108 protein-coding genes, 1 tRNA gene and 1 pseudogene (1 of these 110 only partly in view) are annotated in these 112,995 nt (G+C 70.3%); 39 read left to right on the plus strand and 71 right to left on the minus strand.

Going from position 1 to position 112,995, the window contains the following annotated elements:
• Positions 1-36 precede the first annotated feature (36 nt).
• The 6 genes from pheT to infC all read right to left on the minus strand — a co-directional run bounded on the left by pheT (position 37) and on the right by infC (position 5,986).
• Complete coding sequence (gene pheT, locus ACFWPA_RS11305) at positions 37-2,523, minus strand: phenylalanine--tRNA ligase subunit beta (protein ID WP_378570200.1); 2,487 nt, start codon at positions 2,521-2,523, stop codon at positions 37-39.
• Positions 2,524-2,564: 41 nt separating this feature from the next.
• On the minus strand, positions 2,565-3,689 hold the full coding sequence (gene pheS, locus ACFWPA_RS11310) for a phenylalanine--tRNA ligase subunit alpha (protein WP_378570201.1): 1,125 nt from the start codon (positions 3,687-3,689) through the stop codon (positions 2,565-2,567).
• Between the two features lie 53 nt (positions 3,690-3,742).
• Positions 3,743-4,555, minus strand: a complete 813-nt coding sequence (locus ACFWPA_RS11315) for a TrmH family RNA methyltransferase (protein WP_378507779.1) — start codon at positions 4,553-4,555, stop codon at positions 3,743-3,745.
• Positions 4,556-4,578: 23 nt separating this feature from the next.
• Positions 4,579-4,968, minus strand: a complete 390-nt coding sequence (rplT, locus tag ACFWPA_RS11320; protein WP_378507780.1) for a 50S ribosomal protein L20 — start codon at positions 4,966-4,968, stop codon at positions 4,579-4,581.
• A gap of 67 nt (positions 4,969-5,035) precedes the next feature.
• Complete coding sequence (gene rpmI / locus ACFWPA_RS11325) at positions 5,036-5,230, minus strand: 50S ribosomal protein L35 (protein ID WP_378507781.1); 195 nt, start codon at positions 5,228-5,230, stop codon at positions 5,036-5,038.
• Positions 5,231-5,281: 51 nt separating this feature from the next.
• A complete protein-coding gene (infC, locus tag ACFWPA_RS11330) occupies positions 5,282-5,986 on the minus strand; it encodes a translation initiation factor IF-3 (RefSeq protein WP_378570259.1) in 705 nt (234 codons plus the stop codon).
• 285 nt (positions 5,987-6,271) lie between these two features.
• Between infC and ACFWPA_RS11335 the strand changes: the two genes are divergently transcribed.
• Together ACFWPA_RS11335 and ACFWPA_RS11340 are read left to right on the plus strand one after the other, a co-directional pair.
• The gene (locus ACFWPA_RS11335; protein ID WP_378507782.1) at positions 6,272-6,628 is read left to right on the plus strand and encodes a DUF1844 domain-containing protein; all 357 of its coding nucleotides are present in this window, start codon (positions 6,272-6,274) and stop codon (positions 6,626-6,628) included.
• 317 nt (positions 6,629-6,945) lie between these two features.
• Positions 6,946-7,077, plus strand: coding sequence for a hypothetical protein (locus ACFWPA_RS11340; protein ID WP_378570202.1), 132 nt, complete (start codon positions 6,946-6,948; stop codon positions 7,075-7,077).
• Between the two features lie 58 nt (positions 7,078-7,135).
• On the opposite strand, the gene uvrA is transcribed toward ACFWPA_RS11340, so the two are convergent.
• Positions 7,136-10,054, minus strand: a complete 2,919-nt coding sequence (gene uvrA / locus ACFWPA_RS11345; protein WP_378570203.1) for an excinuclease ABC subunit UvrA — start codon at positions 10,052-10,054, stop codon at positions 7,136-7,138.
• A 178-nt stretch (positions 10,055-10,232) separates the two neighbouring features.
• On the opposite strand from uvrA, the gene ACFWPA_RS11350 reads away from it, so the two are divergent.
• From ACFWPA_RS11350 to ACFWPA_RS11360, 3 genes are read left to right on the plus strand one after another with little or no spacing between them, the layout of a single operon-like run.
• Complete coding sequence (locus tag ACFWPA_RS11350; protein ID WP_378507785.1) at positions 10,233-10,922, plus strand: MBL fold metallo-hydrolase; 690 nt, start codon at positions 10,233-10,235, stop codon at positions 10,920-10,922.
• Between the two features lie 54 nt (positions 10,923-10,976).
• Positions 10,977-11,531, plus strand: a complete 555-nt coding sequence (locus tag ACFWPA_RS11355; protein ID WP_378507786.1) for a pyridoxamine 5'-phosphate oxidase family protein — start codon at positions 10,977-10,979, stop codon at positions 11,529-11,531.
• Between the two features lie 46 nt (positions 11,532-11,577).
• Complete coding sequence (locus ACFWPA_RS11360; protein ID WP_378507787.1) at positions 11,578-13,857, plus strand: HelD family protein; 2,280 nt, start codon at positions 11,578-11,580, stop codon at positions 13,855-13,857.
• An 81-nt stretch (positions 13,858-13,938) separates the two neighbouring features.
• On the opposite strand, the gene ACFWPA_RS11365 is transcribed toward ACFWPA_RS11360, so the two are convergent.
• Positions 13,939-14,391: a universal stress protein gene (locus tag ACFWPA_RS11365; protein WP_378507788.1), complete on the minus strand. Its 453-nt coding sequence runs from the start codon at positions 14,389-14,391 to the stop codon at positions 13,939-13,941.
• 182 nt (positions 14,392-14,573) lie between these two features.
• Positions 14,574-16,730, minus strand: coding sequence for an excinuclease ABC subunit UvrB (gene uvrB, locus ACFWPA_RS11370; RefSeq protein WP_378507789.1), 2,157 nt, complete (start codon positions 16,728-16,730; stop codon positions 14,574-14,576).
• A 91-nt stretch (positions 16,731-16,821) separates the two neighbouring features.
• Here uvrB and ACFWPA_RS11375 point away from each other — a divergent pair, with 91 nt between their 5' ends.
• The gene (locus tag ACFWPA_RS11375; protein WP_378507790.1) at positions 16,822-17,325 is read left to right on the plus strand and encodes a DUF402 domain-containing protein; all 504 of its coding nucleotides are present in this window, start codon (positions 16,822-16,824) and stop codon (positions 17,323-17,325) included.
• 27 nt (positions 17,326-17,352) lie between these two features.
• On the opposite strand, the gene coaE is transcribed toward ACFWPA_RS11375, so the two are convergent.
• Positions 17,353-18,573 (minus strand): dephospho-CoA kinase, encoded by a 1,221-nt coding sequence (coaE, locus tag ACFWPA_RS11380; protein ID WP_378507791.1) that lies wholly within the window; start codon positions 18,571-18,573, stop codon positions 17,353-17,355.
• Positions 18,574-18,696: 123 nt separating this feature from the next.
• Between coaE and ACFWPA_RS11385 the strand changes: the two genes are divergently transcribed.
• A complete protein-coding gene (locus tag ACFWPA_RS11385) occupies positions 18,697-18,915 on the plus strand; it encodes a hypothetical protein (RefSeq protein ID WP_378507792.1) in 219 nt (72 codons plus the stop codon).
• Between the two features lie 162 nt (positions 18,916-19,077).
• On the opposite strand, the gene rpsA is transcribed toward ACFWPA_RS11385, so the two are convergent.
• Positions 19,078-20,550 (minus strand): 30S ribosomal protein S1, encoded by a 1,473-nt coding sequence (rpsA, locus tag ACFWPA_RS11390; protein ID WP_378507793.1) that lies wholly within the window; start codon positions 20,548-20,550, stop codon positions 19,078-19,080.
• A 183-nt stretch (positions 20,551-20,733) separates the two neighbouring features.
• Here rpsA and ACFWPA_RS11395 point away from each other — a divergent pair, with 183 nt between their 5' ends.
• Positions 20,734-21,621, plus strand: coding sequence for a class I SAM-dependent methyltransferase (locus tag ACFWPA_RS11395; RefSeq protein WP_378507794.1), 888 nt, complete (start codon positions 20,734-20,736; stop codon positions 21,619-21,621).
• Positions 21,622-21,681: 60 nt separating this feature from the next.
• On the opposite strand, the gene ACFWPA_RS11400 is transcribed toward ACFWPA_RS11395, so the two are convergent.
• The 6 genes and pseudogenes from ACFWPA_RS11400 to ACFWPA_RS11425 form a co-directional block, all read right to left on the minus strand.
• Positions 21,682-21,867 carry a hypothetical protein gene (locus ACFWPA_RS11400; protein WP_378507795.1) on the minus strand — a complete coding sequence of 62 codons (186 nt, stop codon included), beginning with the start codon at positions 21,865-21,867 and terminating at the stop codon, positions 21,682-21,684.
• A 4-nt stretch (positions 21,868-21,871) separates the two neighbouring features.
• Positions 21,872-22,717, minus strand: a complete 846-nt coding sequence (locus ACFWPA_RS11405) for an SPFH domain-containing protein (protein ID WP_378507945.1) — start codon at positions 22,715-22,717, stop codon at positions 21,872-21,874.
• Positions 22,718-22,842: 125 nt separating this feature from the next.
• The gene (locus tag ACFWPA_RS11410) at positions 22,843-23,595 is read right to left on the minus strand and encodes an amino acid ABC transporter ATP-binding protein (protein WP_378507946.1); all 753 of its coding nucleotides are present in this window, start codon (positions 23,593-23,595) and stop codon (positions 22,843-22,845) included.
• Positions 23,596-23,603: 8 nt separating this feature from the next.
• Positions 23,604-24,566: an amino acid ABC transporter permease gene (locus ACFWPA_RS11415; protein ID WP_378507796.1), complete on the minus strand. Its 963-nt coding sequence runs from the start codon at positions 24,564-24,566 to the stop codon at positions 23,604-23,606.
• 28 nt (positions 24,567-24,594) lie between these two features.
• On the minus strand, positions 24,595-25,491 hold the full coding sequence (locus ACFWPA_RS11420) for an ABC transporter substrate-binding protein (RefSeq protein ID WP_378507947.1): 897 nt from the start codon (positions 25,489-25,491) through the stop codon (positions 24,595-24,597).
• Positions 25,492-25,558: 67 nt separating this feature from the next.
• Positions 25,559-26,687: pseudogene (locus ACFWPA_RS11425) on the minus strand (isocitrate/isopropylmalate dehydrogenase family protein).
• On the opposite strand from ACFWPA_RS11425, the gene ACFWPA_RS11430 reads away from it, so the two are divergent.
• Together ACFWPA_RS11430 and trxA are read left to right on the plus strand one after the other, a co-directional pair.
• A complete protein-coding gene (locus tag ACFWPA_RS11430) occupies positions 26,686-27,198 on the plus strand; it encodes a 2'-5' RNA ligase family protein (protein WP_378507798.1) in 513 nt (170 codons plus the stop codon). The pseudogene ACFWPA_RS11425 and the gene ACFWPA_RS11430 overlap by 2 nt on opposite strands.
• Before the next feature lie 139 nt (positions 27,199-27,337).
• Positions 27,338-27,703 (plus strand): thioredoxin, encoded by a 366-nt coding sequence (trxA, locus tag ACFWPA_RS11435; RefSeq protein ID WP_378507799.1) that lies wholly within the window; start codon positions 27,338-27,340, stop codon positions 27,701-27,703.
• A 65-nt stretch (positions 27,704-27,768) separates the two neighbouring features.
• Here trxA and ACFWPA_RS11440 read toward each other — a convergent pair whose 3' ends face one another.
• Both ACFWPA_RS11440 and polA read right to left on the minus strand, forming a co-directional pair.
• Positions 27,769-28,542, minus strand: coding sequence for a PIG-L family deacetylase (locus tag ACFWPA_RS11440; protein ID WP_378507800.1), 774 nt, complete (start codon positions 28,540-28,542; stop codon positions 27,769-27,771).
• A 1-nt stretch (position 28,543) separates the two neighbouring features.
• Positions 28,544-31,273 carry a DNA polymerase I gene (gene polA / locus ACFWPA_RS11445; RefSeq protein ID WP_378507801.1) on the minus strand — a complete coding sequence of 910 codons (2,730 nt, stop codon included), beginning with the start codon at positions 31,271-31,273 and terminating at the stop codon, positions 28,544-28,546.
• 195 nt (positions 31,274-31,468) lie between these two features.
• Here polA and ACFWPA_RS11450 point away from each other — a divergent pair, with 195 nt between their 5' ends.
• Positions 31,469-32,884: an FAD-dependent oxidoreductase gene (locus ACFWPA_RS11450; RefSeq protein ID WP_378570204.1), complete on the plus strand. Its 1,416-nt coding sequence runs from the start codon at positions 31,469-31,471 to the stop codon at positions 32,882-32,884.
• Here the strand turns inward: ACFWPA_RS11450 and ACFWPA_RS11455 are convergent.
• Positions 32,796-33,404: an ANTAR domain-containing response regulator gene (locus tag ACFWPA_RS11455; protein WP_378507803.1), complete on the minus strand. Its 609-nt coding sequence runs from the start codon at positions 33,402-33,404 to the stop codon at positions 32,796-32,798. The two genes, ACFWPA_RS11450 and ACFWPA_RS11455, sit on opposite strands and share 89 nt — an antisense overlap.
• Positions 33,405-33,526: 122 nt before the next feature.
• On the opposite strand from ACFWPA_RS11455, the gene ACFWPA_RS11460 reads away from it, so the two are divergent.
• The 7 genes from ACFWPA_RS11460 (at position 33,527) to ACFWPA_RS11490 (ending at position 36,990) form a co-directional block, all read left to right on the plus strand.
• A tRNA-Leu gene (locus ACFWPA_RS11460) sits at positions 33,527-33,603 on the plus strand.
• Between the two features lie 337 nt (positions 33,604-33,940).
• The gene (locus tag ACFWPA_RS11465; protein ID WP_378507804.1) at positions 33,941-34,192 is read left to right on the plus strand and encodes a YlcI/YnfO family protein; all 252 of its coding nucleotides are present in this window, start codon (positions 33,941-33,943) and stop codon (positions 34,190-34,192) included.
• Positions 34,192-34,500 carry a type II toxin-antitoxin system PemK/MazF family toxin gene (locus ACFWPA_RS11470; protein WP_378570205.1) on the plus strand — a complete coding sequence of 103 codons (309 nt, stop codon included), beginning with the start codon at positions 34,192-34,194 and terminating at the stop codon, positions 34,498-34,500. The genes ACFWPA_RS11465 and ACFWPA_RS11470 overlap by 1 nt, the downstream gene beginning before the upstream one ends.
• 252 nt (positions 34,501-34,752) lie before the next feature.
• The gene (locus tag ACFWPA_RS11475; RefSeq protein WP_378507806.1) at positions 34,753-34,989 is read left to right on the plus strand and encodes a hypothetical protein; all 237 of its coding nucleotides are present in this window, start codon (positions 34,753-34,755) and stop codon (positions 34,987-34,989) included.
• A gap of 110 nt (positions 34,990-35,099) precedes the next feature.
• Positions 35,100-35,966 carry an SGNH/GDSL hydrolase family protein gene (locus ACFWPA_RS11480; protein ID WP_378507807.1) on the plus strand — a complete coding sequence of 289 codons (867 nt, stop codon included), beginning with the start codon at positions 35,100-35,102 and terminating at the stop codon, positions 35,964-35,966.
• Positions 35,967-36,276: 310 nt separating this feature from the next.
• Entirely contained in the window at positions 36,277-36,441 is a 165-nt protein-coding gene (locus ACFWPA_RS11485; RefSeq protein ID WP_378507808.1) for a hypothetical protein, read from the plus strand.
• 90 nt (positions 36,442-36,531) lie between these two features.
• Positions 36,532-36,990, plus strand: coding sequence for an SRPBCC family protein (locus ACFWPA_RS11490; protein ID WP_378507809.1), 459 nt, complete (start codon positions 36,532-36,534; stop codon positions 36,988-36,990).
• A gap of 7 nt (positions 36,991-36,997) precedes the next feature.
• Here the strand turns inward: ACFWPA_RS11490 and ACFWPA_RS11495 are convergent, their stop codons facing one another.
• Positions 36,998-37,972 (minus strand): alpha/beta hydrolase, encoded by a 975-nt coding sequence (locus ACFWPA_RS11495; protein WP_378507810.1) that lies wholly within the window; start codon positions 37,970-37,972, stop codon positions 36,998-37,000.
• Between the two features lie 318 nt (positions 37,973-38,290).
• Here ACFWPA_RS11495 and ACFWPA_RS11500 point away from each other — a divergent pair, with 318 nt between their 5' ends.
• The gene (locus ACFWPA_RS11500) at positions 38,291-38,443 is read left to right on the plus strand and encodes a hypothetical protein (protein ID WP_378507811.1); all 153 of its coding nucleotides are present in this window, start codon (positions 38,291-38,293) and stop codon (positions 38,441-38,443) included.
• 25 nt (positions 38,444-38,468) lie between these two features.
• On the opposite strand, the gene ACFWPA_RS11505 is transcribed toward ACFWPA_RS11500, so the two are convergent.
• The 12 genes from ACFWPA_RS11505 to ACFWPA_RS11560 all read right to left on the minus strand — a co-directional run bounded on the left by ACFWPA_RS11505 (position 38,469) and on the right by ACFWPA_RS11560 (position 56,080).
• Positions 38,469-40,322, minus strand: a complete 1,854-nt coding sequence (locus ACFWPA_RS11505) for an ABC transporter ATP-binding protein/permease (RefSeq protein ID WP_378507812.1) — start codon at positions 40,320-40,322, stop codon at positions 38,469-38,471.
• A gap of 98 nt (positions 40,323-40,420) precedes the next feature.
• Positions 40,421-41,317 carry an acyl-CoA thioesterase gene (locus ACFWPA_RS11510; RefSeq protein WP_378507948.1) on the minus strand — a complete coding sequence of 299 codons (897 nt, stop codon included), beginning with the start codon at positions 41,315-41,317 and terminating at the stop codon, positions 40,421-40,423.
• Positions 41,318-41,362: 45 nt separating this feature from the next.
• Entirely contained in the window at positions 41,363-42,781 is a 1,419-nt protein-coding gene (gene pyk / locus ACFWPA_RS11515) for a pyruvate kinase (protein ID WP_378507813.1), read from the minus strand.
• Between the two features lie 116 nt (positions 42,782-42,897).
• Positions 42,898-44,403 carry a glutamate synthase subunit beta gene (locus tag ACFWPA_RS11520; protein WP_378507814.1) on the minus strand — a complete coding sequence of 502 codons (1,506 nt, stop codon included), beginning with the start codon at positions 44,401-44,403 and terminating at the stop codon, positions 42,898-42,900.
• Entirely contained in the window at positions 44,396-48,973 is a 4,578-nt protein-coding gene (gltB, locus tag ACFWPA_RS11525; protein ID WP_378570206.1) for a glutamate synthase large subunit, read from the minus strand. Before gltB ends, ACFWPA_RS11520 begins: the two co-directional genes overlap by 8 nt.
• 278 nt (positions 48,974-49,251) lie before the next feature.
• Positions 49,252-49,785, minus strand: coding sequence for a TM2 domain-containing protein (locus tag ACFWPA_RS11530; RefSeq protein WP_378507815.1), 534 nt, complete (start codon positions 49,783-49,785; stop codon positions 49,252-49,254).
• A complete protein-coding gene (gene lgt / locus ACFWPA_RS11535; RefSeq protein WP_378507816.1) occupies positions 49,782-50,768 on the minus strand; it encodes a prolipoprotein diacylglyceryl transferase in 987 nt (328 codons plus the stop codon). The genes ACFWPA_RS11530 and lgt overlap by 4 nt, the downstream gene beginning before the upstream one ends.
• Positions 50,765-51,568 (minus strand): tryptophan synthase subunit alpha, encoded by an 804-nt coding sequence (trpA, locus tag ACFWPA_RS11540; protein ID WP_378507817.1) that lies wholly within the window; start codon positions 51,566-51,568, stop codon positions 50,765-50,767. Before trpA ends, lgt begins: the two co-directional genes overlap by 4 nt.
• Positions 51,565-52,815: a tryptophan synthase subunit beta gene (gene trpB, locus ACFWPA_RS11545; protein WP_378507818.1), complete on the minus strand. Its 1,251-nt coding sequence runs from the start codon at positions 52,813-52,815 to the stop codon at positions 51,565-51,567. Before trpB ends, trpA begins: the two co-directional genes overlap by 4 nt.
• 117 nt (positions 52,816-52,932) lie before the next feature.
• Complete coding sequence (trpC, locus tag ACFWPA_RS11550) at positions 52,933-53,742, minus strand: indole-3-glycerol phosphate synthase TrpC (protein WP_378507819.1); 810 nt, start codon at positions 53,740-53,742, stop codon at positions 52,933-52,935.
• Between the two features lie 84 nt (positions 53,743-53,826).
• A complete protein-coding gene (locus ACFWPA_RS11555; RefSeq protein WP_378507820.1) occupies positions 53,827-54,519 on the minus strand; it encodes a TIGR02234 family membrane protein in 693 nt (230 codons plus the stop codon).
• A complete protein-coding gene (locus ACFWPA_RS11560; protein ID WP_378507821.1) occupies positions 54,512-56,080 on the minus strand; it encodes an anthranilate synthase component I in 1,569 nt (522 codons plus the stop codon). The genes ACFWPA_RS11555 and ACFWPA_RS11560 overlap by 8 nt, the downstream gene beginning before the upstream one ends.
• Positions 56,081-56,136: 56 nt before the next feature.
• Between ACFWPA_RS11560 and ACFWPA_RS11565 the strand changes: the two genes are divergently transcribed.
• Positions 56,137-56,589: a peroxiredoxin gene (locus ACFWPA_RS11565; RefSeq protein ID WP_378507822.1), complete on the plus strand. Its 453-nt coding sequence runs from the start codon at positions 56,137-56,139 to the stop codon at positions 56,587-56,589.
• Positions 56,590-56,744: 155 nt separating this feature from the next.
• Positions 56,745-58,049 carry an ISL3 family transposase gene (locus ACFWPA_RS11570; protein WP_378570207.1) on the plus strand — a complete coding sequence of 435 codons (1,305 nt, stop codon included), beginning with the start codon at positions 56,745-56,747 and terminating at the stop codon, positions 58,047-58,049.
• A gap of 32 nt (positions 58,050-58,081) precedes the next feature.
• Here the strand turns inward: ACFWPA_RS11570 and ACFWPA_RS11575 are convergent, their stop codons facing one another.
• A complete protein-coding gene (locus ACFWPA_RS11575; RefSeq protein WP_378570208.1) occupies positions 58,082-58,864 on the minus strand; it encodes a dioxygenase in 783 nt (260 codons plus the stop codon).
• 78 nt (positions 58,865-58,942) lie between these two features.
• Here ACFWPA_RS11575 and ACFWPA_RS11580 point away from each other — a divergent pair, with 78 nt between their 5' ends.
• Positions 58,943-59,440: a MarR family winged helix-turn-helix transcriptional regulator gene (locus ACFWPA_RS11580; protein ID WP_378570209.1), complete on the plus strand. Its 498-nt coding sequence runs from the start codon at positions 58,943-58,945 to the stop codon at positions 59,438-59,440.
• Positions 59,441-59,626: 186 nt separating this feature from the next.
• Positions 59,627-60,499, plus strand: a complete 873-nt coding sequence (locus ACFWPA_RS11585; RefSeq protein WP_378570210.1) for an endonuclease domain-containing protein — start codon at positions 59,627-59,629, stop codon at positions 60,497-60,499.
• A 73-nt stretch (positions 60,500-60,572) separates the two neighbouring features.
• Here ACFWPA_RS11585 and ACFWPA_RS11590 read toward each other — a convergent pair whose 3' ends face one another.
• The 13 genes from ACFWPA_RS11590 to ACFWPA_RS11650 all read right to left on the minus strand — a co-directional run bounded on the left by ACFWPA_RS11590 (position 60,573) and on the right by ACFWPA_RS11650 (position 70,133).
• Positions 60,573-60,752: a 4-oxalocrotonate tautomerase family protein gene (locus ACFWPA_RS11590; protein WP_378570211.1), complete on the minus strand. Its 180-nt coding sequence runs from the start codon at positions 60,750-60,752 to the stop codon at positions 60,573-60,575.
• 106 nt (positions 60,753-60,858) lie between these two features.
• Positions 60,859-61,206: a phosphoribosyl-AMP cyclohydrolase gene (gene hisI / locus ACFWPA_RS11595; RefSeq protein WP_378507827.1), complete on the minus strand. Its 348-nt coding sequence runs from the start codon at positions 61,204-61,206 to the stop codon at positions 60,859-60,861.
• Complete coding sequence (hisF, locus tag ACFWPA_RS11600) at positions 61,203-61,976, minus strand: imidazole glycerol phosphate synthase subunit HisF (RefSeq protein ID WP_378507828.1); 774 nt, start codon at positions 61,974-61,976, stop codon at positions 61,203-61,205. The genes hisI and hisF overlap by 4 nt, the downstream gene beginning before the upstream one ends.
• Positions 61,973-62,791 carry an inositol monophosphatase family protein gene (locus tag ACFWPA_RS11605; RefSeq protein ID WP_378507829.1) on the minus strand — a complete coding sequence of 273 codons (819 nt, stop codon included), beginning with the start codon at positions 62,789-62,791 and terminating at the stop codon, positions 61,973-61,975. The genes hisF and ACFWPA_RS11605 overlap by 4 nt, the downstream gene beginning before the upstream one ends.
• A 10-nt stretch (positions 62,792-62,801) precedes the next feature.
• Entirely contained in the window at positions 62,802-63,536 is a 735-nt protein-coding gene (gene priA / locus ACFWPA_RS11610) for a bifunctional 1-(5-phosphoribosyl)-5-((5-phosphoribosylamino)methylideneamino)imidazole-4-carboxamide isomerase/phosphoribosylanthranilate isomerase PriA (protein WP_378507830.1), read from the minus strand.
• A 19-nt stretch (positions 63,537-63,555) separates the two neighbouring features.
• On the minus strand, positions 63,556-63,753 hold the full coding sequence (locus tag ACFWPA_RS11615) for a hypothetical protein (RefSeq protein WP_378507950.1): 198 nt from the start codon (positions 63,751-63,753) through the stop codon (positions 63,556-63,558).
• Positions 63,754-63,800: 47 nt separating this feature from the next.
• A complete protein-coding gene (hisH, locus tag ACFWPA_RS11620; protein WP_378570212.1) occupies positions 63,801-64,430 on the minus strand; it encodes an imidazole glycerol phosphate synthase subunit HisH in 630 nt (209 codons plus the stop codon).
• The gene (locus ACFWPA_RS11625) at positions 64,427-65,587 is read right to left on the minus strand and encodes an MFS transporter (RefSeq protein ID WP_378570262.1); all 1,161 of its coding nucleotides are present in this window, start codon (positions 65,585-65,587) and stop codon (positions 64,427-64,429) included. The genes hisH and ACFWPA_RS11625 overlap by 4 nt, the downstream gene beginning before the upstream one ends.
• Before the next feature lie 44 nt (positions 65,588-65,631).
• Positions 65,632-65,787, minus strand: a complete 156-nt coding sequence (locus ACFWPA_RS11630) for a hypothetical protein (protein WP_378507832.1) — start codon at positions 65,785-65,787, stop codon at positions 65,632-65,634.
• The gene (gene hisB / locus ACFWPA_RS11635) at positions 65,788-66,402 is read right to left on the minus strand and encodes an imidazoleglycerol-phosphate dehydratase HisB (protein WP_378507833.1); all 615 of its coding nucleotides are present in this window, start codon (positions 66,400-66,402) and stop codon (positions 65,788-65,790) included.
• Positions 66,399-67,535 (minus strand): histidinol-phosphate transaminase, encoded by a 1,137-nt coding sequence (locus ACFWPA_RS11640; protein WP_378507834.1) that lies wholly within the window; start codon positions 67,533-67,535, stop codon positions 66,399-66,401. Before ACFWPA_RS11640 ends, hisB begins: the two co-directional genes overlap by 4 nt.
• On the minus strand, positions 67,532-68,875 hold the full coding sequence (gene hisD / locus ACFWPA_RS11645) for a histidinol dehydrogenase (RefSeq protein WP_378507835.1): 1,344 nt from the start codon (positions 68,873-68,875) through the stop codon (positions 67,532-67,534). The genes ACFWPA_RS11640 and hisD overlap by 4 nt, the downstream gene beginning before the upstream one ends.
• A gap of 175 nt (positions 68,876-69,050) precedes the next feature.
• Positions 69,051-70,133 (minus strand): alpha/beta hydrolase, encoded by a 1,083-nt coding sequence (locus tag ACFWPA_RS11650; RefSeq protein ID WP_378507836.1) that lies wholly within the window; start codon positions 70,131-70,133, stop codon positions 69,051-69,053.
• A 300-nt stretch (positions 70,134-70,433) separates the two neighbouring features.
• On the opposite strand from ACFWPA_RS11650, the gene ACFWPA_RS11655 reads away from it, so the two are divergent.
• Positions 70,434-70,904, plus strand: coding sequence for an NfeD family protein (locus ACFWPA_RS11655; RefSeq protein WP_378507837.1), 471 nt, complete (start codon positions 70,434-70,436; stop codon positions 70,902-70,904).
• Positions 70,901-71,707, plus strand: coding sequence for a slipin family protein (locus tag ACFWPA_RS11660; RefSeq protein ID WP_378507838.1), 807 nt, complete (start codon positions 70,901-70,903; stop codon positions 71,705-71,707). The genes ACFWPA_RS11655 and ACFWPA_RS11660 overlap by 4 nt, the downstream gene beginning before the upstream one ends.
• On the opposite strand, the gene ACFWPA_RS11665 is transcribed toward ACFWPA_RS11660, so the two are convergent.
• A complete protein-coding gene (locus tag ACFWPA_RS11665) occupies positions 71,674-72,498 on the minus strand; it encodes a thioesterase family protein (protein WP_378507839.1) in 825 nt (274 codons plus the stop codon). The genes ACFWPA_RS11660 and ACFWPA_RS11665 overlap by 34 nt on opposite strands.
• Positions 72,499-72,623: 125 nt before the next feature.
• Between ACFWPA_RS11665 and ACFWPA_RS11670 the strand changes: the two genes are divergently transcribed.
• On the plus strand, positions 72,624-73,931 hold the full coding sequence (locus tag ACFWPA_RS11670; protein WP_378507840.1) for a glycoside hydrolase family 1 protein: 1,308 nt from the start codon (positions 72,624-72,626) through the stop codon (positions 73,929-73,931).
• 4 nt (positions 73,932-73,935) lie between these two features.
• Here ACFWPA_RS11670 and ACFWPA_RS11675 read toward each other — a convergent pair whose 3' ends face one another.
• Entirely contained in the window at positions 73,936-74,754 is an 819-nt protein-coding gene (locus ACFWPA_RS11675; RefSeq protein WP_378507952.1) for an SAM-dependent methyltransferase, read from the minus strand.
• Between the two features lie 63 nt (positions 74,755-74,817).
• Here ACFWPA_RS11675 and ACFWPA_RS11680 point away from each other — a divergent pair, with 63 nt between their 5' ends.
• Positions 74,818-75,450, plus strand: a complete 633-nt coding sequence (locus ACFWPA_RS11680; protein WP_378507841.1) for a LysE family transporter — start codon at positions 74,818-74,820, stop codon at positions 75,448-75,450.
• A 6-nt stretch (positions 75,451-75,456) separates the two neighbouring features.
• Here the strand turns inward: ACFWPA_RS11680 and ACFWPA_RS11685 are convergent, their stop codons facing one another.
• From ACFWPA_RS11685 to nadA, 5 genes are all read right to left on the minus strand, one after another.
• Entirely contained in the window at positions 75,457-75,870 is a 414-nt protein-coding gene (locus ACFWPA_RS11685) for a VOC family protein (protein ID WP_378507842.1), read from the minus strand.
• A 106-nt stretch (positions 75,871-75,976) separates the two neighbouring features.
• Positions 75,977-76,105, minus strand: a complete 129-nt coding sequence (locus ACFWPA_RS11690; protein ID WP_378507843.1) for a hypothetical protein — start codon at positions 76,103-76,105, stop codon at positions 75,977-75,979.
• Positions 76,106-76,242: 137 nt separating this feature from the next.
• Positions 76,243-77,109 (minus strand): carboxylating nicotinate-nucleotide diphosphorylase, encoded by an 867-nt coding sequence (gene nadC, locus ACFWPA_RS11695; protein ID WP_378570213.1) that lies wholly within the window; start codon positions 77,107-77,109, stop codon positions 76,243-76,245.
• A complete protein-coding gene (locus ACFWPA_RS11700; RefSeq protein ID WP_378570215.1) occupies positions 77,106-78,683 on the minus strand; it encodes an L-aspartate oxidase in 1,578 nt (525 codons plus the stop codon). The genes nadC and ACFWPA_RS11700 overlap by 4 nt, the downstream gene beginning before the upstream one ends.
• On the minus strand, positions 78,683-79,723 hold the full coding sequence (gene nadA / locus ACFWPA_RS11705; RefSeq protein WP_378570217.1) for a quinolinate synthase NadA: 1,041 nt from the start codon (positions 79,721-79,723) through the stop codon (positions 78,683-78,685). The genes ACFWPA_RS11700 and nadA overlap by 1 nt, the downstream gene beginning before the upstream one ends.
• 105 nt (positions 79,724-79,828) lie before the next feature.
• On the opposite strand from nadA, the gene ACFWPA_RS11710 reads away from it, so the two are divergent.
• Positions 79,829-80,521: an NUDIX domain-containing protein gene (locus ACFWPA_RS11710; RefSeq protein ID WP_378507847.1), complete on the plus strand. Its 693-nt coding sequence runs from the start codon at positions 79,829-79,831 to the stop codon at positions 80,519-80,521.
• Positions 80,522-80,527: 6 nt separating this feature from the next.
• Here the strand turns inward: ACFWPA_RS11710 and ACFWPA_RS11715 are convergent, their stop codons facing one another.
• From ACFWPA_RS11715 to bioB, 3 genes are read right to left on the minus strand one after another with little or no spacing between them, the layout of a single operon-like run.
• Complete coding sequence (locus ACFWPA_RS11715; protein ID WP_378570219.1) at positions 80,528-81,109, minus strand: DUF2567 domain-containing protein; 582 nt, start codon at positions 81,107-81,109, stop codon at positions 80,528-80,530.
• A gap of 38 nt (positions 81,110-81,147) precedes the next feature.
• On the minus strand, positions 81,148-81,363 hold the full coding sequence (locus ACFWPA_RS11720; protein ID WP_378570221.1) for a hypothetical protein: 216 nt from the start codon (positions 81,361-81,363) through the stop codon (positions 81,148-81,150).
• A 10-nt stretch (positions 81,364-81,373) separates the two neighbouring features.
• A complete protein-coding gene (gene bioB / locus ACFWPA_RS11725; RefSeq protein WP_378507850.1) occupies positions 81,374-82,387 on the minus strand; it encodes a biotin synthase BioB in 1,014 nt (337 codons plus the stop codon).
• Positions 82,388-82,534: 147 nt separating this feature from the next.
• On the opposite strand from bioB, the gene ACFWPA_RS11730 reads away from it, so the two are divergent.
• The gene (locus ACFWPA_RS11730) at positions 82,535-83,122 is read left to right on the plus strand and encodes a TetR/AcrR family transcriptional regulator C-terminal domain-containing protein (RefSeq protein WP_378507953.1); all 588 of its coding nucleotides are present in this window, start codon (positions 82,535-82,537) and stop codon (positions 83,120-83,122) included.
• A gap of 222 nt (positions 83,123-83,344) precedes the next feature.
• On the opposite strand, the gene ACFWPA_RS11735 is transcribed toward ACFWPA_RS11730, so the two are convergent.
• Positions 83,345-83,917: a YdeI family protein gene (locus tag ACFWPA_RS11735; protein WP_378570223.1), complete on the minus strand. Its 573-nt coding sequence runs from the start codon at positions 83,915-83,917 to the stop codon at positions 83,345-83,347.
• Between the two features lie 72 nt (positions 83,918-83,989).
• Between ACFWPA_RS11735 and ACFWPA_RS11740 the strand changes: the two genes are divergently transcribed.
• Positions 83,990-85,111, plus strand: coding sequence for a lipase family protein (locus ACFWPA_RS11740; RefSeq protein WP_378570264.1), 1,122 nt, complete (start codon positions 83,990-83,992; stop codon positions 85,109-85,111).
• On the plus strand, positions 85,108-85,599 hold the full coding sequence (locus ACFWPA_RS11745; protein WP_378570225.1) for a pyridoxamine 5'-phosphate oxidase family protein: 492 nt from the start codon (positions 85,108-85,110) through the stop codon (positions 85,597-85,599). The genes ACFWPA_RS11740 and ACFWPA_RS11745 overlap by 4 nt, the downstream gene beginning before the upstream one ends.
• Before the next feature lie 3 nt (positions 85,600-85,602).
• Here the strand turns inward: ACFWPA_RS11745 and ACFWPA_RS11750 are convergent, their stop codons facing one another.
• The 6 genes from ACFWPA_RS11750 to ACFWPA_RS11775 form a co-directional block, all read right to left on the minus strand.
• Positions 85,603-86,334 carry an MBL fold metallo-hydrolase gene (locus ACFWPA_RS11750; protein ID WP_378570227.1) on the minus strand — a complete coding sequence of 244 codons (732 nt, stop codon included), beginning with the start codon at positions 86,332-86,334 and terminating at the stop codon, positions 85,603-85,605.
• A 1-nt stretch (position 86,335) separates the two neighbouring features.
• A complete protein-coding gene (locus ACFWPA_RS11755) occupies positions 86,336-87,097 on the minus strand; it encodes a succinate dehydrogenase/fumarate reductase iron-sulfur subunit (protein ID WP_378570229.1) in 762 nt (253 codons plus the stop codon).
• Positions 87,094-89,133: a fumarate reductase/succinate dehydrogenase flavoprotein subunit gene (locus ACFWPA_RS11760; RefSeq protein ID WP_378570231.1), complete on the minus strand. Its 2,040-nt coding sequence runs from the start codon at positions 89,131-89,133 to the stop codon at positions 87,094-87,096. Before ACFWPA_RS11760 ends, ACFWPA_RS11755 begins: the two co-directional genes overlap by 4 nt.
• Positions 89,134-89,169: 36 nt before the next feature.
• On the minus strand, positions 89,170-89,988 hold the full coding sequence (locus ACFWPA_RS11765) for a hypothetical protein (protein ID WP_378570233.1): 819 nt from the start codon (positions 89,986-89,988) through the stop codon (positions 89,170-89,172).
• On the minus strand, positions 89,985-90,269 hold the full coding sequence (locus ACFWPA_RS11770; protein ID WP_378507857.1) for a hypothetical protein: 285 nt from the start codon (positions 90,267-90,269) through the stop codon (positions 89,985-89,987). The genes ACFWPA_RS11765 and ACFWPA_RS11770 overlap by 4 nt, the downstream gene beginning before the upstream one ends.
• A gap of 131 nt (positions 90,270-90,400) precedes the next feature.
• Complete coding sequence (locus ACFWPA_RS11775; protein ID WP_378570235.1) at positions 90,401-91,663, minus strand: KasA/KasB family beta-ketoacyl-ACP synthase; 1,263 nt, start codon at positions 91,661-91,663, stop codon at positions 90,401-90,403.
• Positions 91,664-91,694: 31 nt separating this feature from the next.
• Between ACFWPA_RS11775 and ACFWPA_RS11780 the strand changes: the two genes are divergently transcribed.
• Positions 91,695-92,282, plus strand: coding sequence for a TetR/AcrR family transcriptional regulator (locus ACFWPA_RS11780; RefSeq protein WP_378507859.1), 588 nt, complete (start codon positions 91,695-91,697; stop codon positions 92,280-92,282).
• A gap of 313 nt (positions 92,283-92,595) precedes the next feature.
• Positions 92,596-94,455 (plus strand): DUF222 domain-containing protein, encoded by a 1,860-nt coding sequence (locus ACFWPA_RS11785; RefSeq protein ID WP_378570237.1) that lies wholly within the window; start codon positions 92,596-92,598, stop codon positions 94,453-94,455.
• Here ACFWPA_RS11785 and ACFWPA_RS11790 read toward each other — a convergent pair.
• Genes ACFWPA_RS11790 through ACFWPA_RS11805 form a run of 4 tightly spaced genes read right to left on the minus strand, consistent with a single transcriptional unit; the run spans position 94,406 to position 98,977 of the window.
• The gene (locus tag ACFWPA_RS11790) at positions 94,406-95,659 is read right to left on the minus strand and encodes an integrase core domain-containing protein (protein ID WP_378570266.1); all 1,254 of its coding nucleotides are present in this window, start codon (positions 95,657-95,659) and stop codon (positions 94,406-94,408) included. The two genes, ACFWPA_RS11785 and ACFWPA_RS11790, sit on opposite strands and share 50 nt — an antisense overlap.
• A gap of 43 nt (positions 95,660-95,702) precedes the next feature.
• Positions 95,703-96,452: a dethiobiotin synthase gene (bioD, locus tag ACFWPA_RS11795; RefSeq protein ID WP_378570239.1), complete on the minus strand. Its 750-nt coding sequence runs from the start codon at positions 96,450-96,452 to the stop codon at positions 95,703-95,705.
• Entirely contained in the window at positions 96,449-97,606 is a 1,158-nt protein-coding gene (locus tag ACFWPA_RS11800; protein WP_378570241.1) for an 8-amino-7-oxononanoate synthase, read from the minus strand. The genes bioD and ACFWPA_RS11800 overlap by 4 nt, the downstream gene beginning before the upstream one ends.
• Positions 97,607-97,660: 54 nt before the next feature.
• Positions 97,661-98,977, minus strand: a complete 1,317-nt coding sequence (locus ACFWPA_RS11805; RefSeq protein ID WP_378570243.1) for an adenosylmethionine--8-amino-7-oxononanoate transaminase — start codon at positions 98,975-98,977, stop codon at positions 97,661-97,663.
• Positions 98,978-99,110: 133 nt separating this feature from the next.
• Here ACFWPA_RS11805 and ACFWPA_RS11810 point away from each other — a divergent pair, with 133 nt between their 5' ends.
• From ACFWPA_RS11810 to ACFWPA_RS11825, 4 genes are all read left to right on the plus strand, one after another.
• Complete coding sequence (locus ACFWPA_RS11810; protein ID WP_378570245.1) at positions 99,111-101,162, plus strand: acyltransferase family protein; 2,052 nt, start codon at positions 99,111-99,113, stop codon at positions 101,160-101,162.
• Positions 101,163-101,206: 44 nt separating this feature from the next.
• The gene (gene glgX / locus ACFWPA_RS11815) at positions 101,207-103,321 is read left to right on the plus strand and encodes a glycogen debranching protein GlgX (protein ID WP_378570247.1); all 2,115 of its coding nucleotides are present in this window, start codon (positions 101,207-101,209) and stop codon (positions 103,319-103,321) included.
• Between the two features lies 1 nt (position 103,322).
• Entirely contained in the window at positions 103,323-105,680 is a 2,358-nt protein-coding gene (gene treY, locus ACFWPA_RS11820; RefSeq protein WP_378570249.1) for a malto-oligosyltrehalose synthase, read from the plus strand.
• 107 nt (positions 105,681-105,787) lie between these two features.
• Positions 105,788-106,597, plus strand: a complete 810-nt coding sequence (locus ACFWPA_RS11825; RefSeq protein WP_378507956.1) for a mycofactocin-coupled SDR family oxidoreductase — start codon at positions 105,788-105,790, stop codon at positions 106,595-106,597.
• Between the two features lie 31 nt (positions 106,598-106,628).
• On the opposite strand, the gene ACFWPA_RS11830 is transcribed toward ACFWPA_RS11825, so the two are convergent.
• Complete coding sequence (locus ACFWPA_RS11830) at positions 106,629-107,042, minus strand: hypothetical protein (protein ID WP_378570251.1); 414 nt, start codon at positions 107,040-107,042, stop codon at positions 106,629-106,631.
• Between the two features lie 746 nt (positions 107,043-107,788).
• Between ACFWPA_RS11830 and treZ the strand changes: the two genes are divergently transcribed.
• Together treZ and ACFWPA_RS11840 are read left to right on the plus strand one after the other, a co-directional pair.
• The gene (gene treZ, locus ACFWPA_RS11835; RefSeq protein WP_378570253.1) at positions 107,789-109,531 is read left to right on the plus strand and encodes a malto-oligosyltrehalose trehalohydrolase; all 1,743 of its coding nucleotides are present in this window, start codon (positions 107,789-107,791) and stop codon (positions 109,529-109,531) included.
• Between the two features lie 155 nt (positions 109,532-109,686).
• Entirely contained in the window at positions 109,687-110,799 is a 1,113-nt protein-coding gene (locus ACFWPA_RS11840) for a hypothetical protein (RefSeq protein ID WP_378570255.1), read from the plus strand.
• 43 nt (positions 110,800-110,842) lie between these two features.
• On the opposite strand, the gene ACFWPA_RS11845 is transcribed toward ACFWPA_RS11840, so the two are convergent.
• Positions 110,843-112,300 carry an NAD-dependent succinate-semialdehyde dehydrogenase gene (locus ACFWPA_RS11845; RefSeq protein ID WP_378570257.1) on the minus strand — a complete coding sequence of 486 codons (1,458 nt, stop codon included), beginning with the start codon at positions 112,298-112,300 and terminating at the stop codon, positions 110,843-110,845.
• Between the two features lie 51 nt (positions 112,301-112,351).
• Positions 112,352-112,995 carry the end of a threonine ammonia-lyase IlvA gene (gene ilvA / locus ACFWPA_RS11850; protein WP_378507872.1) on the minus strand. 697 nt of this gene lie beyond the right edge of the window, so the window shows 644 of its 1,341 coding nt (coding positions 698-1,341); its start codon lies beyond the right edge, outside the window; the stop codon is at positions 112,352-112,354.

Raw genomic sequence — 112,995 nt, forward strand, 5'->3', positions numbered from 1 at the left:
GCTCGCTGGCGGGACGGCCTTCGCGGAGCTTGCTGCTCAGGCGCGCAGCTGCGCCCCGACCGCGGCGGTCGCGGCGGCCACCGCCGCGTCGCGGGCCGCGCTGGCCTCGTCCTCGGTCAGGGTCCGGTCACCGGCCCGGAACCGCATCGCGAACGCCAGCGACTTGCGGCCCTGCCCGACCTGCGCCCCGGTGAACACGTCGAACAGCCGGATGTCATCGAGCAGGTCACCCGCGCCGCCGCGCAGCGCCGACTCGACGGCCGCGGCGGGCACCGCATCCTCGACGACGACCGCGACGTCCTGCAGCACCGCCGGGAACGGCGACACCCGCGGCGCGGGAAGCGACTCTACGATCGGCAGCCCGTCGAGGTTCAGCTCCACCGCGCAGGTGCGGGCGGGCAGCCCGGCGCGTTCGAGGACCGCGGGATGCAGCTCACCGGCATGCCCGACGACCACGCCGTCGACCAGCAGCTCCGCGCACCGGCCCGGATGCCAGGGCAGCCGCTGCGTTGCCCGGCGTTCCAGCACCACACCGGCGGCCGCGGCGATCGCATCGGCGGCCGCGAACGCGTCACCCGCATCGGCGGCGCGTCCCGGACCCCACGGTCCGCTCGGCTCCCGGAGCCCGGTGAGCACGGCGCCCACGTGCAGCGGCTGCGCGGGCAGCGACCGAAGCAGATCGGCGACCTGCTCGTCGGTGGGCCGCCGGTCTACCGGCAGCACGTCGACCCGCTTGGTGTCCGGCCCGGGAAGGACAACCTGCGCGATCCCGAACAGCGCCAGATCCCGCTGGCCCCGAGAGGTGTTGCGGGACAGGATCTCCAGCAGCCCGGGCAGCAGCGTCGTCGCCAGCTCCGGACGGTCCGACTCGAGCGGGTTGAGCACCCTGGTGGTGGCCCGCCGCGGATCGTCCGCGTCGAGACCCCAGGTGTCGAACACGCCCGCGGGCAGGAACACCGTCGGCAGCACCTCGACGTAGCCGTCGAACGCGAGCGCCTTGCCGACCGCGCGGCGACGACGCTGCTGCGCCGTCAGGCCGCGGCCCGCAGGTGCGGCGGGCAGCACCGACGGAATCTGTTCGAGTCCCTCGAGCCGCAGCACCTCCTCGACGAGGTCGGCGGGCTGGGTCAGGTCCGGTCGCCACGTCGGGGGCGTGACGACGAGGCGGCCGTGTCCGGCCCCGTCGACCGTGACGTCGACGGTGCAGCCGACCTGCGTCAGCCTGCGGGCGGCGGCACCGTCCGGGTAGGCGACGCCCGCGACCCGGCTCGGCAGGTCCAGGTCCATCTCGATCGGCTCCGGCGTTGCCACCGTGCCGACGTCGGTGAGCACCGGCTCGACGTGGCCGCCGGTGATCTCGGCGAGCAGCCCCGCCGCCCGATCCAGTGCGGCGGCGGACAGCGCCGGGTCGACGACCCGCTCGTACCGCTTGGACGCCTCGGAGATCAGCTTGTGCCGCCGCGAGGTCCGGAACACGGCGAGCGGATTCCAGATCGCGGCCTCGAGCAGCACCTCGGTGGTGTCGTGCCCGACCTCGGTGCTGCCGCCACCCATCACCCCGGCGAGGGAGATGACGCCGCTGTCGTCGCAGATCACGACGTCCTCGGCGTCGAGGGTGCGTTCCGCCCCGTCGAGGGTGGTCAGCTTCTCGTCGGCGACCGCGCGGCGCACCACGAGGCCGCCGCTGATCTTGGCCGCGTCGAACGCGTGCAGCGGATGCCCGAGTTCGAGCATCACGTAGTTGGTGACGTCGACGGCCGGGGAGATCGGCCGCACCCCGGACAGCAGCAGCCGACGCTGCATCCACCACGGGGTGACCGCGTCGGGGTTCACGCCGGTAACCCGGCGCAGCGTGAACCGGCTGCAGCCCGACTCGGGCTGCACGTGCAGCGGCCACGCGTCACCGGACGCCTCGTACGGCACCGTCACGGCGGGGTCCACGAAGTCGAGGTCGAAGCCGTTCGCCAGTTCCCGGGTCAACCCGCGCACCGAGAAGCAGTAGCCGCGGTCGGGGGTGATGTTCAGCTCGATGATCGTGTCGCCGAGCCCGAGGATCTCACCGGCGGGGGTCCCCGGTTCGGCGGTCCCGGGTTCGAGGACCAGGATCCCCGAGTGGTCCTTGCCGATGCCCAGCTCGGAGGCCGAGCACATCATGCCGTTCGACACCCGACCGTACGTCTTGCGGGAGGCGATCGCGAAGTCCCCGGGCAGCACCGCACCCGGCAACGCGGCGACGACCAGGTCACCGACCGCGAAGTTCCGTGCGCCGCACACGATCTCCTGCGGCTCCGCGGCACCGACGTCGACCCGGCAGAACCGGATCGGCTTCTTGAACTCGGTGAGCTCCTCGATCTCCAGCACCCGGCCGACCACCAGCGGCCCCGACACCAGGGGCACCGCGTCGACCTCCTCGACCTCGAGACCCACCCGGACGAACCCGGCGTCCAGGTCCTCCGGGGTCACCTCCCAGCCGGGGGTGGCCCGCTGCAGGATCTCGGTCAGCCACGATTGCGCTACTCGCACGTCTACTCAGCTCTCTCGTTCTCGGCTCGGTCGTTCAGGTGTCAGGCCCGGACACCGAAGGGCAGCGTGAACCGCACGTCGCCCTCGACGATGTCCCGCATGTCGGGGATGCCGTTGCGGAACTGCAGGGTCCGTTCGAGCCCCATCCCGAACGCGAAGCCGCTGTACTCGTCGGGGTCGATGCCGCTGGCCCGCAACACGTGCGGGTTGACCATGCCGCAGCCGCCCCACTCGACCCAGCCGGCGCCGCCCTTCTTGCCCGGGAACCAGACGTCCACCTCCGCGGACGGCTCGGTGAACGGAAAGTAGTTGGGCCGCATACGGGTTCGGGTGTCGGGGCCGAACAACGCCCTGGCGAACGCGTCGAGGGTGCCGCGCAGGTGAGCCATCGTCAGCCCCTTGTCGACGGCCAGCCCCTCGATCTGCGAGAAGACCGGGGTATGGGTGGCGTCCAACTCGTCGGTGCGGAAGGTCCGGCCCGGGCACACCACGTACAGCGGCAGGTCCCGGGACAGCATCGACCGCACCTGCACCGGGGAGGTGTGGGTGCGCAGCACCTGCCGCGACCCCTCGGGGGCGATGTGGAAGGTGTCCTGCATGGTGCGCGCCGGATGGTCGGGCAGGAAGTTCAACGCGTCGAAGTTGAAGTGCTCGGTCTCCACCTCCGGGCCCTCGGCCACCTCCCAGCCCATCGCGACGAACACGTCGGTGACCTGCTCGGAGATGATCGTGATCGGGTGCCTGGCCCCGGCGGGACGACGGCCGACGGGCAGGGTCACGTCGATCGACTCCGCGACCAGGACCGCGGCGTCGCGCTCGGCGAGCAGCACCTCCCTGCGGGCGTCGTATGCGGTGGTGGCGCGGGTGCGGGCGGCATTGACGCGCTTGCCCGCGTCGGCCTTCTCCTTGCCGGGCAGCGATCCGAGCGCCCGGCGCACCAGCGACAGCGGCGCCCGGTCCCCGAGGTGGTCGATCTTCGCCTTCGCGAGCGCGTCGAGGTCGGGCGCCGCGGCGAACGCCTGTTCCGCAGCCCCGGCGGCCGCGGCAAGCGACCCCTCGCTCAGCGCAGCCGCGAGCGCAGCCTCGCTCGATGCCGCCGCGAGCGCAGCCTCGCTCGATGCCTCAGCGTCGATGGTGGGTGCGGTGTCGCCCTCGTTCTTGGCCACGGCTCGTCAAACTCCTCGTGTTCGGTTCTGCTCGCGCGTTCTCTTGGCAAATTCTAGGGTGTCGGCCGGGCGGGCCCGTGCTGCACCCGCGCGCTCGAGTACAGGCAGATCGCGGCGGCGGTCGCCAGGTTCAGCGATTCCGCGCGGCCGTGGATCGGGATGCGCACCCGATGATCGGCCCGCGCCGCCAGCTCCGGGTCGAGGCCGTGCGCCTCGTTGCCGAACAGCCACGCCGTCGGCCTGGCGAGCAACTCGTCGGCCGCGTCGAGGTCCACCTCGCCGTCGGCGGCCGTCGCGAGGACCTGCACCCCGGCCGCGGTGAGCGCGGCGAGCACGGCGTCGATGTCCCGTTCCCTGGCGACCGGCAGATGGAAGACGCTGCCCGCGGACGAGCGAACGCTCTTGCCGTTGTGCGGGTCCACGCTGTCGCCGGCAAGGATCGCCGCGTCCGCACCGACGGCGTCCGCGACCCGGATCACGGTGCCCGCGTTGCCGGGGTCCGCGATCGCAACCGGCACGGCAAGCAGCCGCGGCCGCCCCCCGAGCGCGTCGGCGAGCGACACGTCGACGGTCCGGCACACCGCGACCAGCCCCGGTGGGGTGACGGTGTCACCGAGGGCCTTCGCCGCCCGGTCCGTCACCGGGGACACCCGCACCCGCTGCGCGAGCGCCCGCTCGACCAGGTCGGCGTGGCGCACCGCGGCGTCGGTGGTGACGAACAGTTCCTCGATCCGGGCGGTGTCGAGGGCGGCGGTCACCGAGTTCGCGCCCTCCGCCAGGAACCGGCCCGTCCTGCGGCGCTCGGCGCCGCGGTGCAGCTTGACAGCAGAAACGACCCGTGGCGTCCGCTCGGTGAACGGGTCCACGGGTCGTTCCTGGATCGGCTTGCTCAGGCCGCTTCCCCGGCAGGGGCGTTCACGTCGGCGGGCAGCGCCGCCTTCGCGACGGCAACCAGACCGGCGAACGCCTCGGCGTCGGAGACGGCCAGCTCGGCGAGGATCTTGCGGTCCACCTCGACGCCAGCGGCCTTGAGGCCCTGGACGAAGCGGTTGTAGGTGATGTCGTTCGCGCGGGCTGCGGCGTTGATGCGCGAGATCCACAGCTTGCGGAAGTCACCCTTGCGCGCGCGGCGGTCCCGGTACGCGTAGGTCATCGAGTGGAGCTGCTGCTCCTTGGCCTTGCGGTACAGGCGCGAGCGCTGGCCGCGGTAGCCGGCGGACGCCTCGAGAACGGAACGACGCTTCTTCTGGGCGTTGACTGCCCTCTTTACGCGTGCCACTGAAAAATCCTGTCAATCGGTCGAGCGTGATGATTCGAACGCCCGAGGGTGGGTCTGGAAGGTCGAATCAGATGCCGAGCAGGCGCTTGACGCGGGGAACGTCGGCCGGGGCGACGACGGCGACACCGTCGAGGCGGCGGGTGACCTTGGTGGGCTTGTGCTCGAGCAGGTGGCGACGTCCGGCCTTCTGGCGCAGGATCTTGCCGCTGCCGGACACCTTGAATCGCTTCGAGGTGCCGCTGTGGCTCTTGTTCTTGGGCATGGAGTCCTCAGTTTCCGTTTCTTCTACTGCTGCGTACTTCGTGCTGGTCTGTCAGCTCGCGGGCGCGTCGGGCGACTGCGGTGCGGCGGGCTCCGCGGGCGCTGCTGGTGCGGCGGGCGCTGCCGGTGCGGCGGGCGCTGCCGGAGCGGCGGGACGCGCGCCCCGCTGGGCCTGCTCCTGCGCCTTGACCCGGGTCTTGGCACCCTTGTGCGGGGCAAGCACCATCGTCATGTTGCGGCCGTCCTGCTTCGCGGACGTCTCGATGAAGCCGAGGTCCGCGACGTCGGCGCCGAGGCGCTGCAGCAGCCGGAATCCCAGTTCCGGGCGGGACTGCTCGCGACCACGGAACATGATCGTGACCTTGACCTTGGATCCGGCCTCGAGGAAGCGCACGACATTGCGCTTCTTGGTCTCGTAGTCGTGATCGTCGATCTTCGGGCGGAGTTTCTGCTCCTTGATCACGGTCTGCTGCTGGTTCTTGCGCGATTCGCGCGCCTTCTGCGCGGCCTCGTACTTGAACTTGCCGTAGTCCATGATCTTGCACACCGGCGGACGCGCGTCGGGCGCGACCTCGACCAGGTCGAGGTCGGCGTCCTGAGCCAAGCGGAGTGCATCTTCAACACGCACGATGCCAACCTGCTCACCGCCCGGTCCGACAAGGCGGACCTCGGGTACGCGGATGCGCTCGTTGATGCGAGTCTCAGTGCTGATGGGGCCTCCTAGGTAGAGCGGCGTGGTCGTCCTGACCGCCGGCAGCCCGCCTGCCCACGTCCCCGACAAAAGAACCCCGGCTGGATCATTCCAGGCGGGGTCCGATGTCGACCGGTCGATGCGCTGCACCTGCGTGCACCGCACCCCCGCGTGGCGGGGACCCGAGGTCGCCGATCCGAATCATCGGATGCGGTACCCCAGGGACCGGAACCACTGCCCTGTGACGCTTCCGACCTGCGGAAACACTCGAACGGATCAGCGGTGGGAGTCGGACTCCACTTGCTGCCCCCGACGTCGTCAGGGGCGGTCGTGTATGGAAGTCTAACAGCCATGACAGACGCATCGCACACGGGGGAAGACGGCTACGAGGTCCGCGAACTGGCGGAGGTCCCCGCGGTCGAGGTGATCAGTCGCGCGGCCGTGATGCTGATGAGCTCGGCAGCCGAGAAGCTGGGACTGTCCTCGGACGATCACACCGACAGCGCAAACGTCGACCTGGACGAGGCGCGGCGCGTCATCACCGCCCTCGCTGGCCTGGTCACCGCCTCCGTCGAGTATCTGGGTCCGCACGCCGGCCCGATCCGCGAGGGCCTGCAGGCCCTGCAGCGCGCGTTCCGCGAGGCGTCCGCACACCCCGACGAGCCGGGCAAGGGCCCCGGCGAGAAATACACCGGCCCGGTCTACTGACACCTCCGCGTATGTGATGTAGATCACGCTTCGATCACGGATCGGTTTCGCCGAAAACCTGGACGGTCGCCCGACTGCCTCGTGTACAAAGATCCGCGAATGCAGTGGATGGCACCACACGAGCCCGGTTTCCGCGACGCACCGCGAGGACCGGATCCGCGTTGGATCACTGTGATCGGGGGATCATCGCCGACGCCGCGGTCGGTACACCTGCAGGCCGAGCGGGGACGTGGCAACTGGCCGATTCCGGCAACCAGCCGGCCCTGCGCCTGCGCGCCCGGGTCGGGTCAGTACATCACCATGCAAGGAGACACCACATGCCCAATCCCGGCGACATCGACAGCGTCTTCGGATCCATCGCGTCCATCATCAACTCGCTGATCGCGGGCTCGTCCGGCGGTGCCGCGCTTCCCGGCACCGGAACGGGCACGGGCACGGGCACCGTGTAATCGGTACCGACCACCGCGTAAGGGCCGGACCGGCATCGCTGGTCCGGCCCTCGCGCGTTCACACCTTCGCCGCCGCCTTCCGCGGCGCCCGCTTCCGCTTCGCCGGTGCCGCCACCGGGGCCGCGGCGAGCACCTCCCGCAGGAATCGCCCGGTGTAGCTGTCCGGAACCGCGGCGATCTCCTCGGGGGTGCCCTGCGCGACGACGGTGCCGCCGCCCGAGCCGCCCTCGGGACCCATGTCCACGATCCAGTCCGATGTCTTGATCACGTCCAGGTTGTGTTCGATGACGATGACGGTGTTGCCCTTGTCCACCAGTCCGTTGACGACACCGAGCAGCTTGCGGATGTCCTCGAAGTGCAGGCCCGTGGTCGGCTCGTCGAGGATGTACACGGTGCGCCCGGTGGACCGCTTCTGCAGTTCCGCGGCCAGCTTCACGCGCTGCGCCTCGCCGCCGGACAGCGTCGGGGCAGGCTGGCCGAGCCGCACGTATCCGAGGCCGACCCGGACGAGGGTCTCCAGGTATCGGTGGATCGAGGTGATCGGTTCGAAGAACTCGGCCGCCTCCTCGATCGACATGTCCAGGACCTCGGCGATCGTCTTGCCCTTGTAGTGCACCTCCAGCGTTTCCCGGTTGTACCGGGCGCCGTGGCACACCTCGCACGGCACGTACACGTCGGGCAGGAAGTTCATCTCGATCTTCAGCGTCCCGTCACCGGAGCACGCCTCGCAGCGCCCGCCCTTGACGTTGAACGAGAACCGGCCCGGCTGATAGCCGCGGACCTTCGCCTCGGTGGTCTGCGCGAACAGGGTGCGGATCTTGTCGAACACCCCGGTGTAGGTGGCCGCGTTGGACCGCGGGGTGCGCCCGATCGGCGACTGGTCGACCTGTACCAGCTTGTCGAGCTGGTCGAGGCCGTTGACCCGGGTGTGCCGGCCCGGCACCTGCCGCGCGCCGTTGAGCTTGTTCGCCATCACGGTGGCGAGGATGTCGTTGACGAGCGTCGACTTACCGGATCCGGACACCCCGGTCACCGAGGTCAGCACGCCGAGCGGGAAGGCGACGTCGATGCCGCGCAGATTGTGTTCCTTCGCGCCGACGACGGTGACCTGCCGCTTCTTGTCCGTCGCCCGGCGGGCCGCGGGCACCTCGATCGCGGACCGTCCGGACAGGTACGCACCGGTCAGGGACTCCTCGCAGGTGAGCAGGTCCGCGTAGGTGCCGCTGTGCACGACGCGGCCGCCGTGCTCGCCGGCGAGGGGGCCGATGTCGACGACCCAGTCGGAGGTGCGGATGGTGTCCTCGTCGTGTTCCACAACGATCAGCGTGTTGCCGAGGTCGCGGAGGCGGGTCAGGGTCTCGATCAGCCGCCGATTGTCCCGCTGATGCAATCCGATCGACGGTTCGTCGAGCACGTAGAGGACGCCGACGAGCCCCGACCCGATCTGCGTCGCGAGCCGGATCCGCTGCGCCTCGCCGCCGGAGAGCGTGCCCGCGGCGCGGGACAGCGACAGGTACTCGAGGCCCACGTCGAGCAGGAAGCCGAGCCGCGCCTGCACCTCCTTGAGCACCTGCCCGGCGATGGCCTCCTCGCGGGCGCCGAGGGTGAGCGTGTTCAGGAACCGGGAGCAGTCGGCGATCGACAGGTCCGCGACCTCGGCGATCGACATCCGGCCGTGGTCGCCCGCCTCGATGGTGACCGACAGGATCTCCGGGCGGAGGCGGGTGCCGTTGCAGGCCGGGCACGGCACGTCCCGCATGTACCCGTCATAGCGTTCCTTCATCTGCTCGGACTCGGTCTGCTCGAGGCGGCGGTGCAGGAACGGCATCACGCCCTCGAACTCGGCGTAGTAGGACCGGGTGCGTCCGTACCGGTTCTTGTACTTGACGTGCACCTGGTGTTCGCTGCCCTCGAGGACCGCCTTGCGGGCCTTCGCTGGCAGTTCCTTCCACGGCGCGTCGATGTCGAAGCCCATCACATCGGCGAGCCCGGACAGCAGCCTGCCGAAGTACTCGGACGTCTGCCCCATCGACCACGGTGCGATCGCGCCCTCGGCGAGGCTCAGCTCCGGGTCCGGCACCACCAGGTCCGGGTCGACCTCCTTCCGGATGCCGAGTCCGGTGCACTCCGGGCAGGCACCGTACGGGGAGTTGAACGAGAAGGAGCGCGGTTCGAGGTCGTCGATCGCGAGCGGATGCCCGTTCGGGCAGGCGAGGTTCTCGGAGAATCGGCGTTCTCTGTCGGCGGCGGCCTCGTCTCGGTCCACGAAGTCGAGCACGACGATGCCGTCGGCGAGCCGGAGGGCGGTCTCGATCGAATCGGTCAGCCGCTGCTTCGAACTCGCCTTGACCGCGAGCCGGTCCACGACCACCTCGATGTCGTGCTTCTCCTGCTTCTTCAGCTTCGGCGGGTCGGTCAGCTGGTGCACGACCCCGTCGATCCGGACCCGGGCGTAGCCCTGGGTGTTCAGCTGCTCGAACAGGTCGACGAACTCGCCCTTACGGGTCCGGACCACCGGCGCGAGGACCTGGAACCGGGTCCCCTCCTCCATCGCGAGCACCTGGTCCACGATCTGCTGCGGGGTCTGCTTCGCGATCCGCTCCCCGCAGACCGGGCAGTGCGGCGTGCCGGCGCGGGCGTACAGCAGGCGGAGGTAGTCGTACACCTCGGTGATGGTCCCGACCGTCGACCGGGGGTTGCGGTTCGTCGACTTCTGGTCGATCGACACGGCCGGGGACAGGCCCTCGATGAAGTCCACGTCCGGCTTGTCCATCTGCCCGAGGAACTGCCGCGCGTACGCGGACAACGACTCCACATAGCGGCGCTGGCCCTCCGCGAAGATGGTGTCGAACGCCAGCGACGATTTGCCCGACCCCGACAGGCCGGTGAAGACGATCAGGCTGTCCCGCGGCAGGTCGATGTCGATCCCCCGCAGGTTGTGCTCACGCGCCCCTCGCACGATCAGGCGGTCCGCCACACTCGATCCTTTCCCACGCCGCTCCCGGCGCCGTTCGGCACGGCCGCCGCCGGCGCCGTTCGGCGCACCGGTCCGGAGTTCTCGGCCGTCCACATGGTAGGCCGACAGTCCGACACGGTTTGGGCACGAGCCTCACGCCCACTGCGCACCGGGGACGGAGCGACGGTAGCCTCCGTTCATGGACCGGCAGCAGATGCGCATCGACGACCACTACACCGGGGTGCTGGCGCAGGGCGGCGACCCCCAGCGCCGCACGATCGCGGATGCCACGATCACGAAGATGTCGGTCGGCCCGATGGACAACAATGCCTACCTGGTGGTGGATGCGGGGACCGGGGAATCGCTGCTGATCGACGCCGCGAACGAGGCCGACCGGATCGCGGGCCTGCTCGCCACCGCCGCCCCGCACCTCGGGTCGATCGTCACCACGCATCAGCACCCGGACCACTGGCTCGCCCTCGCCGACGTGGCCGCCGCCACCGGCGCGCCCACGATCGCCCACCCGCTGGACGCGCCTGCCCTGCCGGTGACCCCGGCCCGGACCGTCACCGACGGCGACCTGGTCGAGGTCGGCAGGCTGGCACTCGAGGTGATCCACCTCGCCGGTCACACCGACGGCTCGATCGCGCTGGCGCTCACCGACCCGGCGTCCGGGCAGGTGCACCTGTTCACCGGCGACTCGCTGTTCCCTGGCGGCGTCGGCAAGACCGCGGGCGCCGAGCAGTTCGACTCTCTGTACCGCGACGTGACCACGAAGCTGTTCGAACGGTTCCCCGACGACACCGTCGTCTATCCCGGGCACGGGCGGGACACCACGCTCGGCGCCGAACGCCCGTTCCTCGCCGAGTGGCAGGAGCGCGGCTGGTGAGCTGACCGGGCCACGTCACGACCCGCCGTGGCCCCGCCGAGAGAGGGGCATGCGATGTCAGATCCGACGGCAGACCCGATCACCGACCTCGATTCGCGGTACAGCGAACCCGGGTCGGTCCCGGTGGGCTGGGAGTGGGCCCGCCAGGGACTGGTCGACGCCGAGATGTACTGGCTCACGACCGTGCACCGCACCGGAAGACCCCACGTGACGCCGCTGATCGGGGTCTGGTCGGCCGAGGCGCTGCACTTCTGCACCGGCCCCGACGAACGCAAGGCGATCAACCTGCGGGGCAATCCCGCGGTGGCCCTGACCACCGGATCCAACGTCTACGCCGAGGGCTTCGACATCGTCCTTGAGGGCACCGCCGAACCCGTCCACGACGAGGCCGTGCTGCGGGGCCTGGCCGACGCCTACGTGACCAAGTATGGGCCGCAGTGGCGGTTCGAGGTCGCGGCCGGAGGCTTCCGCGGGGGCGGGGGCCCGGCACTCGTCTTCCGGGTCGCCCCGGTCACCGTCTTCGGCTTCACCCGCGGCCCGTTCAGCCAGACCCGGTGGCGCTTTGGCGCATCCCCGCCGGGCGTTGCTGCTGGTGCGGCGACACCCTAGACTCGCTGGGCACTTTTGCACCGCGATCGCGCCCGAGGAGAACGACTTGCCCGACCAGGTCCACGCCGACCAGGATCACGAACAGCAGTACGTGACCATGCTGTACGACCGCCTCGACGGACTGCGCACGTACGCCAAGTCCCGACTGTCGGCGGTCCTGCTGCAGACCGGGGGCACCCCCCAGGCCCGCAGCGAGCGGGAATCGTTCACCCAGATGTACACCGAGGACATCGCGAAGTACGACGCCGCGGAGAACGGCCTGTGCTTCGGCCGCATCGACCTCCACCCCGAACTGGCCGACGGTGACACGCACCGCTACATCGGGCGGGTCGGGATCCTCGACGAGGGCAACGACTACGAGACGCTGCTACTGGATTGGCGGGCCCCGCTCGCGCGCCCGTTCTACCTGGCCACCACGGCGTCCCCGGAGGGGGTGACGCGGCGCAGGCACATCCGGACCCGCAGTCGCCGCGTCACCGGCCTCGGCGACGAGTACCTCGACCTCGCCGCCGCGCAGCGGGCCGGGGTGATCGGCGACGACGGCGGGGTTGCTGGCGAGAGCGCGCTGCTGACCGCGTTGAACGCGGCCCGCACCGGCCACATGAGCGACATCGTCGAGACGATCCAGTCGGAGCAGGACGCGATCATCCGGTCGGGGCACAAGTCGGTGATGGTCGTGCAGGGCGGCCCCGGCACCGGCAAGACCGCGGTTGCGCTACACCGGGCGGCGTACCTGCTCTACACCTACCGCACGCAGCTGGCGAAGTCCGGGGTGCTGATCGTCGGCCCGAACGCCACCTTCCTCGACTACATCGGCCAGGTGCTGCCGTCGTTGGGCGAGACCGGGGTGCTGCTGTCCACGGTCGGCGACCTGTATCCGGGGGTCACCGCCACCCGCCGGGATTCGTTGGAGGCCGGGGAGGTGAAGGGGTCGCTGGAGATGGTGACGGTGCTCCGGCAGGCGGTGCGGGACCGCCAGCTGGTGCCCCGCTCCCCCATCACCATTCCGTTCGACGGCTACTCGGTGACCCTCGACCGAAGGGTGGCGACTCGGGCGCGGGGACGCGCCCGGTCCTCGCGCCGACCGCACAACCTGGCCCGGCCGATCTTCGTGTCGTCGGTGATCGAGGCCCTCGCCGACCAGTTCGCGGCCAAGGTCGGCGGCGACGTGCTCGGCGGCGCGAACCTGCTCAGCAGGGACGACGTCGCCGACATCCGCGACGAGATGCGGCAGGACCCCGACCTGATCGCGGCGATCGACGAGCTGTGGCCGACGCTGACACCGCAGCAGGTGCTGACCGACCTGCTGCAGTCCGAGGACCGGCTCGATTCCGCAGCCGCCGAGCTGACCGCGGGCCGGCGCGCGGTGCTGCTGCGGAACCGGCACACCGGATTCAGCGCCGCGGACACTCCCCTGCTCGACGAGCTGGCCGAACTGCTCGGTGTCGACGACGCCGCCGAACGCGGCCGCGCCGCCAGGCAGTGGCGGGCCCGGATCGCCGACGCGCAGGGTGCACTCGATATCCTCACCGGCTCCGCGCCGCAGGATCTGGAGGACGACCTCGACCCCGAGATCCTGATGGCCTACGACCTGGTCGACGCTGGTCAGCTCGCGCAGCGGCACGAGATGCGGCAGCAGCGCACGGCCGCGGAACGGGCCGCAACGGACCGGACCTGGACGTTCGGGCATGTCATCGTCGATGAGGCGCAGGAACTCTCGGCGATGGCGTGGCGAATGCTGATGCGGCGCATCCCGAATCGGTGGATGACGCTGGTCGGCGACACCGCACAGACCGGCGATCCGGCGGGCAGCTCGTCCTGGCGCGCCGCACTCGAACCGTATGTCGCCAATCGGTGGAAATTGACCGAGCTGACCGTGAACTATCGGACGCCGTCGGAGATCATGGCGGTCGCGCAGGACGTGCTCGCGGCGATCGACCCGGCGCAGTCGGTGCCCCGATCGGTGCGGGACTCCGGGAATCGGCCCTGGGCGCATCGGGTTCCGGCCGGGAAGGTCGGCGACGAGGTGCGCAGGCGGGTTGCCGCCGAGACCGGTCCGGGGCTGGTCGCGGTGATCACCGGCGAGGACGCCGTCGACGAGTTCACCGACCTGCGTTCGGATTCGGTCAGTGTGCTGTCGGTGCGGGAGGCGAAGGGCCTCGAATTCGACGCGGTGCTGATCGTCGAACCAGACACCATCGTCGGGTCGTCACCGCGCGGGCTGAACGACCTGTACGTCGCCGTGACCAGGGCGACGCAGCGCCTCGGGGTGGTGCACACCCGGGACCTGCCCGAGTCGCTGTCGAAACTTGTTGCGGTGCAGTGACACCCACGCGCCCGGTTCCCTAATGTCACATCGAGGGTCGTCACGTGACCCGATGTGACATTAGGGAACCTCGGGAGAGGCTCAGCGCACGGTGTGCACGATCAGGACATCGCAGGTGGACTTGCGCGCCGCATCCGACGGGACGGAACCGAGCAGGCGGCCGGTCAGCGTGTTCAGGCCCCGATTGCCGACCACGAGCAGGTCCGCGTCGAGTTCGTCGATCAGCGCGAGCAGCGAATCGACCGGGGCGCCGACGATGGCGCGCTCGACGATGTTGGCCGCGCCTGCGGCGTGCGCCCGTTCCCGGGCGGACCGCAGAATCTCGTCCGTCGGCGCGGAACCGGTGATCTGGTAGGCGTCCTCGCGCAGCGTGTCCTGCGCGGCCTCGATGTCCTTCGGATCCGCCGGGTAGTAGGCGCAGGCGATGACGAGCTTGGCGTCGGCGTCGCCTGCCAGCGCTGCGGCCTTGTCCACCGCCTTCAGCGACGAATCCGAGCCATCGGTCCCCACGACGATGGTGCGGTAGGCAGTCATTCATTCCTCCGGTTGTCACACGCCCCACCGCTCCCGGTGGCGCATTGGTCATCGCCGGTCGCCACGCGAAACCGCGCCTGACACCCGGCTGCTGGCCGCAACCCTAGTCGGACGGTCCTGCCGCGCGGGGGAATTGCGGGCGAAGCCACACTGGGTGTGTCCGACCGGGCAGATCTCCGGCGCTACTTCAGTCCGGCGGCGTCCATTCCGCGCAGCTCCTTCTTGAGGTCCGCAATCTCGTCCCGGAGCCGGCCCGCCAGCTCGAACTGCAGGTCGCGGGCGGCGTTCATCATCTGATCGGTCAGCTCCTTGACCAGGTCGGCGAGTTCGGCGCGCGGCATCGACTTGACGTCCCTGCCCTCGTACACGCCCGCGCTGACGGCGCGACCCGCCTCGCCCTGCGCCCGCCGTCCGCGGCTGGCGTTGCGACCGGAGCCGCCGATCTCGATGTCGGTGTCGTCGGCCTCCTCGTACACCTGGTCGAGGATGTCGGCGATCTTCTTCCGCAGCGGCTGCGGGTCCACCCCCATCTCGGTGTTGTAGGCGACCTGCTTCTCGCGGCGGCGCTCGGTCTCCTCGATCGCGCGCGCCATCGAGTCGGTGATCTTGTCCGCGTACATGTGCACCTGACCGGACACGTTGCGGGCGGCACGGCCGATCGTCTGGATCAGGCTGGTGGTGCTGCGCAGGAAGCCTTCCTTGTCGGCGTCGAGGATCGCGACGAGGGACACCTCCGGCAGGTCGAGGCCCTCCCGGAGCAGGTTGATCCCGACCAGGACGTCGTACTCGCCGAGCCGCAGCTGCCGCAGCAACTCCACCCGGCGCAGGGTGTCGATGTCGGAGTGCAGGTATCGCACCCGAATTCCGAGCTCGAGGAGATAGTCGGTGAGGTCCTCGGACATCTTCTTGGTCAGGGTGGTGACCAGGACCCGCTCGTCCCGTTCGGCCCGCTCACGGATCTCGTGCACCAGGTCGTCGATCTGCCCCTTCGTCGGCTTGACCACCACCTCCGGATCCACCAGGCCGGTCGGCCGGATCACCTGCTCGACGAATTCACCGCCCGCCTGCCCGAGCTCGTACGCCCCCGGCGTGGCGGACAGGTACACCGTCTGCCCGATCCGTTGGGTGAATTCCTCCCAGGTGAGCGGCCGGTTGTCGGTGGCCGACGGCAACCGGAACCCGTACTCGACCAGGTTACGTTTGCGGGACATGTCGCCCTCGTACATCGCGCCGATCTGCGGGACCGTCACGTGCGACTCGTCGATGACGAGTAGGAAGTCCTCCGGGAAGTAGTCGATCAGCGTGGCGGGTGCCGTTCCGGCGGCGCGACCGTCGATGTGCCGCGAGTAGTTCTCGATGCCGGAGCAGAACCCGACCTGCTTGATCATCTCGATGTCGTAGTTGGTGCGCATCCGCAACCGTTGCGCCTCGAGGAGCTTGCCGCGGTTCTCCAGGTCGGCGAGGCGTTCCTCGAGCTCGACCTCGATGTCGCGGACCGCGCGTTCCATCCGCTCCGGGCCCGCGACGTAGTGGGTGGCCGGGAAGATCCGCACCGACTCGACCTGGCGCACCACGTCGCCGGTCAGCGGGTGCAGGTAGTACAGCGCCTCGACCTCGTCACCGAAAAACTCGATCCGCACCGCGAGTTCCTCGTAGGACGGGATGATCTCGACGGTGTCGCCGCGGACCCGGAACGAGCCGCGGGTGAACGCGACGTCGTTGCGGTTGTACTGGACGTCCACCAGCAGGCGCAGCAACGCGTCCCGCGGCACCTCCACCCCGACGTCGAGGTGGATCGAGCGGTCCAGGTACGACTGCGGGGTGCCGAGACCGTAGATGCAGGACACCGACGCGACGACGACCACGTCCCGGCGCGAGAGCAGGCTCGACGTCGCCGAGTGCCGCAGCCGCTCGACGTCGTCGTTGATCGAGGAGTCCTTTTCGATGTACGTATCCGTCTGCGCGATGTACGCCTCCGGCTGGTAATAGTCGTAGTACGAGACGAAGTACTCGACGGCGTTGTTCGGCAGCATCTCCCGCAGCTCGTTGGCGAGCTGCGCGGCGAGGGTCTTGTTCGGCGCCATCACCAACGTCGGCCGCTGCACCTGCTCGATCAGCCAGGCGGTGGTCGCGGACTTGCCGGTGCCGGTCGCGCCCATCAGGACGACGTCCTTCTCCCCCTCGCCGAGCCGCCGGGTCAGCTCCGCGATCGCCTGCGGCTGGTCACCCGCGGGTCGGTGCTCGCTGACCACCTCGAACCGGCCGTCGGATCGTTCGATCGCCCCCACCGGCCGGAACTCGGAGTGCGCGACCACGGGATGCTCGGATGCAAACGCCATGGTGTCCAGGGTAGGCGCCGGGTCCGACAGGAACACCGCGCCGCGCGCCGGGCCGGCCGGGACCGGGCGGGCGACGCGGTAGGTTCCTGCCATGGACGTGCACGCCCCGAAGGTGGAGGCCTTCAACCTGGCCGACCTCACCAACACCGACCCGAAGGGGTTCGTCAGGACCGTGGAGCACTACCGGGTCGAGGCGTGGGGGCTGTACATGGCCCGCCACTCCGACCATCCGCACTTCCATTACCTGGAGTCGTGGCTGCTGCCGGACGCCGGACTGCGGGCGACGATCTTCCACTACCACCCGTACCACGCCCGCGATCAGGATCGGTACGTCGACATCGGCGACTACACCCGCGGCGACCCGGTATGGCGGTCCGAGGACCACTACCTCGATCTGGTGGTGCGGACCGGCCGGGACACCGAGCTCCTCGACGTCGACGAACTTCTCGCCGCGCATACCACCGGATTCCTCGACGCCGGGACTGCCGAGCGGGCGATCGCGACCGCCACCCGGGCGGTGGACGGCATCGCCTCGCACGGCCACGACCTCGACGCCTGGCTGGCCTCGGAAGGCATGCCGGTCAGCTGGCGGTGACCCGGCAGCCAGGCAGGCGGCGTCCGCTTACCCCTGCCCCGGCGTCCACTCGGTTCGGTCCGCCCACTCCAGTGCCCGCCGGTGGGCAGCGTCGAACCAGGGCGTCTTCGCCTCGACGTACCGGTCGGTCGCCTGGGTGACATCCGACTCCCCCGCCGCGACCTCCGCGGCGCGCCGCTTGACTTCCAGGTACTCCGCGCGGACGTCCCCGTCCGCGCACAGCCAATCCCGGAACACCAGGGCGAAGCGCTGCCCCGGCCACCCGTCGACACGCACGTGCACGTTCGCCGGCCGACCGGGATCCGCCGATGCATGGAATCGCTTGTCCCACAACGACGGATCGACTTCTCCCCCGATGCCGTATGCGGGCTTCGGATCGTCCGCGGTGACGGCATCCACGCGCGGAAACCCGGCCTGCGTCAGGCGGTCCGCGAGGGCATCCGCATCGGCGAGGCTGCGCACCGTCACCTGAAGGTCGATCACGTCCTTGGCGGCGAGGCCGGGCACCGCGGTCGACCCGACGTGATCGACGCGCATCGCGTCGGCACCGCACACGAAGCGCAGCCGGCCCGCCAGCCTTCGACCCTGTTCCGCCCAGTCCGGATTCGCCGGGGTCAGTACCGGGGGAACCCGCACCACAACGGAATTCGCGATGTTCTCCGCGTACCGCTGCAGCCGCTCCCACAGCACCTTCACCGCAGGATCCAGTGCACCTGCAGGTCCGCTGTTGTCCAGCCACACGTCGGCGACAGCGCGGCGCTGCTCGTCGGTCGCCTGGGACGAGATCCGTGCTCGCGCATCGCCCTCCGACATTCCCCGAAGGTCGACGAGGCGGCGCACTCGTTCCTCCGCGTCGACGTGGACGACCACGACGAGATGGAACATCGCACCCATCCCACCCTCGACGAGCAACGGGATGTCCTGCAACACCACCGAATCCGACGCCGCATCCACCAACTCGGCGGTCCGCGCCCCGATCAGAGGATGTAGAATGCCGTTGAGTCGACCGCGGGCCGTCTCGTCACCGAACGCCTTGGCCGCCAGGGCGGGTCGGTCGAGCCGCCCGTCGGGCAGCAGAATCTCCGGACCGAATTCCCGCACAAGGGCGTCGAGTCCGGCGGTTCCCGGTTCCACGACCTCACGCGCAATCAGGTCGGCGTCAACGACGACGGCCCCGAGATCGCCGAGGATCCGTGACACGGTGGACTTTCCAGCTCCAATGCCTCCTGTGAGGCCGATACGTAGCACGCCCCCAGTCTGTCACCAAACACGCCCGAAGCACATCCGCGCCAAATGGCCCGGGTTCACACCGGAGTCGACTATCTTCGAGTGCGACGTGCCAGGCCACACACTTCGAGATGAAGGAACACCATGCGCAGCACTTCTTCCCAGGCTGGTCGGCACCGTCTTGGCATGGTCGACGGGGTGCACTGCATCCTGATCCCCGAGGTGGCGCTGGCCCTGCAGGAACACCGGCGCGGGTGGTTCACCCAGATGATCAGTCCCGCCCGCCACAGTTTCGCCACGATCCGGAAGCGGACCGCCGACATGCAGACGGCCTGGTCGTCCGGTGCCGCCGTCGCGGGCTGACCACCCGCACCCACTCGAACGAGTCGACCCCACCCGGGATTCCGGGTGGGGTCGACTCGTTGTTACGGCAGGCGGTGGCCTCCCGAACCGAACGCCGACGGCCCCGGTCCTGTGTCAGGACCGGGGCCGTCGAGGTCTACCCCCGGCTAGCGGGTGACGGAACTATGCGTTGCCGGAAAGCTTCTCACGCAGGGCAGCGAGCTGAGCATCGCTGGCCAGGGAGCCACCCGCCTCCGCGGAACCAGCGGACTGGCCCTCGGTGGCGCCGGACTCGGAGGAGTAGTTGGCACCCGACGCACCGGCCGCGGCCTCGGCAGCCTCGTCGGCAGCCATCTTCTCCATCTGAGCGGTGTGCATCTTGTGGCGACGCTCGGCCTCGGCGTACCGGGACTCCCACTCCTCACGCTGCTTGTCGAAGCCCTCGAGCCACTCGTTGGTCTCGGGATCGAAGCCCTCGGGGAAGATGTAGTTGCCCTGCTCGTCGTAGCTGTCGGCCATGCCGTACTTCGACGGGTCGAACTCGGCGTTGTAGTCCTCGTTCGCCTGCTTGAGCGACAGCGAGATCCGACGACGCTCCAGGTCGATGTCGATGACCTTGACCATCGCGTCGTCGCCGACCGCGACAACCTGGTCCGGGACCTCGACGTGGCGCTCGGCCAGCTCGGAGATGTGGACGAGGCCCTCGATGCCCTCCTCGACGCGGACGAACGCGCCGAACGGAACCAGCTTGGTGACCTTGCCCGGCACGATCTGGCCGATCGCGTGGGTGCGGGCGAACTGACGCCACGGGTCCTCCTGCGTCGCCTTCAGCGACAGGGAGACACGCTCGCGGTCCAGGTCGACGTCGAGAACCTCAACGGTGACCTCGTTGCCGACCTCGACAACCTCGGACGGGTGGTCGATGTGCTTCCAGGACAGCTCGGAGACGTGCACGAGGCCGTCGACGCCACCCAGGTCCACGAAGGCACCGAAGTTGACGATCGAGGACACGACGCCCTTGCGGACCTGGCCCTTCTGCAGCTGGTGCAGGAACTCGCTGCGGACCTCGGACTGGGTCTGCTCGAGCCACGCGCGGCGCGACAGGACCACGTTGTTGCGGTTCTTGTCGAGCTCGATGATCTTGGCCTCGATCTCCTTGCCGACGTACGGCTGGAGGTCGCGGACGCGACGCATCTCGACGAGCGACGCGGGCAGGAAGCCGCGCAGACCGATGTCGAGGATGAGGCCGCCCTTGACGACCTCGATGACGGTGCCCTTGACGGCCTCGTCCTTCTCCTTGAGCTCCTCGATGGTGCCCCAGGCACGCTCGTACTGAGCGCGCTTCTTCGACAGGATCAGACGGCCTTCCTTGTCCTCCTTGGTGAGGACCAGGGCTTCGACCTCATCGCCCACGGAGACGACCTCGTTGGGGTCGACGTCGTGCTTGATGGAGAGCTCACGGGAAGGGATGACGCCTTCGGTCTTGTAACCGATGTCGAGAAGGACCTCGTCGCGATCGACCTTGACGATGGTGCCTTCGACGATGTCGCCATCGTTGAAGTACTTGATCGTGGCGTCGATGGCGGCGAGGAAGTCCTCGGCGGAGCCGATGTCGTTGACGGCTACCTGCGGCGAGGTGACGGTGGTGGAGGGCATTTGGTGGAGTGCTCCGGAGGGATAGGAATCGGTTGATGGTGTTCTGTCGGACTCACGAGCGACCGTCGACGACCGGAGCCGCCTCGGGCAGACACTCGCGGGGTTCAGGGTACGCGACCCGACGCGAGCTGGGCAAACCCGGGTGTCGACGGAGGCAGCGGACGCGCTACCGTGCACCTCGCCATGACCGAGCATCCCGACACCCCCGTCACCCCGGCCACCGACGACGACCGGCACGCCGCAGCGAACGCCACCCTCGGCACCACCGGCGTCGGCCGCAGCCGCCTCGATTCCGCCCAGAGCGAGCGGGCCAGCCGCGCCTGGTGGGATGCCGACGCCGCCGACTATCACCGCACCCACGGCGAGTTCCTCGGCGTCGACTCGGCAGGCGGTGAGTTCGTATGGTGCCCGGAGGGCCTGCACGAGGGTGACGTGCACCTGCTCGGCGACGTCGCCGGTCGGGACGTCCTCGAGATCGGCTGCGGGTCCGCGCCGTGCGCGCGCTGGCTCGCCGGACAGGGCGCGCGAGCGGTGGGGCTGGATCTGTCCCGCGGAATGCTCGAGCGGGGGCGGGCGGCGATGGAGCGCGGCGGTCCCCGCGTCCCGCTCGTGCAGGCCGGCGCCGAATCCCTGCCGTTCGCCGACGCCAGTTTCGACATCGTGTGCTCCGCGTTCGGTGCGGTCCCGTTCGTCGCGGACTCGGCGCTGGTGATGCGCGAGGTCGCGCGGGTGCTGCGCCCGGGTGGACGCTGGGTGTTCGCGGTCAACCACCCGATCCGCTGGATCTTCCCCGACGACCCGGGACCGGGCGGCCTGACAGCGACCATCCCCTACTTCGACCGCACCCCGTACGTCGAGGTCGACGACGCGGGCACCCCCACCTACGTCGAGCACCACCGGACCGTCGGCGACCGCGTCCGCGAGATCGTCGCCGCGGGCCTGGAACTGCGCGACCTCGTCGAACCGGACTGGCCGGAGTGGCTGGACCGCGAGTGGGGGCAGTGGAGCCCGCTGCGCGGGCAGCTGTTTCCCGGGACCGCCATCTTCGTCTGCCGCAAGCCCGACCTGTGACCCTGACTCCTCCCGAGTGAACGGAAGCGTTCAGTCGATCAGATCGACTGAACGATCCGTTCACTCGGCGGCCGGGGCGTCCGGTCGGTCCTTCGACCGGGGCGAGCGGCCCGCCGCCTCAAGTGCGCGCCGCAGCCCGTACTCGAGTTGCGCGTTCACGCTGCGCAGGTCGTCGGCGGCCCACTTCGCCATCGCGTCGTAGACGGCAGGGTCGAGCCGCAACAGCACCTTCTTCCGCTCCGCCATGGGCTCAGGAGTACAGGGTGCCCGCGTTGACGATCGGCTGGGTGGCCTTGTCGCCGCACAGCACCACGAGCAGGTTGGACACCATGTTCGCCTTGCGCTCCTCGTCGAGTTCGACGACGCCCTGCTCCCCCAGTCGATCGAGCGCGAGACCGACCATTCCGACGGCACCCTCGACGATCTTCGTTCGCGCGGCGACCACCTGAGCGGCCTGCTGCCGGACCAGCATCGCCTGCGCGATCTCGGGCGCGTAGGCGAGGTGAGTGATCCGCGCCTCGATGATGTCGATGCCCGCCAGGTCGGTGCGGTCGCTCAGCTCGGCGGTCAACTCGGCCGCGACCTCGGTGCCGTCGCGCAGGCTGGTGCCCGCCGACTGGTCGGAGTCGTACGGGTGGGTGGTCGCCAGGTGTCGCACCGCGGTCTCCGACTGGATCGCGACGTACTCCTCGTAGTCGTCGACGGCGAAGACCGCCTTGCCGCTGTCGATCACCTTGTACACGACCACCGCGGCGATCTCGACGGGGTTGCCCGCTGCGTCATTGACCTTGAGCTTGGAGGTCTCGAAGTTCCGGACCCGCAGCGTGATCCGACGCTTGGTGGTCAGCGGGACCACCCACTGGAACCCGGCATCGGAAACCGATCCGACGTACCGTCCGAAGAACTGGACGACCCGGGCCTCGTTCGGGTTGATCACGGTGAAGCCGGTCGCGGCCAGGACGATCGCCGCCGCGAGGATCACCGCGCCCGCGACCCCGACGGGGCCGGTCAGCGCGAGTCCCGCCGCGATCACCCCGATCACCACCAGCACCAGCAACACCACGAACCCGTTCAGCCGATAGGCCCGATGCTCCATCTCCACTACCCCACATTGCTATCGAAGTGATATCACCACGATATTACCCTCCCCTGACCGAATGTGGGATTCGGTCACTCTGAGTGACCGAATCCCACATTCGGTAAGGGGGTGGGGTGGGGTGCTTACAGCAGTTTCGAGAGGAACGCCTTGGTTCGCTCGTGCTGCGGGTCCGTGATCAGTTGCCGGGGGTCGCCGGACTCGACGACGACGCCGCCGTCCATGAACACCAGCCGATCGGCGACCTCCCGCGCGAAACCCATTTCGTGGGTGACCACGACCATGGTCATGCCCTCCTTCGCGAGGTTTTTCATCACGACGAGCACCTCACCGACCAGTTCCGGGTCGAGGGCGGACGTCGGCTCGTCGAACAGCATCAGCTTGGGGTCCATCGCCAGGGCTCGGGCGATCGCGACGCGTTGCTGCTGTCCGCCGGATAGTTGCGCCGGATAGGCGTCTGCCTTCGCGGCGAGCCCGACCTGGTCGAGCAGGTCCATCCCCCTGGTCCGGGCGTCGACGCGGCGCGCCTTCTTGACCAGCATCGGCGCCTCGATCACGTTCTCCAGGGCGGTCCGGTGCGGAAACAGGTTGAAGTGCTGGAACACCATGCCGATGTCGCGGCGCTGCCGGGCCGCGGCCCGGGGGTGCAGTTCGTAGAGCTTGCCGTTCTTCTCCTGGTACCCGACCAGGTCGCCGTCGACGTAGAGGCGGCCCGCGCTGATCTGCTCGAGGTGATTGATGCAGCGCAGGAACGTGGACTTGCCGGACCCGGACGGTCCGACCAGGCACAGCACCTGTCCGCGGTCGATCTCGAGGGTGATGCCGCGCAGCACCCGCAGGGCGCCGTAACTCTTGCACACCTGTTCGGCCTTGACCATCGGTGTCGTCACGGCGGACCTCCCCCGTCGGGCGCCGCGGCGGGCGGCACCGGTGTGTTCTGGGCGTCGGCGAGGGCCTGCAACTGCCGGGCGGTGAGGACCCGGGACAGCCCCTTCGAGTAGTGCCGCTCCAGGTAGTACTGGCCGATCATCAGGATGCTGGTGATCGCCAAATACCAGGTGGCGGCGACGAGCAACAGCGGGATCAGCTGAAAGTTGGCGCCCGAGATGTCCCTGGCGCGACCCCACAGTTCGCCGGTGTACGGCACCGCCAGCACCAGCGAGGTGGTCTTGAGCATGCTGATCAGCTCGTTGCCGGTGGGCGGGATGATCACCCGCATCGCCTGTGGCAGGACGGTGCGGCGCATCGTCTGCGCCCAGGACATGCCGAGCGCGGTGGACGCCTCGATCTGCCCCTCGTGCACGGAGCCGACTCCGGCGCGAACGATCTCGGCCATGTACGCGGCCTCGTTGAGGGCGAGGCCGATCACCGCGAACAGGAACGCCGCCTGCAGATCCTGCAGGTTGAACTGCACGAATTGCGGGCCGAACGGGACGCCGAGGTGGACGGTCTTGTAGATGGACGGGATCAGACCCCAGAACACCAACTGCACGTACACCGGGGTACCGCGGAAAACCCACAGATACACCCAGGCGGCACTGCGCAGCACCGGGTTCGGCGACAGCCGCATCACCGCAAGCACGACCCCGAGCAGCACCGCGAGCAGCATCGCGAGGACGGTGAGCTGAATTGTCTTCCAGGCGCCCTCGGTGATTCTGGCATCGAACAGGTAGCGGCCGTACACATCCCAGGCGAACGCCTCGTTGGTGGCGGCGCCGTACACGAACAGGGCCACCAGCACCAGCACCACCACGGCGGCGATCCAGCGTCCGGGGCGTCGCAGCGGGATCGCCCGGATCGGTTCCGGCTCGTCCGCGTCCCCGGCGCCCGGTGCCGTGTGCTGCGTCATCGCCCTCCGCCTTCCTGCCGCTGCCGTGTCAGCTGGTCGCGCCGTTGATTCGTGCGGTGGTGACCGTGCCAGCTCCGACCCCCCAGTTGTCGGCGATCTGCTGGTAGGCGCCCGTGTCGATGAGGTGCTGCAGCGCCTGCGCGAGGACCGGGGCGAGCGGCGAGCCCGTCGGCACCGGCCAACCGTAGGGGGCCGAGTCGAACTGCGGGCCCGCCTTCTCGAGCCTGCCGTCGCTGCGTTTGATCGCGTAGGCGGTGACCGGCGAGTCCGCGGACATCGCGTCGATCCGGCCGAGGATCAGCGCGTTGGACACGTCGTCCTGGCTGTCGTACTTGATCTTCGCGATCGGTTCCCGGCCGGCGGCGACGCAGGCGTCCGACTTGGCGGGGACCTCGGTGATGTCCTCGGTGGTGGTGGTCTGCACGCCGACCCGGAGCCCGCATGCGTCGTTCGGGTCGACCGGTTCGCCGGTGCGCTGCGCCCACTGGATGCCCGCCGAGTAGTAGTCGACGAAGTCGACCGTCTTCTGCCGTTCGACGGTGTCGGTGAACGAGGACATGCCGAGGTCGAAGGTGCCTGCCTGCACCGCGGGAATGATCTTGTCGAAGTCGGCTTGATTGAACTCCGCGCGCAGGCCAAGCACGCCAGCGACGGCGTTCATCAGGTCGACGTCGAAGCCGACGATGGTGCCGTTTTCGTCCTTGAACTCGTTCGGTGCGTACGGCACGTTCACCCCGACCTTCAACCGGCCACTGTCCCGGACCCGGTCGGGCACCTGCGATGCGATCGCGTCGACCCGCTCGACGGGGACGGTCTCCGGCGGCACCAGGCCCTCGGTGTTGTGCACACACCCGGTGACGGCGAGCGTCACCGCGACCAGTATGCCTGCCGCCTTCGCACCGAAACTCCGCGCGCGCCGCGGCAACCGACGCGCCGACGTGGTTGCTCCTGCCTGCGAGGACCGCACCCTTCGCAGCGTACTGGCAGCGCGGTCACCGCCGCAGGATTCGCGCCCCGACGGTTTCGGTGAACTCGGCGGTCGACGCCAACCCACCCAGGTCGGCGGTGGCGACCCCCGCCGCGAGGGTGTCGGCGACCGCACTGCGGATCCGGCCCGCGGCGCGGGCGAGCCCGTCATCGGCGCGGCGGGACGCCAGCCAGTCCAGCAGCATCGCCGCCGACAGCATCAGCGCGGTCGGGTTGGCGCGGTTACGTCCGGCGATGTCGGGGGCCGCGCCGTGCGCGGCCTGCGCCATCGCCTGCGAATCCGAGGCGTTCAGCGACGGCGCGGTGCCGAGCGACCCGGACAGCTCCCCGGCCAGGTCGGACAGGATGTCCCCGAACATGTTCTCGGTCACCACGACGTCGAAGTCGGCGCCCCTCCGGACCAGGTGCGCGGCCATCGCGTCGACATGCTCGGTGTCGACCCGGACCCCGGGGTACTGCGCGGCGACCTCGAGACACACGTCCCGGAACAGACCGGTGGTCAGCGGCAGCACGTTGGCCTTGTGCACCACCGTGACCGCCCCCCCTGCGGTGGGCGGCCAGCGCGCACGCGGTGTGCGCGATCCGTTCGCACGCCCGCCGGGTGAACACCGCGACCGCCAGCGCGACGTCGGGTGTCGGCATGAATTCGCCGCTGCCGGTGTGCATGTTGCGGTCGGCGTAGAAACCCTCCGAGTTTTCCCGGACGATCACCAGGTCCATGCCGGGGACGGCGGCGCGGACGCCGGGGAACGCGCGGGCAGGCCGAATGTTCGCGTAGAGGCCGAACCGTTTGCGGATGCGGCCGCCGGGCGTCAGCGTGCCGCGAAACTCCTCGGGATAGGCGGCGCTGTCGTGGGGGCCGAGTATCCAGCCGTCGAGGCGGGCGAGCCCGTCGAGGGTCTCGTCCGGGATCGGGGTGCCGTGGGAGGCGATGGCGTCGGCGCCGATCGGCAGCTCGACCCACTCGACCGGTGCCCCGCCCGCGGCGGTATCGACGGTCCGCCGGGTCGCGGGAACGATCTCGCGGCCGATGCCGTCGCCGACGAGCAGACCCAGCCGGAGCGGACCGGTGGCACTCCCCGACTGTCCTGTGATTGCGCTCGAGGGGTTCACCCGACCATCATTGCTCAGCATGGTGCAGTCCGTGGAACTGCTGCTCGACGCCCAGCTCGACACCGCGATCCGCCGGGAGTGGCGGCGGCTGTCCGATGCCGCGCTCCCCAGCCAGGATGTGGTCCGCAGGTCGACGAACCGGCCGCACGTGACCCTCGCCGTCGCCCGGCACATCGACCCGGAGACCGATCTGCTGCTGCAGCAGCAGCTGACCGCCCCGGATCTGCGGGTGACGATCGGCGGCCTGGTGATCTTCGGCGGTCACCGAAAGACACTGGCGTACCTGGTGATTCCCACGGCGGGCCTGCTCGCGTTGCAGCGAAGCATCTTTCGGGTGCTGCACGCATGTCCCGGCATTCCCGCGCACTGCCATCCGGGTGACTGGACGCCGCACATCACGCTGGCGCGGCGGGTATTCCCGGATGAGATCGGACCAGCGGTGAACCTGTTGACGCCCGGCCACGGTTCCGGGAAGGGGGCCGGGATCCGGCGGTGGGACGGCGAGGAGAGGCGGGAGTGGCGGATCGCGTGAGCATCGCCCGGCCGGCGCGGCGACGGCCCGGCAGGCACCGGTCGGGAAGAATCGGGGCTGATCGCGCGTTGAACCCCGCGACGGCAGCGACCCCCGCTGCACCAGAGACCGGCCGCGGCCGGCGGCGAGAGGATGCGAGTTGGCCACCCAGACCCTGACCCAGCAAAACTTCGACGAGATCGTCACCGGCAGCGACGTGGTGCTGGTCGATTTCTGGGCGTCGTGGTGCGGCCCCTGCAAGCAGTTCGCGCCCACCTTCGAGGCGTCCTCGGAGGCGCATCCGGACGTGGTGCACGCCAAGGTGGACACCGAGGCCGAGCAGGGCCTCGCTGCGGCCGCGAACATCCGGTCAATCCCGACGATCATGGCGTTCCGGGAGGGGATCCTGGTGTTCTCCCAGCCGGGCGCGCTGCCGCAGGCAGCGCTGGAGGATCTGGTCACCCAGGTCAAGGCCCTCGACATGGACGAGGTGCGCAGGCAGATCGCCGCGCAGCAGGAGGCCTGAGCGCCGCACGACACCGGGACCGGCCCCGCGACGACCATCGCCGCGGGGCCGGTCCCGTGCGTCCGTCAGAGTGCCAGTGCCGACTCCCGGTATCCCGCGGGCATGCCGCGGCGGCGGAACCATTCGACGCCGAACGCGGCCCGCAGCTGCTCGACGGGCATGCCGAGGAAGGGGCCGAAGTCGCCGACCTGGGTGGCGTGCGCGACCATCGCGGCCCGCTTCGCCTCGATCTGCGCGGACACGTCGACGGTGGTGGTGATCTGCGCCTCGGGCAGACCGAAACTGTCGAGGTCCGGCGGCTGCGCCTCGTCCGACCAGGCCGGGTTCGCGGCGATCATCCGCTTCATGTGGTCCCGGTTGACGGCGGCCTCATACACCCGCTCCACCCCGGCGAGGTCGGTGGCGCGGATCCCGACCCGGTGCACCTGGATGTGGTCGGGATGCCCGTAGCCGCCGTTCGTGTCGTAGATGGTGACAACGTCCGCGGATTCCTCGGTGAGCACGTCCGCGAGCCGCGACGCCGCCGCCTCGACGTCGGCGTTGCAGAAGGCGTCGGGGTGGGTGTTGTCGGCGGTGCCCGCCATGCCGGAGTCCCGGTAGTGCAGCGGCACCACCCGGTGTACCCCGAGCGCGGCGGCGGACACGTCCAGTTCGGCGCGCCGCCGCTGTGCGAGGCTCTCCCCGGTGCCGAGCAGCCCGTCGGGGACCTCCCCGAGCGCGCCGTCGGTCGCGGTGACCAGCACGACGCGGTGCCCCGCATCGGATGCCTGCCGGATCACCCCGCCGGTGACGAACACCTCGTCGTCGGGGTGCGCGTGGAAGCAGACCAGGACACCCATCTCAGTGCGCCGCCGCGTCCCAGCTGCGGCCGACCCCGACCGAGACGTCGAGCGGCACGGACAGTTCGATGGCGCCGGCCATCTTCTCGCGGACCAATGCCTCCACCGCGTCCCGCTCCCCCGACGCGACCTCGAGCACCAGTTCGTCGTGCACCTGCAGCAGCATCCGGGAGCGCAGGCCCGCGTCCGCCAATCCGGCCTGCACGTCGATCATCGCGACCTTGATGATGTCGGCGGCGGTGCCCTGGATCGGCGCGTTGAGCGCGGCACGTTCGGCGACCTCGCGGCGCTGCCGGTTGTCCGAGTTCAGGTCCGGCAGATAGCGGCGGCGACCGAACAGGGTGGAGGTGTAGCCGTCCTTGCGGGCCTGCTCGACCACCTGGTGCAGGTAGTCGCGCACCCCACCGAAGCGGGCGAAGTAGGCGTCCATCTGCTCCTTCGCCTCCTCGGTGGAAATCTTCAGTTGGGCGGCGAGCCCGTATGCGCTCAGCCCGTAGGCCAACCCGTACGACATCGCCTTCACCCGACGCCGCAGCTCCGCGGTGACCTCCTCGATCGGGACCCCGAACGCCCGGGAGCCGACGAAACTGTGCAGGTCCTCCCCGGTGTTGAAGGCCTCGATCAGGCCCTCGTCCTTCGACAGGTGCGCCATGATCCGCATTTCGATCTGGCTGTAATCGGCCGTCATCAGCGACTCACATCCGGCGCCGACGACGAAACCGTCCCGGATCTGCCTGCCCGCGTCGGTGCGGACCGGGATGTTCTGCAGGTTCGGTTCGGTCGAGGACAGGCGCCCGGTCGCGGCGACGGTCTGGTTGAAGGTGGTGTGGATGCGGCCGTCGTCGGCGACGGACTTGAGCAGGCCGTCGACCGTCACCTTGAGCCGGGTGGCGTCCCGATGCGCGAGCAGATGCTCGAGGAACGGGTGCTGGGTCTTCTCGAACAGCGACTCGAGCGCGGCCGCGTCGGTGGTGTACCCGGTCTTCGTCTTCTTCGTCTTCGGCATGTCGAGCTTGTCGAACAGCACGACCTGCAACTGCTTCGGGGACCCGAGATTGATCTGTTCCCCGATCACCTCGTACGCGGCGTTCGCCGCGGCGGCGACCCGGTCCGCGAACGTGGACTGCAGGTCGTGCAGGTGGTCGGTGTCGATGGCGATGCCGGTGGCCTCGACGTCGGCGAGCACCTCGAGCAGCGGGAGTTCGAGATCCGTCAGTAGTCGGGCCGACTCGATGGCGGCGAGTTCGGTGTCGAATGCGTCGGCCAGGTCGGTGACGGCGCGGGCCCGCAGGATCTCGGTCTCCGCGGCCTTCGCGTCGGCGTCGTCCCCGTCGTCGAGCAGCGACAGCTGGGCCTCGCCGGTGTCCTCGACCCGCAGTTCCCGCTTGAGGTACCGCAGCGACAGGTCGTCGAGGTTGAAGCTGCGCTGGCCGGGCCGCACCAGGTAGGCGGCGAGCGCGGTGTCGGAGGTGAGCCCGCGCAGGGTCCAGCCGCGGCCGCGGAGCGCGTGGATGGCGGCCTTCGCCTCGTGCAACGCCTTCGGCGCGGCCGGGTCCGCCAGCCAGGTCGCGAGGGCAGTCTCGTCGTCCTCGGTGACGGTCGCCGCGACGATGTACCCGCCCTCCCCGTCGGCGGCAGCGATCGCGAGGGCGGTGGCGTCGCCGCCGTGGGGGGCACCGCTGCCGACCACGGACACCCCGGCGCGGGTCCCGGCGCCGACATGCTCGCGCAGCCACGCCGCGACCTCGCCCGGCGCGAGGGCACCGCCGCGCACCTCGAACCCCTCCTCCGCCTCGGGTTCGGCGGAGGCGAGCGTGTCGAACAGCCGGTCCCGCAGCACCCGGAACTCGAGGTCGTCGAACAGGGCGTGAATCTTGTCGCGGTCCCAGGGGGCGAGCGCCAGCTGGTCGGGCACGTACGGCAGCGGCACGTCCCGGACCATCTCGGTGAGCTGCCGGTTCATCAGCACCGACGACAGGTTGGCCCGCAGCGCGTCGCCGACCTTGCCGCGCACCTGATCGACCCGGTCCACCAGCTCGGTCAGCGACCCGTACTCGCGGATCCACTTGGCGGCGGTCTTCTCCCCGACGCCCGGGATCCCGGGCAGGTTGTCGGACGGGTCGCCGCGCAGCGCCGCGTAATCCGGGTACTGCCGGGGAGTGAGCCCGTACTTCTCCTCGACGGCCGCCGGGGTGAACCGGGTCAGGTCGGAGACACCCTTGCGCGGATACAGCACCGTCACGTCGTCGGTGACGAGCTGCAGCGCATCGCGGTCGCCGGTGCAGACCAGTACCCGGTAGCCCTGCTCGGCCGCCTGGGTGGTCAGGGTCGCGATGATGTCGTCGGCCTCGAACCCGGCCTCCGCCATCACCGGGATGCCCAGCGCGCCGAGCACCTCCTTGGTGACCTCCACCTGCCCCTTGAATTCGTCGGGGGTCTTGGCGCGGTTCGCCTTGTACTCGGGGAACGCGTCCGCGCGGAACGTCTGCCGGGACACGTCGAACGCGGCGGCGACATGGCTGGGCTGCTCGTCGCGCAGCAGGTTGATCAGCATCGACGTGAACCCGTACACCGCGTTGGTGGTCTGCCCGCTGTGGGTCTTGAAGTTCTCGGCGGGCAGCGCGAAGAACGCGCGGTAGGCCAGCGAATGCCCGTCAAGGAGCAGCAGCGTCGGCTTGTCGCCGGAGTCGGCGGCGGGGAGGGAGGATGCGGGAGACGTTGTCGGGCTCACCGCAGAGAGTCTAGGGACGGACACCGACACGGTGCCAACGGCAGGCCGTCCGCGCAATCGGGGATCGTCGGGGCCCTCCTGCCGCGGAACCGGCCGGGTAGAATTCACCTTTGACTCCGCTATACGTCACCCAGGCATGCCGCCGGGCGGCCCGGTGACCGGAAGCAGGCACGCCGGCCGGGCGAGGAGGGCGCGATGAACGACGCGATGATCGGGGACCGCGCCGTGGTGCTCGGGGGGAGCATGGCCGGGTTGCTGGCGGCCCGGGTCCTGGCGGACGCGTACGCGCAGGTGGTCGTCGTCGAACGGGACGAACTGCCCGACACGGCCGGGCAGCGCCGGGGGGTGCCGCAGGGACACCACATTCACAGCCTGATGGCGCGCGGCCAGCAGGTGTTCGAGGAACTCTTCCCCGGGTTCGCCGCGGACCTCGTCGCGGGCGGTGCGCCGATGCTCGACCAACTCGCCGAGGCACGCCTCTACTTCGGCGGCCACCGGTTCGCGCAGGCCGCCAGCGGGATCGCCGTGGTCAGCGTCAGCAGGCCGTGCATCGAGGGGTACGTCCGGGAACGGGTGCGGGCACTTCCCGGCGTCGCCTTCGACGATCACCGCGACGTCCTCGGTCTCGCCGCGAGCCGGGACGGCGGCCGCGTGACCGGTGCGCGGGTGAGCCGCCGGGTCGACGGGAGCGGCGACGTGACCCTCGACGCGGATCTCGTCGTCGACGCGACCGGGCGCGGCTCACGCCTGCCGCGGTGGCTGGAGGCACTCGGCTACCCTCGGCCCGCCGAGGATCGGGTGGCGACCGACATCACCTACGCAACGGGGGTGGTCCGGCTCCGCGCCGGTGCGCTGGGAGCGCAGCGGGCCGTGATCGTTCCGCCAGGCGGGGGCTGTACCCGCGGTGGCGCCCTTGCCGCGATCGAGGGCGGCAGGCACATCCTGACGCTGGTCGGCATGCTCGGGGAGGTTCCGCCCACCGACGCGGACGCGTTCGTCGAGTACACGCGGTCCCTTCCGATCCCCGACATCCACGATGCCGTCCGCGACGCCGAACTCCTCGACCCGCCGGTCGCGATGCGCTTCCCGGCGAGCATCCGTCACCGGTACGAGCGGCTGCCGCGGTTCCCCGCCGGTCTCCTGGCCGTCGGGGACGTGCTGTGCAGCTTCAACCCCGTCTACGGTCAGGGCATGAGCGTGGCTGCCCTCGAGGCGCGCACCCTGCGAGAGCACCTCGCATCCGAACCGGATCCTCGAAAGGTGTTGCGCGGCATGGCAAAGATCGTCGATCCCCCGTGGGACATCGCGGCGGGCGCCGACCTCGCGTTCCCCGCGGTCCCGGGCCCCCGCCCGCTGCGGGTGCGGATGGCAAACACCTATGTCCCGCTGGTTCAGGCGGCCGCGGCGCGGGACCCCGAGGTCGGGGCCGCCTTCCTGCGGGTGGCGGGCATGCTGGACGACCCGACCGCGCTGATGCGTCCCGCGCTCGTGCGGCGGGTCGCCGCGGCCGGCCTTCGCCGGATCACTTCCCGCCGAGGGTCTCCAGGATCACCTCGGCGACCACCTTCATCGAGGTCCGCCGGTCCATCGCGGCCCGCTGGATCCAGGTGAACGCCTCGGGTTCGGTGAGCGACTGGGAGGACATCAGCACGCTCTTCGCGCGTTCGATCAGCTTGCGGGTCTCGAACCGTTCAGTCAGGTTCGCGACCTCCTTCTCGAGGGCGGCGATCTCGGAGAACCGGCTCGCGGCGAGTTCCACCGCGGGCACCAGGTCGGCCTTCGAGAATGGCTTCACCAGATACGCCATCGCGCCGGCGTCCCTCGCCCGCTCGACCAGCTCCCTCTGGCTGAATGCGGTCAAGATCACCACGGGCGCAATACGTTTCGCGGCGATCTCGGATGCGGCGTCGATCCCGTCGCGGCGCGGCATCTTCACGTCCATGATCACCAGGTCGGGACGCAGTTCCTCGGCGAGTTCGACGGCACGCTGCCCGTCCCCGGCCTCACCGACGACGTCGTACCCCTCCTCGCGGAGCATCTCGACGAGGTCCATTCGGATCAGCACCTCGTCCTCGGCGACCACCACACGGCGTGACGCCGGACGGTTCTCCTGCCCGACCGGGTCGTTCATCGTCGACCTCTCCCTTCCTCGTGAGCCACAGCCGCTCGATCGTTTCAGCCGCCGTACAACCCCCTGCAGGGTACCGGTGCTTGACGTGACGAACGGATCATCTACAGTCGGTATCCGCACCAGCCCTCGTATCCCAATTGGCAGAGGAAACGGATTCAAAACCCGTGCAGTGTGAGTTCGAGTCTCACCGAGGGCACCACGCAAACCCAGGGTTGGATGCCGGCTTCACCCAGGCCCCCTCAGATCCGCCCCGGAAGCGGCAGTCCGCACCTGATCCGCACGAGCCGCAGCAACCGCCTACCCACGCACGCCCAGGACACTCTGCCCCAGCGACACCGGAGTATTCCTCAGCCCTAATCCACCGCCGATGCGACGGCTCGAGCGTACCGCGAAGCGCGAGAGCTCCTGGTGGACAGGAAAACTGGATCTGCCACCGGCCACCGGCGATTCGTCGGCAGGCGGATGACGGGCTGACCCGAGACCTCACCGCCAACGCATCCATACCACTTTGAATCCCACATCGGTATGATAGGGGTATGTCCACCCCATCCACGCAGATCACCGTCCGCATCCCCACCGACCTCGTTGCCTTCCTCGACCAGGAAGTCGCCGACCACCACACCAAGTCTCGTGCCGACCTCGTCACCCGCGCGCTCCGCCGTGAGGTGCGCCGACGCAACGCCGAACGCGACGCCGAGATCCTGGCAGCGTGGAAGGACCGCGAGGACCCAGACAACCTCGACGACGTCGCCGCCCACGCCTCCCGTACCCCACTGGACATCGACTGATGCGCGAGATCCGCCTCGCCCGCCTCGACAAGACCCACCCGGTCCTGGTCCTCACCCGTGAGGCGGTGATCCCGCACCTGACGAACGTCACGGTCGCCCCGATCACCAGCACCATCAAGGGCCTGTCCACCGAGGTCCCCGTCGACGCCCGAAACGGTCTCGATCACGACTCCGTGGTGTCCTGCGACAACATCGGAACCATCCCGATGGCCGACCTTGGGCGCCTGATCGGGTACCTGCACGACGACCAGGAGGCCTCCCTCGCCTCCGCCATCGCCGTAGCGTTCGACCTCGACACGGACCTCTGATGCCCGGCGGCGACGTTCCGCATCCGCGCCAGCGATGAGCAGCACGGACCACGTTGCTCCCGAAGGTCGTCAGGATGTGACTATCTCGCCTCACCGAGGGCACCAGACCAGGGCCGAACTTCGTTCCCGCGCATCGCCACCACCCGCTCACCACCATGTCGCCCCGCGGCGCGCCGCACCGAGGGTTGTGCGACCCGGGGCGAGGGCGCAGTGTTGACGTACACCGCACCGCATCGCACGAAGAAGCTCGCCATGACATCGACACCCCTCCGCTCGGCGCTGGTCGCCGCGGCGGCGACTCCCCTACTCCTCGCCGCGCCGGCCCCGGCGACCGCCGCACCGCTGGCGCCGCCACCCGGCCCGGTCCACCCGGTCGTCCTGATCGGACAGCAGCACGCGGACCCGCTCGCCGCCTTCCTGGCCTGCGCCCCCGCCGGAATCGTCCCGCTGTTCGGGCCGAACGTCATCTTCCCGATCTGCCTCGCCTGATCGCCTGTCACCCTTGCCCTCACCTGGACAGTCGTCTAGATTCCTGTCCAATCGCGGGGTCGATCCGGTGTCGACGCCGAGCGATCCGACACGGCGACAGGGGTGCGGCAGTGGTGGACAGGACCTCCCGACGGACACTGGCCGCCGGAGCGGTGATCGCCGCGACGGTGTCACTCGGCGCATCCGTCGCCGCATCCGCCGCCCCAGCGGTCGAGTACGTCAATCTCGGCGACAGCTTCAGCGCCGGATCCGGCGTGGCACCGATGGTCCCGGGCACGCTGCCGACGTGCTGGCAGTCCGAGCGGAACTTCGCGCACCTGGTTGCCGAGGACCGCGGCTACCGGCTGACCGACGTCAGTTGCGGCGGCGCCAAGACCGACGACTTCTACCGGCCCCAGTTTCCCGGCCTGGCCCCACAACTCGATGCGCTCACCCCGACGACGGACGTGGTGACGATGATGATCGGCGGCAACAACAACGACACCTTCGGCCTCGCGATGGCCAAGTGCATCGGCGCCGCCGCCCTCCGGCCCGCGGCATCGAACCCGTGCCAGCAGCAGTACGGCGACAGTCTCGCCGCCCCGGTCCGGGAGAACACCCAGCCTGCACTGGTCCAGGCCCTGCGTGACGTCCGCGCCCGCGCCCCGCACGCACAGGTCGTGATCGTCGGCTATCCGCGCCTGCTCCCCACCGACGGTGGGTGCGCGCCCGCGATGCCCCTTGCGGCAGGTGACATCCCGTACCTGAACGACCTGCAGGACACCCTCAATGCCGCGGTCGCGGCGGCGGCGGCCGAGACCGGAAGCGTGTACGTCGATATGGCGCAGGCCTCGCTCGGCCGGGACGGCTGCCAACCGGCCGGGCAGCGCTGGGTGGAGCCGATGATCGGGGCGACGCAACCGGTTCCGGTGCACCCGAACGCGACCGGTGAACGCGCCCTCGCCGACGCGGCGCTCGCCGCGATCGGCACCGCGTGAACCAGCGGGACACCCGAACGCGACGGGACCCCGCCGCTCGGTGAGCGACGGGGTCCCGTGGACTTCCGGGGCGACTACGCCTCGGTGTCACCCTCGCTCGACCCGAGGCCAAGACCGCCGAGAATGTCGGCGACGGAAGCGAAGATCTCCTCGATGCTGCCCATGAACTACTCCTACGTATCGTGAGGGACATGTCACCTGATGGCGGTGACGCGCAACACTATCGCACACCGCGGGCCGGTGGGGACGCCAGGAAATCGGCAGGCCAGACCCACCCCGGCGGTGCGCGATGCTCGGGCTTGCCGCACAAGTGCACGCACCTCCCAAGAACTCCAAGTGCACGGCCGCGCCGGTCGACTACCGGGTGTACCCGGGCCAGGACCACCGCGGCGCGATCACCGCGTCGGAGGCCGACACCGCCTCGTTCGTCGCCGCCGTCATGGCGGGTGACGAGGTCGCGAACACCTGCTCCTGACACACCCTCCGGTCGCGGACCCCGCGGAGCGGCGGCACCACCCGTACCCTCGGATGAGGTCGTCCATGCAACCCGCAAGGAGAAGCCTGCATGCCCAGCAACGAGATTCGACTCACCACCCACGTCGCGGCGACACCGGAGCGGGTGTGGGAGGTGCTGACCGATCTGGATGGCGCCGAGCACACCCTCTCCGGCGTCACCCGCATCGAGCGGGTCGGGGGCGACGGCTACCGGGTCGGCACCCGGTGGCGGGAGACCCGCACGATGTTCGGCAGGGAGGCCACCGAGGAGATGTGGGTCGCCGAGGTCGATGCCCCGCACCGCACCGTCGTCCGGGCCCGGTCCGGCGGCACCGAGTACGCGACGGTCTTCACGCTCACCCCGACCGGCTCCGGCACCGACCTGGCCATGACGTTCGCCGCGGACCCGGGCACCTCCGTGCTGCACCGTCTGCTCGCCGCCACCGTCGGCCGGCTCGGGGCCGCGGTCACCAGGAAGGTGATGACGACGGATCTGCGGGACATCGCCGCCCGAGCGGAACGGATCTGACCGCGGGTCACGCGCCGATCGCACCCTTGAGCATCGGGAGCATCGCCCACAGCTGGTCCTGCCAGTACGGCCAGGCGTGAATCCCGGTGGCGGGGAACTCGAAGTGGGCGGTGTCGATGCCCATCGTCAGCAGCCGGATCTCGAACGCCCGGGTCTGCGCGAGCGACAGCGCCTCGAGACCCATCCCCATCGTGGTGTTCCAGAAGTCGATCGGCGCGACGGGCCGGGTGTGCTCGCCGGGCAGGCCGCTGCCCGCGGACACCCACATCGGCAACCCGCGCAGGCCCTCCGCCTGCACGAACGGATCGTGCAGCAGCCAGGCCGGATCCCACGGCGGACCCCACATGCAGTCCGAGTTGTAGCCGCCCGCGTCGAGCATCGCGATCCGGATCGCCTCCCGCATCCCCGGCGCCGACAGGTTCAGGTAGCCGGACAGGGCGCCGGCGAACGCGAACTGGTCCCGGTGCCGCGACGCCAGGATCAGTGCGGCATTGCCGCCCATCGACAGCCCGACGACCGCGTTCTTCGACCGGCTCAAACCGTAGGTGGCGGCGAGGAAGTCGGGCAGGTTCCGGGTGAGGAACGACTCCCACTTGTAGGTGTACGGCTGGTTGGTGAAGTTGTTCGGGGCGTACCAGTCGGCGTAGAAGCTGGACTGGCCGCCGACCGGTTCGACGACGTTGACGCCGTGGTCGGAGAGCCAGGCAGCGTTCGTCTCGTGCTCCCAGCCGCTGACGTCGTCGGTGGCGCGCAGTCCGTCGAGGAGATAGACGGTGCGATCGCTTCCGTTGGCCGCCAGCCAGGTACGAACCTTGATGTGCCCGACTCCGCCCGGCGCCGGCACCCAGTCCTCGTGCAGTCGTCGGTACGGGTCCGCCGATGCGGTGGCCGGGAGCGCGACGGCGATGCTCAGCGGGACCGCGACCGCCGTGACCAGCAGTAGCACCAGACAACGCCAGGCTCGGCTCAGCACGGTCGTCATTCGGACCTCCGTCACGTTCGCACCATGCGCCACACCGCGATGGTTCCTCCCGCCCGACCACGGTATTCCGGGTCCGAACCTCGGACCGCCGATGTCCGCCAATCGTTATGGGGCGGCAACGATCGTGACCGGGTCCGGGTCGCCGATCGGACACTCGTCCAGGAAAAACGGGCAAACGTACTATTCGGTCTGGGCGGTTCGCTACATTGCATGCGAGAACGGCTAATCCGGAGCAGTCGGGGAGGGGTCAGATGGGCGCGACCGCACACACACATCGGCGCTATGCCTAGGCCGGGGCCGGTCCGCCCCCTGGTCGGGGTGAAGATGGACGCTAACCAGATTCAGCAGTACGACCAACAGGCCGCGATCGAGGGGCTGTTGATGAAGTCGGGCAAGCCCAATCGGTCCGAGTTGATCCGGATCAAGTTGGCGTTCGCCGACGAGCACATGCCGGAGGGCTGGCGCCCCTGATGCCGCGGACCCGCTCCGCGCCCGCCTACACCGACACCGTCGACAGTTCCCACGCCCCAGCACCGCTCAACTCGAGCTGCCGGGTGTGGTGCCGGTCGACGGTGCTTCGGTGACTGACGCTGAACAGCATGCAGTCGGGCACCTCGGTGCGGATCAGGTCGTAGAGCATGAACTCGAGGCCCTCATCCACCGCCGAGGTCGCCTCGTCGAGGAAGACAAGGGCCGGACGCAGCAGCAGGATCCGTGCGAACGCGATCCGCTGCTGCTCACCGGGCGAGAGGACCTTCACCCAGTCCTGTTCCTCGTCGAGCCGGTCCCCGAGGTTGCCGAGCTGCACCTTCCGCAGCACCGCCCGGATCGCGTCGTCCCCGGCGTCGGCCGCCCCGCCCGGGTAGGCGACGACGGTCCGCAGATCCCCGAGCGGCAGATACGGCATCTGAGACAGGAACAGCGTCGAACGCCCGGCGGGACACCGGATCCGGCCCTCGGCGTAGGGCCACATCTGCGCGAGGCTGCGCAGCAGGGTCGTCTTCCCGCTGCCGGACCTGCCCTTGACGACGAGCGCGTCCCCCGGCCGCAACGTCAGGTCGAGGCCGGTCACGAGCGGTGTGCCGTCCGGTGTGCGGACATGCACGTCCTCCAGTTCCAGGGCGCCATCGAGGTCGGCCGCGGCGAGGGTGGGGAGCTCCCGGGAGACGTGGTTGGCGCGGCGCAGCCCGTCGAGGCGGATCAGTGCGGCACGGTAGCCGGCAAAGGTGTCGTACGACTCGCGGAAGAAGGACAGCGAGTCGTGCACCTGCCCGAAGGCGGTCGCCGACTGCGTCATGTCGCCGAGGGTGATGGTGCCGGTGAAGAAGCGCGGGGCCTGGATCAGGAATGGGAACACGACCGCGATCTGGTTCACGCCGAGGTTCCAGCCGTTGAACTTCAGCGTCCGGTACACGATCCGCCAGTAGTTGCGCAGCACGGCAGCGAAACGGGCAAGGAGGCCGCGGCGTTCGACGTGCTCGCCGCGGTAGAAGGCCACGTTCTCGGCGCCGTCGCGCACCCGGACGAGGGCGTAACGGAAGTTCGCTGTCAGGCGCTCGTTCCAGAAGTTCAGCCGGATCAGCGGCCTGCCGAGCCAGAACGCGACGATCGTCGACACCAGGACGTACCCGAAGACCAGGAACACCATCGCCCTCGGGATCTCGGTCCCGAACACGGTCATCGGGCCGGACAGGTCCCACAGGATCTTCGTGAACGAGACCAGCGAGACCACGGCGCCGACCGCGCCCATCGACAGGGTCCGGGATATCTGCACGAAGTCGGTGATGTCGGCCTGGATCCGCTGATCCGGGTTGTCGATCGACGCGTCGACGAACCGGTCCCGGTAGAAGGCGCGCCCGTCGAGCCAGTCGGTGGTCACGTGCTCGGTGAGCCAACGCCGCCAACGGATGTCGAATCCCTGCCCGATGTAGAAGTCGAGCAGGGACCGCGCCACGTGGATGGTGGCGAGTATTCCGAAGACCAGCAAGCTCTTCCAGAAGGCCGACTTGGCTGCGTCGAGCGCGGCGGCGTCACCCTGCGCGAAACCCTGCGCCGCGAACTGCAGCGAGGTGTACATCTCGTTGCCCTGGTAGGACAACAGCACCGTCATCCGGACCGCGAACACGGTCATGAACAGCACAGCCGCGAGCAACGCCCACACCGGCACGCTGGCGCGACCGGTGAAGTAGGCGCCGCTGATCCGCCAGAACTGTCGACCCCAGCGGGTGAAGCGGAGCAGCAGCACCCCGATCAGGAGGAAGCAGACCGCGGAAATACCGAAGGCCTCGAGGGTCCACCGCAGGCTGTTCCCAAACTCGTGATTCCAGTCCAGCGACGACGATTCGGGCATGCTCGCGACCCCTCCCGTAGCGGTGGGAACAGCGCGTGAAGTCTACCGCCGCTGGGGTGCACCGGCCGGTCGAGCGGAGAACCCGTGTACTCCCGGGGTCAGCCCCGCTTCGGGAAGTGCCGAATCATCCCCTCCTGCACGACGGTCGCGAGCAGGTCCCCGTCCCTGGAGTAGAAGTGGCCGGTCGCCAGGCCGCGCGATCCGGCGGCGACCGGAGACTCGGTGGAGTACAGCACCCACTCGTCGAACCGCAGCGGCCGGTGTAGCCAGATCGAATGGTTGACGGTGGCCGCGACGAGCCGGTCCAACCCCCAGGACAGCCCGTGGGTGGTGACGATCGAGTCCAGCACGGTGGTGTCCGAGCCGTAGGCGAGCGCCGCGGCGTGCAGCAGCGGGTCGTCGGCGAGCGGACCGTCGGTGCGCATCCAGACCCGATTGTGTCCGAGCGCCTCCCCGGTACCCTTGAGCACCCACGACGGGTCGTTCACGTAGCGCATGTCGATCGGCCGTAGCGCGGCGACGAACCCGGGCAGCACGTCCTCGAAGCCGACGAGCCGCTCACCGAGGGTGGGCAGCGTCTCCGGATCCGCGACGGCGGGGCCGCGCGTCGCGTGCTCGAGCCCGCGACCCGAATCCTGGAAGCCGATCAGGGCCACACACAGTTCCTGACCGTCCTGCAGCGCGGTCACCTGCCGGTTCGCCAGCGCCCGCCCGTCCCGCAGCCGGTCCACCCGGTACTCGATCGGATGCTTCGGGTCGCCGCCGCGGACGAAGTGCACCGACACGTGGTGCGGTGCCCGTTCCCCGTCGACGGTGCGCCCGGCCGCGATCACCGACTGGGCGACCAGCTGGCCCCCGAAGGTCCGGCTGCCGATCCCCCTGCCGCTCGGGTGCCGGCCAAGGAAGGTGTCCTCGCCGGCCTGCTCAAGATCGAGCAGCTCCAGCAGGGTCGACAGATCCTGCGATCGCTCCGGCGGGACATTGCCCGCCGAGATCTGCTCCGTCGTCACGATCCCGCTGCCAGCACCCGCGTCACTCACCTAGTGGTCCTCTTCCCCGATCCGATGGACGTGAATCAGATTGGTGGAGCCTACGGTGCCGGGCGGCGATCCGGCGACGATCACCACCTGATCGCCCTTGGCGTACCGGCCGAGGGACAGCAGCGCGGTGTCGACCTGGCCGATCATGATGTCGGTGGTCGAGACCGGCGGCACGAGGAAGGTCTCGGTGCCCCAGGTCAGCGCGAGCTGGCTGCGCACCTCCGGCAGCGGCGTGAACGCGAGCAGCGGCAGCGGGGTGTGCAGCCGGGCCAGGCGCCGCACCGTGTCACCGGACTGGGTGAACGCGACGAGCGCCTTCGCGTCGAGGCGCTCACCGATGTCGCGGGCGGCATAGGAGATGACGCCGCGCTTGGTCCGCGGCACGTGGGTCAGCGGCGGCACCCGGGTCGACTCGGACTCGACGGCCTCCACGATCCGGGCCATCGTCTCGACCGTCTCGATCGGGTACTTGCCGATCGACGTCTCACCGGAGAGCATCACCGCGTCGGCGCCGTCGAGCACGGCGTTGGCGACGTCGGATGCCTCGGCCCGGGTTGGCCGCGAGTTCTCGATCATCGAGTCGAGCATCTGCGTCGCGACGATGACCGGCTTCGCGTTCTCCCGTGCGATCTGGATGGCCCGCTTCTGCACCAGCGGCACCTGCTCCAGCGGCAGTTCGACACCCAGATCCCCGCGGGCGACCATCACCGCGTCGAAGGCGAGGACCACCGCCTCGAGCGCCTCGATCGCCTCCGGCTTCTCCAGCTTGGCGATGACCGGGATGCGGCGCCCGACCCGATCCATCACCGCATGCACGAGTTCCACGTCGGCGGGTGACCGCACGAACGAGAGCGCGATGAAGTCGACCCCGAGGCGGAGCGCGAACTCGAGGTCCTCGATGTCCTTCTCGGACAGCGCGGGCACCGAGACGTTCATGCCCGGCAGCGAGACACCCTTGTTGTTGCTGACCGGTCCGCCCTCGGTGACCCGGCAGACGACGTCGTTGCCGTCGACGCGCACGACCTCGAGTCCGACCTTGCCGTCGTCGACGAGGAGGCGGTCACCCGCCTTGGCGTCCTGCGCGAGTTCCTTGTAGGTGGTCGAGACCCGATCGTGGGTGCCCTCGCACTCCTCGACCGTGATCCGCACCTCCTCGCCGTTCTCCCACACCGTCGAACCGGTGGCGAACCGGCCGAGCCGGATCTTCGGACCCTGGAGGTCGGCCAGGATGCCGACGGCCTTGCCGGTGGCGTCGGAGGCGCCCCGGACGAGGTGATAGTTGTGTTCGTGGTCGGCATGCTCGCCGTGACTGAAGTTGAGGCGGGCGACGTCCATGCCGCTGGCGACGAGGTCGCGGATCTTCTGCTCGGAGGCCACCGCGGGGCCGAGGGTGCACACAATCTTTGTCCGTCGGGTCACGGGCTCAACCCTAGTCCGTGAGCCGATCCGGTTCCATTCACTCCCCCGCGAATCCCTTCACATGTCTGTGAACACGGCGCCGTCGGCGTCCGTTCACCCGCAGGTCACCGACCGTTCTAGAGCACCTCGAGGGGCAGCGACGTCGGGTGCACCGGGGCGGGGAGATCCGAGCGCCCGGTGAGGAATTCGTCGGCGGCGCGCGCCGCGGACCGGCCCTCGGCGATCGCCCACACCACCAGCGAGGCCCCGCGGTGGGCGTCGCCGCACACGAACACCCCCGGCGCGCCGGTCTGCCAGTCCGACCCGCACCCCAGCACGCCGCGGCCGGTGAGCTTGAGACCGAGACCCTCCAGCAGCGGCTCGTGCTCGACCCCCTCGAACCCGATCGCGAGAAGCGCCATGTCGCAGGGTAATTCGACTTCCTCCCCGATCGGGCTGATGTGCCTGCGCCCCCGCGCGTCGCGGGTGACCCGCACCTCGGCCAGCACCATCGACCGCACGTGCCCGGCCTCGTCCCCCACAAAGCGTTGCACCGCAACCTCGTACCGCCGGACACCCCCCTCGGCGTGCGCGGGTGAGGTGCGCAGCACCATCGGCCACGACGGCCACGGCGACCGCTCGTCGTCGCGGACGACGGGCGCCTCCGGGTGATAGTCGAGCTGCGTCACCGACAGCGCACCCTGCCGGTGCACGGTCCCGAGGCAGTCGGCGCCGGTGTCGCCCCCGCCAATGATCACCACATGCTTACCGTGCCCGGTGATCGGGCTGACGCCGTCACCCTCGCATTCCCGATTCGCGAGCACCAGATGCTCCATCGCCAGGTGGATGCCGTCTAGCTCGCGTCCGTGGACGGTGGTGTTGTCCCGCGCCAGCAGCGCACCGACGGCAAGCACCACCGCGTCGAAGCGCTCCCGCAGCTGCGCAGCGGTGAGATCGACGCCCACCTCGCAGTCGGTGACGAACCGGGTCCCCTCGGCGCGCATCTGTTCGACCCTGCGGTCGATGACCGTCTTGTCGAGCTTGAACGCGGGGATCCCGTAGCGGAGCAACCCGCCGAGCCGGTCATCCCGTTCGAACACGGTGACGTCGTGCCCGGCGCGGGTCAGCTGCTGCGCCGCAGCGAGCCCGGCCGGCCCCGACCCGACCACCGCGACCGCCCGCCCGCTGCGGACCCGCGGCGGGACCGGCGGCACCGCGTGCGCCTCCCATGCCGCGTCGGCGATCGCCTGCTCGATCCGTTTGATCGTCACGCTGCCGCCGGTGTCGTGCTCGGCGATGGACAGCACGCAGGCCGCCTCGCACGGCGCCGGACAGATCCGGCCGGTGAACTCGGGGAAGTTGTTGGTCGCGTGCAACCGGTCCGCGGCGGCGGACCAGCGTCCGCGCCGCACCAGGTCGTTCCATTCCGGAATCAGGTTGCCGAGCGGGCAGCCCGCGGTCCCGGAGTGGCAGAAGGGGATGCCGCAGTCCATGCAGCGGGCGCCCTGCTCCGCGACCTCCCTGGCCCGCTCCTCGCCCGCCTGACCGGCACCGACCTCCGCCCAGTCCCGAACCCGCTCGGCGACAGGACGTTTCGGGGCCTCACTCTTGCGAATCCGGAGAAAGCCGTGCGGGTCAGCCACGGGCCGCCTCCATGATCGCGGTGTCGACGTCGCGACCCTCGGCGCGCGCAAGCCGGGTCGCCTCCAGCACCCGTTTGTAGTCGACCGGGAGGATCTTGGTGAACAGTCCGCTGCGCCGCGGCCAGTCGGCGAGCACCGACGCCGCGACCGGCGATCCGGTGCGGTCGCGGTGCGCGGCAACGGCGTCGCGCACCCAGTCGAGGTCGTCGGGGTCGAGCAGTTCGAGGTCGACCATCGCGGTGTTGACCAGCGTCGGATCCAGGTTCAGCACGTAGGCGATGCCCCCGGACATCCCGGCAGCCACATTGCGTCCCGTCGGTCCGAGGATCACCACCCGGCCACCGGTCATGTACTCGCAGGCATGGTCGCCGACGCCCTCGACGACCGCCGTCGCCCCCGAGTTGCGGACCGCGAATCGCTCCCCCACCCGGCCCCGCAGGAACACCTCCCCGGAGGTGGCGCCGTAGAGGATGGTGTTGCCCGCGATCACCTGCTGCTCCGCGTCGAACGGCGCGTCCGCGGCGGGCCGCACCACGATCCGTCCGCCGGAGAGCCCCTTGCCGACGTAATCGTTGGCGTCGCCGATCATCTCGAGGGTGATCCCCGGCGGGACGAAGGCGCCGAGGGACTGCCCCGCCGACCCGGTCAGGGTCACGACGATGGTCTCGTCCGGCAGCCCAGTCGCGCCGTAGCGGCGGGTCACCTCGGCGCCGAGCAGGGTCCCGACGGTGCGGTTGACGTTGCGCACCGGCAGCCGCAGCCGCACCGGGTGCGCGTCCTCGAGGGCGCCCTCCGCCAGCTGGATCAGGCTGCGGTCCAACGCGCGGTCGAGCCCGTGGTCCTGGCCGCGGACCCGGTGCCGCTGCGGCGACGGTGCGCCGTCGGGCCTGGCGGGCGCCAGGAAGATCGGCGTCAGGTCCAGGCCGCGGCTCTTCCAGTGCGCCACCCCCGCCGCGGTGTCCAGCAGGTCGGCGCGGCCGGTCGCCTCGTCGATGCTCCGCAGCCCGAGCCTGGCGAGGTGTTCGCGAACCTCCTCCGCCACGAACCGGAAGAACTCCTCGACGAACTCCGGTCGGCCGGTGTACCGGGCCCGCAGCACCGGGTTCTGGGTGGCGACCCCGACCGGGCAGGTGTCGAGGTGACACACCCGCATCATGATGCAGCCCGCGACGACGAGCGGCGCGGTGGAGAAGCCGTACTCCTCGGCGCCGAGCAGCGCCGCGACCATCACGTCCCGACCGGTCCGCAGGCCGCCGTCGCACTGGACGGTGATCCGGTCCCGCAGCCCGTTCAGGGCAAGGGTCTGCTGGGTGTCGGCGAGACCGATCTCCCACGGCGTCCCCGCGTGCTTGAGCGAGGTCAGCGGCGAGGCCCCGGTGCCGCCGTCGCTGCCGGAGATCAGCACCACATCGGCGTGCGCCTTCGACACCCCAGCGGCGACCGTGCCGACCCCGACGGAGCTGACCAGTTTGACGTGCACCCTGGCGTTCTCGTTGGCGTTCTTCAGGTCGTGGATCAGCTGGGCGAGGTCCTCGATGGAGTAGACGTCGTGGTGTGGCGGCGGGGAGATCAGCCCGACACCGGGGGTCGAGTGCCGGGTCTCCGCGATCCACGGATACACCTTGAACGGGGGCAGCTGGCCGCCCTCGCCCGGCTTGGCGCCCTGCGCCACCTTGATCTGGATGTCGGTGGCGTTGACGAGATAGTCGCCGGTCACCCCGAATCGACCGCTGGCGACCTGCTTGACGGCGCTGCGCCGCAGCGGATCCCGCAGCCGGTCCGCGTTCTCCCCACCCTCACCCGAATTCGACCGCCCCCCAAGACGGTTCATCGCGACGGCCATCGTCTCGTGTGCCTCCGCGGAGATGGACCCGTAGCTCATCGCGCCGGTGTTGAAGCGGGTGACGATGCTCTCCACCGGCTCCACCTCGGCGAGCGGAACCGGCGGCAGCACCCCCTCCCGGAACCGGAACAGGCCGCGCAACGCCCCGCCGCGCTCGGCGAGAGTGTTCACCTCCGCGCTGTAGCGGGCGAACACGTCGCGGCGGCCGGTGCGGGTCGCGTGCTGCAGCAGGAACACCGTCTCCGGCGTGAACAGGTGCAGTTCACCCTCCCTGCGATACTGATACTCGCCACCGACGTCGAGGCGGCGGTGCGCGAGGTCGGCCGGGTTGTCCGGATACGCCATCCGGTGCCGGGCGGCGACCTCCGAGGCGAGGACGTCGACCCCGACACCGCCCAGCGTCGAGGTGGTGCCGCGGAAGTACTCGTGCACCACCGCGCGGTCCAGCCCAATCGCCTCGAAAACCTGTGCCGCCGTGTAGGACCCGACCGTGGAGATGCCCATCTTCGACATCACCTTGAGCACCCCCCTGCCGAGCGCGGTCAGATAGTTGCGGACCGCGACCGCCGGTTCCAGACCCGTCAGCTCGCCCTCCGCGACGAGGTCCTCGATCGTCTCCATCGCCAGGTACGGGTTGACGGCGGCCGCCCCGAACCCAATCAGCAACGCCACGTGGTGCACCTCGCGGGCGTCGCCGGACTCGACGACGAGCGCGACCTTGGTGCGTTCCCTGGTCCGGATCAGGTGGTGGTGCACCGCCGACACCGCGAGCAACGACGGGATCGGGGCGCGGGCGTGGTCGGAGTCGCGGTCGGAGATCACCAGGGTGCGATACCCGTCGGCGATCGCTGCGCTCGCCCGGGCCCGCAGATCCTCGATCGCCCGCACCATGCCGTCCCCGCCGTCCGCCACGTCGTACAGGGCGGGCAGCACCGTCGCCGCGAGCCCGGCGTGGTCGCCCTCGTCGTCGATGTGGATGATCCTGCCGAGCGCCTCGTTGTCGAGCACCGGCCACGACAGCACGATCTGCCTGCAGGACGCGGCGGTGGGGTGCAGCAGGTTCTGCTCGGGTCCCATCACCCGGGTCAGGGAGGTGACGACCTCCTCCCGGATCGCGTCCAGCGGCGGGTTGGTGACCTGCGCGAACAGTTCGACGAAGTAGTCGTACAGCAGCCGCGGACGCTGCGACATCACCGCGACGGGGGTGTCGGTGCCCATCGACCCGAGCGGCTCACCGCCGCCCGACGCCATCGGGGTGAGCAGGATCCGCAGATCCTCCTCGGTGTACCCGAACGCGACCTGCCTGCGCAGCACCGACTCGTGCGGGTGCACGATCGGCGGCCGGGCGGGCAACTCGTCCAATCCGAGCAGGCCCGCGTACAGCCACTCGCCGTACGGGCGGGCGGCGGCGAGGTCCGCCTTGATCTCCGGGTCGGGCACAATCCGGCCCGCCGCCGTGTCGACGAGGAACATCCGACCCGGCTCGAGTCGGCCCTTCGCCAGCACCCGCGACGGTTCGACGTCGAGCACCCCGGCCTCGCTCGCGAGGACGATGCGGTCGTCCACCGTCCGCCACCACCGGCCCGGCCGCAGCCCGTTGCGGTCCAGCACCGCCCCGACCCGGGTGCCGTCGGTGAACGTCACGCAGGCGGGCCCGTCCCACGGTTCCATCAGGCAGGCGTGGTAGCGGTAGAAGTCGCGGCGGGACTGCGGCATCGCCCGGTGGTTCTCCCACGCCTCGGGGATCATCATCATCACCGCGTGCTCGACGCTGCGGCCGCCGAGGTGCAGCAGCTCGAGAACCTCATCGAACGACGCGGAGTCCGAGGCGTCGGGCGTGCAGATCGGATACAGCCGCCGCAGATCGCCGGGGATCAGGTCGGACGCGAGCAGCGCCTCCCGTGCCCGCATCCGATTCCGGTTGCCGCGGACGGTGTTGATCTCGCCGTTGTGCGCGACGTACCGGAACGGGTGCGCAAGCGGCCAGGACGGGAACGTGTTGGTGGAGAAGCGACTATGCACGATCGCGATCGCGCTGACGCACCGCGGGTCGCGTAGGTCGGGGAAGAAGGCGGGCAGTTGGGTGGTGGTGAGCATTCCCTTGTACACCAGCGTCCTGGCGGACAGGGACGGGAAGTAGACGCCGAGGCGCTCGTCGTCGGGGGCCTGCTCGGCGCGCTTGCGCAGCGGGTAGACGAGCCGATCGAGGTCGAGCCCGGAGGCGCGGACGCCCTCCGGGCCCGCCCGGGCGGCGACGAACAGCTGACTCAGGTGCGGCATGCAGTCGCGGGCGCCCGCGCCGATGTCGGCGCCGTCCGGGTCGACGGGCACCTCCCGCCACCCGAGCACGTCCAGGTGCTCCTGCACCGCGATCCGCTCGATGCGCGTCACCGCGGCGCGGCGGGCGTCCGGGTCGCGGGGCAGGAAGCAGATGCCTGCGGCGAACCGGTTGCCGCCGTTCGGGTCGGGGTCGGGAAGGTCGAACCCGGTGACGGCGGCGAGCAGCTCGACCGGCAGCTGCAGCAGGATCCCGGCGCCGTCCCCGCTGTTCGGCTCCGAGCCAGCCGCGCCGCGGTGTTCGAGGTTCGCGAGGGCGAGCAGCCCGTCGGTGACGATGCCGTGGCTGCGGCGGCCGTGCAGGTCCGCGACCATCGCGACTCCGCAGGAGTCGGACTCACGCGCCGGGTCGTAGAGGCCCCGCGGCTCGGGTATCCGGGAGAACAGCACCTGACACCTCCACTCGGCGGCCACCGTCATGGCACGCGGCGCATGGGGGTGGACGACGTCCGGTGTGGCGCACAGGTCGCAGTCGGCCGAGCGTCACACTCGGGTGCGCTCAGTGTAGGCCGGAAACGCCGCTGGCAGGAGTGCCGGTTTCAGGCACCGTCGGTCGGCGGCACCCCCTGTGCACACGCCCGCTCCGGCACGCACACCCCCACTGCACGCCCAACGCCCGTGTGCAGCCGGCAGAACGGGTGTGCACACGGGCATCGGGTGTCGAGCGGTCAGTCGCGGAGCTTGCGCCCCTGCCCGTCCCGGACCGCCCCGGTCAGCATCAGGATCCCGTCGACGAACGCCCAGATCCACACCGCGGGCACGATCAGAAACCCGACGAGCAGGAACATTGCCGGGAAGCCGACCCAGAACAGCAGCAGCTGCGCGAGCCCGATGTTGGTGCTGCCGGTATAGAGCCTGCCCACCCCGCACACCCCGACCATGCCGAGCAGGATCTGCAGCAGCCCGGCCGCGACCTTCGACTTGTCCGACAACGGCTCCCCGGTGACCGGGTCGCGGCCGTACGGCGCGCCCGCGTCCGCGGGGGCGTAGCCATATCCCGGCACCGCGGCGAACTGCTGCGTCGCGTCCAGCGGCGGGAACCCGGGCGGCGGATGGCCGGTACTGGGCGCCCCGTACACGGGTCCGGGCGGCCGCGAGTCGGCGGTCCCGCCGCTCGGCGGCGGCGGATACCCGGGCCCCGGGTCGGCCCAGCTGCCACCGTTCTCGATGCGCTTCTGCCAGTCGTCGTCGGGTGTGGTCACGAGTCCTCCCCCGGTGTCGTTGTGCCCTTCGCCCGCGCGGCCGGGTCGCCGTCGGCGGCGTCACCGTCGGCGGCGGGCGCCGCGTCGGGGTGCTCGGCGACGTACTCGGTGCGGGCCTTCCCGATCCGCAGTTCAGCGGGCGTCTCGCGACCCTTCGTCGCGAGGACAACGTACGCCACCGCACAGGCGAATACGATCGCCGCGGTGAACGAGTTGATCCGGATCCCGGCGATCAGGGTGGCGTGGTCGTCACGCATCAGCTCCACGAAGAACCGGCCGAGGCAGTAGCCGGCCACATACAGCGCGAACAGGCGGCCGTGCCCGATCCGGAAGCGGCGGTCCACCCAGACCAGCAGGATCACGACCAGGACGTTCCAGACCAGTTCATACAGGAAGGTCGGGTGCACAACCCTCTCGACGACACCGTTGGAGGTGCCGGTCAGCGCGTCGAGGCGGCCCGCCTCGTTCACCCGCTGATAGATCTCCAGCCCCCACGGCACCGTCGTCTCCCGGCCGTACAGTTCCTGGTTGAACCAGTTTCCGAGCCGGCCGATGGCCTGCGCCAGCAGGACTGCCGGGGCGATCGCGTCACCGAGCGCGGCGACGGACACCCCCATCCGGCGGCAGCCGATCCACGCGCCGACCGCGCCGAGCGCGACCGCGCCCCAGATCCCGAGGCCACCCTGCCAGATCTTCAGCGCGTCGGCGGGGCTGCCACCCTCCCCGAAGTAGGTGCTCCAGTCGGTGAGGACGTGGTACAGCCTGCCACCGACCAGGCCGAACGGCACCGCCCAGATCGCGACGTCGAGGACGGTGCCCTTCTCGCCCCCGCGGGCGACCCAGCGGCGATCACCCCACACCACCGCGACCACGATGCCCGCGATGATGCACAGGGCGTAGGCCCGCAGCGGCACCGGACCGATGGTCCACACCCCCTGCGGCGGACTCGGGAGGTAGGCGAGCAGTTCGACTGTCGACGTCACGACGCCACGGTAGCCGAACGGACACCGGCGGCGAGTTCGGTCGTCAGGGCCCGCAACGCATCCGGGCCCGCCGCCGTCGCGGTGACGAGCGCGGAGCCGACGATGACCGCATCCGCGTACGCGGCGATCTCGGCGGCCTGCGCCCCGGATCGGACGCCGAGACCGACGCCGACGGGGATGTCGGAGTGCTCCCGAACCCGGGCAACCAGTTCCGGCGCACGGTTGTCGACGTTGTCGCGGGCACCGGTGACCCCCATCGTCGACGTCGCGTACACGAAGCCGCGGCACTGGTCCAGCGTCATCGCGAGCCGCTCGTTGGTCGACGACGGCGACACCAGGAAGATGCGGCCGAGGCCGTACTTGTCGGAGGCGGCGATCCACTCGGCGGCCTCGTCGGGGATCAGGTCCGGGGTGATTATCCCGAGCCCACCCGCGGCGGCCAGGTCACGGGCGAAGTTGTCGACCCCGTACCGGAGCACCAGGTTCCAGTAGGTCATGACGACCGCGGCCCCGCCCGCGTCGGTGACGGCCTGCACGGCAGGGAACACGTCACGTACGCGCACCCCGGCGGCCAGCGCCGCGGTGGCGGCGTCCTGGATCGTGGTGCCGTCCATCACCGGGTCGCTGTAGGGGATGCCGACCTCGACGAGGTCGCAGCCCGCCTCGACGAGGGTGGTGACGGCCGCGACGGACTCCGCGACGGTCGGATAGCCGACCGGCAGGTACCCGACCAGCGCGGCGCGCTTCTCGGCGCGGCAGCTCGTGAAGATCTCGGTGAGGCGTTCGTGCGGGGCGCTCACTGCGCTGCTCCTTCGGCGTCGGTGCTGTCTGCGGGGAGATATCCGAACCACTTGCCTGCGGTGTCGACGTCCTTGTCGCCGCGGCCCGAGATGTTCACCAGCACAATCGCGCCCTCGCCGAGTTCCCTGCCGACCTCGAGTGCTCCCGCGACGGCGTGGGCGGACTCGATCGCCGGGATGATGCCCTCGGTGCGGCACAGCAACGCGAACGCGTCCATCGCGGCGGTGTCGGTGGCCGACCGATATTCGGCGCGACCGGTATCGGCGAGCCACGAATGCTCCGGCCCGACACCGGGATAGTCCAGTCCGGCGGAGATCGAGTGCGACTCGATGGTCTGCCCGTCCTCATCCTGCAGCAGGTACGAGTACGCGCCGTGCAGCGCGCCGTGGCTGCCGCCGCCGATCGTCGCGGCGTGCCGCCCGGTGTCCACGCCGTCGCCGCCCGCCTCGATGCCGACCAGCCGCACCGCGGCGTCGTCGATGAACGGATGGAAGATGCCGATCGCGTTGGATCCGCCGCCGACACACGCGACGACCGCGTCGGGCAGCCGACCGGTCGAGGCCTGCACCTGGGCACGCGCCTCAAGACCGATGATGCGCTGGAAATCGCGGACCATCGCCGGGAACGGGTGCGGACCGGCGGCGGTCCCGAAGCAGTAGTAGGTGTTGTCGGCGTTGGTGACCCAGTCCCGCATCGCCTCGTTGATGGCGTCCTTGAGGGTGCGCGACCCGGTCTTCGCGGCGATCACCTCGGCGCCGAGCAGTCGCATGCGGGCGACGTTGAGTGCCTGCCGCTGGGTGTCGACCTCGCCCATGTAGACGAGGCAGTCGAGCCCGAAGAGGGCGCACGCGGTCGCGGTCGCGACGCCGTGCTGGCCAGCCCCGGTCTCGGCGATGACGCGGGTCTTACCCATCCGCTTGGCGAGCAGCACCTGCCCGAGCACGTTGTTGATCTTGTGGGACCCGGTGTGGTTGAGGTCCTCGCGCTTGAGCAGCAGTCGCGCACCGCCCGCGTGCTCGCTGAGCCGGGTGGCCTCGTACACCGGCGAGGGCCGCCCGGTGTAGTCGCGCTGGAGGCGGTCGAGTTCGGCAAGGAAGCCGGGGTCGCCGCGTTCCTTCTCGTAGGCGGCGGTCACCTCTTCGATGACGGCCATCAGGGCCTCGGGAAGGTAGCGGCCGCCGAAGACCCCGAAATGTCCACCCGCGTCAGGTTCGTGCGCGGTGGGGGTCGCCACTGCATCGCTCATCAGTGGCAGGCCCTGGTTCGTGCTGGGGAAGCCCTTCGCGGAAAGTACGGGATCGTCTGCAGTCACCCGTCCAGTCTGCCCTAGGGGCGGGGGCGGTCTCCCGCCCGGGTCAGCCGGTCAGCGTGCCGGTTTCGGGCACGACGGATGGGTGCCTGCCGCGACGAGATCCTTCACCGCGGTCCGCGGATCGCCGCTGGTGACCAGCCCCTCGCCGACGAGCACCGCGTCCGCGCCTGCACCGGCGTAGGCGAGCAGGTCCGCGGGACCCCGGACCCCGGACTCGGCGATCTTCACGACGCGGCTCGGGAGACCGGGCGCGATCCGGCCGAAGGTGTCCCGGTCCACGTCAAGGGTCTTGAGGTTGCGTGCGTTGATCCCGATGACGCTGGCGCCCGCCTCGAGGGCGCGGTCCGCCTCCTCCTCGGTGTGCACCTCGACGAGGGCCGTCATGCCGAGGGACTCGGTCCGGTCGAGCAGCGAGGCGAGGGTGTTCTGGTCGAGGGCGGCGACGATCAGCAGGATCACGTCCGCGCCGTGCGCGCGGGCCTCGTGGATCTGGTACGGGCCGACGATGAAGTCCTTGCGCAGGATCGGGATGCTCACCGCCCGGCGCACCGCATCGAGGTCCGCGAGGGACCCCTTGAACCGGCGCTCTTCGGTGAGCACGCTGATCACCCGGGCGCCGCCCTCCTCGTAGGCGCGGGCCAGGGCGGCGGGGTCGGTGATCGTCGACAGCGCACCCTTGGACGGGCTGGCCCGCTTGACCTCCGCGATGACCCCGATGCCGTCGGCGCGGAGCGCAGCGGCCGCGTCGAGCGCGGGCTTGGCGGCAGCCGCAGCCGCCTTCACCGCGGCGAAGTCGAGGACGGCCTCGCGGGCGGCGACGTCGGCGCGCACCCCGTCGAGAATCGAATCGAGAACAGTCATTTCGTCCCGAGTCCTTTCTGGGCTGTCGCCGATTGTGAGGAACGTCATCCGGTGAAGCCAGCCTAGAGCCCGCCGTTCTCTTGACTAACGGCGGGTGTCCGTGCCAGCGGACGGGCCGGGCCCGTCGGCCTCGCCGGGACCCTCCTCCGCGGAATCGTCGGTGGGATCGTCGCCCGCGTCGAGGGCATCCCACAGCACCCGCTGGCTCGGCGGTTCCGCCGAATCGCGACGCTGGGCCGCCTCGTCCCTGCGGGCGGCGGGTGCCGCGTACTTCGACGACAGACCCGCGGCGACCGACGCCTTGCGCAGCAGCGCGACCGCAGCGGCCAGCGCGAGCACACCCCCGACGATCACCAGCATGGCGGGCGCAACGGACACCTCGCTGGCGGTGACCTCGGCGCGGTCGGGCAGTTCCGCGAGGCGACCGGCCCGTGCCGGGTCCACCTCCGACACCAGCAGTTGCGCGGCGGGCACGATCGCGGCGACCGCGACCGCCGCGACCGCAACCGCGACCACCCGCAACGCCCACCCGCGGACCGCGAACGACGCGGCGATCGCGGCCAGCAACGCCAGCGCCAGCGGCGTGGTTGCCGCCGCCCAGGTGCCGCCGATGAGGTCGACGGTGCGGGCCTCACCGAGCCCGTCGGACGAATCGATCCGCACCCACGTCATCCGCGATGCCGCCCACAGGCACAGCGCCGCGACCGCGAGCAGCAGCGCAGGCAACGCGGCGGCAGCGGCGGAGCGGCGGGGAGATGCGGTGTCGGCGTCACTCATCGGTGACTCCGAGGGTGCGCAGGGTGCCCGCCGCGGCGATCGCGCTGAGCGCCGACATCGCCTTGTTCCGGGCCTCGGTGTCCTCGTAGACCGGGTCGGAGTCGGCGACCACACCGGCCCCGGCCTGCACGTACGCGGTGCCGTCCTTGACCAGCGCGGACCGGATCGCGATCGCGGTGTCGGCGTCACCCGCGAAGTCGAGGTAGCCGACGATGCCGCCGTAGATGCCGCGGCGGGTCGGTTCGAGCTCGTCGATCAGCTCCATCGCCCGCACCTTCGGCGCCCCGGACAGGGTCCCCGCCGGGAAGCAGGCGGTGACCGCGTCGAGGGCATGCTTGCCGTCGGCGAGGCGGCCGGTGACCGTGGAGACCAGGTGCATGACGTGGCTGTAGCGCTCGACGTGCCGGTAGTCGTGCACGCGGACCGTCCCCGGCTCGCACACCCGGCCGAGGTCGTTGCGGCCGAGGTCGACGAGCATCAGGTGCTCGGAGTTCTCCTTCTCGTCGGCGATCAGGTCCTTCTCGAGCAGCAGGTCCTCCTCCTCGGTGGTGCCGCGCCACCGGGTGCCCGCGATCGGGTGCGTGGTCGCGGTGCCGTCCTTGACGGTGACGAGGGACTCGGGGCTCGACCCGACGATCGCGAACGCGGTGCCACCGTCCCCGTCCGGGACGTTGACGAGGTACATGTACGGGCTCGGGTTGGACGCGCGCAGCATCCGGTAGATGTCCACCGGGGCGGCGTCGGTGTCCATCTCGAAGCGTTGCGAGAGCACCACCTGGAACGCCTCACCGGCCTCGATCTCGGCGATCAGCCTGCGCACGTCGGTGCCGAACTCCTCGGTGCTGCGCTGCCGCCGGAACTCGGGTGCTGGGGTGGTGAACGCCGACACCGTCGACGGCGCCTGCGCGGTGAGGGCGCTGGTCATCGCGTCGAGCCGGGCGACGGCGTCGTCGTACGCCTCGTCGACGCGGTCGTCGCTGCCGTCCCAGTTCACCGCGTTGGCGATCAGCGTGATCGCCCCCTCGTGGTGGTCGACGGCGGCCAGGTCGGTGGCGAGCAGCATCACCATCTCGGGGATCTGCAGGTCGTCGACGGCGTGACTCGGCAGCCGTTCCAGGCGGCGCACGACGTCGTAGCCCATGAACCCGACCATGCCGCCGGTCAACGGGGGCAGGTCGGGCAGGCGTTCGCTGCGCAGCAGTTCGAGGGTCTGGCCGAGCGCGGCGATCGGGTCGCCGCCGCAGGGGGCGCCGGCCGGAACGTTGCCGTACCAGGCGGCCTCGCCGTCCACGACGGTCAGGGCCGCGGGGCTGCCCGCACCGATAAACGACCAGCGGGACCAGGAGCGGCCGTTCTCGGCGGACTCGAGCAGGAACGTTCCGGGCCGGTCCGCCGCGAGCTTGCGGTACGCGGAGAGCGGGGTTTCCGCGTCCGCCAAGACCTTTCGGGTCACCGGGACGACCCGATGCTCGGCCGCCAGCGCACGGAACTGTGCACGGGTGGTGGTGGCTGCGGCCGTCGCGGCGGCTGCGGGGGTCACGGTGATCGACTCGCCGGGCATGCGCCCATCATCCCAGCCCCGATTCGGTGGCGGTCGCGCGCGGTAGCCTCGCGCGCATGCAGACCGGTGATCAGGCCCCCGATTTCGCGCTCCCCGACCAGACTGGCGCGGTGCGCACGCTGTCCGAACTGGTCGCCGACGGGCCGCTGGTGTTGTTCTTCTACCCGGCGGCGAACACCCCGGTGTGCACCGCGGAGGCCTGCCATTTCCGGGACCTCGCTGCCGAGTTCGCGGCGGTCGGAGCGGCGCGGGCGGGGATCTCGGTGGATCCGGTGGCGACGCAGGCGTCGTTCGCGGCGGCGAAGTCGTTCGACTATCCGCTGCTCTCCGATGTCGGCGGTGCGGTCGCCGAGCAGTTCGGGGTCCGGCGCGGGATGCTCGCGCGGCTGTCGCCGGTGAAGCGCACCACCTTCGTCATCGGCACCGACCGCACGGTGCTGAAGGTGATCGCCAGCGAGCTGCGCGCCAGCACGCACGCCGACCAGGCGCTCAGCTTCCTGAAGCGCTGACGCGCCCGTGCGTGATTTTTACCCCGATCGGGGTAAAAATCAGGCTCTTGTGACGTGTCCGTGGGTGGAACCCCGTACCAAATGAGGCGCACGCCGTTCTCCCAGTAGCGTTCTGGATTGTCTAGAAACAGTCCACTACAGACACGGAAAACGGCGTGCGCGACACAAGCATATGGAAGCGGGTCCTCGGACTCGACAAGACCGTCATCAACGCGACCCGCTGGGACGACAACCTCGACGCGATGATCGTGTCGGTGCGTCCCAACGCGCGGGCGTGCTCACGGTGCGGGATCTGCAACCGCCGGTGCTCCCGCTATGACCGCGGACATGGGGTGCGGTTGTGGCGGACCGTCGACGTCGGCCTCGCCCACACCTACCTCGAGGCCGAGGCACCGAGGGTGACCTGCCGTTTCCACGGGGTGGTCGTCGCCGCGGTGCCCTGGGCACGCCACGGCGCCGGCCACACCCGGGTCTTCGACGACACCGTCGCATGGCTGGCCACCCACACCAGCAAGTCCGCCACCGGGGAGTTGACCCGGATCGCGTGGCGGACCGTCGGTGCGATCGTCGACCGGGTCTGGGCCGACAGCGAACACGCAACCGATCGGTTCGCTGGGCTGACGCGGATCGGGATCGACGAGATCTCCTACAAACGCGGTCATAAGTACCTGACGGTGGTCGTCGACCACAGCACCGGTCGGCTGGTGTGGGCCGCGGCAGGCCGCGACAAGGCCACCCTGGAGAAGTTCTTCACCCTGCTCGGCGAGCAGCGGTCCGCGCAACTGACGCACATCACCGCCGACGCTGCATCGTGGATCGCGCATGTCGTGGCCGCACGTGCCCCGCAGGCGGTGCGGTGCGCGGACCCGTTCCACATCGTTGCGTGGGCGACGAAGTCCCTCGACAAGGTGCGTCGTAGCGCGTGGAATCGGGCCCGTCGCACCGAGCCGTCCAGGCAGGCGTCGCAGTGGCACGCCCGCACCAAACCTGACCGGTCGAGCCCGTCACACCAGGTCAAGAACGTGCGGTGGGCATTGTTGAAGAACCCGGAGAATCTCACCGCCCGACAGAAGACTCAACTTGAGTGGGTTGCTCTGCACGACCCGTTGGTGCACCGCGCCTACCTGCTTAAAGAAGAGTTGCGGCTGATCTTCGCGCTTGATCACACCGCCGCAGAACCGGAACTCGATGCCTGGCTCGGCCGTGCGGCAGGCAGTGGGATTACCGAGTTCGTTGCGCTTGCGGGTTCGGTTGCCGCTCAGCGGGCGCCGATCCTTGCTGCGATCGAGCATGGTCTGTCTAATGGCCGGATCGAGTCGGTGAATACGAAGATTCGGTTGATTACTCGGCAGGCGTTCGGGTTTGCCACCCCCGAGTCGTTGATCGCGTTGGCGATGCTCAGTCTCGGGGGTGACCCGCCTCGGTTGCCGACTCTGGTGGACCCACGGATGCGTCAGTAGAGCCAAAAATCACGCACGGGCGGCGGAGCTGCCTACGCCAGCTGCAGGGACCGCTTGGACAGTCCCATCCAGAATCCGTCGACGACCTGCTTGGGAGTCTGCTCGGGATCGCTGGACGCCCCGAGCGCGACGAACAGCGGCGCGAAGTGTTCGATCGTCGGATGCGCGTACGGCATGCCCGGTGCCTGTGCCCGGAAGTCGACCAGCGCGTCGACGTCGCCTGCGGCGAAGCGCTCGCTGGCCCATGCGTCGAATTCCCGAGACCAGCCAGGCGCGGCGGCGGTGGGCGTCCAGTCCCGCAGGAACGGCAGCCCGTGGGTGGTGAATCCGGACCCCACGATCAGCACGCCCGCGTCGCGCAGGGGGCGCAGCCGTTCCCCCAGGTGCAGCAGCCGCTGCGGGTCGAGGGTGGGCATCGACATCTGGAGCACCGGAATGTCGGCGTCCGGGTACATCACGGTCAACGGGACGTAGGCGCCGTGATCAAGCCCGCGGTCCGGCCGGTGGTACACCGGTTCGTCGTCGGGCATCAGCGCGGCGACCTGTCGCGCCAGGTCGGGCGCCCCCGGCGCGGGATACCGGACCCGGCGGTATTTGGGGTCGAATCCGCCGAAGTCATAGACCAGTGGAGTTCCCGTGGTGACCGACCCGATGGTCAGCGGCGCGGACTCCCAGTGCGCCGACACCATCAGGATCGCCGTCGGTCGCGGCAGATTCGCCGACCACGCCTGCAGTTGCGAGACCCACAGTGCGTCGTCGACGAGCGGCGGTGCACCATGGCTGAGGTACAGCGACGGCATGACGAGATCCGACATGTCCACTCCCTTACGTTGAAGCTTCAACTACCGTAGGGTCAACGCGTACCGGCCACAACTATTCCGAGGGGGCGGCAGATGACCGAGGCACAGGAGACGCACGAACCGCGCTGGCTCACCGACGAACAGCAGCGGGCCTGGCGGGAGCTGGTCGCGCTGACCACGCGACTCCCCGCCGCCCTCGACACCCAGCTGCAGCGCGACGCGAAGCTCACCCATTTCGAGTACTTCGTCCTCGCCGTCCTGTCGGAGGCACCCAAGCGGCGCCTGCAGCTCAGCGTGCTCGCCACTGCGGCCAACGCCTCGCTGTCCCGGCTGTCGCATGTGATCACGAAGATGGAGAAGGCGGGCTGGGTGCGCCGCAAGGCGATCGTCGGGGCCCGAGGCTCCTTCGCCGTGCTCACCGCTGCCGGGCACGCCAAGGTCGCGGAGGCGGCCCCCGGCCACGTCGAGACGGTGCAGGCACTCGTCTTCGACGGCCTCGACGACGACCAGGTCCGCGAGCTGATCGCGCTGGGCAAGACGATGGTCACCCAGCTCGACAGCGCGATCGCCGAGGGCACCGGCAAGGCCTGACGCCGCCCCCCCAAGGATTGAACGGGGGTTCATGCGCGACGTCCGGCACGCGGATGACGCATGAACCCCCGTTCAATGCAAGGGCCGGTCGCGGGATGGGGACGACGCTCGCCGCCCGTCCACAGGCACCCGCGAAGGCCAGCCGAGCAGGCCGGCCACCAGTGGTGGTCGTGCGAGCGTCGGCGCATGGACACCTCGGGGGAACCGTTCTCCGGAGCGCGCGCCGTCGCCGACGGCCGGCTCTGCCGCTACCGCCTGCGCCACCACCGGCGCCTCTACCCGGACACCTACGTCAGCCGGGACGTCGACGTCGACGCGTCCGTCCGCGCCCGCGCCGTCTGGATCTGGTGTCGCGGCCGCGGGGTGCTGGCAGGACGGTCGGCGGCGGCGCTGCTGGGCACGAAATGGATAGATCCGTCCGCTCCCGGTGCGCTCGCCTGGACACCGCACCGGTCTCCGCCGCCGGGAATCGAGCTCTATCGCGAGCGCATCCCCGACGACGAATGCGTCCACTCCGCGGGGCGCCGACTCACCACGGCCGCCCGTACCGCCTTCGACCTTGGGCGACGCCTCCCGCTGGACGAGGCCGTCGAGATGGTGGACGCGCTCTACCAGGCCACCGGGCTGACCCGCGCGGCGCTCACGGCGTTCACCGCCGCGCACTCGCGCGCCCGGGGCATCGTCCAGCTCCGGCAGGTGATCACGCTCTCGGACGAGGGCGCCGAGTCGCTCTGGGAGACCCGGACGCGTCTCGCGATCGTCCGCGACGGCCTGCCCCGCCCCGAGTCGCAGGTGCAGGTCCGCGACGCGGACGGCCGCTGGATCGGGCGCGTCGACCTGTGCTGGGAAAAGTGGCGGGTCATCGTCGAATACGACGGCGACCACCACTTCGACCCCGAGCAACGCAACCGCGACGTCGAGCGGTGGAACGCCCTCGAGGCCGCGGGTTGGCGCGTCATCCGGGTCAAGGCCCGGCAGCTGATGCGCGGCCGCGCAACGCTTCTGCGGCAGATCCGCGCCGTCCTCGCCGAGGCGGGCGCCCCCGTCACCGCACGTTGAATGGGGGTTCATGCCTCACCTCCGGCACGCGGATGACCCATGAACCCCCGTTCAATGGTTCGGGGAGGGTCCGTCAGGCGAGCGGGACGCCGCCGACGCCCCAGTCCTCGCCGGGGACGTCGGTGATCGTGACCCACACCTTGGCGGGGTCCTTGCCGCTGGCCTCGGCGTAGGCGGCGGTGACGGCCGCGATCACGGCGCGCTTGCGCTTGGCGGACAGTCCGGCGGTCTGGGAAATCTGAATCAGCGGCATGCCGGTCATTGTGCGCGGCCGGCCCCCCAGCCCGTTGAATGGGGGTTCATGCGTCAGTTCCGGCGCGCGGATGAGGCATGAACCCCCATTCAATGCATCGGGGCGGTTAGGGGCGGGGCAGCAGGACGTCGGCGTCGAAGCAGGTGTGCGTGCCGGTGTGGCAGGCGGCGCCCTCCTGGTCGACGATCAGCAGCACGCTGTCGCCGTCGCAGTCGAGGCGCACCTCGTGCACGTACTGGGTGTGTCCGGAGGTCTCCCCCTTCACCCAGTACTCGTTCCGCGACCGCGAAAAGTACGTTCCCTTACGGGTTTCCAGCGTGCGCGCGAGGGCCTCGTCGTCCATCCACGCGACCATCAGGACGTCGCCGGTGGACCGTTCCTGCGCCACCGCACTGAACAGTCCGGCCTCGTTGCGCTTGAGCCGGGCCGCAATCGCCGGGTCGAGGGTGCTCATCGGACGGTGATTCCTTCCCCGCGCATGGACGCCTTCACGTCCCCGATCGTCATGTCCCCGAAGTGGAACACGCTGGCGGCGAGCACCGCGTCGGCGCCGGCCTGGACGGCGGGCGCGAAGTGCTCGACCGCGCCTGCGCCGCCGCTGGCGATCACCGGGACGTGCACGGCCGCGCGGACCGCGCGGATCATCGGCAGGTCGAAACCCGCCTTGGTGCCGTCGGCGTCCATCGAGTTGAGCAGGATCTCCCCGACCCCGAGCTCGGCGCCGCGCTGCGCCCACTCGATCGCGTCGATCCCGGTGCCGCGCTTGCCACCGTGGGTGGTGACCTCCCAGCCGGACGGCGTCGGCTGCTGACCGTCGGGGACGGTGCGGGCGTCGACCGACAGCACGATGCACTGGGCACCGAACCGGTGGCTCAGCTCGCGCAGCAGTTCCGGCCGAGCGATCGCGGCGGTGTTGACGCTGACCTTGTCGGCACCGGCCCGCAGCAGCCGGTCCACGTCCTCCTCGGTCCGGACGCCGCCGCCGACGGTGAGCGGGATGAACACCTGCTCGGCGGTGCGGGTCACGACGTCGAGCATCGTGCCGCGGTCGGAGGTGGACGCGGTGACGTCGAGGAAGGTCAGCTCGTCGGCTCCCTGCGCGTCATAGGCCGCGGCCAGTTCGACGGGATCGCCAGCATCCCGGAGGTTCTCGAAGTTGACGCCCTTGACCACGCGGCCCGCGTCGACGTCCAGACACGGGATGACCCGCACCGCAACACTCATGTCGTTCCTTCCCGGTAGTCCCCCGGATCACCCAGCGGGACCAGAATGTCCAAGATCTGTTCGTGCACCCCCGGCGCCGCCGCGAGCAGCGACCGCGACCCCAAATGCCAGGGCTCGCCAGCGAGATCGGTGACGACACCACCCGCCGCCCGCACCAGCGCGACACCGGGCGCGTTGTCCCACGGGTGGTACCCGAACACGACGGACGCGCCCAGCACACCGGCCGCGGTGAACGCCAGGTCCCCGCCGGTGCACCCGTGCATCCGCAGCCGCCTGCATACCCGGCTCACCGCGGCGAGGGCCCGCACCCGGTACTCGCCGGGGATGGGTCCCCTGCCGTCCAGGTTGAACGCACCGAACCCGACCATGGCGTCCGTCAGGTCCCGGTCCCGCAGCCGCGGCAGTTCCTCCCCGTTGCACAGCAGCGGACCGTCGAGCGCGGCGGCGTAGCGCCGGTTCATCATCGGCAACCAGGTCAGTCCGAGGACCGGCTCGCCGTCCTGCAGCAGGGCGAGCAGGATTCCCGCGGTCGGCAGGCCCGCCGAGTAGTTCAGGGTGCCGTCGACGGGGTCGAGCACCCACACCGTTCCGGTGTCCAGGTCGGGGCCGCCGAACTCCTCCCCGTGCACCGGGATCCCGGTGCGGTCGGCGAGTTCGGCGGTCAGCCGCTTCTCCAGCTCCAGGTCGACGGCGGTCGCGAAGTCCCGCGGCCCCTTCGCCACCGCGCTCGGTGCGCCGACACCGGCGAGGAACCGGTCCACGACCCCGTCGAGCACTCCCCCGGCAACCGTGAGCAACTCGCGTGGGTCGGTCATGGGGGCGAGACTAGCCGGACACCGCGGCGAGGGCCTCGGGCAGCGTGAAGCGACCCGCGTACAGCGCCTTCCCGATGATCGCTCCCTCGACGCCGAGCTCGGTGAGTCCCGCGATCGCGACGACGTCGTCGAGCACGGAGATGCCGCCCGACGCGACGACCGGCGCGTCGGTGGCCGCGCAGACCTCGCGCAGCAGGTCGAGGTTCGGGCCGGTGAGGGTGCCGTCCTTGGAGACGTCGGTGACGACGTAGCGGGCGCAGCCGTCCCGGTCGAGGCGGGCGAGGGTCTCGAACAGGTCCCCGCCCTCGGTGACCCAGCCGCGTCCGCGCAGCTGCCAGCGTCCGTCGACGCCGCGCACGTCGAGGCCGACCGCGATCTTGTCGCCGAAGCGGGCGATGGCGCTGGCGCACCATTCGGGGTTCTCGATGGCGGCGGTGCCGAGGTTGACGCGGGCGCACCCGGTCGCGAGCGCGGCCTCGAGGGACTCGTCGTCGCGGATGCCGCCGGACAGTTCGACCTTCACGTCGAGTTCCCCGATGACGCCGGCGAGCATGTCCCGGTTGGAGCCGCGACCGAACGCCGCATCGAGGTCGACCAGGTGCACCCATTCGGCGCCGGCGTTCTGCCAGGCGAGGGCGGCGTCACGCGGCGATCCGTAGTTGGTTTCGCTGCCTGCCTCCCCCTGAACGAGGCGAACAGCTTGACCGTCGACGACATCTACCGCAGGCAAAAGGACCAGGCTCACGTGCGTCAACCCTAGTCCGTCATCGGCCGGGCCCCGACCCGGGGTCACCGTCCCGGTCGTCGAACGCGCGGCGCGTCATCCGGGTGGACACGACCCCCATCGCGGCGATCGCGGCGGCCACCCCGCCGAGTCCGATCACCAGCCCGACGCCGGGTCCGGGCTGCAGCACCGCGATCAGCACGGTGACCAGGACGAGCACCGCACCCGCCGCGCCCATCGAGAACAGCGCGAGCTTGCCGAACGACAGGTTCCCGCGCTGCCCGCTCACAGGCTGCGGACCCAGTTTTCGAGCAGCGCCGCCCCGGCGTCGCCGGACTTCTCGGGGTGGAACTGGGTGGCCGACAGCGGCCCGTTCTCGACGGCGGCGAGGAACGGCGCACAGTGCTCGGCCCAGGTGAGTTTCGCGGGCTTGATCAGGTCGTCGGCAGCAAGCTCCCACTTCTGCACGCCGTAGGAGTGCACGAAGTAGAAGCGGGTGTCGGCGTCGAGGCCGGCGAACAGGACGCTGTCGGCTGGCGCGTCCAGGGTGTTCCAGCCCATGTGCGGGAGGACGTCGGCGGGGAGCCGTTCGACGGTGCCGGGCCACTCGCCGCAGCCGTCCGCCAACACGCCGTGCTCGACGCCGCGGTCGAACATGATCTGCATGCCGACGCAGATCCCGAGGACCGGTCGGCTGCCCGCGAGGCGCTTGCCGATGATCCGTTCCCCCCGAACTCGCTTCAGCCCCTCCATACAGGCGGCGAATGCGCCGACGCCGGGGACGACGAGCCCGTCCGCGGCGAGCGCGATCTCGGGGTCGGAGGTGACGGTGACGTCGGCGCCGACCCGCGCGAGGGCGCGCTGCGCGGAGTGCAGGTTCCCGGAACCGTAATCGAGGAGGGCGACGGAGGTCATGGGTCGACTCTATCGGCCGCGGGCCCCGGACCGGTCGCGCCCACCGGTTGCGGCGGGACACTGCGCAGCAGGGCGACCGGGATCACCGCCGCGATGATCGCCGCTCCGACGGTGAACACGCCCGGATACCCGGCGATCCCGGCGACGACGCCGAGCGCGAGGGCGCCAGCGCCGGTGCCCGCGTCGTAGGCGATGTTCCAGGCCGCGCTTGCCGCGCCGAGCCGGGTGGGCCCGGCGGAGCGGAACAGCCCGACCAGCGCCTCGTTCTGCACCGCGCCGAAGCCGACGCCGAACAGCGCAGCACCGGCGATCAGCGCGACGACCGCGACGGCACCACCGTCGACGGTCACCGCGACGGCGAACAGCGCCGCGCCCGCCGCCGCGGTGGTCAGGGCGGGCACCATGATCCGGCCAACCCCCACCCGGTCCAGCAGCAGACCCCCGCCGTAGCGTCCGACCAGGATCGCGCCGCTGACCACGGCGAGCGCCAACCCGGCCAGCGCCGCCCGGTCGCTCGTCGCGATCGGCAGCAGGCTGGTCACTCCGCCGTATACGGACGCGACGACCAGCATCGCCAGACACGGCACCAGCAGCACCGCGACCGGCAACCGCACCGTCGGGCCTGCCTGGCCGGCGTGCCGCACCGGAGGCAGCGCCGCGATCGCCACGATCGAGAGCAGCGGCACCGCGGCACCGAGCAGGTAGGTCAGGTGGGCGTTGCCGCCGTCGAACAGCGCGAGTCCGACGGGCAGCCCGATCATCTGCCCGGTGGCGATCGCGATGCCCTGCGCGCCGGTCGCGCGGCCGAGCAGGCGCGGCGGCGCCAGTTCCGCGACGAGTGCACTGCCCGCGACGGTGAGCAGGCCGAAGCCGACACCGCGGATCGCGGAGATCACCAGGGCGGGGACGGCGTCGGTGGAGAGCAGGAAGGCCAGCGCGGGGGCGCCGAGCAGCAGGCAGCCGACCGCAAGCACCGGCCGGTAGCCCACCGTGTGCAGCAGCCTCGGGGTGCCCAGTTGGGTGGCGACGGTGGCGGCCATGAACACCGCGGTGACGGCGCCCGCGAGGGCGTCCGACCCGCCTGCCTCGGACACGGCGAGCGGGATCACCGGAAGCAGCAGCGACCAGCCGCCGAACGCGGTGAACCCCATCGCCATCGCGACCGGCATGCCGCGGGTCCGCAGGAGCGACGGCACGCCGGTCAGACCAGACGCAGGACGCCGCCCGCGGCCGCGAGCGCCGCGATGACGATCAGGACACCCATGCCGAGCTTGTTGCCATTGCGCCACATCGAGTAGGCGCCGCCGATCGCGAAGCCGGCGATCAGAAACAGGGCGTAGATCAGGATGGTGCCCATCTACAGCGCGCCCTTCGTGGACGGCACCCCGGTCACCCGCGGGTCCGGCTCGACGGCCTCGCGCAGCGCGCGGGCGACGGCCTTGAACTCGCCCTCGGTGATGTGGTGCTGGTCGCGGCCGTAGAGCACTCGCACGTGCAGCGCGATCCGCGCGTTCGACGCGATGGACTCGAAGACGTGCCGGTTGATCACGGTGGCGTAGGGGACGCCGGGGTAGCCGCCGATCACGGTGTGCAGCATGTGTTCCGGTTCGCCGGTGTGCACGCAGTAGGGCCGTCCGGAGACGTCCACGGCGGCGTGCACGAGGGACTCGTCCATCGGGATGTAGGCGTCCCCGAAGCGGCGGATGCCCTTCTTGTCCCCGAGGGCCTGGCCGAGCGCCTGGCCGAGCACGATCGAGGTGTCCTCGACGGTGTGGTGTGCCTCGATCTCGATGTCGCCCTCCGCCTTGACGGTGAGGTCGAAGCTGGCGTGTGCACCGAGCGCGGTGAGCATGTGGTCGAAGAACGGGACGCCGGTGGAGATGTCGACGATGCCGGTGCCGTCGAGGTTGAGTTCGACGGCGATCGACGACTCCTTGGTGGTCCGTTCGATCTTCGCGATGCGGTCGGTCATCGGGTCTCTCCTGTTGTGAGCTCGGTGGCGGCGATCGCGTCGCTGGCCGCGATGAAGGCGTCGTTCTCGGAGGCGAGACCGACGGTGGTGCGCAGGTAGCCGGGGATCCCGACGTCGCGGATCAGGACCCCGCGGTCGAGGTAGGCCTGCCAGGCCCGGGCACTGTCGGCGAACTCGCCGAACAGGATGAAGTTGGCGTCCGACGGAATGACGTGGAATCCGGTGTCGGACAGCGCCTTCGACACCCGGACCCGCTCGGCGGCGAGGGCGTGCACGCTGGCGAGGGTCTCGTCGGCGTGCCGCAGTGCGGCCCTTGCCGCGGCCTGGGTGACCACCGACAGGTGGTACGGCAGCCGCACCAGCAGCAGCGCGTCGATGAATGCCGGTGCGGCGGCAAGGTAGCCGAGCCTGCCGCCCGCGAACGCGAACGCCTTGCTCATCGTCCGCGACACCACCAGCTTGGTCGGGTACTCGTCGATCAGGGTGAGCGCACTCGGCGCCTCGGAGAACTCGGCGTACGCCTCGTCGACGATGACGATCCCCGGTGCGGCGTCGAGCAGCAGCCGCAGCGCACCGATCGGGATGCTGTGCCCGGTCGGATTGTTGGGGCTGGTGACGAACACGACGTCGGGCCGTTTCGCGGAAATGGCGTCGACCGCGGCGTCCACGTCGAGCGCGAAGTCGGCGCCCCGCAGCACCGGCAGCCAGGTGGTGTCGGTTCCGTCGGCGATGATCGGGTGCATCGAGTAGGAGGGCACGAACCCCATTGCGCTGCGGCCCGGCCCGGCGAACGCCTGCAGCAGCTGCTGCAGGATCTCGTTGGACCCGTTGGCGGCCCATACGTTGTCGACGGTGACCGCCACCCCGGTCTGCCGGGACAGGTAGGCGGCCAGGTCGGTGCGCAGTGCGACGGCGTCCCGGTCCGGGTAGCGGTGCAGTTCGCGGGCCGCCTCCCGGACCGACTCGGCGACATCGTCGACGAGGGCGCGGGTCGGCGGGTGCGGGTTCTCGTTGGTGTTCAGCTGCACCGGGACCGTGAGCTGCGGAGCACCGTAGGCGGACTTGCCGCGCAGGTTCTCGCGCAGCGGCAGGTCGTCGACGGTCGCCGCAGCGCCGGGAACGGCGGCGCTCACCGGAGGCTCTCGAAACGCAGCCGAACGGCCTCCCCGTGTGCGGGCAGGTCCTCGGCGTTCGCGAGGTTGATCACGTGCCGCGCCACGTCCTTCAGCGCCGACTCCGAGTAGTCGACGACGTGGATGCCGCGCAGGAACGTCTGCACGCTCAGGCCGGACGAGTGCCGCGCGCAGCCCGCGGTCGGGAGGACGTGGTTGGAGCCTGCGCAGTAGTCGCCGAGGCTGACCGGCGCCCAGGGGCCGACGAAGATGGCGCCTGCGGACCGCACCCGGGCGGCGACCGCGGTGGCATCCTCGGTCTGGATCTCGAGGTGTTCGGCGGCGTAGGCGTTGACAACCCGCAGGCCGTCGTCGATCGAGTCGACGAGCACGATCCCGGACTGGCTGCCCGCGAGCGCGGCCGCGACCCGGTCCCGGTGCTTGGTCAGCTCCAGCTGCGCGGTCAGCGCGTCGTCGACCGCGTCGGCCAGCTCGGTGGAGTCGGTGACGAGGACGGATGCGGCCATCACGTCGTGCTCGGCCTGACTGATCAGGTCGGCCGCGACGTGCACGGGGTCGGCGGTGCGGTCGGCAAGGATTGCGATCTCGGTGGGGCCGGCCTCGGCGTCGATGCCGACCAGGCCGCGGCACAGCCGCTTGGCGGCGGTGACGTAGATGTTGCCGGGGCCGGTGATCAGGTCGACCGGGGCGAGCTCGGCGCCCGCCTCATCGGTGTCGGTGCCGCCGTAGGTGAGCAGCGCGATGCCCTGACCGCCGCCGACCGCCCACACCTCGGTGACGCCGAGCAGTTCGGCGGCGGCGAGGATCGTCGGGTGCGGCAGCCCGCCGAACGCGGCCTGCGGCGGCGAGGCAACGACGAGCGATTCGACGCCAGCGGCCTGCGCGGGCACCACGTTCATCACCACGGACGACGGGTAAACGGCGTTGCCGCCGGGCACGTAGAGGCCGACCCGCTCGACCGGCACCCAGCGTTCGGTGACGGTGCCGCCGGGCACGACCTCGGTGATGGTGTCGGTGCGGCGCTGGTCGGCGTGCACCTTCCTGGTCCGGTCGATCGCAACCTCAAGGGCGGCACGCACGTCCGGGTCGAGTTCGGTGAGGGCGCGGGTCAGTTCCGCGCGCGGCACCCGGACGGACGCGGGACGGACCCCGTCGAACTTTTCACCGAACTCGAGGGCGGCCTCGGCGCCGCGGTCACGGACCGCCTCGACCATCGGCCGCACCTGATGCAGCACCGAGTCCACGTCCGTTCCGCCGCGGGGCAGGGCCGACCGGAGTTCGGCGACGGACGGGGTTCGTCCGCGCAGGTCGACGCGGGCGAGCTCGGTGCGGGCAGGCATGGGGGTCCCTTCACGAGAGGAAGTGTGTGCACCGATCATCGGTGCACCGACTAGCTGTGCACTGATGATCTGTGCACTGATTATCCAGGATAGGCGCTACCGGGTTTCGCTCAGCGCCGAGCCGCGACGGGCACGGTCCGCGCGCGGCGGCTCACGGGCGCAGTCGGCGCGGCGGTCAGCGGCCCGGGCCGACACCGGTGCGGGCCGCGGCAGGCACCGTTTCGGCGGTGGCCGCCCGGACGAACGCCCCGATCCGGCCGACCGCCCGCGCCGCCTCGGGCAGCAGGCCCGCGGCCGCCTGGAAGACATGCACCTGCCGATCCCACACCTCGAGGGTCACCGGCACCCCGGCTGCGCCGAGGCGGTGCGCCATCAGCTCGGCGTCCGGGTACAGCATCTCGGTGGAGCCGACCTGGATCAGGACCGGGGGCAGTCCGGCGAGGTGGCCGTCGACCGGGGACACCGTTGGCGTGTCGCCGTCGGCGCGTTCCGCGATCCGGGCAAGGGTCACGAGCACCGATCGAGGTATCAGCGGGCAGCCGTCCGCGTCGGCGCTGGCCAGTTTGGCCGACGGATCCAGGTCGGTCAGCGGCGACAGCGCCACCAGCGCCGCCGGCTGCGGCAGGCCGCGGCCGGTCAGCGCGAGCGCGGTCGTGAAGGTCAGGAAGCCGCCCGCCGAGTCACCCGCGATGACGATCCGGTCCGCCGGGTACCCGTGCTCGAGCAGCCACCGGTACCCGGCGACGCCGTCGGCGGTCGCGGCGGCGATCGGGTGCCGCGGCAGCATCCGGTAGTCGACGCTGAGGACCGCCGCGTCGGCGGCGGATGCGATCCGCAGCGCCAGCGCGCGGTGCGTGTTCAGCCCGCAGGCCAGGAAGCCGCCGCCGTGCAGGTAGAGGATCGCGGTACCCGCGTCCGGCTGGTCGCGACCGGGCCGACCGCCGCGGCGGGGCCACCATTCGGCGGCGCAGTCGTCGAGCCGGACCCGATGCCTGCCCGCGGCCCGGGTGGGCCGCAGCATCGAGGCGGACCGGTCGAGCAGCCCCGCGGGCCACAGCGGGCTCGGGTAACGACCCCACACGTCGAGGACCGGCTTGACGCCGAGCCGGACGGTCCCGGCAAGCAACCGGGATCGCAGGCCCGCGCCGGGAACGAACTGCGGTTCGACGGTGACGACGGTTGGCTGGCGACCCGCCCCTCGCCTGCGCCTCGGCGCGCGGGGGGTCGGCGAATGAACTGATGACGGCTGCGTTGTCATCGTGAGCTCCCGGCAAGCACGAACGAACTGAGGTGCCGCGGCGCCACCGCTCCGACTGTCCCGACAACGCCGCATCCCGACCGCGCCGCCCAGGGGTTCACGGGCAGCTGATTCATGGTACGTGACCTGCGACACATTTACGAGCACGTAACACGCCGTCGGCCCAGCGTGCGGCCGGTGGCAGGCCCGGGATGCCGGGATTACCGTGGACAGCGAGGGCCGGGGTGCCGTGGCGGCTACCCGGGCGCCCCACCCTCCCGGCGCGACTAGGCGCCGGCGGACGAGTCGCGGGAGCAGTCGATGGCCACGATCGGCGTGGTGGCCGTGGTGCTGGGATTGATGTTGATCCTGGTGGAGGCGCACGCGCCGACGGCGGGGGTGCTCAGCGGACTGGCCGCGCTGCTGATCGGCGGTGGCATCGCCGCACTGTTCCTCGCCGGGGGCGCCGCGCAGACCGTCGCGGTCCCCGTCGCGATCGGGTTGGGCGGGGTCGGATTGGTCGGCGCCGCCGCACTCGGCAGGGCCATGGCCCGGACCCGGCGCACCCCGATCCGCAGCGGGCCGCAGGGACTGGTCGGCCACGAGGCGACGGTGAGCACCTGGGACGGTGCGGTCGGGCAGGTCCGGACGGACGGCGGGCTCTGGATGGCCCGGATCGCGTTCGGCTACCCGGACACTCCCCCGCCCACCGCCGGCGACCCGATGGTCGTCGAGTCGGTGCGGGGCCTGACCCTGAACGTGCGCCGCAGGGAGCCGTGGGAGGCGCCATGACCGTGCTGCTGATCGTCCTCGTCGTGGTCCTGCTGCTCGCCCTGCTCGTCCCCGGGACCGCGATCCGGGTGCTGCGCGAGTACGAGCGGGCGGTGGTGTTCCGGCTCGGCCGCGTCCAGGCGGTGAAGGGTCCGGGCCTGGTCCTGCTGATTCCGGTGGTGGACCGGATGGTTCGGGTCGGCCTGCGGACGGTGACGCTGAACATTCCGGTGCAGGAGGTCATCACCCGCGACAACGTGCCCGCGAAGGTCACCGCGGTCGCGTACTTCCGTGTTCTCGATGCGGATCGGGCGGTGGTCGAGGTGGAGAACTTCCTCGCCGCGACCACGCAGATCGCGCAGACCACGCTGCGGTCGGTGCTTGGCAAGGCCGAACTGGACACCCTGCTCGCCGACCGGGACCGGGTGAACGAGGACCTGCAGAAGGTCATCGACCAGCAGACCGAGCCGTGGGGGGTGAAGGTGACCACCGTCGAGATCAAGGACGTGGAGATCCCGGAGCGGATGCAGCGGGCCATCGCCCGGCAGGCGGAGGCGGAACGGGAGCGGCGCGCGAAGATCATCAACGCGGAGGCCGAGTTCCAGGCGTCGGCGAAGCTCGCGGAGGCGGCGGCGGTGATCTCCCAGAACCCGACGACGCTGCAGCTGCGGTACCTGCAGACGCTGCGCGAGGTCGGCGGGGACAGCAAGGCGACGGTGGTCGTGCCGCTTCCGGTGGACCTGCTGCGGTTCCTCGGCGGCGCCGGGGAACCGCAGCTCGGCACCAACGATCAGGCGCTGCCGGGCAACTCGAACTCGCCCTGATCGCCGAAGTCGACCTGCCTGCGTGCGTTGGAGAGGGCGCTGACAATGCAGGTGCCGATCGGGCCGCGCCGGTCGTACATCGTGGTGGTGCCGACCGCGATCCCGTTCGCGCTGATGTGATCGTCGGCCTCGATGCCGACCTCGTGCCCCTCCGGCAGCCGGGCCAGGACCAGCGTCAGGTCCACGTTGATGAACCCGACGCCCGCGGTGCCCCAGTTCGTCATCAGGCTGGTCGGTTCGCCAGCCATCGCGGCCCGCACGAACGGGGAGGGCGCCTCGCCGTCGACGATGGCCGGATGCTGGGCCCACATGCGTTTGCGGCTCGCGCCCTGATGTTCGAGCATCGCGTGCGACCAGCCGTCGGGATGGTCGTCGCTGCCGAAGAACGGCGGTGCGGGTTCGCCGGTCGCGATCACCGGCGGCACCGGACGCACGTCGCGGGTCCACAGCTGGCCCGGCGGCTGCTCCGACGGCCGCAGGAAGACCGCGGACGCCCGCGCCACCGTCTCGCCGTCCTGCACCAGCTCGGCGTCGGCGACGCGGATGCGGGCGCCGTCCCGAACGACGGCGGTGCGGGTGGTCAGCGGCCGGGTGCGGGCGGGGGCGAACAGGTCGACGGTCAGCCGGGCCGGGACGAAGCCGCCGCCGCCGTGTTCGTGGTCGAGGGCGCGGGCCAGCAGCCCGCACAGCGCGACGCCGCTGACCATGTCCGGCGACCACCGGCTGATCGCAAAGCCCTTGGCGAGGTACCCCTCGGGTGTGGTCGTGAAGAACGCGAGCGGATCGGTCACGGTGGCCCCTTGTCGTCGGTGTGCGATCCATGATCACCGGCCGAGGAGTAAATAGTTAACTCATTCGCGGTCGGGTCGTGTGAGTTCCGCCATAGCGGCAGGGTCCACCGACTATCCTGCCCAGCGTGGCCCGATTCCCGCGCGTCCTCGCCCTGCTCGGCGCCGCGCTGACCGTCCTGACCCTCGGCGCGGCACCCGGGTCGGCGACGCCCACGGTGCCGCAGCTCGGACCCGACTTCGAGTGGGGTGTCGCGACCTCCGGTTTCCAGTCGGAGGGGCCGCCGCCGGACAGCAACTGGTCCCGCTACATCGCGGCGGGCCGAACACACGACCCGTATGGCAGCGGCCCCGACTTCCGACATCGGTACGCCGAGGACGTCGCGAACGCGGCGGCGCTGGGGGTGGACGCGTTCCGATTCTCGGTGGAGTGGGCACGCCTGCAGCCCGCGCCCGGCGTCTGGAACGAGACCGAGTTCGCCTACTACGACGACGTGATCCGGACGATCCGCGCGCACGGCATGCGACCGATGATCACCCTCGACCATTTCGTGTTCCCCGGCTGGGTGGTCGACCGCGGCGGGTGGACCACCGATGCGGCGATCGAGCTGTGGCTGGCCAACGCCGAGCGGGTGGTCACCCGGTACGCGGGCATGGGCGCCACCTGGATCACGTTCAACGAGCCGACGGTGTTCGTGCAGAAGGAGATGACGTTCGGCGGCATCGCCCCGGCCGACGCGCCAGCCGTTCTCGATCGTCTCGTCCGCGCGCATCGGCGGGCGTACGAGCTGATCCACCGACTGGACCCGGGTGCCGCGGTGTCGAGCAACACCGCATACGTCCCCGCCGCCATGGGGGTGGTCGACGCGATGTTCACCGACCGGGTCCGCGACACCCTCGACTTCCTCGGGCTCGACTACTACTACGGCGTCTCCCTGGACAACCTCACCGCCGCGTCGGCGTTGACCGACGCATTCCACGACATCCGTCCGCAACCGGACGGGATCTACCATGCCGCACTGCATTTCGCGAGGAAGTACCCGGAGCTCCCGATCTACGTGGTGGAGAACGGGATGCCGATGGACGACGGGAAGCCCCGCACGGACGGCTACACCCGCTCGGATCACCTGCGCGACCACGTGTACTGGCTGCAGCGCGCGACGGCGGACGGGGCGAACGTGATCGGCTACAACTACTGGTCGATCACCGACAACTACGAGTGGGGCGGCTACCGGAATCGGTTCGGCCTCTACACCGTCGACGTGCTCACCGACCCGACCCTGACCCGCCGACCCACCGACGCCGTGGCCACCTACCGGGACGTGATCGCCGCGCGGGGCGTGCCCGGCGACTACCGGCCCGTCATGCCGGACTCGGCGTGTTCGCTGGTCGACCCGCCGCACAGCTGCGTTGACGCGGGAACACCCGGCGGCTGACCGGTCAGCCGCGGTCGGCGACGACCGCGAACGCGTCGGCTTCCGCGTCGTAGTCGGATCCGGCGACGTCGCCGTGGATCCCGGTCACCCGCAGTCCCGCTGCGGCGACCTCGGTCGTCACCTGTTCCGGGGTAAGGCAGTGGGTCCAGTTCCAGAACTGCCGGGTGCCCGCGGCGGACTCGATGGTGTACCGCTCCAACGCGAGCAGGAGGTCCGGGTAGACGTGGGTCTCGAGGGTGCCGAGGTAGGGCGGCTCCGCCCAGAATCCGTCCATCAGGTTCTGCTGCCGCGCCAGGCCCTCGCGGAAGGTCGGGAACCGGGGCGCTGCGGTCACGTCGAACAGCAGCCTGCCGCCGTCGGCGAGCGCCGCCCGGATCCGGCGCAGTAGCTCGACCCGGCGGTCCGGGCTCAACGCGCAGTAGTCCTCGTAGATCAGCAGCGCCGCATCGTGCCCGGAGCCGAGGTCGGCGGTGAAGTAGTCGCCGCGGACGAAACGGGCAGCCAACCCCTCCGCCTCGGCGACCCCGCGCGCATACGCCACCGAGGTCGCCGAGACATCGACGCCGAGCACCTCGATGCCGCGGCGGGCGAGGCGGTGCGCGTAGAGGCCGGGACCGCAGCCCACATCGAGGACCCGCGTGCCGGGCACCAAGCCCAGCGCTCCGATCAGCCAGTCCACCGAGCGGTCCACGAACGCGTGCGGGCGGGACGCCGCCGCGGTGTCGGGGTCGAGGTGGTTGACCAGCATCCGACCGGAGATGTGCGGGTCGTTCCAGAATTCCGGTGTCGTCACGGTCTCGAACGGCGCCGGGCGTGGGGGCATGCTGGTCACCGCGCCAGCCTAGGTCGACCCGATTGTCCGATTCGCGCCGACTACCCTGTCCGGGTGTCGTGGCAGGTGTGGGTCGGGTTCCTCGGGGCGGCGCTGGCGATCAGCCTGTCGCCGGGCGCCGGGGCGATCGCGTCGATGTCGTCCGGCCTGAGTCACGGCCTGCGCCGCGGCTCCTGGAACATCCTCGGCCTGCAACTGGCCCTGCTGGTGCAGCTGCTGGTCGTCGCGGCCGGGGTCGGCGCGCTGCTGGCGTCGTCGGCGATCGCGTTCACCGTGATCAAGTGGTTCGGCGTCGCCTACCTGGTGGTCCTCGGGATCCAGCAGTGGCGTGCCGCCCCCGGCGCGGTGGAACCGGACCCCGCCACGCCTGGCCGTTCCGGTGCCGCCCTGGTGGCGCGCGGGTTCCTGGTGAATGCCAGCAACCCGAAGGCCGTGGTGTTCATGCTCGCGGTGCTGCCGCAGTTCCTCGATCCTGCGCGACCGCTCGCCGCGCAGTACGCGGTGATCGCGGCGACGATGATCGGTGTGGACGTGGTCGTGATGACCGGCTACACCGGGCTCGCGGCGCGGGCCCTGACGTTGCTGCGCTCGCCCCGGCAGCAGCGGGTCACCGGCCGCGTCTTCTCCGGCCTGTTCTTCACCGCGGCCGGGGTGCTGTCGCTGGTCCGCCGCGCCGCCCCGGTGTGAGCGCCGTCAGGCCGACGCACCGGCGATGTTCACCATCCAGCCGATGCCGAACCGGTCGGTGCACATTCCGAATTCGTCGCCCCACATCTGCTTTTCGAGTGGAACCCCGACCACGCCGCCCGCGGAGAGCGCCGCCCACCAGCCGCGCAGTTCGTCGGCGTCGTCGCCGCTGAGGCTGACCGCGATGGTGGTGCCGGGGTTGTGCTCCATGCCGGGCGGGGTGTCGGCGCCCATCAGCGTGAACCCCTGCGGGGTTTCGAGCATGCCGTGCATGATCAGGTCCGCGCCTGGCGCGTCCGTGTCGCCGAATTCGCCGAAGGTGTTCAGGGCCAGGGTGCCACCGAACACGCCCTGGTAGAACTCCATCGCCGCGCGGGCGTTGTCGGTGAAGCTGATGTACGGGTTCAGACGAGAGCTCATGCGATGCTCCTCGGGTTGACCGAACAGTGCCGTTGCCCACACTATGCCGCCCCACCGACACACCCAACCCGGCGAGCAGGACGCCGGGTCGGGGTCCGGTGCCCGCTCAGCGCGCGAGCGGCCGGACGTGGTGTTTGACCGACGCATCGCTGAGCAGCAGCCCGACGCCGAGCCCCAGCACGCTGAGTCCGAGTGACAGCGCGGCGGCGCCCAATCCGATTGCAATTCCCAACATGATTCCTCCACCCGGTGGTGTGATGTCGGCGCCCGAGCCGTGTCCTCGGCCGCACCGAACCTGACATCGACAATCCTCGACCCGCCCGGCCGTCGCGGACAGCGACCCAAGGGTGCGACATCACCCACCCTCGGCGGTCACATGTCGAGACCGAGGTCCAGGACGGTGACCGAGTGGGTGAGGGCGCCGACGGCGAGGTAGTCGACGCCGGTGCCCGCGTAGTCGGCAGCGTCGCCGAGGGTCAGCCCGCCGGACGATTCGAGCCTCGTCCGCGGGGACCGGGTGTTGCGCCGCTGCACCGCGGCCTGCGTCTCCCACAGCGCGAAGTTGTCGAGCAGGACCAGGTCGACGCCCTCGGCGAGGATCTCGTCGAGCTGTGCGAGGCTGTCCACCTCCACCTCGCATTCGATGTCCGGGTCGGCAGCGCGGACCGCGCGCAGCGCCGCGACGACGGAGCCCGCTGCGGCGACGTGGTTGTCCTTGATCAGGGCGGCGTCCCCGAGCCCCATCCGGTGGTTGACGCCGCCGCCCATCCGGACCGCGTACTTCTGCAGGCCGCGCAGCCCGGGCAGCGTCTTGCGGCTGTCCCGGATCCGGCAGTCGGTGCCTGCGACGGCGTCGACCCACGCCGCGGTGGCGGTCGCGATGCCGGACAGGTGGCACATCAGGTTCAGCATGGTTCGTTCGGCGGTGAGCAGGTCGCGGGTCGGTGCCTGCACCTCCAGGACGGCCTGCCCCGGGTCGATGCGGGTGCCGTCGTCGACGCGGCCGAGCACCCGGTACGCGCCGGCACCGATCACCTCGTCGAGGACGAGCAGCCCGACGTCGATGCCCGCGACGACGCCAGCCGCCCGGGACACCACCGACGCCGACGCGACCGCGTCGGCGGGGACGGTGGCGGTGGAGGTGACGTCGGGCCCGTAGCGCAGGTCCTCGTCGAGGGCAACGCGGACCAGGGTGCGGATCTCGTCGTGGTCGAGGCCGTCGGCCAGGGTGCTCATCATGCTCCTGTCGGGATCAGGTCGGTGAGGGCGAGTGCGCCCTCGGGGGTGCGCCGCACGCGGAGGGGGCGGCGCCGGGTGTCGTCGGTGTCGGGGTGGTCGAGCCGGGTGTGGCAGCCGCGGCTCTCGGTGCGCGCGGACGCGGCGAGGATCAGCGCGGTCGCGGTCGCGGTGAGGGCCGCGTCCTCCAGGTCGGCGACGGTCGACGGCCGCCGACTGCTGGCGCGGGCGAGGACGTCCGCCGCCGCGGCGAGCCCGTCACCGTCACGGACGACGGACGCGTGCGCGGTCATTGCCGCCTGCAGGGCGCCGCGCGGCACCGCGGGCAGCGGAGGAACCTCGGCGGAGGTGACCTGCACCGCGACCGCCGACCGTTCGGCCGCGGCCAGCCCGGCCCGCTCCCCCACCACGAGGCCCTCGAGGAGGCTGTTGGAGGCGAGACGGTTCGCGCCGTGCAGCCCGGTGCGGGCCACCTCGCCCGCGGCGAGCAGCCCGGGAACCGCGGTGCGGCCGTGGCTGTCGGTGACGACCCCGCCGCAGGCGTAGTGCGCCGCGGGCGCGACCGGGATCAGGTCGGTGGTCGGGTCGAGTCCGACCTCCCGGCAGGAGGCGGTGATGGTCGGGAACCGCAACGCGAACCCGTCGATGCGGCGGGCGTCGAGGTACACGTGGTCCTCGCCGCGGCGCCGCAACCGGGCGGCGATGGCCTTGGACACCACGTCGCGGGGCGCGAGATCACCCATCGGATGCACTCCCGCCGTGACCGAATCACCGTGCGAATCCACCAGAATCGCCCCCTCCCCGCGCACCGCCTCGGAGATCAGCGGCCGCCTGCCGACCCCGCCCGCCGCGTAGAGCACGGTGGGATGGAACTGGACGAACTCGAGGTCCGCGACGACGGCCCCGGCGTCCAGCGCGAGGGCGACGCCGTCGGCGGTGGCCCCCGGCGGGTTGGTGCTGCACGAGTACAGCTGCCCGAGACCACCGGTGGCCAGCAGCACGGCAGGCGCATGGATCACACCAGCGCCCGCATCCGATCCTCGAATACCGTTGTCCGACAGCACGATCAATCCCTGAACGCCCGACGGGCCGGTGACCACCCGCGCCGCCGCGGCACCGAACAGCACCGGCATCCCCGCCGCGTTCAGCGCCCGCTGCACCTCGGCGCCGGTGGCGTCGCCGCCGGCGTGGATGATCCGGCGCGCGCTGTGCCCGCCCTCGCGGGTGCGGGAGACCTCACCGTCGCGGCCGCGGTCGAACACCGCGCCGAGGTCGGCCAGCGCGGTGACCGCGTCCGCGCCTGCGGCGACGATGGAACGCACGGCGTCCTCGTCGCAGAGGCCGCCGCCCGCGGCGAGCGTGTCCGCGACGTGCGCGTCGACGTCGTAGCCGGAGCTGACCGCGATGCCGCCCTGTGCGTACACGGTGGCCGTGTCGGTCGGGCCGCCCTTGCTGACGGTCACCACCCGCAGGCCGGCGCGGGTCGCGGTGCGGGCCGCGGTCAGCCCCGCGACCCCGCCGCCCACGACGACCAGGTCGGCGTGCGCCTCCCAGCCGACCGTCGGCTGCGTGGTCACTACTCGCCGCCGCCCGGGTTGCCGATCTCGATCATCCGCTGCACGGACGTGCGGGCCCGCTCGCCGACCGCGGCGTCGACGTGCACCTCGTCGCTGCGTTCCTGCAGGCACCGCAGCAGGGCGGCGGGGGTGATCATCTTCATGTACGGGCACGAGGCGCGGTCGTTGACGGCCTGGAAGTCGACCTCGGGCGCGGCCTTGCGCAGCTGGTGCAGCATGCCGATCTCGGTGGCGACGAGGACCTGCGTTGCCCCGGTCGCGCGGGCGGCGTCGAGCATGCCGCCGGTGGAGAGGATCTTCACCTTGTCCTCGTCGACGATGCCCTCCCCGGCCAGGTACAGCGCGGACGTGGCGCAGCCGCATTCGGGGTGCACGAACAGTTCCGCGTCCGGGTGCGCCTTCGCCTGCGCGGTCAGCTCGTCCCCGTTGATGCCCGCGTGGACGTGGCACTCGCCCGCCCAGATGTGCATGTTCTGCCGTCCGGTGACCCGCTTGACGTGGGCGCCGAGGAACTGGTCGGGCAGGAACAGCACCTCACGCTCGGGGTCGATCGATGCGACGACGTCGACGGCGTTCGACGAGGTGCAGCAGATGTCGGTCAGGCCCTTCACCTCGGCGGTGGTGTTGACGTACGAGACCACCAGCGCGTCGGGGTACTCGGCCTTCCAATCGCGGAGCTGGTCGGCGGTGATGGAGTCAGCGAGCGAGCAACCGGCCCGCTCGTCGGGGATGAGCACGGTCTTGGTCGGGCTGAGGATCTTCGCGGTCTCGGCCATGAAGTGCACACCGCAGAAGATGATCGTCTCCTCCTCGGCCTCCGCGGCGATCCGGGAGAGCGCGAGGGAGTCACCGACGTGGTCGGCGACATCCTGGATGGCGGGCAGCTGGTAGTTGTGCGCGAGGATCGTCGCGTTCTGCGCGCGAGCCAGGCGGCGGACCTCCTCGGCCCACTCCGGGGTCGCCTCGACACCGGTGTAGCCACCGGGTCCGTCGACGATCGTGGCCGCATCGAACGTCGCCCCAGCAATCGTTCCCGTCATTGCCGTACTCCTTTACCGCATCCACTTCACCGAACAGCCGGGCGGACAGCCGGGCGAACAGGCCCGAATTGTCGTTCTCGGGGTTTTCGACTTAGAATCGAAAACGTGCCCAATGGTAACACCACCCTCCACGAAGTCCTCACCGCGGTGTTCCAGGTCCGCGAGATCGACGGCCGCCCCGAGCTCTGCGTCCTGCTGTGGCGACGCGCGCTCGACCCGGAGGCAGGGGCCTGGTCGCTGCCCGGCGGACTGCTCGGCGACAACGAAGACATGACCACCTCGGCCCGGCGGCAGCTCGCCGAGAAGGTCGACGTCCGCGAGGTCGCGCACCTCGAACAGCTCTCGGTGTTCTCCGCCCCGCAGCGAGTGCCCGGCGTGCGGCTGATCGCCTCGACGTTCCTCGGACTCGTCCCCCTCGACTCCGACCCGGACATCCCGTCGGACACCGCGTGGTACCCGGTCACGACCCTCCCCCGAACCGCCTTCGACCACGGCATCGTCGTCACCCACGCGCGCACCCGGCTGGCCGCGAAGCTGTCCTACACCAACATCGCGTTCGCGCTCGCCCCCGCCGAGTTCACCATGTCCACGCTTCGCGAGATCTACTGCGCTGCACTGGGATACCAGGTGGATGCGACGAACCTGCAGCGGGTGCTCGGCCGAAGGGGTGTGCTGGTCGCAACCGGAGCCACCGCGCCACCGGGACCAGCGGGCGGCCGTCCGCCCGCGCTGTACCGGTTCGCGGAGTCGCGGCTGCGCGTCACCGACGAGTTCGCCGCCCTGCGTCCACCCACCTGACCGCCGCTACCGGCGCGGCGCCTCGGCGGCGGGTGCGACGGACTCGACCCCGAGGTCCGGCCGCGGGCTGAGCGAGACGAGCAGCAGGTACACCAGGGCCGCCGCGAACGGCTGCGCGATCAGCGCCATCACGGTGCCGAGGCCCGGAGTCGCCGGGACGATCTGCCCGACCTCGAGGTCGTCGACACCGGGAAAGCGCAGCTGCGCGACCCCGAGCCCGACCAGCGCGGCCGCGGAGGCCCCGACCACCGACCCGAGGACGAGCCCGATCACCTGGGCGACGCCGCGGTACGCGCGGATCGACCACACCGCGACCGCGGACAGCACCCCGAGGATCGCGCCGAGGCACAGGAACAGCGCGACGGCGTCGAACTGGTGGGTGCTCTCCCCCGTCAGCGAGGTCGCACCACCGCTAGAGACGACCAGGAAATGCTGTGCCGGCGCGAGCAGTCCCCACCCGATGCCCGCGAGCGCGCTGGTCACGACGACACCGGCGACGACGCGGGCGGCCGAACGCACCTCCACGGACGCGGCACGCCTGCCGCCGGTCGACGCCCGCCGGCCCGGCAACTGGGTCTGTGTTGTCACGTCGATCCACTCTAGAGGGACCGCGCGGGCGGCACGCGTCAGCGCCGCTCACCGGCGGTCGAGTCGCTGACCCCGTGCCGTGAGCACTTCGACCACCAGCCGTCCGGGCTGATCTGCACGATCATCCGGCGACCGCAGTGCTCGCAGAACCGGGGCGGCTCCAGCCCGAGGGCCGCCGCGGCGGGCACCGAATCCGGGACGCCGTCGACGAGCCGCAGGCCCGTGTACGGGTTGTACCGCTCGACAACCTCCATCGCGACGCTCCTAGATGGTCTGGTTGAGGGCCTTGATCGGCATCTGCAGCTCGCCGAGCAGGTCCAGGTCGGACTCGGCGGGCCTGCCGAGCGTGGTCAGGTAGTTGCCGACGATCACGGCGTTGATGCCGCCGAGGATGCCCTGCTTGGCGCCGAGGTCACCGAGGGTGATCTCCCGGCCGCCCGCGAAGCGCAGGATGGTGCGCGGCAGCGCGAGCCGGAACGCGGCGACGGCGCGCAACGCGTCGGCGGCGGGCAGCACCTCGAGGTCGCCGAAGGGGGTGCCGGGGCGCGGATTGAGGAAGTTCAGCGGCACCTCGTCGGGTTCGAGTTCGGCGAGGTTGGCGGCGAATTCGGCGCGCTGTTCGAGGGTCTCGCCCATGCCGAGGATGCCGCCGCAGCAGACCTCCATGCCCGCCTCGCGGACCATCCGCAGGGTGTCCCAGCGCTCCTCCCAGGAGTGCGTGGTGACGACGTTCGGGAAGTGCGAGCGAGAGGTCTCGAGGTTGTGGTTGTAGCGATGCACACCGATCGCGGCGAGCTGGTCGACCTGCTCCTGGGTGAGCATGCCGAGCGAGCAGGCGACCTGGATGTCGACCTCGTTGCGGATCGCCTCGACGCCCGCGGCGACCTGGGCCATCAGCCGCTCGTCGGGGCCGCGGACGGCGGCGACGATGCAGAACTCGGTCGCACCGGTCTTCGCGGTCTGCTTGGCTGCCTCGACCAGGCTGGGGATGTCGAGCCAGGCGGCGCGCACCGGGGATTGGAACAGCCCGGACTGCGAGCAGAAGTGGCAGTCCTCGGGGCAGCCGCCAGTCTTGAGGGAGATGATGCCCTCGACCTCGACCTCGGGCCCGCACCAGCGCATCCGCACGTCGTGCGCGAGGGCCAGCAGCTCCTCGAGCCGGTCGTCGGGCAGCTGCAGCACCTGCAGGGTCTGCTCCTGGGTCAGTCCCTCGCCACGGTCGAGGACCTGATCCCTCGCGGTCGCGAGAATGTCGGTGCGGGCGGGTGCCTGGGTCACGAGCAGCTCCTTCGGATTCGGCGCAGGTGCGCGGATCGCGAGATCGTTGCCTCAGCGAACTTGAACACCGTACAAGTTGAACGGCGTTCAGGTTAGGGTCGTGGTGAAATGGTGTCAACCACACACCGACGGGAAGTGAACGACACAGTGCAGCTGCGACGAGCCGACGTCCTTGCCGGGGCGATCGCGATCCTCGACGAGTACGGACTCGGCGACCTGACCATGCGGCGGCTGGCCACCTCCCTCGGCGTCCAGCCGGGCGCCCTCTACTGGCACTTCCCGAACAAGCAGACGCTGCTCGCCGCGATCACCGACGAGATGCTCGGCGCGGTGTCCGCCCCGATCGAGGCAACGTCCTGGGACGACCGTCTCGACGTGCTGGCGCACCGCACCAGGGACGCGCTGCTCGCGCACCGGGACGGCGCCGAACTCGCGTCCGCGTCGTACGCGGCCCGCCTTGCCACCAACGACGCCCGCGACACCCTCGCCCGCGCGTGCGCGGATGCCGGGCTTCCCGCGGCCGAGTCCGAATTCGCCGCCGATACCCTGCTGTTCTTCATCCTCGGGCAGACGATGGACGAGCAGTCCCGGATGCAGATGGACAGCCACGGCGCACTGACCGAGGACGCGTCGCCGCTGTACGACAGCACCAGCGGCACAGCGCGTTTCGACTACGGCCTGCGACTGTTCGTCGACGGTGTCCGCAGCCGGCTCGGCGAGCACGCGCGCCGCTGACGCGTGCCGGCGCGGGGGCTCCCGCGGGGGTGTGCACACGGCCGTTCACGCACGCACACCGCCACTGCACGCCCAGAACCCCCGCACACCCACCAAGACCCGTGTGCACACGGCCGTTCGCGCACCCACACGGGAACTGCACGCCCACAACCCCCGCACACACCGCAACAGGGTTGTGCACACGGGCATTCACGCACGCATGCGGCGCGGGTCTGACCGCGGTCAGGCCGAGTCGCCGCCCAGCGCGTCGAGTGCCTTCTGCACCCTGGCGAGCCGCGTCGTCGGGGTCCGGGCCTGCAGCACCGGAAGGATCAGCTGGTAGCGGGCGGTCCGGTCGAGGGCGTCGAACGCGCGGGCCGCGGCCGGGTTCGACGCCATCGCCTCCGCGAGATCGGCGGGGACGGTGGCCGTCTTCTGCGATGCGTAGGCGGCGTCCCAGCGCCCGTCGGCCTTGGCGCGGCGGACCTCGGCGAGACCCGGTTCGCGCATCCGGCCCGCCGCGGACAGCGCGGCGACCTTGTCCACGTTGACCTGTGACCACACGCTGCGCGGCCGCCGCGGCACGTACTTCTGCAGGTAGTGGCGTGCGTCGCTGGCGCGGCGCTGCCCGGAGATCCAGCCGTAGCACAGGCCGACGTCGACCAGCTCGTCCTCGGTGATCGAGGCGATGCCGGAGTTCTTCCGCGCCACCAGGATCCAGACCCCCTCGCGCCGCGTCCAGTGCTCGGCCAACCAGTTCTCGAACGCCGCCGCGTCCGGAAAGGCGACGACCTCCACCCCGTCGATTGCGTCCATGCGCCGATGCTAGACCGGGCCACCGACCTCCTCCTCTTCGTCGGGCGCGGCGCCGCGCCCGCGCGCACACTGATGGACATGTCCGCACGGATGCTCGCCGCCGCCACCGTCCTCGCGGTCGCAGGCGTGGTCGCGGGGTCGGGGGCGTCCGCCGCGGCACCGGCGGACCGGCCGGGCACGGTGACCGCGGTCCACGCCCTGCCACCGGAGGCCTGGATTCCGGGGGCGGCCTCCGGGCGCGTGTTGACGTACCGGACCCTCGGGCCGCAGGATCGGCCCGCGTCGAGCACCGGCGCGGTGTTCCTTCCGCCCGGGCAGCCGCCGCCCGGCGGGTGGCCGGTGATCTCCTGGGCGCACGGCGCGGTCGGCGTCGCGGACGGGTGCGCGCCGACGGTGACCGGCAAGATCGGCGGCCCGTACCTGGGTCGGTGGCTCGCGCAGGGGTATGCGATCGTCGCGACCGACTACGTCGGCCTCGGCACCGAGGGGGTGCACCCCTACCTGGACGGGCGATCGGAGGCACATGCCGTCGTCGACATGGTCCGGGCCGCGCGGGCCGTTGAGCCGAGCCTGTCGGATCGCTGGGTGACGCTCGGACAGTCGCAGGGTGGGCAGGCGGCGATGGTGACCGCGACGCTGGCGACCGCGTACGCGCCGGAACTCGACCACCGCGGCACCGTCGCGCTGGGGGTGCCATCGAACATCGAGAACCTCGCCCCGCTCGGCGGCCCGTGGTTTCCGCCGCTGCCGCTGACCGGGACCACCGTGTTCATCGCCTACGTGATCGCGGGCCTGCGGGCGAGCCACCCGGATCTCGACGTCGACGCCTACCTGAGCGAGCGGGGCAAGCGGGTCGTCGCGCAGGCCGAGCAGCTCTGCTACGAGGAGGCGGCGGCCGCGTTCGGGGACACATCGATCGGTGCGCTGTTCGCCCGTGGCCTCGACGAGCCGATCCTGCGGCCGCTTCGGGAGATGCTCGCGATCCCGCTGCGCGGCTACGACCGGCCACTGTTCCTTGGGCAGGGCCTGCTCGACACGATCGTCCCCGCGCCGCTGACGCTGAAGCTGGTCGCGGACCTCGTCGGTGCGGGGCAGCGGTTCACGTTCCGGACCTACCCGCGGGGACACCTCGAGACGATGCTCGCCTCCGAGGCCGAGGCGAGCGACTTCGTCCGGGCGGTGTTCGGACCGTGACCACCTGGCCGGAGTTCACCGCGGCCGCGCCGTCGATCGCGGCCGTGTTCAGCAGGCGGATGGCGGCCACCGGGAACCTGTGCCTGCTGGCGACCGTGCGCTCGGACGGATTCCCGCGGATCAGCCCGATCGAGCCGCGGGTGTTCGAGGACGCACTGTGGATCGTCGGCATGCCCGGCACCGTGAAGTTCCGCGACCTCGATCGCGATCCCCGGTTCTGCCTGCACACCGCGACGGTCGACTCGATGGTCGGCGACGGGGACGCGAAGCTGTGGGGCATCGTGCACGACGTCCAGGACCGGGCACTGCAGGCGCGGTTCGCCGACGCCGTGTTCGAGGAGATCGGTCTCGACCTGCGCGGCACCGAGTTCCGGCCGTTCTACGCGGCCGACGTCACCGGCGCCTCGTCGGTCGCGTACCTCGACGGGCACCTCGACGTCACCATCTGGCGACCCGGCGCACCCGAACGGGTGGTGCGCACGCAGTGACGATCACCGGTCGTCCCACCGCTCCCGTTCCGACGTGAGCAGGTCGCGGTAGCCGGCGGCCAGCTCCTGCAATGCCGCGTCGCAGTCGCCGACAAAGGCGGGGCCGTGCATCAGGCCGAGCGTGTCCGGTGTCAGTGCGGCGAGCGACCGGATCGTCGGAACCAGGGCCGGGGTCAGCGCCGTCGCCCGCCCCAACGCCTCGCCTGCCAGCGCGGGCCCGACAATGTCGGCGTCGGAGACGGCGGGCGGACGCCCGAACGCGGTGAACAGGTCACCGCACAGCAGCGTCGACGTCGACTCCTCGAACATCACGCAGGCGTCCCACCCGTGCGGCACGTGCGGGGTGTCGATATGCCGCACCCGGCGTTCGCCGACCTCAAGGACCTCACCGTCCTGCAGCGGCCGCGGCGGCCGGTCCACGAGGTCGCCCACCTGCACGAAACAGGACAGGGCCCCGTGCGCCACCGCGGCGTTCGGCGCCGCAGCCAGCCACGAGTTGACCGACCCGCACTCGTCGGCCTCGACGTGCCCGAACGCGAGCCACCGCAGCCGGTCGAGTGGAATCACCCGCCGGACCGCGTCCGACACCGTCGGGAACAGGGCGCGCTGGCCAAGATGGAACAGCAGCGGCTCGTCGCCGTCGACGAGATACTGGTTCATCACCAGATTCGCGTCGTCGACGTACGTCGAGAACCGGTAGAGGTCCGGGGCAATCTCGGTGGTCGTGGTGTCCATGTCAGTGGTCTTCGCGGCGACGCCGGAACAACCGGGTGCCCAGCCACACCACGGGATCGTAGCGGCGGTCCGCAACCCGCTCCTTCATCGGGATCAGCGCGTTGTCGGTGATGTGAATGCCCTCGGGGCACACCTCGGTGCAGCACTTGGTGATGTTGCACAGCCCGAGGCCGTGCTCGGTCTGCGCGGCGTCACGCCGGTCGGCGGTGTCGAGCGGGTGCATCTCCAGTTCCGCGATCCGCATCAGGAACCGCGGACCCGCGTAGGCGTCCTTGTTCTCCTCGTGGTCGCGCACGACGTGGCAGACGTTCTGACACAGGAAGCACTCGATGCACTTGCGGAACTCCTGCGACCGCTGCACGTCCGCCTGTGCCATCCGGTACTCGCCGGGAGCGAGATCCGGTGGCGGCGTGAACGACTCGATCTCGCGGGCCTTGACATAGTTGAACGACACATCGGTCACCAGGTCCCGGATCACCGGGAAGGCGCGCATCGGGGTGACGGTGACGACCTCGTCGGGCGCGAAGGTCGACATCCGGGTCATGCACATCAGCCGGGGCCTGCCGTTGATCTCGGCGGAGCACGATCCGCACTTGCCCGCCTTGCAGTTCCAGCGGACCGCCAGGTCCGGCGCCTGGGTGGCCTGCAGCCGGTGGATGATGTCGAGCACCACCTCGCCCTCGTTCGCCTCCACCGTGTAGTCGCGCAGGTCGCCACCGTCCGCGTCCCCGCGCCACACCCGGAAGGCCGCCCGATAGCTCATGTCTCGTCCGCCTTCCCTGGATGATCGGCCAGTTCCTCGTCTGCTCTCCCCGGATGCTCCGCAAGCTCCGCATCTGCTCCCCCGGGATGCTCCGCGAGCTCCGCATCTGCTCCCCCGGGATGCTCCGCAAGCTCCACATCTGTGTAGTACTTGGCCACCTCGGCGAAGTCGAACAGCGCGAACAGGTCCGGGCGCATCGGCTGCTGCGGTTCGGAGGAGATGGTGATGCCGGGAACAACCTTCCCGCCGGGGTCCGGCCCGTCGACGAGGCTGCACACCAGCAGGGTGCCGCGCCAGGACGCGTCCATGCCGGGGTGATCGTCGCGGGTGTGCCCGCCCCTGCTCTCGGTGCGCAGCAGCGCCGCCTCCGCGACGCACTCGCTGACCAGGATCATGTTCCGCAGGTCCACCGCGAGATGCCAGCCGGGATTGAACTGGCGATGACCCTCCACCGCCACCGACTCGATACGGCGGCGGATCTGTTCGAGCTTGTCGATGGCGGACCGAATCTCGCCGTCGGTGCGGATGATGCCGACCAGGTCGTGCATCACCTGCTGCAGCTCCAGGTGCAGGGCGTACGGGTTCTCGGCGAGCATGCCGTCGGCGGGCGGGTCGAACGGAGCGAGGGCCATCGCGGCCGCCGCGTCGACCTCCCGCTGATCGACATTCGGGCGGCGGGTGAGGGATTCGACGTACGTGGCGGCGCCGAGGCCAGCGCGACGCCCGAACACCAGCAGGTCGGAGAGCGAGTTGCCGCCGAGCCGGTTGGAGCCGTGCATGCCGCCCGAGCACTCGCCGGCCGCGAACAGTCCGGGGACACAGGATGATCCGGTGTCCGGGTCCACCTCAATGCCGCCCATCACGTAGTGGCAGGTCGGCCCCACCTCCATCTGTTCCCTCGTGATGTCGACGTCGGCGAGTTCGAGGAACTGGTGGTGCATCGACGGCAGTCGTCGCATGATCTCGTCGGCGGGCAGCCGGGACGCGATGTCGAGGTAGACCCCGCCGTGTTCGGTGCCGCGTCCGCCCTTGACCTCGGAGTTGATGGCGCGGGCCACCTCGTCGCGGGGCAGCAGGTCGGGGGTGCGCCGTGCGCTGTCGTTGTCGACGAGCCACCGGTCGGCCTCGTCCTCGGTTTCGGCGTACTGGCCCTTGAACACCGGCGGGATGTAGTCGAACATGAATCGGGCACCGTCGGAGTTCTTCAGCACACCGCCGTCGCCGCGCACGCCCTCGGTGACCAGGATGCCCTTGACGCTGGGGGGCCAGACCATCCCGGTCGGGTGGAACTGAATGAATTCCATGTTGATCAGCTTCGCGCCGGCTCGCAGTGCGAGGGCGTGCCCGTCACCGGTGTACTCCCACGAGTTGGAGGTCACCTTGTAGGACTTGCCGATTCCGCCGGTCGCCAGCACCACCGCGGGTGCGGAGAACAGCACGAACCGGCCCGATTCCCGCCAGTACCCGAACGCCCCCGCGATCGCACCGGCATGGCCGTCCCGCATGAGCTCGGTGACCGTGCACTCGGCGAAGACCTTGATCCGCGCCTCGTGGTCTCCGGTCTCGGCGAAGTCCTCCTGCTGCAGCGAGACGATCTTCTGCTGCATGGTGCGGATCAGTTCCAGCCCGGTGCGGTCGCCGACGTGCGCGAGACGTGGATAGGTGTGGCCACCGAAGTTGCGTTGACTGATCCGCCCGTCCGGGGTGCGATCGAACAGCGCCCCGTACGTTTCGAGTTCCCACACCCGGTCGGGGGCCTCGCGGGCATGCAGTTCGGCCATCCGCCAGTTGTTCAGGAACTTGCCGCCGCGCATGGTGTCCTGGAAGTGCACCTGCCAGGAGTCCTTCGGGTTCGCGTTGCCCATCGCGGCCGCGCATCCGCCCTCGGCCATCACGGTGTGCGCCTTGCCGAACAGCGACTTGCACACGACGGCGACCCGCAGCCCCCGCTGCCGGGCCTCGATCACCGCGCGCAATCCGGCGCCGCCAGCGCCGATCACGACGAGGTCGTAGTCGTGCCGCTCCACCTCGGCCACCGGTACTCCCCTCGGTCGGTCGGCTGACTGCCGCTGTCAGTTCACGAAGCGCAGGTCGGTGATGGTTCCGCTGGCGACGAGCATGATGTAAAAGTCGGTGAGCATCAGCGTGCCGAGCGTGGTCCACGCGAGCTGCATGTGCCGGGTGTTGAGCGCACTCACCCAGGTCCACAGCCGGTAGCGGACCGGATGCGCGGAGAAGTGCTTGAGCCTGCCGCCGACGGCGTGCCTGCAGGAGTGGCAGGAGATGGTGTATCCCCAGAGCAGGAGCACGTTGACCGTGATGATGACGTTGCCGAGCCCGAAGCCGAATCCCCCTGTGCCACCGTGGAATGCGAGGATCGCATCGTAGGTGTTGATTGCGGACACGACCAGCGCGACGTAGAAGAACCAGCGGTGCGCGTTCTGCAGGATCAGCGGCAGCCGGGTCTCGCCGGTGTACCGGGTGTGCGGTTCGGCGACCGCGCAGGCCGCGGGCGCGAGCCAGATCGACCGGTAGTAGGCCTTGCGGTAGTAGTAGCAGGTGAGTCGGAAGCCGAGCAGGAACGGCAGCGACAGGAAGGCGAGCGGGATCCACATCGGCAGCTCGCCGACCCAGACGCCGAAGTGGGTCGAGCCGGGGACGCACGACGCGCTGACGCACGGCGAGTAGAACGGCGTCAGGTAGTGGTACTCGTCGACCCAATACGCGGTGCGCACGAAGGACCGGACGGTCGCGTAGACCACAAACACCGCGAGGCCGAGTGTGGTCAGCAGCGGCGGACGCCACCACCGGTCCGTGCGCAACGTGCGTGCCGCGATGGAGGCGCGGGTCGGCGATCGGACACCGGTGGCGGATCGCGCGGGTGCACTCACCGCTGGTGCGGGTGGCCGCCGACGCCCTCGTCGTCGGCGCCCTGCCACAGCGCCTGGTCGTACGGCCCCTCCGGGACCGCGACCCGCTCCGACGCACCGACCGGATGCGCGAGCCGCGGCGGCGACTCGTCGAGGTCACCGGCGTCGATCCCGAGGCGTTCGACGTCGTTGGCGAGCCGGCGGACCACCGACGCGTCGCCGTACATGTTCCGCAACGAGCCGACGCACTGGCGCAGGTGTCCAATGGTGCGGTGCAGCTCCATCACTTCGCTGGTGGACATGTGAACCTCCAACCACAGAGGATGTGATGGCTCTCACAGTACGGCAGTTGCCGGGCCCGCGGGCACGAAAGTCGGGACGCCGTCGCGCCTGCGCGACGCGCGAGACACACGCCGGACGCCGACCGCGACCATCACTGGACCCGCCCGAATGCCAGCGCGACGTTGTGTCCACCGAATCCGATCGAGTTGCTCACCGCGTACTCGATCGTCTGGCGACGCGGGGATGCGCACACCACGTCCAGATCGATTGCGGGGTCCAGATTGTCGAGGTTGAGCGTGGGCGGCACGATCTGGTCCCGCAGAGTCAGAATGCTGATGATCGCCTCGAGCGCGCCGACCGCCCCGATCGAGTGACCGAGCGCGGACTTGGATGCGTAGACGGACGCGTGCGGGGCAACGGCGGAGATGGCTACCGCTTCCGCGGCATCGCCGACCGGCGTCGACGTGGCGTGGGCATTGACGTGATCGACCTGAGCACTCGTCAACGACGCGGTGGCCAATGCGCCGCGCATCGCTCGCGCGATCCCAGCCCCCTGCGGGTCGGGGGCGACGATGTGGTGCGCGTCGGAGGTGATCCCCGCGCCGAGCACCCGACCGTGAATGGTGGCGCCGCGGGCACGGGCATGCTCCTCGGATTCGAGCAGCAACAGCGCTCCCGCCTCACCGAACACGAAGCCGTCGCGGTCCCTGTCGAATGGCCGTGACGCGCGCTCGGGCTCGTGATTGCGGGTGCTCATCGCGCGCATCATGGAGAAACTCGCAATCGACACTGCGTCAATCTGCCCCTCGACGCCGCCAGCGACCACGACGTCGGCGTCACCGGCCCGAATCAGGCGCCATGCCTGCGCGACCGCCTCCGATCCGGACGAGCACGCCGAGACTGGCGTGTACACACCACCTTTCGCGCCGATCTCCAGCCCGACGGTCGCCGCCGGACCGTTGGGCATGACCATGGGCACCGACATCGGGGGAACCTTCCGGTACCCGCCCTCCCGCAGCGCATCGACCGCGCCGATCAAGGCCTCACCCCCACCGAGTCCGGTCCCGATCGCGACGGCGAGCCGCTCGTCGTCCACGTTCGGGGTCCCCGCCTCACGCCACAGTCGGCGGGCGAGGGTCAACGCGCACTGCTCAACGAAGGACAACCGACGCTGTTCGACGCGGGTGAGCTGTGCGGAGGGGTGGGAGACCAGCGTGCCGCCGATCGCCACGGGCAGACCGTAATCGGCAACAAACGGCGCATCGAGTGACCGGATCCCACTGCGCCCCTCCAGCAGGGCCGACCACGTCGAATCCACATCATCGGCGAGCGAGGTCATCGCGGCCATCGCGGTCACGACGACCGATCGACCACCACCCGTTTCTGTACCACTCGCTACATTCATGGTCGACATCAATACCTGTACCGTTCGCTACAGTCAAGGCATGGCGCGTCCGCTCGATCACGACAAACGAATCCACCTGCTCGGCGACGTCGTCAGGTACATCAGTGAGCACGGCCTAGTCGACCTCTCGCTACGCCCGCTGGCGGCCGCACTGGGAACCAGTTCCCGCATGCTCATCTACTACTTCGGCACCAAGGAAGAACTGCTGGTGCAGGCGTTGGCAACGCAGCATCCCGACCTCGGCGCACCCCTGGAGTGGGTGTCCGATCCCGACAGCCTGCGCCTGCACCTGGAGGAGCTCTGGACGTCGACAACCGTGGGCGAGTCCTCGATCAGCGCGGGAATACTCCTGCAGGTCATCGGTGTAGCGCCCCAACAACATGGCCTCTATGAGGACTTCGCCCGTTCGGCAATGAACCGCCTCGTCGGAGCCGTGACTGACGCCATCGTGCGGTGTGGATGCACCCCGCGGGATGCGGCGTCGCACGCGACGGTTGCGGTCGCAGGGCTCCGCGGGATCCTGCAGGACAGGCTCATCACTGGCGATATCGACCGGACAGATCGCGCTGCCATGCAGTTGATCGACCTGATAACCCGCACCGCCGAGGCAGCGGCACCTACGCAGTGACCTCGCACGAATGCAGACCGGACACCGGATCTGACCGACGAGCGACAGCCCGGGATGCGGCTGTGCGAGGTTCGGGACTGCTGCACCACCAGGCGCAGCAGCCCCCTTCACCCTTCCGTCGAGCATCCGACTGACGAGCACCAAGTCCAGAGGTCACGTTTCCGACGCAGCGCCCGTTCATCAAAGAACTAGACCCCCTGCCCGGCGACAGTGACGGCTAGCGCCGCGTTCCTATTCCGAATATTGTTGCGCAGCAATAGAACAGACGTCGAACAACCTTGCGATCGAACGGCTGTGCGAGTAGAGTTGGGCCATGGAACTCGACGAGATGCTCACGACACCCACCCGGGTGGAGCCGTGGCGCCTCGACGAGCAGACTCTGCTGGCATTAGTCCCGGAACTGTCGCACCACCTGCGCCTGCTCGATGCCCTCCGCGTCCGCCTGGTCCACGAGATTCACGAACGCTCGATCCCCACCACCCTCGGGGCATCGTCAACCCAGGCCTGGTTGTCCGAATCCTGCAAGCTCACCCCCGGGCAGGCCAAGCGGATCATCGCCGCCGGACAGAGCCTGCACAACCGTCCCGACATCGCCGACGCCTTCACCTCGGGCTCCGTCGACGCCGATCAGGTCCGGGCAATCACCAATCTTCTCGACGCAATCCCCGACCTGCTCGCCGGCATCGACCCCGACCACTCAAACGGCGAGTACATCGACCCGGTGGCCGAATGCACACAGCAGTGCACCGACTACCTCGTCGCCAGCGCCGAACAGGAGCACTCCGCCGACACCGCGAACCGGGTCGCCGCCCTGAAGTCCATGCTCGAACGCGATCACGACGGCCCACCCCCTGACGACGAGAACGAGCAGCTAAACGAGTTCTTCGCGTCACCGACCGCAGGCGGGCGGGTCCGCGTCAAGGGCCACTTCGACAAGGTCACCGGCGAGCAACTGCTGAGCGCCCTGTCCGCGCTCTCCGCACCGCGGCCCGGACGCAACAACACCCACGGCGACCAATCCGAGGACCCGCGCAGCGCACCCCAGCGCCGCGCCGACGCCCTCTCCGACATCGTCCGCCACTTCCTCGACTCCGGTCAGGCTCCCGGCGAAGGCGGCGAGAAGCCGCACATGACGATCTTCGTCGGCGTGAACGACCTTGCCACTGCCGCTGCCCGCGCGACCGGCAACGCCAACGGAAACAGGAACCGGGCCTCGGGTCACGAGCGCGTGGATCCCCGATCCGACGACTCGCGGAACCCAGACGACGCGCACGACTCGGGGTGCGGCAGTACCGAACCCGCCGACGATCATCGCGCCCGCTCCTACATCCGCCGCGGGCCGTCATGGATGCCGTGGCTGGGACCGATCGGCATCAGCACCGCCGTCATGATCTCGTGCGACGCCACCGTCACCGCCATCTCGATGGACGCCAACGGCAAGCCCCTCGACGTCGGGACCACCACCCGCGTCATCCCCCGCCGCATCCGGCGCGCCCTCGACGCCCGAGACTGCGGATGCGCCTTTCCGGGCTGCGGCCGACCCGCCGCGTGGACCGACGGTCACCATATCCACCACTGGTCGAACGGCGGGCCGACGAAGCTGTCAAATCTGGTGCTGCTCTGCCGATTCCACCACAGATTCATCCACAAGGGCGACTGGCAGGTCCGCATCGGCGCCGACGGTCACCCTCCCCCAAGCACTTCGTGCAGGGGGCACCCCCAGGTTCACTCCCCCGCGATGGGTCGACCCCGATCGACAACCCGTCCCCGCCCACAACCGAAGACAGCTCATCCACGTCGGGTGAAGCGAGTCCTCCAGCAACCGAACAGATCCGGCCCGGACCACGACCCCACCAGGGGTCGCGGACCGGGCCGGTCGGGGTACGTGCGCCCCGTCGCTGCCGAGTCCGCACGGCACACCCTCGGGTGGAACCGGCGGGCCTCACCGCGAGAGTTGCGAGAACACGAAGTATCCGTCGCACAGAACCCCACCGACCCAACCGACGATCGCCGCCGCGGTGGCGGCCACCGTCGCCTCGACGGACGGAGCAGGATCGGACAGTGCTGTCGAGGATGGGCCTCCCGATATTGTCATGTCTCAGGACATCCAGGACAGATCTGTCTCAGGACTTCGAGGACAGTTTCTGATACCTGGTGGTCCTGTCGAGTGTAAGAGAGCGGGCGATCGTGTCGCCGATCATGACGGTGACACGATCGCCCTGCCAGTAGACGGCAGCGGTGGTGTTCTTGTACCGGCGACCGATGACGATCACCAGCCCATCGAACTGAACCACTCCGGTACCCGACACGGAACGTTCGACACAGCCCGACCGAGCACCCTTCCGATGGACCGGATGCGCGGGAGGTGTGGCCTCCCAACGCTTTTTCGGGGTCATGCCGCCGATGCCTTGGTGACGTCGGTTGTTGTAGACCTCCCGGTAGCGGTCGAGTTGGACCTGCAACTGGGCCAGTGTCGCCGCGGGTGGTTGCTTGGACAGCCACTTGCGCAACGTCCGATGCGCGCGTTCGTTCTTCCCACAGGTCTGCGGGTGGGCGACGGACGACGCGATCGTCGTCGTGCCGAGGGCGGCGAGGTTGCGTTCGATCTCCGCCATCGACCCGCGGTGTTTGCCGGAGAACGCCAGACCGTTGTCGGAGAGCAGGTTGGCGGGGATACCGTGCCCGTCCATGGCGCGCTCGAGCGCCGCCCAGGCGTCGGCGGAGGTTTCGGCGCGGGCGGCGTAGGAGCATACGTCCAGGCGCGAGTGGTCGTCGAGAACCTGCAGGATGCACACCTTGCTGCCGTCGGCGAGGTAGTGCTCGAGTCCGTCGATCTGCCAGCAACCGTTCGGTTCGGCGAACTCGAACCTGCGGCGGGTGCGGGGCCGCTTGCGGGGCTGCGGGACGATGAGGCCTCGGTCGGTGAGCACCCGGTACACCGTGGACCGTGACGGTACCGGTTCGAGGCCCTCGTCCTCGTGGCGCCAGACGATGGAGATCGGACCGTTGTCGAGCCCTTCGTCGTCGAGTTCCTTGCGGGCCCGCACGATCGCCTCGCACACGTGTGCCGCTGTGGTGGTCGGGCTTGTGTGGGGTCGAGTCGAGCGGGTGGTGAAGGCGCCAGCTCCCTCGTCTCGGAATCGGTTGACGAGCGTGTAGAAGGTGTTGCGGGAGATGCCGTGCTCGCGGCACAGGCGGGACACGTTCACTCGTGTCCCGCCTGTGTGCTGTGCGACTGCCGCGACGATGTCCGGATTCATTGAAAACCCTTTTCCGCCCATCCCCGACTGTTGCAGGGAGCGGGCTGTCAGGTGTCCTCGATGTCCTGGGACATCAACTGTCCTGCATGTCCTGAACTCAGACAATGGGCCTCCCATGGGCCTCCCGATATCAAGGCGTGCACACGGTCCAACGGGCCGGTCAGCCGCGCCGCTTGTGCCCACTCCGCGACGGCCGGACCGGCGCCGATGCACCGCGAAGCGCAGCTGCCCCGACAAGCGCAGCTACACCGTCCAGCCAGCCCGGAGCCGCGGCGGTGAACGCCCCACGGTCGAGCCGCCCGGAACCCTCCGGGATCCTCCCGACCACCGGAACCCCCGTCACCTCAGGAAGATCGTCGATGTTGCAGCACATCGCCAGGTCGGGTTCCGCGGGACAGGATCCGATCACCGTCCCGGCCACGCCGACCCCCGACTGCCGGGCGGCCGCGACGGTGAGGGCACTGTGATTGAGGGTGCCGAGCCCGGCGGCGGCGACGAGCAGCAGCGGGGCGCCGAGGTCGGCGGCGACGTCGGCGAGGGTGAATCCGCCCGCACCGAGGCGGACCAGGAGTCCGCCCGCACCCTCCACAATCGTCAGGTCGTGGGCCGCATCCAGGGCACGGACCGCCGCGACCACCGCCCCGCGCTCCAACATCGGCAGGTCCGCGCGCCGGGCGGCGGTGTCCGGCGCCAACGGTTCCGGGTACCGCGCCAACTCCACCACGTCGACCACACCCGACAGCCGTTGCACCTCGGACAGATCCCCGTCCGCACCGACGGCGACCCCGGTCTGCGCGGGCTTGCACACGGCGACCGACAGGCCGTCGGCGAGCGCACAGGCCGCGAGTGCTGCGGTGGCGACGGTCTTTCCGACATCGGTCGAGGTCCCCGTGACGCACAGGATGCTCATGCGGGCACCACGCTCGGTCGGGCCGCCGACGACAGTACCTCGACAAGCACCGACCCAATGACCTCAAGATCGGGGTCGGTCAGGTTCGCGCGCGCCGTCAGCCGCAGCCGCGACGTCCCGGCCGGCACCGACGGCGGCCGGAAGCACCCGACCTGCAGGCCGCGGTCCAGGCACGCGAGGGAGGCGTCATACGCGACCTGCGGGTCACCGAGAATCACGGACACCACAGCGGATTCGGGATCCGGTACCCCGGTGATCCGCGCGAGGTCGCGGGCTCGGCCGAGGACGGCGGCGGCCCGTTCGGGTTCACGCCGCAGCACCGCCAGCGCCCCGCGGGCCGCGCCGACCGCGGCGGGGGCGAGGCCGGTGTCGAAGATGAACGTGCGCGCGGTGTCGATCAGGTGCGCCCGGATCCGCGCGTCGCCGAGGACGACGCCGCCCTGCGCGGCAAGCGATTTCGACAGGGTCGCGGTGACGACCACGTCGGGTTCCCCCGCGAGACCGACCTCGTGCACCAGCCCGCGTCCGCCGTCGCCGCGGACCCCGATGCCGTGCGCCTCGTCCACCAGCAGCAGCGCGCCGTGCTCACGACACGCGCGGTGCAGCGCCAGCAGTGGGGCGAGATCGCCGTCGGCGCTGAAGACCGAGTCGGTGAGCACCAGCGCCCGCGGTTCGGTGCGGGTCGCGAGCGCGGTCGCGACCGCATCGACATCGGCGTGCGGGGTGACGACGACCCGTGACCGGGACAGCCGGCAGGCGTCGACGAGGGAGGCGTGGCACCCCGCATCGGACACGATCAGCGTGTCCCGACCGGCGAGCGCGGTGACGGCGCCGAGGTTGGCGGCGTACCCGCTGGCGAAGACGAGCCCGGCCTCGGCATCGACGAACGCGGCGAGTTCGCGTTCAAGCAGCTCGTGTTCGGCGGTGGTGCCGGTGACGAGCCGGGAGCCGGTGGACCCGCCGCCCCAGCGGCGCAGCGCGACCTGGGCGGCGTCGAGCACCTCGGGGTGCCGCGCGAGGCCCAGGTAGTCGTTGGACGCGAGGTCGACCAGCGTCGACCCCGCCGTCCGGGGCCGCAGTACGCGTCGCAGGCCTGCCGCCTCCCGGGCGGCTGCCTGGTCGTCGAACCAACTCAGAGCGTCATGAAATGCCACGACTGCGCACCATACGCGCTCACTTGAACGGTGTTCAAGCCTGCATGCCACCGCTCAACACTGCGACGACGCGGCCGCCCCTCCCTCCCCCTGACTCCGCGCCGCCGCGACCATGCCGCCCGCGATCGCGGCGACATCGTCGGGCGTGCACACGTACGGCGGCATCGCGTAGATCAGCTTTCCGAACGGGCGCAGCCACACCCCGGTGCCGACGGCGGCGGCGGTCGCCGTGCGCATGTCCACCGGCTCGACCATCTCGATCACGCCGATCGCACCGAACGTCCGCACGTCGGCGACCCCGGGCAGGTCGCGGGCCGGAGCCAGTCCGGCGTCGAGCCCCGCACCCACCGCCGCGACCTCGGACCGCCAGTCCCGCGACAGCAGCAACTCCACCGCGGCAACCGCGACCGCGCAGGCGAGCGGGTTCCCCATGAACGTCGGCCCGTGCATCACCCCGCCGCCCTCCCCCGCGCTGATCGCCTCGGCGATCCCGGTCGTGCACAGCACCGCGGCCAGGGTCAGGTATCCGCCGGTCAGCGCCTTCCCGACGCACATGATGTCGGGTGCGACGCCCGCGTGGTCGGCGGCGAACAGTTCGCCGGTGCGCCCGAAACCCGTCGCGATCTCATCGAAGATCAGCAGCAGCCCGTGCTCGTCGCACATCCGGCGCAGCTCGGCGAGATAGCGCGGATCGTGGAACCGCATGCCGCCCGCACCCTGCACGACCGGCTCGACGATGACGGCGGCGAGCTCATCGGCGTGCCGCACCAGCAGCTCCTCAAACGCGGCGACATAGTCGGCGTCGAAGGCGCGCGGCGGGGCCGGCGCGAACAGCTGCCCGGCCAGCACGTCGGTCCACATCGAATGCATGCCGCCGTCCGGATCGCAGACGCTCATCGGCGCGAACGTGTCGCCGTGGTAGCCGCCGCGCCAGGTCAGCAGCCGGTGCCGCCGCGGCCGCCCGATGGCCCGCTGATACTGCAACGCCAGCTTGATCGCGACCTCGACGGACACCGACCCGGAGTCGGCGAGGAACACCTTGTCCAGACCGTCGGGGGTGATCGCGACGAGCAGTTCCGCGAGCCGGGCGGCCGGTTCGTGGGTCAGCCCCCCGAACATCACGTGGCTCATCCGCCCGAGCTGCGCGGTGACGGCGGCGTCGAGGACCGGATGCCGGTAGCCGTGGACGGCCGCCCACCAGGAACTCATCCCGTCAACGAGTTCGCGGCCGTCGGCGAGGCGGAGCCGGGTGCCGAGCGCGCTCTCCACCACAAGCGGGTCGGTGCTCGCCGGGAACGCCCCGTACGGATGCCACAGGTGGGCGGCGTCGAGGGCCGAGATGCGTTCGGGCGAGTAGCGCGCGGTGCTCACACGGTGCGACGTTAGCCTGACCGTGCAACGCGACGCGTGGGGTGGGGGTCCCGGCCACTCTCTTAGACTCTGCGGTCGACACCCGAGCCCGACACACCCGAACTCGATACACCGCAGGCACCGAGGGAGAGCTTTGCCCGTCCGCACGACCGCACCCGTCACCACGACCGCTCTCCCCACGCCCGCGACCCGCTCGACGCACCGCGCCGACCTAGACGGCCTGCGGGGCCTAGCGATCGCGCTCGTGGTGGTGTTCCACGTCTGGTTCGGGCGGGTGTCCGGTGGCGTCGACGTCTTCCTCGCCCTCGCCGGGTTCTTCTTCATCGGCTCACTGGTGCGCGGTGCGGAGTCCGCGGGTTCGCTGGATCCGCGTCCGGTCCTGCTGCGCACCGCCCGCCGACTGCTGGCGCCGCTGGTGCTGGTGCTGGCCGCGACGACGGTCGCCGCCGCCCTGCTGATCGCGCCGACGGCCTGGCTGGCGCTCGCCGAGCAGGGTCGCGCGGCGCTGTTGTTCTGGGAGAACTGGCATCTGGCGGAGACGGCAAGCGACTACCTCGCTGCGGATCCGTCGGTCAGCCCGCTCCAGCACCTGTGGTCGATCGCGGTGCAGGGCCAGTTCTACCTGCTCGCGCTTGCGGTGGTGTTCACGCTGGCGTGGCTGCTGCGGATGCGCCGGATCGCGGTCCGGGGGCCGGTCATCGCGCTGCTCGCGGTCGCGACCGCGGTCTCGTTCGCCTACGCCACCTTCGGCGAGCGGCCGCAGACGTGGATGTACTACGACACCGGGGCGCGGTTGTGGGAGCTGCTCGCGGGCGGGCTGCTCGCCTGCATCGCGCCGTACCTGCGGGTGCCGCGGGTGATCCGGGCGCTGCTCGGGGTCGCGGGCGTTGCGGCGATCGTCGCGACCGGCATGGTGCTCGACGGCCGCAGCGACTTCCCTGGACCGTGGGCGCTGGTGCCCGTCGGCGCGACGATCGCGGTCATCGTCGCGGGCGCGGCGACCCTCGACACCCCCGCCGCGCGGCTGCTGGCGTCGCCGCCGCTGCAGCGGCTCGGTGACATCGCGTACTCGCTGTACCTGTGGCACTGGCCGGTGTTGATCTTCACGCTGATCGCCATGGACCGCCCGACCATCGGCCTGCGCAGCGGCCTGCTCGTCATCGGGATCTCGCTGGTCCTCGCGGAACTCACCACCCGGCTGGTCGAGGAGCCGATCCGCCGCGGCGCGCCGTCACTGCGGCGGCGGGCACTCGTCGGCGGCGTGTGCGCGCTCGGGGTCGCGGTGGTGGCCGCGACGACCACCTGGATCGGCATCGTCGCGTCAGAGTCGGACCAGCTGCACAGGATCGCCGCACTCGACGCGGACCGCTATCCGGGTGCGGCCGCGATCATCGGCGGGGTCGAGGCCCCGCCCCGCGTGGAGCAGCCGTCCCGGTACGTCGCGCACCTGGATCTGCCGGTCACCACCGCCGACGGCTGCCTGCCGGGCGGCGGCGAGCTGGAGGCGGTGCACTGCGTGTACGGCAATCCCGCCGCCACCCGCACCATCGCGGTGATCGGCGGCTCCCATTCCGAACACTGGTTCCCCGCGCTCGAGATCATCGCCCGCGATCGCGGGCTGCGGCTGGAGACCTACATGAAGGTGGGCTGCCCGGTGATGCTCGCCGCGCCAGGCGCCGAGCCCGAGGAGTGCGAGGCCTGGTCGGAGGGCGTCGTCGACGCGTTGGCCGCCGCGCCGCCGGACCTGGTGTTCAGCACCGCCACCCGCCCGCTGCCCGCCTACGAGCCGGGTGAGCACACCCCCGACGGGTACGTCCGACTGTGGACGCGGCTCTCCGAGCTCGGCATCCCGATGGCCCTGATCCGGGACACCCCGTGGCTGTCCGAGAATTCGGTGAACTATCGGGCCGCGGACTGTCTCGCGGCGGGTGGCACCAGCGTGAGCTGCGGAATCGACCGCGCCCGGGTGTTTTCCGAGGTCGACCCGTCGCTGGCCGCGACCGCGGACCTGCCGCTCGCGCACACCCTCGACCTGTCGGATTGGGTGTGCCGGACCGACCGCTGCCGGGTGGTGGAAGGCAACATTCTGGTGTACCGGGACAGCAACCATCTGAGCACCGCCTACGCGCGCACCCTCGCCCCCGAACTCGACCGACAGTTGGGCCGGGCCAGCGGCTGGTGGTGACTGCCCGGTGCGACCGGATGCCGCATCGAGGCTAGGGTGCGAGCATGGAGCGCAGCGATCCGCCCGCCCCGACGCGGGTCCGGGCGTGGCCGGGGAGCGCCTACCCGCTCGGCGCGACCTATGACGGCGCAGGCACCAACTTCTCGCTGTTCTCCGAGGTGGCCGAGTCGGTCGAGTTGTGCCTGATCGACCGGGACGGTGTCGAGGAGCGGATCGCCCTGACCGAGGTCGACGGCTACGTCTGGCACGCGTACCTGCCCGGCGTCGTTCCCGGGCAGCGGTACGGCTTCCGGGTGCACGGACCGTCCGACCCGGCGTTCGGGCACCGGTGCGACCCGAGCATTCTGCTGCTCGATCCCTACGGCAAGGCGTTCGACGTCGCCAGCCTCAACGCCGCTCACCTCACCTCCCCGGACACCGCGGGCCCCGCGGCGACCACGGTGGTGATCAACCCGTACTTCGATTGGCGGTCCGACCGGTCGCCGCGACGGCCGTACCACGAGACGGTGATCTACGAGGCGCACGTCAAGGGCATGACCGCGACGCATCCGGGCGTGCCCGCGGAGCTGCGGGGGACGTACGCCGGTCTCGCGCACCCGGTGGTCGTCGACCATCTCACCGGGCTGGGGGTGACGGCGATCGAGCTGATGCCGGTGCACCAGTTCCTGCACGATCAGGTCCTGCTCGATCGGGGTTTGCGCAACTATTGGGGGTACAACACCGTCGGGTTCTTCGCCCCGCACGTGGAGTATTCGTCGGCGGCGAAGGCGTCCGGTGCGGTCGCCGAGTTCAAGGCGATGGTGCGCGCGTTCCACGCGGCGGGCATCGAGGTGATCCTCGACGTCGTCTACAACCACACCGCGGAGGGCAACGAGCACGGCCCGACGCTGAACTTCCGGGGCATCGACAACGCCGCCTACTACCGGCTCGTCGACGGCGATCGGTCCCGGTACCTGGACTACACCGGCACCGGCAACAGCCTGAACGCCCGGCACCCGCACACCCTGCAGCTGATCATGGACTCGTTGCGGTACTGGGTCACCGAGATGCACGTCGACGGGTTCCGCTTCGACCTTGCCTCGACGCTGGCCAGGGAACTGCACGACGTGGACCGGCTGTCCGCGTTCTTCGACCTGGTGCAGCAGGATCCGATCGTCAGCCAGGTGAAGCTGATCGCGGAACCGTGGGATGTCGGCGAGGGCGGCTACCAGGTCGGAAACTTCCCCGGGCTGTGGACCGAGTGGAACGGCAAGTACCGGGACACGGTCCGCGACTACTGGCGGGGTGTCCCGTCGACGTTGGGCGAGTTCGCCTCCCGCCTCACCGGGTCGTCGGACCTGTACGAGGCGACCAGCAGGCGGCCGGGGGCGAGCATCAACTTCGTCACCGCGCACGACGGGTTCACCCTCGCGGACCTGGTGTCCTACAACGACAAATACAACCTCGCCAACGGTGAGGACAATCGTGACGGGGAGAGCCACAACCGTTCCTGGAACTGTGGGGTGGAGGGCGCGACGGACGACGCGGAGATCCTCGCGCTGCGCGCGAGGCAGCGTCGCAACCTGCTCGCGACCCTGTTCCTGAGCCAGGGCACGCCGATGCTGGCGCACGGCGACGAGTTCGGCCGCAGCCAACGCGGCAACAACAACGCGTACTGCCAGGACTCGCCGCTGACATGGATGGACTGGTCTCTGGCGGAATCGAATTCGGATCTGCTGGAGTTCACCCGCACCGTCATCGGGTTGCGGGCCGCACACCCGGTGTTCCGCAGGCGCCGGTTCTTCGAGGGCCGTCCCGCCGGCGGCGCCGACCGCGACATCGTGTGGCTCACCCCGACCGGAGTCGAGATGACCGAACGGGATTGGGACAGCGGGTTCGGCCGGTCGCTGTCCGCGTACCTCGGCGGTGACGCGATCCGCGAACCGGATCACCGCGGCGAACCGGTGACCGACGACTCGTTCCTGCTGTGCTTCAACGCGCACGACCAGGGGATCGAGTTCGCGGTGCCCTCCGCGGGCGACCGCGCCGTCGGCGGCGACCGCTGGGACGTCGTCCTGGACACGACCACCCCGACCGGCCGCTCCGACGAGACGGTCCGCGGCGGCGGATCGGTGCAGGTGGGCGCGCGGGCGCTGGCGGTCCTGCGCCGGGCGGCCTGACGTGCAGGCGGTCACCTCCACCTACCGACTGCAGCTGCGGCCGGACCTGTTGGATCTGCGGCGGGTCCGTGAACTGGCCGGGTACCTGCAGGATCTCGGCGTCTCGCACGTGTACCTGTCCCCGGTGGCGACGGCCGTCGACGGGTCGACCCACGGGTACGACGTCACGGATCCGACCCGGGTGGCTGCGGCGCTCGGTGGCCGTCCCGCACTCGAGGCACTCGTCGCCGACCTGCGCGCCCGCGGGATGGGGGTGGTCGTCGACCTGGTCCCGAATCATGTCGGGGTCGCGGCGCCCGAGCAGAATCGGTGGTGGTGGGACGTGCTGCGCCGCGGTCGCGACTCGCCGCACGCCGACCACTTCGACATCGACTGGAGCCGGGGACGTTTCGAGATCCCGATCCTCGGCGACGATGCGGACGCGCTGCGGCTCCACATCCCGGACTCGGGCACGCACTTCCCCGGCGCGGACCCGGAACTGGTGTACCACGACCACCGGTTCCCGGTCGCGCCCGGCACGGCCGGTGCTGGCGACGACGCCGCGCGGGTGCACGGCCGTCAGGCATATGAGCTGGTGCCGTGGCGCAGCGGACGGATCGGGTACCGGCGGTTCTTCACCGTCGACTCGCTTGCCGCGCTGCGGCAGGAGGATCCGGTGGTCTTCGAGGCAACCCACCGGGAGCCCGCGACCTGGTTCGCGGAGGACCTTGTCGACGGCGTCCGCGTCGACCACCCGGACGGTCTCGCCGACCCGTCGGGCTACCTCACCAGGCTGCGGTCGATTCTTGGTCCGCGTCGATGGCTGGTGATCGAGAAGATCCTCGGCGCGGGTGAGCGACTCGACCCGTCCCTCCCGATCGACGGGACCACCGGATACGACGCCCTCGCCGAGTTCGGCGGGGTGTTCGTCGATCCGTCGGGGGAAGCGCCGCTGACCCGGCTGCACCTCGACCGGACCGGGAATCGGGGCGATGCCGTCGCCCTCGCCGACGCGGCCATCGTGGCAAAGCGCGAAATCCTGTCGGGCGGACTGAAACCGGAGGTCGAGCGGCTCGTCGAGGCGATCCGCCGCGACGGCGGGATCCCCGGCGGCACCGCGCCGCTGGCCGATGCCCTGATAGAGACGGACGCCCTGATCGAGACGGTGGCCCGGATCCCGGTCTACCGCACCGACTACGCCACCACCGCGGGGGTGCTCACGACCGCCATCGGCGAGACCACCGCGGCCCGACCGGATCTCGCCGCCGCCATTGCCGCGCTCGCCGGGGCCGCCGCGGCGGGCGGTGAGGCCGCGACCCGCCTTCAGCAGCTGTGCGGCGCGGCGGCAGCAAAGGCGGTCGAGGATCGGCTGTTCTACCGGACCGCGCGGCTGATCTCACTGCAGGAGGTCGGGGGCGATCCGGGCCGGTTCGCGATCCCGGTGCCGCAGTTCCACCTGCTGCAGGCCGAGCGGGCTCGGCTGTGGCCCGCGGCGATGACGACCCTCTCCACCCACGACACCAAGCGCGGCGAGGACGTCCGCGCCCGGATCTCGGTGCTATCCCAGGTCGCGGAGCTGTGGGCCCGGTCGGTTGACGACTGGGAACACTCGACGCCGAGCCCGGACCCAACGACCGGACTGCTGCTGTGGCAGACGATGTTCGGGGTGTGGCCCGCGGACAGTGAACCGACATCGGCGCTGCGACGGCGTCTGCACGAGTACGCAACGAAGGCGGTCCGTGAGGCCGCCGTCCACACCGACTGGGTGTCCGTTGACGAGGCATACGAGACGCGGGTGCGCGACTGGATCGACGCCGTGCTGCGGGGGCCTGCGGCGCGGTCGATGTCGGCGCTGGTCCGTCGCCTCACCGTGCACGGCAGGATGAACTCCGTCGGCCAGAAGTTGTTGCAGCTCACCGGGCCCGGCATTCCCGACGTCTACCAGGGCACCGAACTGTGGGAGGACTCGCTCGTCGACCCCGACAACCGGCGTCCGGTCGGGTTCGAGGTGCGGCGGCGCCTGCTCGCCCGCGTCGACCCCGGCACCGCGGTCGACGAGTCGGTCAAGCTGCTGGTGGTGCGGGAGTCGCTGCGACTGCGCCGGGAACGACCGGGGTGCTTCGTCGGCGGCAGCTACACGCCGGTGGTCGCGGACGGCCCGTCGGCGCGGCACCTGGTCGGGTTCCGCCGCGGCGAGGAGGTGATCGCGCTGGCGGTCCGGCTGTCGGTGTCGCTGTTCGGGCGGGGATGGGCGGAGACCAGCGTGCTGCTGCCGCCGGGGAGGTGGACCGATCGGTTGACGGGAACCGTGTACCGCGGCCGCGTCGACCTCGCCACCCTGTTCGTCCGGCGCCCGGTCGCGCTGCTCACCCTGAGCTGACGTGCCGACATGCCACTGAACGAGACAAAGTGGCACGCCGTGCCGTTTCAGCATCTACCGTGATGCGAAGCACAACTCATCTTCGGTACCTGGAGGACGTCAAGCACATGGGCAATCGCTTCGAAGGCAAGGTCGCATTCATCACGGGCGCGGCCCGCGGGCAGGGCAGGGCCGAGGCCGTGAAGTTCGCGTCCGAGGGCGCGAACGTCATCGCGCTCGACGCGTGCGTGAAGTTCGACTCGACCGCCTACGCGGGCGCCACCGAGGAGGACCTCGCCGAGACCGTGCGCCTGGTCGAGGAACAGGGCGGCAAGATCGTCGCCACCAAGGCCGACGTCCGCGACTTCGCCGCCGTCACCGCCGCCCTCGACGCGGGCCTCGAGATGTTCGGCCGCCTCGACTACGTCGTCGCGAACGCGGGCATCTGCTCGGCGGCACTGTCCTGGGAGATCACCCCGGAGCAGTGGCAGGAGACCATCGACGTCAACCTGACCGGCGTGTTCTTCACCTGCAAGGCGGCGATCCCGAAGCTCATCGAGCAGGGCGAGGGCGGCTCGATCGTCATCACCAGCTCGGTGTCCGCCCTGACCGGCGCCTCGTTCTTCGGCCACTACGTGGCGAGCAAGGCTGGCGTCGCCGGGCTGACCCGCACCATGGCAAACGAACTCGGCATGCACAAGATCCGCGTCAACAGCGTCCACCCGTACGGCGTCAACACCGGCATGGTGATGACCGATGCGCTGCCGCTCATGGAGCGCTTCGCCGACACCCTCGCCCCGACGTTCATGGCGACACTGCCCTACGGCTTCAGCGAACCCGAGGATGTCGCGAACGTCGTCGCGTTCCTGTCCTCCGACGAGGCACACCACATCACCGGCATCAACATGCCGATCGATCTGGGTAACGCCGCGCGCTGATCCCCCGCTCCACCCGAACCGCCGGCCGGACCTATCCGGTCGGCGGTTCGTCGTCGGCGACGCTGTCGGGCATGCCGTCGCCGTAGCGGTCGAGGACATCACGAACCCGCCCGCCCCATCGCTCGTGCGCGGCCTGCCGGGTGATGCCCGCCGCCCTGGCGATCAGCGACCAGGTCACCCCGCCCGCGCGGAGCACGACGATCGTGTCGGAGCAGTCGAGGCCCGCCGCGAGTTGCAGCCGCACCGAGGTCAACTGCCAGGCGAGCTGCCGGGTGGCCGGGATCTCGGTCCCCTCCTCCGCCACCCACTCCGGAGTTCCGGGCAGCGGTCCTGCGCCGACGATCACGTCGGCCTGCCTGCCCACCTCCGCCAGCCCAGCGGCGGTCACCGCGTCCACACTGTCGGCGATGTCGGCGGCGAGCGCGCGTTCGATCAGGCTGTCCACAACAAGCCTCCTGTCAAGGTTAGTTTGACTGATACGTCAAGACTAACCTGACAACCCGGGTTGCGCTATCGAGCGGCCGCGCTATCGGATGGAGGCGAGCCGCTGCTCGGCGCCGCCGACCGAGGCCGCCCCGAAGATGTCAGGGGCCGCCCCCACGGCATATCCGGTCACGGCGGCTCGGGCCCCGACAATCGGCGCACAGTCCGAGCAGGGCGTTTCGGCGTCGACCGCGTGCCCGCCGCACACCCAGCAGCACGCCCGCATCGGCCTCCGCTCCCCGAAGGGGAGGGTGGTCGCATACGCGACCCGGCAGTGCGCGCACGCATCACCCGCGGCCGCGACCGGCCGTCCGCAACCCGGAATCTCACACGCCGCCGCGACGTCCCGGCCACGCCAGGACCCACCCGACGCGGTGTCCACACCGTCGCGGCCCCACGCACTCACATATGCCACGTTCGACAACCCTCCCCGGTTAGCTGAACCGTAATTGAGAGTCACATCAACTTGACCGAATCTTGACCGAACAGTGACCCAAGCCGCCCGAAAGAGCACCAGAGAGGGCACCAGTCGATGCGCAATCAATTTCAAATTGGAACCTACACCGAAATCATCGTGAGGGTGACACAAGATCTCATCGTTAGCCAATCGTTAACCCTTTCGCGAATAAACTGGACGCCCAACCAATTGAACGGTTGACCAAATCGGTCCGGCTCCCCGACGGCACCCGATTCCGGCATCCTGGTCGCATGAGCAGCGCACGACGCTTCGACGTCTGGGCCCCTCGTCCGCACCGCGTCCGCCTCCACGTCGACGGGGAACTCCACGAGATGGTCCGCGGCCCGGGCGACCGGTGGCACGCCACCGTCCCGGCCGAGCCGGGCGGCAGATACGGCTTCGTCCTCGACGAGGATCCCACCGTGCTCCCCGACCCACGCTCACCCCGCCAGCCGGACGGCGTCCACGCCCCGTCGATGCTGCACTCCGTCGACCCGGCGCGCTGGACCGACACCGGCTGGACCGGACGCCAACTCGCGGGCAGCGTCGTCTACGAACTGCACATCGGCACGTTCACCCCGGAGGGGACGTTCGACAGCGCCACCGAACACCTCGACCACCTCGTCCGTCTGGGGGTCGGCTTCGTCGAACTGATGCCCGTCAACGCGTTCAACGGCACCCACAATTGGGGATACGACGGCGTGCTCTGGTACGCGGTCCACGAGCAGTACGGCGGGCCCGACGGGCTGCAGCGGTTCGTCGACGCCTGCCACCGGCACGGTCTCGGCGTGCTCCTCGACGTCGTCCACAACCACCTCGGCCCGTCCGGGAACCACCTGGACCGGTTCGGTCCGTATCTCACCGCCGGCGACACCGCGTGGGGCGCGGCCGTCAACCTCGACGGCCCCGACTCCGGTCCGGTCCGCCGGTTCGTCATCGACAACGCGCTGCGCTGGATGCGGGACTTCCACATCGACGGCCTGCGGCTGGACGCGGTGCACGCCCTCGTCGACCGCACCGCAACCCATCTCCTCGAACAGCTCGCCGTCGAAACCGAGTCCCTGTCCACCCACCTGGGCCGCCCGCTCACCCTGATCGCCGAGTCCGATCGCAACGACCCCACCCTGATCACCCCGCGGGCGGCGGGCGGGCACGGCCTGCACGCCCACTGGAACGACGACGTCCACCACGCCATCCACGCCGCCGTCTCCGGTGAACGTCAGGGCTACTACGGCGACTTCGGTTCCCTCCAGTGCCTGGCGACCACGCTGCGGCAGGGCTATTTTCACGCGGGCACCTACTCGACCTTCCGCGGCCGCACCCACGGACGGCCGCTCGACATCCGACGCACCCCGGCCAGCGCCCTGCTCGCCTACACCTGCACCCACGACCAGGTGGGGAACCGGGCGACCGGCGACCGACCCGGCGCCTACCTGACCTTCGGCCAGCTCGCGATCAAGGCGGCGCTGGTCCTGTGCTCGCCGTTCACCCCGATGCTGTTCATGGGCGAGGAGTGGGGCGCCAGCACGCCGTTCCGGTACTTCACCTCGCACCCGGAGCCGGGCCTCGCGGCGGCGACCGCGGCGGGGCGGGTCGCGGAGTTCGCGGCGCACGGATGGCCCGCGACCGACATCCCGGACCCACAGGACCCGCGCACCTTCGATCGGTCGAAACTGGACTGGACCGAACCCGACGCGGCGCCACACGACCGACTGCTGCGCAGCTACCGCGACCTGCTCGCGCTGCGCGCCGACCGCTCCGACCTGACCGACCCGTGGCTCGACCGGGTCGCGGTGGACTACGACGAGGACGCCCAGTGGATTGCGCTGCACCGCAACACGATCCATCTGGCGTGCAATCTCGGGAGCGAGCCGGTGACCGTCCCCGTCGGCGGCACCCCGGTGCTGTGGTGGGACCCGCCGACCCAGGACCCGACCGGCGCGGCGACGGTCCTGCCCGGCCACTCGTTCGCGGTGCTGGACACCGCGAACTGAAGTACAACCGCACGAGCCAAGCGAACGCCCCACCCCCTGCGGAATCGATGATCATCAAAAGAGCTGCTGCACATGCATTTTCACGATCTTCTCCGATAGACCAGACCTGTCAGTACGCTCACGCGCGCACAGCCCGTACACAGACAGGACAACGCATGACGCGCACGACCACGACCCGGATGTTCGCCGGAACACTTGCCACGCTGGCCCTCACCGCGGGACTAACCACTGCGACGGCGACAACCGCCAACGCACTGATCATCGACGCACTCGACGGAAACAACTGGAATGCATACGAGCCCCGAGATGTCCCGACCGCGTACCCGGGGATGTACCTCGACTTCACCGGCGACTGGACCAATTTCACCCCGGTTCCCGATGAGCTCAGCGGACAGGCCAGAACGGACTTCCTTGAGACGGCGCGAGACGCGGGTAAGTTCACCGCGGCGAAGTCCTGCACCCTGGGTCCCGTCGGCACCGATGCCGCTGGCCGCAAGGTAGGGATCACCGCCGGGCACTGCACCCAATCGTCGTGGTCGAAGGAATGGGGCGCACCGCTGCACCCCGGTCCGACGCGCGGCGTGGAGGTATCCGATAAGGACCTTTCCAAGTACCCCGTCTACGACAAGAACGCGTCGAAGTGGACTCAGCAGCACCCAGGCACGCCAGCACCCGACCCGATCGGATGGATCCGCTGGGTCGACGCCGACACCTGCGAGAGCGGTGAAACCGGTGGCGACAACGAAGCATGCGCCGACAACCCGTACCAGACCGACCCCACCAGCCGAACCGACTACATGGTGATCGAGTTCGCGCCTGACGTGCAGCTCTCGAGCCAGGTGCTGGACAAGGCTGGTAAACCGGTCGCGAGCACGGCAGGCGGCGGCAAACCCCTCAAGGTGAATTCCATTTACACCAACGCGAGCGGCGCACCGGCACTGCCCGGAATCCTGTTCAACCATGTCGAGCTGTACGGAGCCAGAACCGATCGAGACCCCGACCTCATGACCGTTCCGACGGTTATCACAACCCCCTCCAGCGGCGTCATCACCTTCGTCAGCAACGGCATGATCCGCGCTGCGGCTGGCTTCAATGGCGGTGACTCCGGTGGCCCGGTGGTACTGAAGGGTACCGGCAAGTGGGTCGGCATCGTCACGGCGACCACACCCGATATCCCGCCGTGGGTCAACACCTCGGCCAAGAACATCCTGGATGATCTCAATCCGCGCGGCGTCGCTGGCAGCGGCTTCACCCCGATCAACAACTGACACCACCGGGGTGTGGACGGCGCCTCGTCCACACCCCGACTGATCAGAGTTCCAGCGCAACGTATTTCGTCTCGAGATACTCCTCGATTCCCTCGGTGCCGCCCTCGCTGCCGAGCCCGGACTGCTTGACGCCGCCGAACGGGGCGGCTGGGTCGGAGATCACGCCCCGGTTGACGCCGACCATGCCCGTCTCGAGGGCGTCCGCGACCCGCAGGGAGCGGTCCAGCGACCGCGTGTAAATGTAGGCGGCCAAACCGAACTCGGTGCCGTTCGCCGCAGCGACGGCCTCGTCCTCGGTGTCGAACCCGGTGATCGCCGCCACCGGCCCGAAGATCTCCTCGGCCACGATCCGGGCGTCGGTGGGCACGTTGTCGAGGACGGTCGGCCGGTAGAACCAGCCGGGCCCGTCCACCGGTCCGCCGCCCGTCCGGATCCGGGCGCCCGCCGCGACCGCGTCGTCGACCAGGTCGGTGACGCTGGTGCGCTGCTTCTCGTTGATCAGCGGCCCGATGTCGCTGCCGTCCCGGTAGCCCGGCCCGACGGTCAACGCCGCGATCCGGTCGGTGAGCTTCGCGGTGAACTCCTCCCGCACCGCGTTGGCGACGATCAGCCGGTTCGCTGCCGTGCACGCCTCGCCGCCGTTGCGCATCTTCGCGGCCATCGCCCCCTCGACGGCGGCGTCGACGTCCGCGTCGTCGAATACCACGAACGGCGCGTTGCCGCCGAGCTCCATCGACGTCCGCAGCACCTGCCCGGCGGACTGCTCGAGCAGCGTCTTCCCGACCCCCGTCGAGCCGGTGAACGTCACCTTCCGCAGCCGCGGATCCGCGAGCAGCGAACCGCTGACCGCGGCGGCGTCGGAGGTCGGCAGCACCGACAGCACACCGGCGGGCAGCCCGGCGTCGGCGAACACCCGGGCCAGCAGCAGCATCGTCAGCGGGGTTTCCGAGGCCGGTTTGACGAGCATCGTGCAGCCGGCCGCGAGCGCGGGACCGATCTTGCGGGTGCCCATCGCCAGCGGGAAGTTCCACGGCGTGATCGCCAGGCACGGCCCGACCGGCGCCTTGGTCACCAGGATCCGGCCGTTGCCGGACGGCGCGGTGGTGTAGCGGCCCTGGATCCGCGGCGCCTCCTCACTGAACCAGCGCAGGAATTCCGCCCCGTAGGCAACCTCGCCGCGACTCTCGGCCAGCGTCTTGCCCATTTCGAGGGTCATCAGCAGGGCGAAGTCCTCGGCCCGGTCGGTGACGAGTTGCCATGCGGCGCGGAGGATCTCGGCGCGCTCCCGGGGGGCGGTCGCGGCCCACTCACGCTGCGCACGGCTGGCGGCGTCGAGGGCACGCAGCGCGTCCTCGGCCGTCGCGTCGGCGACCTCGGTGAGGACCGTCCCCGTCGCCGGGTCGTGTACCGCGAACGTGCCGCCCCGCACCGCGGCCCCCGGTGAGCCGTCGATCCACAGTCCCGTGGGAACGGCGGCGAGGAGTTCGTCGAATTGGCTCATGGAATCACCCTGTCACGGCGGCGGTGCGGCCGCTCGCCGCGCGGCCGCCGATCAGATCAGGTAGCGGTAGGCGGGCGAGCCCGGTTCGAGCTGCTCGACCTTCATCGGCGAGGCCGCCATCCGCTCGAGCAGGCCGTTGATCCCGTCGGCGGACCCGAGTTCGATGCCGACCAGCGCGGTCCCGGTCTCCCGGTTGTTGCGCTTGACGTACTCGAACAGGGTGATGTCGTCCTCCGGCCCGAGGACCTCCCCGAGGAACCGTCGCAGCGCGCCCGGCTCCTGCGGGAAGTTGACCAGAAAGTAGTGCTTGAGGCCGAGGTGGACGAGGGACCGTTCGAGGATCTCCCCGTAGCGGGACACGTCGTTGTTGCCGCCCGAGATCAGGCACACCACCGTCGAGCCGGGCTCGACGCGCAGGTCCGCGAGCGCGGCCACCGACAGCGCACCCGACGGCTCCGCGATGACCCCCTCGTTCTGGTAGAGCCCGAGCAGCGCCGTGCACACCGCGCCCTCGTCGGCGTGCGTCATCGTGACGTTGCCCGCGCCCGCTGCGGTGCGCGTGACCAGCGGCAGCGAACTGTGCGAGACCACCTCGACCCCGAGCCCGGACAGCACCGCATACGGCAGGTCACCGATCCGGCGGACCGCGGTCCCGTCCACGAACGGGTCGATCTCCGGCAGCGTCACCGGCGCGC

Origin of the sequence: Rhodococcus sp. NPDC058505 (assembly GCF_042720095.1) — a bacterium.
Classification (GTDB): domain Bacteria; phylum Actinomycetota; class Actinomycetes; order Mycobacteriales; family Mycobacteriaceae; genus Rhodococcus_G.

Excerpts from the sequence above, each read along its gene's own strand:
- rpmI (WP_378507781.1), bottom strand. The coding sequence starts at position 5,230 with ATGCCCAAGAACAAGAGCCACAGCGGCACCTCGAAGCGATTCAAGGTG.
- ACFWPA_RS11335 (WP_378507782.1), top strand. The coding sequence starts at position 6,272 with ATGACAGACGCATCGCACACGGGGGAAGACGGCTACGAGGTCCGCGAA.
- ACFWPA_RS11340 (WP_378570202.1), top strand. The coding sequence starts at position 6,946 with ATGCCCAATCCCGGCGACATCGACAGCGTCTTCGGATCCATCGCGTCC.
- ACFWPA_RS11350 (WP_378507785.1), top strand. The coding sequence starts at position 10,233 with ATGGACCGGCAGCAGATGCGCATCGACGACCACTACACCGGGGTGCTG.
- ACFWPA_RS11355 (WP_378507786.1), top strand. The coding sequence starts at position 10,977 with ATGTCAGATCCGACGGCAGACCCGATCACCGACCTCGATTCGCGGTAC.
- ACFWPA_RS11365 (WP_378507788.1), bottom strand. The coding sequence starts at position 14,391 with ATGACTGCCTACCGCACCATCGTCGTGGGGACCGATGGCTCGGATTCG.
- uvrB (WP_378507789.1), bottom strand. The coding sequence starts at position 16,730 with ATGGCGTTTGCATCCGAGCATCCCGTGGTCGCGCACTCCGAGTTCCGG.
- ACFWPA_RS11375 (WP_378507790.1), top strand. The coding sequence starts at position 16,822 with ATGGACGTGCACGCCCCGAAGGTGGAGGCCTTCAACCTGGCCGACCTC.
- ACFWPA_RS11385 (WP_378507792.1), top strand. The coding sequence starts at position 18,697 with ATGCGCAGCACTTCTTCCCAGGCTGGTCGGCACCGTCTTGGCATGGTC.
- rpsA (WP_378507793.1), bottom strand. The coding sequence starts at position 20,550 with ATGCCCTCCACCACCGTCACCTCGCCGCAGGTAGCCGTCAACGACATC.
- ACFWPA_RS11395 (WP_378507794.1), top strand. The coding sequence starts at position 20,734 with ATGACCGAGCATCCCGACACCCCCGTCACCCCGGCCACCGACGACGAC.
- ACFWPA_RS11400 (WP_378507795.1), bottom strand. The coding sequence starts at position 21,867 with ATGGCGGAGCGGAAGAAGGTGCTGTTGCGGCTCGACCCTGCCGTCTAC.
- ACFWPA_RS11405 (WP_378507945.1), bottom strand. The coding sequence starts at position 22,717 with ATGGAGCATCGGGCCTATCGGCTGAACGGGTTCGTGGTGTTGCTGGTG.
- ACFWPA_RS11410 (WP_378507946.1), bottom strand. The coding sequence starts at position 23,595 with ATGGTCAAGGCCGAACAGGTGTGCAAGAGTTACGGCGCCCTGCGGGTG.
- ACFWPA_RS11415 (WP_378507796.1), bottom strand. The coding sequence starts at position 24,566 with ATGACGCAGCACACGGCACCGGGCGCCGGGGACGCGGACGAGCCGGAA.
- ACFWPA_RS11430 (WP_378507798.1), top strand. The coding sequence starts at position 26,686 with ATGGTGCAGTCCGTGGAACTGCTGCTCGACGCCCAGCTCGACACCGCG.
- ACFWPA_RS11440 (WP_378507800.1), bottom strand. The coding sequence starts at position 28,542 with ATGGGTGTCCTGGTCTGCTTCCACGCGCACCCCGACGACGAGGTGTTC.
- ACFWPA_RS11450 (WP_378570204.1), top strand. The coding sequence starts at position 31,469 with ATGAACGACGCGATGATCGGGGACCGCGCCGTGGTGCTCGGGGGGAGC.
- ACFWPA_RS11455 (WP_378507803.1), bottom strand. The coding sequence starts at position 33,404 with ATGAACGACCCGGTCGGGCAGGAGAACCGTCCGGCGTCACGCCGTGTG.
- ACFWPA_RS11465 (WP_378507804.1), top strand. The coding sequence starts at position 33,941 with ATGTCCACCCCATCCACGCAGATCACCGTCCGCATCCCCACCGACCTC.
- ACFWPA_RS11470 (WP_378570205.1), top strand. The coding sequence starts at position 34,192 with ATGCGCGAGATCCGCCTCGCCCGCCTCGACAAGACCCACCCGGTCCTG.
- ACFWPA_RS11475 (WP_378507806.1), top strand. The coding sequence starts at position 34,753 with ATGACATCGACACCCCTCCGCTCGGCGCTGGTCGCCGCGGCGGCGACT.
- ACFWPA_RS11490 (WP_378507809.1), top strand. The coding sequence starts at position 36,532 with ATGCCCAGCAACGAGATTCGACTCACCACCCACGTCGCGGCGACACCG.
- ACFWPA_RS11495 (WP_378507810.1), bottom strand. The coding sequence starts at position 37,972 with ATGACGACCGTGCTGAGCCGAGCCTGGCGTTGTCTGGTGCTACTGCTG.
- ACFWPA_RS11505 (WP_378507812.1), bottom strand. The coding sequence starts at position 40,322 with ATGCCCGAATCGTCGTCGCTGGACTGGAATCACGAGTTTGGGAACAGC.
- trpB (WP_378507818.1), bottom strand. The coding sequence starts at position 52,815 with ATGAGCGATGCAGTGGCGACCCCCACCGCGCACGAACCTGACGCGGGT.
- trpC (WP_378507819.1), bottom strand. The coding sequence starts at position 53,742 with ATGACTGTTCTCGATTCGATTCTCGACGGGGTGCGCGCCGACGTCGCC.
- ACFWPA_RS11555 (WP_378507820.1), bottom strand. The coding sequence starts at position 54,519 with ATGAGTGACGCCGACACCGCATCTCCCCGCCGCTCCGCCGCTGCCGCC.
- ACFWPA_RS11560 (WP_378507821.1), bottom strand. The coding sequence starts at position 56,080 with ATGCCCGGCGAGTCGATCACCGTGACCCCCGCAGCCGCCGCGACGGCC.
- ACFWPA_RS11565 (WP_378507822.1), top strand. The coding sequence starts at position 56,137 with ATGCAGACCGGTGATCAGGCCCCCGATTTCGCGCTCCCCGACCAGACT.
- ACFWPA_RS11575 (WP_378570208.1), bottom strand. The coding sequence starts at position 58,864 with ATGTCGGATCTCGTCATGCCGTCGCTGTACCTCAGCCATGGTGCACCG.
- ACFWPA_RS11580 (WP_378570209.1), top strand. The coding sequence starts at position 58,943 with ATGACCGAGGCACAGGAGACGCACGAACCGCGCTGGCTCACCGACGAA.
- ACFWPA_RS11585 (WP_378570210.1), top strand. The coding sequence starts at position 59,627 with ATGGACACCTCGGGGGAACCGTTCTCCGGAGCGCGCGCCGTCGCCGAC.
- ACFWPA_RS11590 (WP_378570211.1), bottom strand. The coding sequence starts at position 60,752 with ATGCCGCTGATTCAGATTTCCCAGACCGCCGGACTGTCCGCCAAGCGC.
- hisI (WP_378507827.1), bottom strand. The coding sequence starts at position 61,206 with ATGAGCACCCTCGACCCGGCGATTGCGGCCCGGCTCAAGCGCAACGAG.
- hisF (WP_378507828.1), bottom strand. The coding sequence starts at position 61,976 with ATGAGTGTTGCGGTGCGGGTCATCCCGTGTCTGGACGTCGACGCGGGC.
- ACFWPA_RS11605 (WP_378507829.1), bottom strand. The coding sequence starts at position 62,791 with ATGACCGACCCACGCGAGTTGCTCACGGTTGCCGGGGGAGTGCTCGAC.
- ACFWPA_RS11615 (WP_378507950.1), bottom strand. The coding sequence starts at position 63,753 with ATGGGCGCGGCGGGTGCGGTGCTCGTCCTGGTCACCGTGCTGATCGCG.
- hisH (WP_378570212.1), bottom strand. The coding sequence starts at position 64,430 with ATGACCTCCGTCGCCCTCCTCGATTACGGTTCCGGGAACCTGCACTCC.
- ACFWPA_RS11625 (WP_378570262.1), bottom strand. The coding sequence starts at position 65,587 with ATGGCGATGGGGTTCACCGCGTTCGGCGGCTGGTCGCTGCTGCTTCCG.
- ACFWPA_RS11630 (WP_378507832.1), bottom strand. The coding sequence starts at position 65,787 with ATGGGCACCATCCTGATCTACGCCCTGTTTCTGATCGCCGGCTTCGCG.
- hisB (WP_378507833.1), bottom strand. The coding sequence starts at position 66,402 with ATGACCGACCGCATCGCGAAGATCGAACGGACCACCAAGGAGTCGTCG.
- hisD (WP_378507835.1), bottom strand. The coding sequence starts at position 68,875 with ATGCCTGCCCGCACCGAGCTCGCCCGCGTCGACCTGCGCGGACGAACC.
- ACFWPA_RS11650 (WP_378507836.1), bottom strand. The coding sequence starts at position 70,133 with ATGACAACGCAGCCGTCATCAGTTCATTCGCCGACCCCCCGCGCGCCG.
- ACFWPA_RS11655 (WP_378507837.1), top strand. The coding sequence starts at position 70,434 with ATGGCCACGATCGGCGTGGTGGCCGTGGTGCTGGGATTGATGTTGATC.
- ACFWPA_RS11660 (WP_378507838.1), top strand. The coding sequence starts at position 70,901 with ATGACCGTGCTGCTGATCGTCCTCGTCGTGGTCCTGCTGCTCGCCCTG.
- ACFWPA_RS11675 (WP_378507952.1), bottom strand. The coding sequence starts at position 74,754 with ATGCCCCCACGCCCGGCGCCGTTCGAGACCGTGACGACACCGGAATTC.
- ACFWPA_RS11685 (WP_378507842.1), bottom strand. The coding sequence starts at position 75,870 with ATGAGCTCTCGTCTGAACCCGTACATCAGCTTCACCGACAACGCCCGC.
- ACFWPA_RS11690 (WP_378507843.1), bottom strand. The coding sequence starts at position 76,105 with ATGTTGGGAATTGCAATCGGATTGGGCGCCGCCGCGCTGTCACTCGGA.
- nadC (WP_378570213.1), bottom strand. The coding sequence starts at position 77,109 with ATGATGAGCACCCTGGCCGACGGCCTCGACCACGACGAGATCCGCACC.
- nadA (WP_378570217.1), bottom strand. The coding sequence starts at position 79,723 with ATGACGGGAACGATTGCTGGGGCGACGTTCGATGCGGCCACGATCGTC.
- ACFWPA_RS11720 (WP_378570221.1), bottom strand. The coding sequence starts at position 81,363 with ATGGAGGTTGTCGAGCGGTACAACCCGTACACGGGCCTGCGGCTCGTC.
- ACFWPA_RS11735 (WP_378570223.1), bottom strand. The coding sequence starts at position 83,917 with ATGGACGCAATCGACGGGGTGGAGGTCGTCGCCTTTCCGGACGCGGCG.
- ACFWPA_RS11740 (WP_378570264.1), top strand. The coding sequence starts at position 83,990 with ATGGACATGTCCGCACGGATGCTCGCCGCCGCCACCGTCCTCGCGGTC.
- ACFWPA_RS11750 (WP_378570227.1), bottom strand. The coding sequence starts at position 86,334 with ATGGACACCACGACCACCGAGATTGCCCCGGACCTCTACCGGTTCTCG.
- ACFWPA_RS11755 (WP_378570229.1), bottom strand. The coding sequence starts at position 87,097 with ATGAGCTATCGGGCGGCCTTCCGGGTGTGGCGCGGGGACGCGGACGGT.
- ACFWPA_RS11770 (WP_378507857.1), bottom strand. The coding sequence starts at position 90,269 with ATGTCCACCAGCGAAGTGATGGAGCTGCACCGCACCATTGGACACCTG.
- ACFWPA_RS11775 (WP_378570235.1), bottom strand. The coding sequence starts at position 91,663 with ATGTCGACCATGAATGTAGCGAGTGGTACAGAAACGGGTGGTGGTCGA.
- ACFWPA_RS11780 (WP_378507859.1), top strand. The coding sequence starts at position 91,695 with ATGGCGCGTCCGCTCGATCACGACAAACGAATCCACCTGCTCGGCGAC.
- ACFWPA_RS11785 (WP_378570237.1), top strand. The coding sequence starts at position 92,596 with ATGGAACTCGACGAGATGCTCACGACACCCACCCGGGTGGAGCCGTGG.
- ACFWPA_RS11790 (WP_378570266.1), bottom strand. The coding sequence starts at position 95,659 with ATGGGAGGCCCATTGTCTGAGTTCAGGACATGCAGGACAGTTGATGTC.
- bioD (WP_378570239.1), bottom strand. The coding sequence starts at position 96,452 with ATGAGCATCCTGTGCGTCACGGGGACCTCGACCGATGTCGGAAAGACC.
- glgX (WP_378570247.1), top strand. The coding sequence starts at position 101,207 with ATGGAGCGCAGCGATCCGCCCGCCCCGACGCGGGTCCGGGCGTGGCCG.
- ACFWPA_RS11825 (WP_378507956.1), top strand. The coding sequence starts at position 105,788 with ATGGGCAATCGCTTCGAAGGCAAGGTCGCATTCATCACGGGCGCGGCC.
- treZ (WP_378570253.1), top strand. The coding sequence starts at position 107,789 with ATGAGCAGCGCACGACGCTTCGACGTCTGGGCCCCTCGTCCGCACCGC.
- ACFWPA_RS11840 (WP_378570255.1), top strand. The coding sequence starts at position 109,687 with ATGACGCGCACGACCACGACCCGGATGTTCGCCGGAACACTTGCCACG.
- ACFWPA_RS11845 (WP_378570257.1), bottom strand. The coding sequence starts at position 112,300 with ATGAGCCAATTCGACGAACTCCTCGCCGCCGTTCCCACGGGACTGTGG.